The sequence below is a fragment of the Rhodoferax sp. genome (genome assembly GCF_013297935.1).
Taxonomy (GTDB): domain Bacteria; phylum Pseudomonadota; class Gammaproteobacteria; order Burkholderiales; family Burkholderiaceae_C; genus Allorhodoferax.
Genome location: NZ_JAAFIX010000001.1, coordinates 223,721 through 336,221, shown reverse-complemented (window position 1 = coordinate 336,221; position 112,501 = coordinate 223,721). Strand labels below are relative to the sequence as shown.

The window sequence follows — 112,501 nt, the reverse complement described above, 5'->3', positions numbered from 1 at the left end:
GCGGCGGCCAGGTGGGCGACGAAGGCGCGGTGTTCTCGGATGCCGGCTTGTTTGAAGTGATTGACACCCAAAAAATCAAGGGTGATGTGTTCGGGCACCACGGCGCGGTCAAGTCCGGCAGCCTCAAGGTCGGCGACGCCGTCACCGCCCATGTGGACGCCGCCAAGCGCGCCGCCACCCAGCGCAACCACTCGGTCACCCACTTGCTGCACAAAGCCCTGCGCGAAGTGCTGGGCGACCATGTGCAACAAAAGGGTAGCTTGGTGAACACTGAGCGCACCCGTTTCGACTTTGCCCACAATGCGCCGGTGACCGACGCCCAAGTGCAGCAGATCGAGGCCATCGTGAACGCTGAAATCCTCAGCAACGCCGAGACCCATGCCCGTCTGATGGACATCGAAGCCGCCAAAGAAACCGGCGCCATGATGTTGTTCGGCGAGAAATATGGCGACGTGGTGCGCGTGCTCGACATCGGTAGCACCACTGAGCTGTGCGGCGGTACCCACGTGGGCCGCACCGGCGACATCGGCCTCTTCAAGGTGGTGGCCGAAGGCGGCGTGGCCGCAGGCGTGCGCCGTATTGAAGGCGTGACCGGCCAGGGTGCGTTGGCATACCTGCAAGAGCTGGAAACCACGGTGAACTCTGCAGCGTCCACCCTCAAGGCTCCCGTGGCTGAGTTGGGCAACCGCCTCGGCCAGATGGTCGACCAGGTCAAGGCGCTGGAAAAAGAAATTGCAGCCCTCAAGGGCAAGCTGGCCTCCGCCCAAGGCGATGAGCTGATGAGCAGCGCCGTTGACGTGAATGGCGTCAAGGTGCTGGCCGCCAAGCTTGAAGGCGCGGACGCCAAAACCCTGCGCGACACCATGGACAAGCTCAAAGACAAGCTCAAGACCGCGGTCATCGTGCTCGGCGCGGTGGACGGCGACAAGGTGCAAATTGCAGCCGGCGTCACCAACGACACCACCGGCAAGGTCAAGGCCGGTGAGTTGGCCAACTTTGTGGCGGCTCAGGTGGGCGGCAAGGGCGGCGGCAAGGCCGACATGGCCATGGCCGGTGGCACCGAGCCCGCCAAGCTGGCCGATGCACTGGCCAGCGTGCAGGCTTGGGTGAGCGCTAAGCTCTAAAGGCACAACGCCCTCAACAGCACAATTGCTATGAAATCAGGAGCTGCTGGCGCACATTTTGTGTGGGCTAGCGGCTCTTTTTGCTTGTAAATGCCACTCCAGCGCCGCCAACTGCTCTCACTCTGGGCCACCGCCTGCACTCCCGCTGCGTGGGCGGCAGGCGCGCCTGCGGGCGGCCCGGGCTTTGATGTGCAGGCCTGGCCTGCCAAGCGCCCGGCGCCTGCGCTCCCAGCGGTCGATCAAGCGGGTCAGCCGTGGAGCCTTGCGTCCTTGCGCGGCAAGGCCGTGCTGCTGAACTTTTGGGCCAGCTGGTGCGAGCCCTGCCGCGCCGAAATGCCGGCCTTGCAAACCCTGGCGGCGCGCGAGCAGGCGCACTTGCAAGTGCTGACCATCAACCTAAAAGAGAGCCCGGAGACGATTGCTCGCTTTGTGCAAGCCACGGCCTTGAGCTTGCCAGTGCTGCGCGACCCGCTGGGCGACACGGCCCGCGCCTGGGGCGTGCGCATCTACCCGTCTACCGTGTTGCTGGACCGCCATGGCGTTCCGCGTGCCACGGTGCGCGGCGGGCTGGACTGGGCGGGCGCCGAGGGCGAGGCGCTCTGGCGGCCCTTGCTTCAGCCTGCGCGCAAGCGCTGAACCAGGGCCTGCACCTCGGCGTCTTTGACGGCGGGGGCGTCGGTGCCAGCGCTGGTGCTGATCAAGCGGCGCAAGGTGTCAAGGTGCGGGGTGACGGTGCCGAAAAAGCGGGCGCTCTGGCCTTGGGCGACCAGCAGTGTTGGGAAGTTTTCTACCTCAATGGGGTCCACCAAGTCCGACTCGTCTTCCACATCGACCCACACAAACCGCGCCCCGGCGAACTCGGCTTGCAGCGCGGTGAACAAGGGTTGGTAGTCTTTGCAGGTGCCGCACCACTGGGCGCAGAGGCAGGCAACCAGCAGGTCGGGGGCGTGGGAATCGGTGGAGATGGACATGCGCTGGCTAATGACTCAAATCAATATCGATATAACAAGCTTCAGGGGTATGAAGTTTTACAATATAGGGTTTCGCCCTAGGCCATTGTGGCCGATGCGGTGCTCCACAGTCAGACCCTGAAGCAAGGCCCCCATGAGTGCATTTCTGGAAGAAACAGTTTTAAGCGTACACCACTGGACAGACCGTTTGTTCAGTTTCACCACTACCCGTGACCCCGCGCTGCGCTTCTCGAATGGTCACTTCACCATGATCGGACTGATGCAGGACAACGGCAAGCCGCTGCTGCGCGCCTATTCGATCGTCAGCGCCAATTACGAAGAGCACCTGGAGTTCTTGAGCATCAAGGTGCAAGACGGCCCGCTGACCTCCAAGCTGCAGCACATCAAGGTCGGCGACAAGATTGTGATTGGCCGCAAGCCCACTGGCACGCTGCTGATCGACTACCTCTTGCCCGGAAAAAACCTGTACTTGCTGGGCAGCGGCACCGGTCTGGCCCCGTTTTTGAGCGTGGCCCGCGACCCCGAGACCTACGAGAAGTTTGAAAAAGTCATCGTGGTGCACGGCGTGCGCGAGGTCAAAGAGCTGGCCTATTACGACTACTTCAAAAACGAGCTTCCAAAGCACGAGTTCCTGGGCGAAATGGTCAGCAAGCAAATGCTGTACTACCCCACGGTGACCCGCGAGGCGTTTGAGCACCAAGGCCGCATCACCACGCTGATCGAGTCCAACCAGCTGCCGGCTGATTTGGGCCTGCCACCGCTGGACCCGGCTACCGACCGCATCATGATTTGCGGCAGCCCCGGCCTGAACAAAGACATGCGCGAAATTTTGGACGCCAAAGGCTTCAAGGAAGGCAACACCACCACGCCTGGCGACTACGTGGTGGAGCGCGCCTTCGTCGAGCAATAAATGCAAGGGCCTCCACGGGCCGCTTCGCACCATCCGGGCCTGCTTGCAGGCCTTTTTTTATGCCTGGCGCGTGTGGCTGGCCCGGTGGCGCTGCACCTCGGGGGAGCGCAAGGCCAGGTGCTTGGTCGCCCGCCCTGCCATGCGCTTGCGCCACATGCGAAAAGAGCTGGGTTTCATGTAGCCGCGCATGATGTCCACCACGGCCGATTCGTTCAGGCCGAATTGGGCCTCAATGGCTTCAAACGCGGTGCGGTCTTCCCAAGCCATTTCCACAATGCGCGACACATCGGACTCGCTCAGGGGCAGGTGCTCGCGGCTCATGCGGCCAGGCTCCCGGCCAACAAACTCATAGCAGCCGCCAGCGTTAAATGCAGGCGCATTGGCAGCCACGCTGCCAAGCCATAGGCAGGGTAACTGCGCCGGTCTACCGCCAGGCACATGCCCAGCAACAGCGCCAGTGTGACCATGCCTTGTGCTGCCGGCAGTAGCAAAGCCACCCAGGCCACTAGGCTGGGGAACACCCCCCACACAAACGGGCCGGGCTGGGGTGTCAGAGCCTCGCGCATGGCCAGGCCCCAGTGAATAGCGCCCATAAAGCTGGCAATGGTGGCGCCATAGGCCAAGAGTGCCAGTGCCGCGTGGTGGCGGTAGGCGCCGGGCACCCACCACACCGCCACGGCCAACGCCACAAAAGGCAGCGCGCCCGCATAACCCAAGCGGGCGGCCCAGCGCGGCAGGGGCGTGCTGGCAGGGGTGGCGATGGTCATGGTGCGTCGCTCTCGGGGAGAGAGGCCGCGCTTTGGGCTTGCGGCGCGGCCTGCGGGTCGGTGCCCGGGCGGCACATGGCGGTGCCATTCCATTGTTGGCCGCACCAGCACAGGCCCTCGTCATTGATGATGCAGGTGCCGGTACCGCAGCAGCGTTCGTCGTCGTTGTCCATGTGCAGGTCCTGAAAAACCGTGAGTACAAAAGTCGCTTGCCAGTGTGGCAGCATTCGGTGCCCGTATTCTTGCGGGAAACCCCGTTCCCTGTGCCCTTGGGGCCTTTGTGTGCATTAAGAAAGCGAGTTGAGAATGTCTGCCCTGAATGTGTTGGGTACCGCCCTGCAAGCCTGTTCGTTTGACCCGCTCACCGGGTTTTTTCGCGACGGCTGCTGCAACACCGATGCCCACGACCACGGCACCCATGTGGTGTGCGCCAAAGTGACCGCCGACTTTTTGGCCTACTCCTTGCTGCGCGGCAACGACCTGAGTACCCCGCGCCCCGAATACCGATTTGTGGGCCTGCGCCCCGGTGACCGTTGGTGCTTGTGTGTGAACCGCTGGTTAGAAGCCTTGCAAGCCGGCGTGGCACCCCCGGTGCACCTGGAGGCCACCCACGCCAAGGCCCTGGAGCGCGTTTCACTGGATCAGCTTCGCGCCCATGCGCTCTGAGCCGCGCACCCCTTCAGCCCCCGCATACTCACGCTATGAAACAACTCTATGTTCTCGGCCTATTGGCCACCGCCCTGTGCGCGGGCAACGCGCATGCGCAAGCGGCACCGGTAGCGGTGCCCCCGCTGCAGCCGATTGCCTCGCTCGACCTGCCGCGCTACATGGGCACCTGGTACGAAATTGCCAAGTACCCCAATAAATTCCAGAAGAAATGCGCCCGCAACACCCGGGCCGACTACCAGGCGCAGCCCGATGGCTCGGTGCAAGTCCTCAACCGCTGCACCCTCGCCGACGGACAGCCCACCGAGGCCCTGGGCGCCGCACGCCAAGTGGGGCCTGCCGACTCGCCCAAACTGCAGGTGCGCTTTGCCCCGGCTTGGCTGTCTTTTTTGCCCATGGTGTGGGGCAACTACTGGGTGATAGACCTCGACCCGCATTACCAGTTGGTGGCCGTGAGCGAACCGGAGCGCGAGTTTTTGTGGGTGTTGTCGCGCAGCCCGCAGGTAGAGGCCGGTGCCTACCAGGCCCTGTTGGCCCGCTTGGCCCGGCAAGGGTTTGACACCCAGCGCCTGGAGCGCAGCCCTCAGGAGCAACCATGATGGACGGACTCATAGCCGGCCACTTGGTGGGTCTGGCCGAATCCCGCCAGGGCAAAAACGGCAGCAGCTTCGTGCTGGCCAAGGTCAAAGCCACTGCGGGCGATGGCGAGAGCCTGATCGTGAACGTGATTACTTTTTCTGCCGAGGCCAGCGCCGCCCTGATGGCGCTGGACGACGGCGACACGCTGGCCGTGGCCGGTGCGCTCACCCCCAAGGTCTGGACCGACAAGCAAGGCAACACCCGGCCCGCCTTGGACCTGGTAGCTACCCAAGTGCTCACCGCTTACCACGCAGCCCGTAAACAGCAGGGCATGGCAGAGGCGGGCGGCGACCTTAGTCCTTGAGCTCCACGCCCAGGGCGCTGAGCTTTTTGGCATAGGCATCGCGCCGTTTGGCGGCCTTGGCAGCGGTGTCGGTGGCCGTCTGAATTGCCTTGGGTCCTTTGTGGGACGCCGCAAGGATCAAGCTGAATTTATGCGCCGCCTCGGCCTTGGCGCGCAGATAGGTGGCAATGAGGTCAGCGTGGGCGGGAGCAGTGTTCACAGAAGCCTTGGTGATGGAGGCACTATTTTCTGCGGGATTGAGTTTGTACTACAGCATTCCGTAGTGGTAATTTTGTGCAGGGTTACTGCTGTGGGCCAGTTGCGGGTACTGGCGAATGGCTGGTTTGTAGCGCCCGGGAATTGCACTTGACCAGCAGCTCGCCCTACGAGTTCAAATTTCAGTCTGTTGAGATAGCTCTAGGGCGTCTTCCACTTCGATGCAGGGTTTGCGCACCGTGCTTTCCAGATTGAGGTGCCCCAGGAGGAATTGCATTGCCTGAGGGTTCTTGGTACGGCGGTAGATCAAGGATGCTCTGGTACGGCGCATTGTGTGCGTGCCGTAGGTCGTTAGATCAAGTTCGATTTCCTCAATCTAGGAATCCACTTACCGTGCGTGCTGTCGCGTTCCCAAGTGCGGCGAGTCATGGATCCGGCGGGGTGGGCTGCTGTCGCTCGCGTGGTCATTGAATCGACATCTGAGGAAGTTGTCGATATTAACGTATACGTTAATATCGAGACTCAATGGAACCCCAGAAATTCATATCAGCAGTCTTGGAGACACCATGCAATTCAATTCACTCAAAATATCGACACGGCTTGCCCTGGGCTTTGGCTTCCTGTCACTTACCGTTTTGCTGGTTGCTTTTTTGGGCGCAGCACTAGCCACGCGATCGAACCGGTCGGTGGAGGTGATTTATGCCCAGCATCTGTTGCCTGTGAAGCAACTCAAGTCGCTGAACGATGGCTACACCAAGGGGGTATTGAACTTGGCCAACAAAGTGTCCAACGGATTGGTTGATCCTGCACAAGCGGCGGAACGCATAAAAAGCAGTGTGCTGAGCGCTCAACAAGAGTGGACGGCCTACAAAACTGCGCTACGTGCGGAGTCCGCGGGAGTGGCGGCTATTGATGGGATGTTGGCGAAGTCAGAAAAGCCGGTGACGGAGTTGGTGGCTGCCTTGGCGCAAGCAGATATGTTCAAGGTGTCTTTGCTGTTGCAGTCTCTGGATGAGAGCATTGCCCCCATTGGGGAAGCGGTGAATCTCCAGATAGATCAAGAACTGCTAGGCGCCAAAACGCAGTACTCGGACGCGCAAGCATCGTTTCACACGGGGCTGTGGATTTTTGCCGGAGTCGCTGGTGCGACGGTGTTGCTCGGCGCATTGCTCGCCCGCTCCTTGGTGCGGGCCATCACGATCCCACTGCGCAGGGCGGTTCACATTTCGCTGGCTATCTCTGGAGGTGACCTTACCCAAGACATCGCAGTACAAGGGCGCAATGAAATGGCCGACATGCTGGCAGCCTTGCATCGAATGCAAAAGAACCTTGCCGAGGTGGTGTCCCGGGTCCGCACCGGCTCCGAATCCGTCGCCACCGCCAGCGCCGAAATCGCCCAAGGCAACCACGACTTGAGTGCCCGCACCGAAAGCCAAGCCAGCGCCCTGGAAGAAACCGCAGCTTCCATGGAAGAACTCGGCTCCACCGTCAAACAAAACGCCGACTCCGCCCGCCAAGCCAACCAACTGGCCATGAATGCCTCCAAGGTAGCCATCCAAGGCGGAGAAGTCGTCGGCCAAGTCGTTGAAACCATGAAAGGCATCAACGAATCCAGCCGAAAGATCGCCGACATCATCAGCGTCATCGACGGCATCGCCTTCCAAACCAACATCCTGGCACTGAACGCCGCCGTAGAAGCCGCCCGAGCCGGAGAACAAGGAAGAGGCTTTGCAGTAGTCGCCTCCGAAGTCCGCTCCTTGGCAGGACGCTCTGCCGAAGCTGCCAAAGAAATCAAAACCCTCATTGGCACCAGCGTAGAGCGGGTAGAACAAGGAACCGCCCTGGTAGACAAAGCGGGCTCCACCATGACCGAAGTCGTCACCAGCATCAAACGGGTGACCGACATCATGGGAGAAATCTCAGCCGCCAGCAACGAACAAAGTGCAGGAGTTTCCCAAGTGGGAGAAGCAGTCAGCCAGATGGACCAAGCGACCCAGCAAAACGCGGCGCTGGTGGAAGAGATGGCGGCTGCGGCGAGCAGCTTGAAGAGCCAGGCGCAGGATTTGGTGCAGGTGGTTGCGGTGTTTAAGTTGGGAGTTTCCTAGGGTAATCCCGAGGCTAGTTGTTGAAATTAACGTATACATTAATGCATACGTTAATTGATTTTGCTTCTCGACCACTCCATGAACACCTCCGCTGACCGTCGTGCCAACCTCGTGCCTCAGATCCAGCCCACCGACTGGATCGGGACTGACCTTGTGCGGCCGGAGTGTGTATTGGCAACAGCCCATGGCGACATCTTCACTGCAGACTGGCGGGGTGGGGTGGCCCACATCGGAGCGGACGGTGCGCAACGTCTCTACACCGGCAGCCCTGTCGATGGAGAGGCGCTGAAGCCCAATGGCATTGCCCTGCTGAAAGATGGCGCTTTCTTGTTGGCCCACCTGGGCGCTGAGCGCGGTGGCGTGTACCGGTTGGACCGAGATGGTCAAACCCGCCCTGTATTGCAGACCGTGGACGGCGTCGACTTGCCGCCGACCAACTATGTAGTCGAAGACCGGCAAGGGCGTTTTTGGATCACGGTGAGTACGCGGCTGACGCCGCGGTCCCTGGGCTACCGCAAGACCTGCGATGACGGGTTCGTGGTGATGATGGATGCCAAAGGCGCCCGCATCGTCGCGGATGGTTTGGGCTACACCAATGAGTGTGTGGTCGATGCCGCCGGCGAGTGGCTCTATGTGAATGAGACATTTACACGGCGCCTCTCTCGATTCGCTATTGCGGAGAACGGTAGTCTGGGTACTAAGCAAGTTGTCGCGGAGTTTGGTCCAGGCGTGTTTCCCGATGGACTCGCGCTTGACGTTGAGGGCGGCGTGTGGGTCGTCAGTATTGTGAGCAACAGTCTGATACATGTGACCCCAGACGGACGCCAGACGGTGCACATTCAGGATGTGGACCCAGACCACTTGGCATGGGTGGAGGCTGCCTACCAAAGCAGCACGATGGACCGCCCCCATCTGGACGGCGTCAAAAGCCGACACCTTAAGAACATTTCCAGCATTGCATTTGCCGGTCCGCAATTGCGCGAGGCCTACCTCGGCTGCTTGCTGGGCCAGTCAATTTTGAAAATCGCCATGCCGGTACAGGGTGTTGCACCGACCCACTGGAACTATCCCGGTTCTGTTTGAAAGCATCTATGTCTCAAGACTTACAAGCCAAAGAAGACCCGGTCAATATGGTCGATGCCGCGTATCAAGGGCTGCGTCGTCGAATCCTAGACAACGTGTGGGCACCTGGTTTTCAGGCGCTAGAGCAAGAAATCGCACTGCAGCTAGGTATGAGCCGTACGCCTGTGCGTGAGGCTCTGATTCGTTTGGCCAAAGAGGGTTTGGTGGAGGTGATTCCTCGACGCGGCATGCGGGTGCTACCTGTTTCGCCGACAGACATGAAAGAAATCTACGAAATTTTGACAGCACTGGAATGCATGGCGTGTGAATTACTCGCTGGCAGTAAGCCCAGTGCCGCTTCGCTCGCTCCGCTTGAGGAGGCTACCGCTTCGATGGAAGCCGCACTCAAGGCTGGGGACCTCGATGCGTGGGCTGTTGCTGACGAGTTGTTCCACGAACGCCTGGTTCGCCTCTCCGGCAATCGCATGCTGACCGACACGGTCATGAGTTACTGGGATCGCGCTCATCGCGCCCGCATGTTCACCCTGCGCCTGCGTCCCAAGCCGATTCATTCCACCCAGGAGCACACCGCCTTGGTGAATGCCCTGCGCAAAGGCGATGCAGCCCGCGCCAGCGAGATAAACCGTGTTCACCGCCAGCGCGCCAGCACCGAGTTGCTCAAGATTTTTGAAACATTCCGTCTTCAACACATGTAAGGAAAACAGGTTTACCACTATGACAAAGAGCCAATACCACATTGCCGTACTGCCGGGTGACGGCATCGGTGCGGAAGTCATGCAGGCGACCCAAGAGGTTCTGCAAGCAGTGCAGGCACGCACAGGCATTCGTTTGGTACTGGACTACCAGAAGGCCGGGGCGCAGCATTATTTGGATAGCGGCGTAGCATTGCCTGAGAGCACGCTCAAAGTCTGTGACGCGGCTGACGCGATTCTGTTCGGCGCTATGGGTCTGCCCCATGTGCGAGGTGCCGACGGCACCGAAATCATTCCGCAGTTGGACCTGCGGTTTCACTTTGATTTGTACGCTGGTGTGCGCCCCATCCGTACCTTCAAAGGCTTGCCTACGCCCCTGTCGAGCCCTAAAGCGTCTGAGATCGACTTGGTGTTGGTGCGTGAGAGTACGGAGGGCCTGTTCTATGCACGCGGCCGGGGTGAGACGCGCGAAGACGGTGTTTACGACACCATGCAAATCACGCACAAGGGCACCAAGCGGATTTGTGAGTTCGCCTTCAAGCTGGCAGAGCGCCGCGCCGCCCAACGCGGACGTGCTGGCCGGGTGACCAATGTGGACAAGGCCAATGTGTTTGCATCAATGGCTCTATGGCGCAGCATCTTTGAATCGACTGCGCAGAACCACCCGGAGGTGAAGACTGACAGCGCCTACGTTGATGCGATGGCACTCAACTTGGTCATGAAGCCATGGACCTATGACGTGTTGGTGACAGAAAACATGTTCGGCGACATCTTGTCCGATTTAATTGCGGCCCTGGTGGGCGGCATGGGCATGGCGCCCTCCGGCGACATTGGCGACAAACATGCACTGTTTCAGCCAGCTCACGGTACAGCACCCGATATTGCAGGCCAAGGCAAAGCTAACCCCACTGCCATGGTGCTGTCCGCCGCCATGATGTTGGAGTGGCTGGCAGACCGCACTGGAGACACCCGCTTGCAAGATGCGGCCACTCTGATTGACGCAGCTGTTCAAGAAGTCTTTGCTGCGGGCAGCGTGCGTCCATTTGAGGTTGGTGGGCAAGACGGCACGGTGGCTGTGACCCGCGCCATCGTCCAGACTTTGTCCAAGGCGTAAGCATGACCTGGTTCGCACAACCCACCTCTAAACCTTGGCGCGTGGCCATGGTAGGTGCTGGATTTTTCAGCCAGTTTCACCTCGACGGATGGAGTCGCATCCCCAATGTGACGGTAGGTGCTTTGTGTGATTTGAATCTGGCGCGGGCCCAAGTGCTGGCGAACAAGTTTGGCGTAGAAGCAGTGGTCGATTCGGTCGACGCGCTGCTGGCGCAAGGCAAGCCGGACCTAATTGACTTGGTAACGCCCTCGGGTGCCCAGGAGCAGTTGCTAGAGCAATTGATCCCCCTGGGGATTCCGATTGTTTGCCAGAAACCGTTCGGATCAGATGTGCGGCAGGCCCAGTGCTTTGCAGCCGCCGCCGCACAGCATGGAACCCCACTGATCGTGCATGAGAACTTCCGCTTCATGCCGTGGCATCGGGAGTTAAAGCGACTGATAGACGTGGGGTACTTTGGCGACTTGCACGGCATCAGTTTCCGCCTACGCCCAGGAGATGGTCAAGGCCCGAACGCGTATATGGACCGCCAACCCTATTTCCAGACCATGCCTCGTTTGTTGATGGCAGAGACAGGTGTGCATTATGTTGACACGTTTAGGTACCTTATGGGGGAGGTGTCCAGCGTTTACGCGCAGTTGCGCCGTGTAAATCCAGTGATACAGGGTGAGGACGCAGGAGTTGTCGTGTTCGGATTCGACAACCGAAGCGTCGGCCTTTTTGACGGCAATCGTCTGAATGACCACAGCGCGAATAACCCCCGTCGCACGTTTGGAGAAATGTGGCTCGAGGGCAGCGCCGGCGTGATGCGTTTGGATGGTTTTGGCGCTCTGCATTGGAAGCCCCACCACGGCCCCGAAGTGGAGCATGTTTATGACGCAGCCCCCCAAGACCACAGCTTTGGCGCAGGTGCCTGTGGCGCGTTGCAACGCCATGTACTAGACGGCCTAAGTGGTGAGTGCGCGTTGGAGAACACCGCCCACGATTACCTGCAAAACCTGCGTGTACAGGAAGCCATCTACGAATCGAATTCCCAAGGATGCAAGGTTGATTTGCATTCGTTTCAGTTCTCGTAACAAGAAGCTTGCTTCGGCATTCACCAACCAAGAAGGAGACATCATCATGAAGAAATTTACCGTCATTCGCTACGCAGTGGCGCTGGCAGCAGCGACGCTTGCCAGCGCAGCCCAGTCCCAGACCGTGCTGAAGTTCAGTCACACCGATCAACAATTTGGCGCCCGTCATGCAGCCGCCGTAGTATTTGCAAAAAAGGTTAAGGACTACACCCAAGGTCGCTACCAAGTTAACGTGTTTTGCTGCAGTCAGCTTGGCAATGACCCAAAAAACATTGAACAACTCACGCTTGGTGGTATTGACTTCACCGTGTCGGCAACCGGTTCGTACGCTGGACAAATACCAACTCTGAATCTGATGATGATGCCTTTCATCATTGACAGTTACACGCAGGGCTGGAAGTTTTACGACGAGTCTAAGTGGCTGCAAACCCAGTTTGCCAAGGCTCCCGAGAAAGGTTTCCGCTTTCTCGCAACTTGGGAAGCAGGTTTTCGCAACATGACGACCCGTGACCCGCTGAACTCGCCGGAAGACGCCAAGGGCAAGAAGCTGCGTACCTTTCCTAACGAGATGATGCGCTGGCAACTGGAGGCCATGGGGTTCGGCATTCAGATCATGCCTCTACCAGAGGTCTACCTTGCCATTCAACAGGGTGCTGTCTCGGGGCAAGAAAATCCGATTGACACCATTGCATCGAATAAGTTTTACGAAGTAGCACCCCACGTTACCCTAACCAATCACGTCTACAGCCCGACACCTCTGGCAATCTCTGAGAAGACATGGCAAAAGCTTTCTCCCGAGGACCAAATTGCGATTGCCAAGGCCGCTAAAGAGGTAGCACCGTTCCAGCGCAACGCGATTCGCGACAACGACGAAAAGTTGTTAGCCGAGATGGAAGCCAAGGGCGCCAAGGTTAACCGCAAGCCCAATACCGAAGCCTTCCGCAAAGCTGTGGAGCCGGTGTATGCCAAAGCACGTGATAAGTACGGTGCTGATGTCGACGCTGTACTGGCGGACGCCGCCGCTGTGCGCAAGGCCGTGAAGTAAATCGTTTCAACCGAAGCACAGAGGTGGATTGTCATGTCCTTTGCTGAAATAGAAGAAGTAAAACCACAGTTGGTACCAGCTCCCATGGCGATTCGCCTGCTGAGTCGGTGTATCGATACCTGCGTCATTGGCATCGGTGGTGCGCTGGCGGTATTGATTTTCATCAATGTCGTGTTGCACGCACTGAGCCGAGATCTCGCCTGGCTCACAGAGTTGGGTGAGTTCTTGATGGTGTGGGTGACGTTTCTGGGGGGTGCTGCCGCCGCCCAGCGGGGCGCTCACATGAGCATCAATGAGTTTTTGGACAAACTCAGCCCCCCGAAACGCCGATGGGCAGATGCTGCGGTGCAAGCGTTTTGCGCGCTGATCATGGTGGTCATACTGTATTACGGCCTGCGCATTGTTGACGAGAGCTGGGGCACGGTGTTGACCACCTTGGAATGGCCCATGGCCTGGCAGTACATGCCGCTTCCCGTTGGCTCCGCTTGCATTCTAGTGTTTCTGTTGTGGGATCTAGTGCTCATTCTGCGCGGGGTACCTCGCGAGCAACGTTATCCAGCCGATTGATTGAGGAATATCCCATGTTGTCGCTTGTAATTTTTGGTTCCTTCTTCTTGCTGGCGTTGGCGGGTATTCCGCTGATGGTGGCACTATTGGCAACCACCGTCGGTGTGGTCACTATCTATGGCATGTCCTACCCTCTTGAGAGCGTGTTCCTCTCGTTTATCGGTGGTGTCGAGCCCTTTATCTTGATTGCAGTTCCCTTGTTTGTCTTTACGGGTGAACTGCTGGCCCACGGCGGCGTTGGCAAGCGTATTGTCGAGTTCGCTAATGTGTTGTTTGGCTGGCTGCCTGGCGGCTTGGGTGTGGTTACGGTGATGTCCTGCCTGCTGTTCGGCGGTGTATCAGGGTCGGCTATCGCCGATACGGCTGCCATTGGCTCCTTGGTCATTCCGGCCATGCTGGCACGTGGCTACAGCAGGGGATTCGCCGCCGCTTTGGTCGCTGTATCCGGTACGTTAGCGTTGCTGATGCCGCTTTCCATCCCGTTCTTGGTGTACGCCTTCGTTTCTGGTGTGTCTATGCGTACGCTATCGTCGGCCGGCTTGCTGCCCGCGCTGTTGTCTGCCGCCGCCTTGGTGGCGGTATGTATGTGGCACGGCCGTTCCACCGGTGTCGACATGGGCGGGAAGCCCGCTTCGCTGCGAAAAATATGGGTGGCTGGTTTGGATGCAGGCCCAGCGCTGCTCATGCCCGTGTTCATCATCGGTGGCATTTGGTCGGGCTACTTCACACCGACGGAGGCTGCCGCTGTAGCGGTGGTGTATGGCTTGCTGGTATCGATGTTTTTGTACAAGGACATGTCTTACCGGCAAATTCCCGAATTGCTGTTAAAAGCCTTCATTACCAGTGCGACAGTGATGCTGGTTATTGGAGCAACAGGAGCACTCGCGTGGATCATTACTGCCGAAGGAGTTGCCATGCAATTGGCAGACTGGGTGGGCTCGGTCGCGCATGTGAAGTGGGTATTCTTGATCATGCTGAATGTGGCGCTCGTGCTCTTGGGCATCTTCATCGAGCCGCTCCCCGCGTTGCTAATGGCTGCGCCTTTGTTCTTACCCTTGGCGGCTGCCTTCCAGATGGACCTGGTCCATATGGGCGTCATCATGACGGCCAATTTGGCGATTGCTCTATACACGCCGCCCGTTGGGGGGACGCTGTTTGTTGCTGCCAAGTTAGCCAGTGCGACGATTGGCGAAATCACCAAGCACCTGTGGGTCATGATGGCTGCGACCTTCACCATCGTACTGCTGGTGACCTATGTTCCAGGCCTTACAAGCTGGTTGCCCAGCATGATTGCAAAGTGGGGATAACGCATGTACATCGTTACGGTTACCTTTGAAATTACGCCTGCGCACTATGCGGAGTTCATGTCCGCCATGCTCGCCAATGCTGCTTCGTCCTTGTCTGAAGAGCCCGGGTGCAAGCAGTTCGACGTATGTGAATCCTCTGCTGAGGAGCGTGCCGTGTTTCTGTACGAGGCCTATGACAGCGCGCAAGACTTTCAACACCATCTTGCTACGCCGCATTTTGTGGAGTTCAACACAATGACACAGGCTTGGGTGAAGAACAAGGAAGTTAAGGTTTACAACCGCCTGTCGCCCGCCCTATCGTTGGAAAAAAATTAACTATGGCGATGTCTGGTTTTTCAGAGCCCGGAAATAAATTGCGCTTAGGGTGCATTGCCGATGACTTTACCGGTGCCACCGATTTGGCCAGCAACCTGACCGAGGCTGGCATGCGGGTGGTGCAAACCATGGGCATTCCGGCGGACGAGACAGTAGTGAATGCCGATGCCGTAGTCATCGCCCTCAAGTCAAGGACCTTGCCACCACAAGAAGCTGTGGAGCAAAGTCTACGGGCTTTGGCGTGGCTGAAGGCGCATGGGGCAGAGCAAATCTATTTCAAATACTGCTCTACCTTCGATAGCGTGTATACGGGCAGCCAGCGCGGCAATATTGGCCCGGTGATCGATGCGCTGATGGAGGCCTGTGGTGCTTCGTTGACGATTGCCACTCCCGCGTTTCCTGCCAATGGGCGCACAGTGTTCAAAGGACACCTCTTTGTAGGCGATGTACTGCTGAGTGAGTCTGGGATGCGAGACCATCCGCTAACTCCCATGCGGGATGCCAATTTGCAACGTGTGCTTCAGGCGCAATGCAGCCGCAAAGTGGGCTTGCTTGACTATGGCGTGGTCCGCCAGGGGCCAGATGCCATTCGAACGAACTTGCAGACTTTGCAGGCGCAAGGTATCGAGGTCGTGGTGGTTGATGCGCTGGACAACCAAGACCTGATGAATCTGGGGTGTGCCGTTAGAGATTTGCCGTTGGTCACTGCGGGCTCCGGGCTTGCAATTGGAATACCGCAGAATCACGGTCTGCGTGCGGCTCAGAACGCTCGGTTGCCCGCTCCTAGCGGGGCGCAGGCCGTCGTGTCTGGTAGTTGCTCGGTCGCGACGAATGCGCAGGTTGCCCACTTTGTGGAGCAAGGACTCCCGGCGTACCAGATAGATCCTTCGCGATTGTTCGCCGGAGAACCGGTAGTTGAACAGGCTTTGCAGTGGGCTGCCACGGTTGTGGGGAGCCAACCCCTGTTGATTTACTCGACGGCAGGCCCGGAGCAAGTACAAACCGCGCAGTCCGCTTCGGGTGCGCTGCATTTGGGAAGCATGTTGGAGTCGGCACTAGCCCAGATTGCGCGCGGCTTGGTGCGCCTGGGAGTGCGTCAGTTGTTGGTGGCAGGTGGCGAAACCTCGGGCGCTTGTGTTCAGGCACTGCAGATTCACACGCTGCAGGTCGGCCCGGCGGTGGCGCCCGGGGTGCCATGGTGCCATGTGCCTGCCGAAGGTGATCTTCCCGCTCTGCACTTACTTTTGAAGTCTGGAAATTTTGGTGCCGTGGATATTTTTAGTGCCGGTTTTGGAGTGCTGCAATGAGCCACTGGTTGGATAGCCTCGATGCGATCCGCGAGGAAGTATGCCGTGTTGGAAAAAGTATGTTCGACCGCGGTTTGGTGCACGCCACAGCTGGCAATATCAGTGTGCGACTGCCGGTAGAGCAAGGGGGTGGCTATCTGATTACACCGACCGACGCCTGCTTGGGTTTCTTAAGGCCCGAACGCTTGTCGCTGCTCGACGCGCAGGGGGAGTATTTGGCCGGCGATGTTCCCAGCAAAACCATTGTGTTGCATCGAAAAATTTATGCGTCTGCCTCTGTCGTCGACGCACAGGTTCGCTGCGTGATTCACACGCACAGCAGCTACAGCGTTTCTCTTTCCATGGGCGATGTGGGCTTGAGCTGTGGCAAGTTTCAGTGGCAAGAGTTGCTCCCCGCGCTCACGCCGTACTTTGTGATGAAGGTGGGGCGCGTGCCTTTGATTCCTTATGGGCTTCCGGGCTCTCCTGAGGTGGCCGGCACGGTCGGGCAGTGCATCGAGGCGTATGCCAAAGCCGGAATCGGGCTGCGCGCCGTCATGTTAGAACGGCTTGGCCCCAACGTATGGCACCACTCGCCAGCGCAGGCCATGGCGGTGCTGGAGGAGCTGGAGGAAACCGCCAAGCTGTATTGCTGGTCCCACGGGCGAACTGCACCACTGCCACCGGAGCAGGTCCAGACGCTGGAAGATCGCTTCAATATTCGCTGGCAATAAACGCCTTCAACATTTTTCAGAAAGGCCAGTATGTCGCCTCGCAGGTGGTTACGTCCATGGAGTGTTTTGATTTTTCTGTTGGGGGCGGGTTTCGGGAATGCTCCTGCGTTGGCGAAAGATGTTTGGGTCGCCCAGGTGGCCCCGTTTGGAGGAGCGTTGGCTCAAGCAGGCCGCGACTTCAACTTGGGTATCACGGTGGCGCTCAACGAAATCAATATGACAGGTGGAGTGAATGGCAACCGCCTGCGCTTGGTATCGCGCGATGATGGGTACCGCAGCAAAGATACCGTTAGCCACGCCCGGGAAATATTGCAAAAGTATGAGCCTGTGGCTTTCTTGGGTATGTGGGGAGCAGAGAACATCAGCGCAGTGCTACAAAGCAAATTATTGGAAAGCAAGGGGGTACCTGTCATTGGCGTGACCTCGGGCATGGCGGAGTTCCGCATCACCCCCGCGTTGTTTCACATCCGGGCTGGTTACAAAGACGAAGTGTCGCGCATACTGGACCAGATGCAAACCATGGCCACGACGCGCATTGCAGTTGTCTACGAAGATGAGGCCTTTGGTCGCGAAGCGTGGGACCAAGCCCAAAAGATGCTCGCGGCGCGACAACTCAAACCGGCGACTGTTGTCGCGCTGCCGTCTAGCAATGTCGATGTGGCGCCCGCTGTTACTCAGATCGTCGCCGCTGACCCTCAGGCGGTTTTGTTAGTGGCCAACACGCCAGTGGCTGGAGCGGTCATTTCCGGCATTCGTGGAAAGGGATTGAAGTCATTGGTTTTTGCCACTTCTACAGTGAATGCTGAGCAGTTGGTTAAACAACTGGGCGCAGCTGCTTCAGGCACAGCGATAGCCCAAGGAATGCCAAGCCCCTATCGCATCAAGACGCCAGTGGCGCAAGACTTTAGGAAGCAGATTGTTGCTTTGGGTATTGATTTAGAGCGAATGAACTTTGCCAGTCTAGAAGGCTATGTGGCTACGCGAGTTTTGGCCGAAGGTCTACGCCGAGCTGGCCGAGATGTCGACGCCAAAGCACTTGCCAAAACCTTGGAAAGCATGCGGCGCTACGACTTGGGTGGATTCTGGATTGACTTCTCCGCAGCCAACCATGAAGGATCTCGTTATGTTGACATGTCGATCGTCGGTGACGATGGCCGCATTCGCCAGTAAGAGCCACTATGCACAATCGTAATTTTATTAGTGTTTCTTTTTGGGTTTCGCGTCTATTGGTAGCGGTGCTGGCCAGTGCCGCGCCAGTGGTTCAAGCTCAACCCGCCGTCACTGTACTCAAACTCAATCACACTGACACACCCTCTGGCTCCCGCCATGCTGCTGCAGAGGCCTTCGCTCAGAAAGTCGAAGAATACACCGGGGGCCGCTACCGCATTCTGGTGTTCCACTCGGGCCAACTAGGCAACGACCCTCAAAATGTGAAAGCAGTGGCAGAAGGCCGATTGGACTTTACTACCAGTGCTACCGGCAGCTTTGCAGGCTTGGTGAACGAGTTGAATCTTACGGCTTTGCCTTACCTCGTAGATAGCTATGAGCATGGATGGAGACTTTATGACAACTCAACATGGTTGGCCAAGCAGTTTGACAAGCTTCCCGCAAAAGGCATTCGCTATTTGGCAACTTGGGAGGCCGGCTTTCGGAGTTTCACAACTAAGACGCCGCTAAACCAACCTGCAGACGCAAAAGGCAAGAGAATACGCGTCTTCCCTAACGACATGATCAAGTGGATCATGGAGTCCATAGGTTACGAGCCGGTGGTGTTGCCGATTACGAATGTGTATAGCGCCATTCAGTCTGGTGCAGTTGATGGCCAAGAAAATCCTGTCGATACCATTCGCTCCATGCGCTTCTATGAGGTTGCCCCCAATATCGTGCTAACCCAGCATGTCTACAGCCCGATACCCTTTGTCATGTCTGAGACACTGTGGCAACGGCTTAGCGCAGCCGACCGGCAGCGGTTTATGAAAGCGGGGCAAGAAGCCAGCAATCTGTCCCGCACGCTGACCCGTGACGCCGACGAAGCCAATATTGCCGCAATGAAAGCTGACGGCGCAAAGGTCGTGGTGCCTAATCGTCAACAATTTCGCCAAGCGATGGAAGGGGTATATCCCCGTGCGCGCACCGTGTACGGGGCAGATGTCGATGCGATCCTTGCGGACGCCAAAGCGATGCGTCCTTAAAGGCGCCTTTTATGTCTGTTAGCTGTTAGCGGTTGACTCACTCCAAACGCAAACAACAACGTCTGGTGCTCAACCGCCGCCATCTGCAACCGCTGCCGTTGGTTCAGACGCAATGCGTCGTATCGGGTGCCGGCGCGCGTACCATGGGCGCGCTGCTCTGAGCCCATCCACAGCAGCACATCTATTTCGGCACACCGCAGAGCATGGTCAGCAGACCATATGCATTGGGCTGCATCTGGGGCCTGCACCCGCTGCACTGCCAAACCCTGTGTATGCAAAGCCGGTACTAACGGTGGCAGCGGTGCCCCCACCGGCCAGCCGCCGCCGGGCAAATGGGTGTCCAGCAGCGCCTCCCCCGTGGCGTGAACCGCCTGCGTAGCATCCGCCAACGTATGGGCGCGCCACACCCCGGAATGCAGGGCCTGCAGGTCTACCGAAGTAGCTTGGGTGCGCGCAGCGCTAGTCATGGCAATGGCTCTAATAATTTACTGTATTTATAAACAGTATATGGAAAAGCCCCCTGCTATCAAAATCAAGAACAGGGTTTGCAAGCCTGGCGGGCTCAGAACCCCAAAAAGGGTAAACCCCAATAAGGCAATTTCATTTAACGTACACGTTAACAAATACATTAAATGAAATTGCCTTGCTAACTCGCTATGAAAATTCCTGCCGCTAGTACTACGAAACCAATGCAGCCGATTCGGCCCGAAGATTGGATAGGTACTGACTTAGTGCGGCCAGAGTGCGTATTAGCTACGGCCAGTGGCGACATCTTCACGGCGGACTGGCGTGGTGGCGTAGCCCATATTGGGCCCAACGGCCAACAACAGCTGTACGTAGGTAGTCCCGTTGATGGTGAAGTGCTCAAACCCAACGGTATTGCGCTCTTGCGAGATGGGGCATTTCTACTTGCCCACCTAGGTGCTGAGCGCGGTGGCGTGTACCGGTTGGACCGAGATGGTCAAACCCGCCCTGTATTGCAGACCGTGGACGGCGTCGACTTGCCGCCGACCAACTATGTAGTCGAAGACCGGCAAGGGCGTTTTTGGATCACGGTGAGTACGCGGCTGACGCCGCGGTCCCTGGGCTACCGCAAGACCTGCGATGACGGGTTCGTGGTGATGATGGATGCCAAAGGCGCCCGCATCGTCGCGGATGGTTTGGGCTACACCAATGAGTGTGTGGTCGATGCCGCCGGCGAGTGGCTCTATGTGAATGAGACATTTACACGGCGCCTCTCTCGATTCGCTATTGCGGAGAACGGTAGTCTGGGTACTAAGCAAGTTGTCGCGGAGTTTGGTCCAGGCGTGTTTCCCGATGGACTCGCGCTTGACGTTGAGGGCGGCGTGTGGGTCGTCAGTATTGTGAGCAACAGTCTGATACATGTGACCCCAGACGGACGCCAGACGGTGCACATTCAGGATGTGGACCCAGACCACTTGGCATGGGTGGAGGCTGCCTACCAAAGCAGCACGATGGACCGCCCCCATCTGGACGGCGTCAAAAGCCGACACCTTAAGAACATTTCCAGCATTGCATTTGCCGGTCCGCAATTGCGCGAGGCCTACCTCGGCTGCTTGCTGGGCCAGTCAATTTTGAAAATCGCCATGCCGGTACAGGGTGTTGCACCGACCCACTGGAACTATCCCGGTTCTGTTTGAAAGCATCTATGTCTCAAGACTTACAAGCCAAAGAAGACCCGGTCAATATGGTCGATGCCGCGTATCAAGGGCTGCGTCGTCGAATCCTAGACAACGTGTGGGCACCTGGTTTTCAGGCGCTAGAGCAAGAAATCGCACTGCAGCTAGGTATGAGCCGTACGCCTGTGCGTGAGGCTCTGATTCGTTTGGCCAAAGAGGGTTTGGTGGAGGTGATTCCTCGACGCGGCATGCGGGGTCTACCTGATAACACCGACTGACGCTTGCTTAGGCTTCTTGAAGCCGGAACGCCTTTCGCTGCTCGACGCACAGGGGGAGTATGTAGCGGGCGATGTTCCTAGCAAAACCATTGCATTGCACCGCAAAATTTATGAATCCACAAGGGCAAGCGACCCTCAGGTTCGGTGCGTAATACATACGCACAGCAGCTACAGCGTTTCTCTTTCCATGGGCGATGTGGGCTTGAGCTGTGGCAAGTTTCAGTGGCAAGAGTTGCTCCCCGCACTCACACCGTACTTTGTGATGAAGGTGGGGCGCGTGCCTTTGATCCGTTATGGGCTTCCGGGCTCTACTGAGGTGGCCGGCACGGTCGGGCAGTGCATAGAGGCGTATGCCAATGCCGGAATCGGGCTACACGCAGTGATGTTGGAGCGACTTGGCCCCAACGTATGGCACCGCTCGCCAGCACAGGCCATGGCGGTCTTGGAGGAACTAGAAGAGACCGCCAAGCTGTATTGCTGGTCCCACGGGCGAACTGCACCACTGGCACCAGAGCAGGTCCAGACGCTGGAAGATCGCTTCAATATTCGCTGGCACTAGGCGCTGCCGTCTGCGTCTCTCCGATAGGCCGGTATCTCGCTTCGCTCGTGGCTGCATCCGTGGGGTGATGCGATTTTTCTGGTGGAGGGCGCTTGCGCGAGTGCTCCTGCGTGGACGATTCTCACTCGATTGGGGGAAACACAGCGCAACATTAGGGTTTCGAACTGGCCCAGCTCAGACAGCCTAGCGCCGTTCCTATACAGACTATGGGAAAGTTGAAGAACAGGTCGAATATTGGTTTTCCATGAGCCGCTCTGTACGTCGTTGCGGAAATCACTGAACGTCGGCCTTTATGCGCGGAATTCCTTAGTTATTCGGACTGAAATGGGTCGATTCCTGCCAGTCCCCGAAAGCCGCGACCCGAGCCCCGGTCACCCCAACGCCCGCGTCCCCAACTTGTACGCAGGCAAGCCCGCCAGCATCCGCTTGCCGTAACTCGTTTGCGTCAGCCGCTTGTCGTAGCAAATCACTTGCGCGCGGTCGTCTTCGGTGCGGATGGCGCGGCCGGTCCATTGCAGCAGTTTCACGCCGGTGGCGGGGATGACCAGTTCGTTGAAGGGGTCGCGGCCTACGCTGCGCAGCCACTCGGCACGGGCTTCGTCCACCGGGTCGCTGGGTGGGGCGAAGGGCAGCTTGGCAATGAACACGGTTTCGCACAGGGCGCCGGGCAAATCCAGCCCTTCGCCAAAGCTCTGCAGGCCGAACAGCACGCTGGGTAAGCCGCTCTCCACGCGCTCGGCGTGCGCGGCCAGCAGGCGGGTGCGCGACTGGGTGCCTTGCACCAGCACCATGTCCATCATGTGGCCGGGCACGGCGTCGGATGCGGCGCGCATTTGGGCGCGGCTGGTGAACAGCACCAGTGCGCCGCGTTTCACTTGCTCGATGTCTTCCATGAGCGCGCGCACCATCTCGGCGGTGTAGGCGTCGGCCTGTTTGGGTTCGGTGCGGGTGTGCACCACGGTCAGGCTGCCCTGCTTGGCGTAGTTGAAAGGGCTGGCCACTTCCAGCGCAGTGACATAGGGTTTGTTCGACAGGCCGGCTTCTTTCAAAAAGTAGTCAAAGCTGCCGCAGCTGGTGAGCGAGGCGCTGGTCACAATGGCGCCGCGCACCTGGCTCCATAAAAACTGGCGCAGCAAATCGCCCGGCACGATGGGGCAGGCGTGGGCGGTCATGGTGAGGTAGCCACTCTCGCTCTCGGCTTGCAGCCACTTGGCCAGCGGCTGCTCGCCATGCTCCAGCAGCAGGTTGGCGGTGCTCACCAGGCTGCCCAAGCGCGGCGCAATGCCGCCCAGCTGGGCATAGAGCTGGGCGCACAGCACGGCCTGGCTGGGGTCGTCTTTAGCGATGGCCTTCACGTCCACGCCCAGCGCCTCCAGCGCTTTGGACAGGCCGGTGGCCTGCGCCTGAATTTGGCGCACCGGCTCGTGCAGTGCCTCGGGCAGCAGGCCCATGGCAAAGCGCAAGGTGCCGTCTTTGCCGCCGCCGTGAGTGTCCTGGCCGGTGTGGGCCCACACCAAGTCCATGGCCATGCGGGCCACGGAGGTGAGGGCGCCTTTGAGCTGGCTGGTCACGGTCTGCACGTCTTCGCCCAAGTGCAGGGCCAGCTTGCCGGCTACGTCGTTCATGGTTTTTGGCAGCTTGTCGAGCCAGCGCAGGTTGCTCAAGTCCATGGCACTGGAGAACTGGTCCAGCGCCACAGCCGGCAGGTGGTGGCCTTCGTCAAACACCACCAGGCAGTTGTCGAGGTCGGGCAGGGTCTTCATGCCTAAAGACGCCAACACCAGGTCGTGGTTGGCCACGATGACATTGGCCTCAGCCAGTTTGGTGCGGGCGTTGTAGTAGCTGCACTCCTTGTAGCGCGGGCAGTGGCGGGCGGTGCAGGTGTGGCGCTCGGCGGCCACGGCCGACCAGTCGCGCGGGTCGGGTGTGTCGGCCAGGCTGTCGCGGTCGCCGTCCCAAGTGGCCACGGCCAGCTTGTGGGCCATGCTCTCAAACAGGGCTTGGCGGCGCTCTTCGATGGCCTCTTGCGACAGGGCGCTCACTTTGGGCTGGGGCAGGTCGTCGTCAAACAAATCGTCTTCTGCGGCACCGCTGCCGACCAGCCGCTCCAGCTTCACTTTGCACACATAGCGGCCCCGGCCCTTGGCCAGGGCGTAGGCAAAGGGCTGGTTCATGCTGCGGACCAGCGCAGGCAGGTCTTTGGTCATGAGCTGCTCTTGCAGCGCCACCGTGGCGGTGCTGATGATGACGCGCGTTTTGCGCTCCAGCGCCATGGCTATGGCGGTGCTGGCATAGGCCGCGCTTTTGCCCACGCCGGTGCCGGCCTGAATGACCGCAATGGCTTTGGTGGGATTGGGGTGCTCGCCGATGTCGGCCTGGGCCAGCGTGGCGGCCACGGTTTCGGCCATCTGGTGCTGGCCGGGGCGGACACGAAAGCCGCTGGTGCTGCCCACCACCTGCTCAAAAGCATGCAGGGCGTGGCGGGCCAGCGTGGCACTGGCGGGGGGCAGGGTGGAAAAGTCGGCGCTCAAGGGGAGGTGGGCCCGTAGGGCCAGGTGGGGCGGGAGCGCTGAATATACAGGGAGCAGGGGATAATCGCGCCTTTGCCGAAGCAGCACCTTTTGAGCGTTCTATAGATGACCACACACACCAGCCCAGCCACCCGCGCCACCGCTTCGTCTGCGCGCCGCAAATTTATGCGAAATTCGGCTCTAGCCCTCGTAGGTACTGCGCTACCTACTATCAATTTTGCACAAACAGTGCCTGTGGCCACACGCCAGTTCAGCCCCAAGCCCGCCGAATGGCGCACCTTTGAAGTCACCACCCGCGTCGATATGGCCAAGCCCCAAGGCGGCACCCGCCTGTGGTTGCCCGTGCCTTCAGTCAACAGCGATTGGCAGCAGTCGCTGGAGAGCAGCTACTCCAGCAACGGCACCGCCCGCATGGAAGACGACAACACCACCGGCGCCCGCATGTTGTTTGTGGATTTTGCCGCTGACCAGGCCAAACCCTTTGTGGAGCTGACCAGCCGCATCCGCACCCGCAGCCGCGCCCAGGACTGGAGCCAGAAGACTGCGGTGGCCGAAGACGCCGCCACCCTGAAGTTCTGGACCCAGCCTACCGATTTGTTGCCGATGGACGGCATTGTGCGCACCACCGCCCAAGAGGCCACCCGTGGCGCCAAGACCGATGTGGAAAAGGTGCAAAAGATTTACGACTGGATCGTGACCAACACCTTCCGCGAACCCAAAGTGCGCGGCTGCGGCGAGGGCGACATCAAAACCATGCTGGAGACCAACAACCTGGGCGGCAAGTGCGCCGACCTGAACGCCTTGTTTGTGGGCCTGTGCCGCGCCGTTGGCGTGCCCGCGCGCGATGTGTATGGCCTGCGCGTGGCGCCTAGCGCCTTCGGCTACCGCGAGCTGGGCGGCAACTCGGCCAGCCTCAAGGGTGCGCAGCACTGCCGTGCCGAGGTCTACCTCAAAGGCTACGGCTGGGTGGGCATGGACCCGGCCGACGTGGCCAAGGTCATGCGCCAGGAGACCCAAGAGTGGATCAAGTCCGCCAGCAACCCGCTGGTGGCCCCGGTGAACAAGGGCCTGTTTGGGGGCTGGGAAGGTAACTGGATGGCCTACAACGTGGCCCACGATGTGGTGCTGCCCCAGTCCAGCGGCCCCAAGCTGGGCTTTTTTATGTACCCCGCCGCAGAAACCGCAGCCGGTCGCCTCGACTCTTACGCGCCGGACGACTTCAAGTACCAAATCAGCGCCAAAGAACTAAGCGCTTGAGCCTGAACCCACCGAGCCCCTGAGCCATCCTTGCCTATGACGATTCCCCGCGCGCTGCTGGAGTTTGCGGACCCCCACCACCCTGGCCGGGCCGCCACGCGCCACGCGTTCGGCGAGCCGCAACAGGTGCTGGTGGCCCGCACGTTGGACGAAGTCAAGCCAGTCCTGCAGCAAGTGGACGCCCTCAGCCGCCAGGGCTTGTGGTGTGTGGGTTATGTGCGCTACGAGGCGGCGCCGGCTTTCGATGCTGCCTTGCAAGTGCACCCGGCCGAGGGGCCCCTGGTGTGGTTCGGGGTGCATGCGCAGCCCTTGGCCGAGAGCACCGCGCCGTCACTGGCCGCAGAGCCCCAGGTGACTTGGACTCCGCGCATCCAGCGGGACACGTTTGACGCCAACATGGCCCGCATCCACGCGGCTATTGCGGCGGGCGATTTTTACCAGCTCAACTACACCGCCCAGCTGGAGGCGCCTTTTGCATCGTCGGTCACGGGCAGTGCCTGGGCCTACTTTTCGGCACTGCGGCGTTCGCAGCCCCGGGGCTATGGCGCTTTTATCGACACCGGCGACGAGCAGGTGCTCTCGGTGTCGCCCGAGCTGTTTTTTGACTGGGACGGCCACCAGATTCTGGGCCGCCCCATGAAAGGCACCGCCGCTCGTGGCGCCACCCCTGACGAAGACAGCGCCAACGCCGAGCGCTTGCGCAGCACCCCCAAAGAGCAGGCCGAGAACGTGATGATTGTGGATTTGATCCGCAACGACCTCTCGCGCGTGGCGGAGCCTTTCAGCGTGAAGGTGCCCCACTTGTTCCACCTGGAAGCGCTACCCACGGTGTGGCAAATGACCTCCGACGTGGTGGCCACCACCCGCGTGGGTACCAGCTTGTGGGACGTGTTTGCTGCCCTGTTTCCGTGCGGCTCGGTGACCGGTGCGCCCAAGGTGCAGGCCATGCGCCAGATCACAGCGCTGGAGCCTGATGCCCGCGGCGTGTATTGCGGCGCGGTGGGTGTGGTGCGGCCGGGGGGCCATGCGACCTTCAATGTGCCTATCCGCACGGTCACAGTGCGGGGCGACACCGCGTGCTGCGGCATTGGCAGCGGCATTACCTTTGACGCGCAGGCCGAAGGCGAGTGGCAGGAGTGGGCCAGCAAACGCATGTTTCTGGAGCGCGCCAGCCAGCCCTTTGAGTTGCTCGAAACATTGGCTTTGGTGGACGGCGTGGTGCGGCACCAGGCCTTGCACTTGCAGCGCATGGCGGCTGCGGCAGCGCACTTCGGCTGGGGCTGGAGCGAGGCCGCTGCCTTGCAGGCACTGGCTGAGGTAAGCGCGGCCCACCCCGGCGGCGCATGGCGCGTGCGCCTGCTGTTGCAGCTGGATGGCCGCTTCACAGCCCAGGCGTTTGCCCTTGCCCCCACGCCCGAGCCGGTGCGCCTGCAGCTGGCGACCCGCCCGCTGGACGAAGCCCACGGCGAGTTTGTGCGCTTTAAAACCACGCGGCGCGCCCATTACGACGCGTTCACCCCCACAGACGCCGCGGTGTTCGACACCGTGCTGTTCAACCCCGAGGGTGAAATCACCGAGTGCACCCGGGGCAACATCGCCCTGCTGCTGGCAGGCCGCTGGGTCACGCCTCCGCTGCACTGCGGTTTGCTGCCCGGTGTTGGCCGTGCAGTGGCACTGGCCCAAGGCCGGGTGGTGGAGCAGGTCGTGACGGCGGCGCAGTGGCCACAGGTGCAGGCGGTGGCCTTTATCAACAGCCTGCGGGGTTGGCTGGATGCCGAGTTGGCATAAGCCGCATCGCTTGCTGCCTGCATGGGCTGGCAGGCGCGCACTGGCCGCCCTGGGCTTGCTGGTCTGGTCGGCGCTCAGTGGGGCGCAGACCCTTGCACCGGCCAAGCCGGCGTGGGTGAATGTGCCGCGCATTCAAGGGCACCTGGTGGCCTCGGACTTGGGCGTAGTGATCAACAGCAGCGACCCCGCGTCGGTGGCCGTGGGGGAGTATTACGTGCAACAACGCGGCATTCCGCCGGAGCAAGTGCTGCGCGTGGCCTTGCCGGTGCGCCCGGTGCTCACTGCCGCCGAGTTCGAGGTGCTTAATGCCCAAGTCAAAGCCGCCATGGGTCCGCAGGTGCAAGCCTTGGCACTGGCCTGGGCCCAGCCGTATGCGGTGGAGTGCAATGCCATTACCGCTGCACTGAGCCTGGGGCACCAGCCAGAGTTGTGCAGCCAGACCTGTGCGCCCAGCCGGCCGTCGGTGCTGTTTAACCAGGCCAGCACCCGTCCGTTTACAGATTTCGGGGTGCGCCCCAGCATGTTGCTGGCGGGGCGCACGGTGGCGAGTGCTATGGCGCTGATTGACCGGGGCATTGCCGCCGACCGGCAGCTAGGTAAGCGCGGTGTGCCGCCCGCCAGCATGGTGCTGCTGCGCACCACCGACGCGGCCCGCAATGTGCGTGCAGCCTGGTACCCACCAGTGCCTGCAACAGGCCAACTCGACCCGATGTTGCCGCTGGGCGCGCAGCTCCGGGTGCAGGACAGCACGGCCGCGCTGCCTGCGCGGGTGGTGCTCTTGCAAACCGGCACCGTGCGCATGGATAGCCCCGCCACCATCGACTGGCTGCCCGGTGCGCTGGCCGACCACCTCACCTCGTTTGGCGGGCAGTTGCTCAACACTTCGGGCCAGATGACCGCGCTCGAGTGGCTGGAGGCCGGTGCCACCGCCAGCTACGGCAGCGTGAGCGAACCCTGCAACCACTGGCAAAAGTTTCCGCACCCGCAGGTGCTGATGCTCCACTACCTGCAAGGCGCCACCGCGCTAGAGGCCTACTGGCGCAGCGTGGCCTGGCCCGCCCAAGGCGTGGTGGTCGGGGAACCTTTGGCGGCGCCCTTCGGTCGATAAAGCGAATGACAACACAGCCAACCACACCTCCGGCATTGACCGAGCTGATGCGCGCGCCTGCGGCTCAGGTGCCGGGCACAGTGGGCTTGGTGGCGCTTAACCTGGCCGTGTTTGTGGCACTGGCGCTGGCTGGCGGGGGCTGGTGGCATGCGACCCATGGGGTGCAACTGGACTGGGGCGCCAACTTCGCGCCGGCGACGCAAGACGGGCAGTGGTGGCGTTTAGGCAGCGCCATGTTCATTCACTTTGGTGTTTGGCACTTGCTGCTCAATATGTGGGCGCTGTGGGATATCGGGCGCCTGTTAGAGCAATTGCTGGGCCGCTGGCGCTTTGCGCTTCTGTACCTGGGGGCCGGTGTGGGCGGCAACCTGTTGTCGCTCGTGGTGCAGGGCAACCGCGCGGTGTCGGGGGGGGCCTCGGGTGCGGTGTTCGGGCTCTATGGCGCATTGCTGGTGTTTTTGTGGACAGAGCGCCGGCAGGTGGAGCCGGGTGAGTTCCGCTGGCTGTTCGGGGGTGCCCTGGCGTTTTCAGGTTTGATGCTGGGGCTGGGCTGGTTCATGCCGGGTATCGACAACTCCGCCCATGGCGGTGGCTTCATCGCGGGCATGTTGTGGGCCGGTGTGTTGCTGCGGCCGTGGCAAGCGGGCAGCCCGGTGCGCGGAGTCCGGCCGGCAGTTGCGGTCGCTGGCCTGGTGCTGGCGCTGTGCGCGCTCGTATGGGCTTTGCCGGAGCCGGCCTACCGGCTGGGCGAAGAGCTGAAAGCGCGCGCCACGATGCAGCGCTTCATGCTCGACGATGAGCACCTCTCGGGGCGCTGGTCCGCGCTGTTGCGCGGGGCGCACAGCAGCGGGGAGTCGTTTGAGTCGGTCGCTGGGCGCATGGAGACCGAGGTGGCGCAACCCTATCAACAGAGTTTCGAGGCGCTGATGCTAGCCACCCCGAGCGGCGCTGCGCCCTCGGCAGCGGCTTTGAACGCGCTTCAGGCGCTTGCCGCCCACAAAGCGCAAGCGGCCCGCCAGCAGGCCGAGGCCTTGCGCCGGGGAATCGCTCCCGCAGAGCCGGCACCCGAGTAGCGCGTACCGTTTAAACGTAAGCATTTGTTTTACAAATGATTTACCCTTGCTCAATAACAGCGAGCCGGGGGAATCATGCGGGACTCTATAACTACGCAGTCCGGGACCACCCGGATATCTGAATCAGCGCTTGGGCGCATGCCGGGAGGCTGGCCCATACGCTTGTCCATTGCTTCCGCAGTGGTGTTGTCGATGTTGATTTTGGCGGCGCTGATCATCGCGGTGGGGTGGCAAGGTGCACGTCAGAGCTTGCTCGATACCGCGTCCAGAAGTGCAGCCGATGCAGGCAAGCTGATCACTGAAAAGTCGTATCGCTTGCTAGAGCCCGCCCAGGTCACGTTGAATCTGCTGTCAACCAGTTCACTCACCACGGCAAGCAACTTGGAGCAGAGGCTGGAGCGCTTGCCGACCATGGTGGAGGTGTTAACCAGCAACCCACTGACTTCGGCGATCTATGCAGGTTATGCGAGCGGGGATTTTTTCATGGTCAGGCCCTTGGATGCACCCCAAGTGCGGGCACGCTTCCAGGCCCCCCCCATGTCCAATTTCCTGGTGCAGAGTGTGCAGCGCACCAGGTCGGGGCAGGTGCAGGGTGAGTATCTGTTCTATACAGCCTCGTTGAAACTAGTGCAGCGCCGCCCTATGCCTGACTACCAGTTCGATCCGCGCACCCGCGGCTGGTTCAAGGAAGCGATCAACAGCTCCACCACCCAGACGTCCTTGCCGTATGTTTTCTTCTCCAGCCGCCAGATTGGCCTGACCATGAGCCGGGGCAGCCCGGCCGCTGATGTAGTGCTGGGTATTGATGTGGTCTTGGATGACTTGGCAAAAGGCATGGAAAGCCTGCGCATGTCGCCTCACGCTGAGCTGGCATTGGTAGACCAAGCCGGCACCGTCCTGGTCTACCCTGAGATGGGCAAAGTAGTGCGCCAGGAGGGGGATCAGCTCACGTTTGCGGGCGTCAATGCCATCGGAGTGCCTGCGTTAGCGGCCTTGTTCGACCTGCAGCCCCCCCATGGCGATGTGGCGCTGTTTGATGTGGAGGGCCAGGAGTGGCTAGGGGTCGTACTGCCTTTTGAGGGTTGGCATGGTGAAGTGCACCGTCTGCTGATCACGGCGCCCAGTGACGATCTGCTGGGCGATTTACGTCAGAAGCGTCGCAAGCTGGGGATTTTGATTTTGATGCTGGTGCTAGCCTTGTTGCCGGTGGGCTGGCTGGTCGGGGCCACCATAGGGCGCAGCCTGGACCAACTGACCCACAAGTCTGCGCGCATGGTGGGCTTTGATTTTCAGGACGGACCGGAGCAACACAGCTGGGTGCTGGAGGTGAACCGGCTGGCTGCCGCCTTGAAGGACACTGGCGAGACTATTCAGACCTTCTTAAACCTGAGCCACACCATGGGTACCGAGCGCCAGATGGAGGCCATGCTGTCTGGCGTGCTGGATCAGTTGGTGCATGCCACCCGCTGCAGTGGTGGCGCCGTGTACTTGTGGGACGCCTGCACCGGGCGCATGGAATGTGCAGCCCGCACCGCCGCGGTAGACGGGTTTGCGCAAGAGTCGATGGACTATGTGCCGGGTCAAAGCCCCGATGGAACTTCGCGCCCTGTGGCCTCAGGCGGCGCCGTCTTTCAGCAAGAGTTGCGGGGTCGCAATGGCGGGTTGGAAGGCCTGCTCGTCGTGCAGCACGCAGGCGACACACGACACGCCGCACCCGCGTTTACCGACTTCGTGCGCAAGCTCTCGGGCAGTCTGGCGGTGGCCATTGAGACACGGCAACTGTTGGCATCGCAAAAGGAATTGCTCGACGCCATCATCCGCCTGATGGCCAATGCCATTGACGCCAAAAGCCCCTACACCGGAGGGCACTGCGAGCGGGTGCCGCGGCTCGCCGGCATGCTGGTGGACCGGTTGGCTGCCGAGCAGGACGGCCCGTATGCCAGCTTTGTGCTCGACGAAGAGCAGCGGTACGAATTCCACCTTGCCGCGTGGTTGCATGACTGCGGAAAAGTTACCAGCCCCGAGCACATCATCGATAAAGCGACCAAGCTGGAGGTGATTTACAACCGCATTCACGAGGTGCGCATGCGCTTTGAAGTGTTGTGGCGTGATGCGGAGATTTCGTCACTGCAGTCGGTGCTCGCGGGGGCGGATGAGGCTCATGCGGCCCGGGTGTTGGAGACCACGCGCGCGCAGTTGTTGGACGATTTTGCCTTCGTGGCGCGTTGCAATCTGGGGGGCGAGTTCATGGCCGATGCGGACCTAGCCCGTTTGCGTCAGATCAGCGAAACCGTGTGGGTACGCCATTTCGACAAGCGCGCGGGTCTCTCGGGTGAGGAGCTGCGGCGCATGGGGGCCGCCGGGAGCGAGCTACCGGCACCTGAGCGTCTGCTGAGTGACGGGCCAGAGCACCTCGTGGCCTGGGGCGCGCGCACCCCGGCGGTGGAGAAAGACAACCCGGCCAACACCCATGGCTTTGACATGCGCCTACCGGCGCATGCGCAGAACATGGGCGAGCTCTACAACTTGGGAATCCGCCGTGGCACGCTGACCGAGGAAGACCGTTTCAAGATCAACGATCACATTGTCCAAACCCTGCTCATGCTGCGCAGCCTGCCGTGGCCCAAGCACCTCGCACGCGTGCCGGATATCGCAGCCAATCACCACGAGAAGATGGATGGCCAGGGCTACCCGCGCAAACTCTCGGCCGGGCAGCTCACCCTGCCGGATCGGGTGATGGCGATTGCCGATATCTTTGAAGCCCTGACTGCGGCCGACCGGCCCTACAAGAGTGCCAAAACGCTCTCGGAGTCCTTGCGCATCATGGCCTTCATGGCGAAGGACCAGCATATCGATGCGACTTTGTTCCGCTACTTTTTGCACAGCGGTGTGTGGCGTACTTTTGCCGAGCAATTTATGCAAGCCGCCCAGTGTGATGCAGTGGATGTAGCCGCCATCGAAGCCTTGCTGCCGTCTGCTTCAGCCTGAATCCGCTATTGTTTCTATAGCTGGGTACCCAATATATCAAGGGGCTAGCGGCCTATTTCTTAAAAATTTTCCATCGCGAGCAAGGTGCGCTGGCTCTCAAAGCTGCGGTGGGCGCCGCTCAGCGGGTCGGTGAAGGCGAGGCTGCGGGCCAGCAGTTGCAGCGGGCGGCGGTAGTCGTTGGCGCCTTCGGGGGTGAGCACCGGGTAAATGCCGTCATGCAGCAGCGGCAGGCCCAGTGCGTGCATGTGCACGCGCAGCTGGTGACGCTGGCCGGTGAGCGGGCGCAGCTGGTAGCGAGCCCAGGCACCGTGCACCTCCAGCGGGGCGATGTCGGTGATGGCGTTTACCGCACCGGGCACCTCGGCTTGTTGCATGAAATGCTCAGCGTCGCCGATGCGGCTTTCGCGGTGCAGCGGCCACGGCAGATCGGGGTTCCACGGGGCGATGCACTCATAAGTTTTTTGCACCAGCCGGTCGCGGAACAGGGCCTGGTAGGCATTGCGGCTGGCGGCCTGCACTGAGAACATGACCAAGCCAGCTGTGTCTTTGTCAATGCGGTGGATGGGCGACAGCTCCGGCAATGCCAACCGGTGTTGCAGGCGTGCCAGCAGGGTTTCGCGCACATGTTTGCCGCTGGGCACCACGGGCAGAAAGTGCGGCTTGTCGACGACCAGCAAGTGGGCGTCGTGCCAGAGCACGGTTTCGGTGAATGGAATGGGCGTCTCGTCCGGCACATCGCGAAAGTAATACAAGCGCCGGCCCGGTGTGGCCGCATCAGTGGCGCGTGCGGTCAGGCCCTGCGCGTCAGTGATGTCGCCGGCCTCCAGTCGGGCCTGCCAGGTGGCCGCAGGCACGGCCGTAAAGCGCTGGCATAAAAACTCCAGCAGGGTGGCGCCGCTGTGGGCCTGCACCACCACGCAGCTGGGACGTACCCCTTGCCGGGCGGGCGACACCTGGTGGGCGGGCGCTTGCACGCGGCTTTACCGGCGCTTAAATGCGCTCGAACACCACGTCCCACACGCCGTGGCCCAGCTTGATGCCCCGGTTTTCAAACTTGGTCAGCGGGCGGTAGTGGGGTTTGGGGGCGTAGCCGGCCAGTTGGGGGTGGGAGGCCAAGGCGCGGTTTTTGAGCTTGGGCTCGGCGCTGAGCACTTCCAGAATCTGCTGGGCATAGGGCTCCCAGTCGGTGGCGGCGTGCAGGTAGCCGCCGGGTTTCAAGCGGGCGGCCAGCTTGGCCACCAGCGGGCTCTGGATCAAGCGGCGCTTGTTGTGCTTGGTTTTATGCCAAGGGTCGGGGAAGAAGATGTGCACACCATCCAGACAGTCCAGGGGCAGCATGTGGTCGATGACCTCCACCGCGTCGTGGTTGCAAATGCGGATGTTGGAAATGTTGTGCTCACCGATGCGCTTGAGCAGCGCGCCCACACCCGGCTCATGCACCTCGCAGCACAGGAAGTTGGTGCCCGGCAGCGTGAGAGCAATTTGCGCAGTGGCTTCACCCATGCCGAAACCGATTTCAAGTACCACTGGACGCTGGGCCGGAGTTGGCGCATCATTTGTGCCGGTAGCCCCCACAGCGCCTGCGAAGACAGCTTCGAAATTGATAGCAGAGGGTGTGTAGGGCAAGAGAAATTGCGGCCCCAACTCGGCCATGGCGCGCTCCTGCCCACCGCCCATGCGGCCTGCGCGTTTGACAAAGCTTTTGATGGTGCGCATAAAGGGCTTGGCGGCCTCTTCAGGCGTGGCAGGGGTTTCGGGGTTTTCGGGCAGGGAAGGGTTTGGGTTCGTCATGGCAACGGCTACACGTGGGCGGGGCCTGCATTGTAGGCAGTCCGGCCTACTGACCTGGCCACCCACGTCCCTCTTCACGAGGGGCTAACGATAGTTTTGGCTTGTTGCAAGACACCTTGCAAGTGATTCGGGTAGGGCTGAACCACACGGCGTCATCCGTGCGCGAGGTGGCGGTCAACGTGTCCAACGCCAGTGCTCTGGAGCAGACCGCGGCTTCCATGGAAGAGCTCACCGCCGTGGTGAACACCGTGGAGGGCATCAACGAGTCCTCACACAGATTGCGGGCATCGTCAGCATGAGGTGTCTCAGCGGCCCGGCCTTGTCCCCAGGCACCAGAGGTCGCGCCATGCGTCGGTCCAAAGCGCGAGGGATGACGAAACATCACCTGCCGTTCGGTGCAAACCCAATGCTGTAGCGGCGCGCTGAAGTGCCGCCAGCGGGTCTGTCAGGTCCAGCGCAGTGGCCCCGTTTTGTTTGCTGAGTTTCTCGCCGTTGGCGCCCAACTCTAAGGGCGTGTGCAGGTACTGCACCGTGGGCAGGCCCAAGGCGCTTTGCAGGGCGATCTGGCGGGCTGTGTTGTCGGCCAAGTCTTCGCCCCGCACGATGTGGGTGATGCCTTGGTCCGCATCGTCCACCACCACGGCCAGTTGGTAGGCCCACAGCCCGTCAGCGCGCAGCAGCACAAAGTCGCCCACCTCGTGGGCGAGCTGCTGCTGTTGCCAGCCAAGCCTGCGGTCGTGCCAAGTCCACCACCCATTTTGCTCTGTGTTTGCTATTAAATCAGGAGCTGTATACGCATATTCTGTATGGGTTGGAGCGGTTTTTGGCACTAATTTCTCGGCATCGGTGCGCAAGCGCCAGGCGCGTCCCTCACGGCCCTGCAGGCCCGAGCGGCAGGTGCCGGGGTAGACGAGTTCCCCGTGCCGTGGCTTGCCACTGCCTAGCTGTTGCAGTACCTCGGCAATGTCTTTTCGGGAGCAGGCACACGGGTAGGCGAGCCCGCTGCCGGTCAAGTGGTCCAGTGCGGCGCGGTAAAGGCCGCTGCGCTGGCTTTGCCAGACCGGGGGCTCGTCGGGCAGCAATCCCACGCTGGCGAGTTGGTGCAGGATGAATTCGCCGCCGCCCACCACGCATCGCGGGGTGTCGACATCTTCAATCCGCACCAGCCATTGCCCGTCGTGGGCGCGTGCATCCAGCCAGCTGGCAAGGGCAGCAAGCAAAGAGCCCGCATGCAACGGGCCCGTGGGAGAGGGGGCAAAACGACCTCTGTACATGGGGAAGATATTCTGGCGTGAGCGCCGCCGGGCCGCCCCAAGGCGCGAAGGCCCCGGGGCCTGATGCACCCTTCCGTGCGGGGGGCAGCGACCCGCGGAGCGGCGGAGCGTGGGGGCTAAATTGCCAGTGCGAGTTCGAGTCCCGAAATAAATGCGTCTTCCACCCGGTGGCCGATGCACCAGTCGCCACACACGCCGAGGCCGGACTTGCGGTCCCAGAGAAATGCCTCGCCCAAAGGGGTTTCGGTTTTGGCATAGAGCCAGCGGTGCACCTGCACATGGGCGGGCTCGGCGCGGATGCCGGTGATTTCGGCAAACGCCTTGATGAGCTTGGCCTGAATGCGGTCAGAAGAGTCATTCAAGTGCTCCTGCGACCAGGCGGCGCTGGCCTGCACAGTCCAGCGCTCAACCTTGCCGCGGCCGGGTTTGCTCGATTCGCGCGACAGCCATGCCACGCGGTGGTGGGTGCTGCGGGCAGCGTTCCATTGGGGGCCCAAGGTGGTGAGGCCGGGCTGTACCGCCTGGGGGTAGGCCAGCATCAGGGTCCAGCAGGGGGCGACAGAGACTTTGGATGTTTTCTTGGCCAGCGCGGCGCCCTTGGGCGTAGTGGCCAGCAACTCTTGGGCTTGGGGGTGGGGAATGGCCAGAATGACTTCGTCAAAACCGCCATAGACGTGGTGAGTGCCAGCCTCACCCGAGGTGCGCAACTGCCATTTCTTTTTGTGCAGGGAATCTTGTTCCAGGGCGGTGACCCTTGTGTTGGCCAGCAGCTGGCCGGCGTCCATCAGCGGTTTGGCCCAGGCGCGCAACAGCGCGTTCATGCCGGGTGCGGGCACCCAGTGGGCGTCGCGGCCGGGCAAGGCAGCGGCGGCTACGCGGCCGTGGGAGTCGAGCACGCGCACAGTGTTGGCGCTCCAGGGGCGGCACAGGCCGGGTGTGGTTTGCAGGGCTTGGGTAAAGCGCGCATCGCGCACGGTGAAGTACTGGGCCCCATGGTCAAAAGTGCCGAAGGCGCTTTCACGGGTGGACATGCGCCCGCCGGGCCCCCGGCTTTTTTCAAACACGGTGACCGTGTGACCGGCCTGCACCAGGGTACGCGCGCAGGCGATGGCGGCCATGCCGGCGCCCACGATTGCAATATGTCGGGATGTTGTCATGGGCGCAGTCTCCGTTGGTTGTAATGATCTCTTTATACACGCTGCCGCACGCTGTAAACGGTTTACGCGGTGCGGTGTTCCTCGATAAGGGCGCTGCGGGTGGCTTCGCTCTCCAGTTGGCTGAGCCACCATTGCAGAGCGCGGCCCTGGTTCACCGTTTTGGACAGGCGCCATGCGTAATGCAAGGGCACGGTGCGCTGGGGGCGCTCTGTTTTTTTGACGACGAGGCGCCCGGTGGTGATGTAACTGTCGGCCATGCAGCGGGGCAAGTTGCCGCCACCCAGGCCGCGCAGCTGCGCATCGAGTTTGGCGTGCATGGTGGGCACGGTAAACACATCCTGGCCACTGAGGAGCCCGTAGGTCTGGCCCGCCCCGCGTTGGATGGAGTCGGCCACCGCCACGGCGCGGTGCTTTTGGATCACGTCGTCGCTCAGGGGCTCGGGTGCGTTCGCCAGGGGGTGGTGGGGCGCCACGGCATACACAAACGTCATATTGCCCAGGGGCTTGCTGTGCACGCCTGCGGTGCGGGCGGAGTCCGGGCCTACGCCCAGCGCGAGGTCGGCCTGGCCGTTGAGCAGCGCCTCCAGGGTGCCCGACAGGGTTTCTTCCCGCAGCCGGATGCGGGTGGGGGGCGACTGGCTGAAGAAGCTCTCACACAGCTCCATCATCACGGGTTTGGAGATCACCGTGTCGATGGCGATGGTGAGCTGCGGCTCCCAGCCGGTGGCCACCCGCTTGACGCGATTGGCAACCGCATCAATTTCCTCCAGCAAGCGCGCGCCTTCGCGCAGCAACTCGGCCCCTGCCACGGTGAGCTTGGCCTGGCGCGAGCTACGGTCGTAGAGCAACACGTCCAGCGCATCCTCAATCTGGCGCACCCGGTAAGTCAGGGCACTGGGCACCATGCCCATCTCGCGGGCCGCGGCTGCGAAGCTGCCCGATTCTGCAATGGTCTGCAACATGGAGAGCGCATCGGGGGTGAGGAAGTCGCGTGCAGTTTGCATGGTCGATACCCTTAAGTTGAGTTTTTTTGAATGATGCCATCAAACCGCATGGATGGAAATCGAGTGTCCGGAGCCTAAAGTTCTACCCATACGAAACCAGAGGCACTTCACATGTTGACCGTACGCAAATCGCAGGACAGAGGCTACGCCGACCACGGCTGGCTCAAGTCTTTCCACAGCTTTTCATTCGCCGGGTACTACGACCCTGCGCACATGGGCTGGGGGAACTTGCGCGTGATCAATGAAGACCGCATCGCGCCCGGCACCGGCTTCGGCACGCACGGCCACCGCGACATGGAGATCATCAGCTACGTCATGTCGGGCAACCTGGCGCACAAAGACAGCATGGGCAATGTCAAAGGCATTCCCCCCGGCGATGTGCAGCGCATGAGCGCGGGCACCGGCGTGATGCACAGCGAGTTCAACCACGCGCCCAACGACACCACCCATTTCTTCCAGATCTGGATCGAACCCAATGTGACCGGCATTCCGCCCAGCTACGAGCAAAAAACGTTTGCGGCCGCGGATAAACAAGGCGTGTTGAAACTGGTGGCCTCGCCGGACGGTGCCGAAGGCAGCGTGCTCCTTCACGCGGACGCCAGGCTCTACAGCGGCTTACTGGATGGCGCTGATGCCGCCAAGCTGACGCTGGACCCCGCCCGCAAGGGCTATTTGCAGGTGTTGCGGGGCACCGTGTCGGTGAACGGCACCCCACTGCAGACCGGCGACGCTGCCTTGCTCAGCGGGGAAAGTGCCCTGGTGCTGGATGCGGCGCACGACGCAGAAGTGCTGGTCTTTGATCTGGAAGCTTAATTTTTTTCGGGTGTCCGCAGGGTGCGGGCATCTTTGTTTGAGTCTTTTTACCTAGGAGTTATCTAAATGGCAAAAGTAGCAGTGGTATTTCATTCCGGTTACGGTCACACCCAGCGCGTGGCGCAATTCGTGGCGGAGGGCGCCAGCGCCGAGCTGATCACCATCGACGCCAATGGCGACATCACTGAAGCCCAGTGGGCCACTCTGGATGCAGCAGACGCCGTGATCTTCGGCTCCCCCACCTACATGGGCATGGCTTCCTGGCAGTTCAAGAAGTTTGCAGACGCGTCCAGCAAGCGTTGGTTCACCTCCGCCTGGAAAGACAAAGTGGCCGGCGGCTTCACCATTTCTGCCAGCCCCAGCGGTGACAAGCTGTCCACCATCCAGTACTTCATCACCCTGTCTCAGCAGCACGGCATGATCTGGGTGGGCCAGCCCGCCATGAACGACGGCACCATCAACCGCATCGGTTCCAACTCCGGCGTGATGGCCCAAGTCGGCCCCACCAGCCCGGCTGAAGACATCCCCCAAGGCGACCTGGACACCGCCAAAGCCTACGGCGCACGCGTGGCAGGTGTTGCCGCCAAGCTCAAGGCCTAAGACTGCCCACAGGCCTTCCGGGCCTGACAGCGACAAGCCCGCTCCGGCGGGCTTTTTTTGTGCCCGTTCCAAGTATGCGTAAGCTGTAGCCTTTTCAGCCCATCGGAGTTTCGTTTTGACCACTCGCTTTGCTACTAAATTCATAGCTTCTTGCGCAATATTGGCGGGGGCTGCAATGCCTTTTCATGCCTATTCGCAAACCGATGCCTCGGCCTTGAGTGCCATCAGCGCGATGCCGGTGGCCTCGGTCGTGGGTGCCAGCGCGGGTGCCGCGATCGCCATTCCGGTGGCTTTTTCTACCGCCGGTGCTGTGCTAGTGGTGAAAACGGTGGAGGCCTCTGCCAAGGGCACGGTCTATGTGTTGGAGCGCATGTCGGATGGCGCGCGTGCCAGCGTCGAAGTTTCGGGCAAGGTGGCCGCGGGCGCGTCTGCGGCAGTGGGTACGGTTGTGTTTGTCAGCGTGATCACCACGGGTGTGGTGCTGTCGGTGGCGGGCAAGGTGATTGCGTTCATACCGAACGAGATCGGCAAAGCCCTGCTGCACAACGAGCGCGTCAGCCGGTGAGTGTCCCGATTTCCGGCGTGCGTTGGCTGTTCGTGCTCGGCGTGGCGGCCGCGGGCCTGGCGCATGCGGGGCGCCCCTGTGGCGAGCCGCAGGACTTGAAGCCCGAAACCGTCGACAAGTCCCTGACGCTGGCGTGGAAGACGCTGCAAGCGCTCGATGCGAGCGGTGCCAAGGTGGTGCTCATGGCGCGCGCCGGGCAGGACCTGAGCAAATACGGGGTGCGCTATTCGCACCTTGGCTTTGTGTACCGGCAAGACCAGTCCGATGGCAGCCATGTGTGGCGGGTACTGCACAAGCTCAACCTGTGCGGCACGGCAGAGTCCGCCATTTACCGGCAAGGCCTTGGCGAGTTTTTTCTGGACGATCTTTGGCAGTACGAAGCGGCGTGGATGCCGCTCAGCCTGCCGGCCCAGACCGCCATGCTCAAGTTGTTGCAGGACCCGCAGCAATCGCTGGCGATGCACCATCCGCGCTACAGCATGGTGAGTTACCCGTGGTCCGGCAAGTACCAGCAGAGCAACCAGTGGGCGATTGAAACACTGGCCTATGCCGTCACCGCCGGCAGTGCCGCGCCGGTGACCGATCGCGCTCAGGCGCAAGCGTGGCTGCAGCGCTCCGCCTACCAGCCTACAACCCTGACGATCACGCCCTTGGTTCGCTTGGGGGCGCGCATGACCAAGGCCAATGTGGCGTTTGACGACCATCCGGATGAAAAGCGCTATGCAGACCGGATTGAAACCGTCACGGTGGACTCGGTCTTTGCGTGGCTTCAGAAGGCGGGCTGGGCCAGCGGCATGCCGGTGGTCATGCGCTAGCGGCTCAGGCCTCGGTGCTGTGCTGCAGGCCGGTGGCTTGCAAGTCGGCGCTCAGGGCGCGCCGCTCATCAAACACAAAGCAGCCGCCCTGGTAGTGGCTGCCGTCGGTTTCTTCAAAATACTTCAGGATGCCGCCTTCGAGCTGGTAGACGTGCTCCAGGCCTTCTTCCCGCATCAGAATGGCCGCTTTTTCGCAGCGAATGCCGCCGGTGCAAAAGCTCACCACGGTTTTGTCTTTCAAGTCGTCCAGGTGGCTGCGCAGCGCATCTGGAAACTCGGTGAATTTGGTGATGCGCCAGTCAATGGCGCCGTCAAACGTGCCTTCGTCCACTTCAAAGTCGTTGCGGGTGTCCAGCGTGACCACAGGGCGGCCTGCATCGTCGTGCCCTTGATCGAGCCAGCGCTTGACTGTGGCGGGGGCCACGGAGGGGGCGCGTCCGTCGGCTGGTTTGATGGTGGGGTGGTTCATGCGGATGATTTCACCCTTGACCTTGACCAGCATTTTTTTGAAAGGCTGGCTGTCCGACCAGCTTTCTTTGGGGTTGATGTCCGCAAAGCGCGCATCCTGCTGTAGCTGGGCCACGAAGCTGCGCACATCGTCCGCCGGCCCGGCCAGAAACATGTTGATGCCCTCTTCGGCCAGCAAAATGGTGCCTTTGAGTTGTAGGGCCTGGGCCCGGCCCAGTAAAAGCTCACGCAATGCCGGGGCGTCCGGTAGGGGGACGAACTTGTAAGTGGAGATGTTCAGTACGGTGTTCACCGCCTGATTTTAAGGCGGGGCCGGTGTGCCGGGGTGGGGCGGCGTGTGCAGCTGGGTGTGCATCCAGAGTCTGGCACTCGGCAAGTCGGCAAAGACCTGCGAGGGAATGATTCCGTCCAGCAGGCGCTCAAACCGGGACCGCAGCAAGGAGGCACCTTCCACATGGGAAGCAATCACAAAGGCTACGGCCTGCAGCCGGGAGCCGGCCGGCCGGTGGGCGTAGCTGGCGCGTGTTTTTTCATAGATCTCAGGCGCGTACACCAAGGTGTCGTGCATCTGGTTCACGATGCCCCAGGGTCCTGCGGCGTTGAGACCGGCAGCGTAGGCCCGCATCTGGCGGGCTACCGCAGTCTGCATTTCCGTATTCCAGTCTCCGTGCATGTGCACGACCAACATGCCGGGTTCCGCATCGACCAGCACCGAGCCGTGGGGGCTGAAGGGTAAGCGTGACATAAGGTGGTTTTTTGGGAGGGCGGGTCTGCAAGCGGCAGCGAGGGATTGTCGCTGACAGAGCCCGTACCCGTCCAGCGAGCGGCAATCAAAAACTACAATGGACCGATGTTTGTACACCTGCGCCTTCACACCGAGTTTTCTGTCGTTGACGGAACCAATCGTATTGACGATGTCATTAAATTGGCTGCCAAAGACGGGCAACCCGCGCTGGCGATCACCGACCTGAACAATCTGTTTGGCGCCATCAAGTTTTACAAGGGCGGCCGGGGCAAGGGGGTGAAGCCGGTGATCGGGGCCGAAATCATTCTCGAAGGGCTGGGTGGCGACCCCACGGCGGTGACCCGCATCATTCTGCTGGTGCAGAACATGCAGGGTTACCTGAATATGTCGGAGCTGATTGCGCGGGCCTTTACCCAGAACGTGGTCAAAAACCAGGCAGTGGTCAAGCTGGCATGGCTGAAAGAGCTTCACGAAGGCCTGATTGCGCTCGCAGGCGCACAGGCAGGCCCCGTGGGCCAAGCCCTGGTGCAGGGCGACACCGCCCGCGCGCACGATGTGGCTTTGCAGCTCGCGGGTGTGTTTCCGCACCGCTTCTACATGGAGCTGCAGCGCGCCGGTCGCACCGACGACGAGGCGCATGTGGTGGCGGCCGTCAAGCTGGCTGCCCGCATGAAGCTGCCGGTGGTGGCCACCCACCCGATTCAGTTCACCGGCCCCGAGGACTTTGAGGCGCACGAGGCCCGCATCTGCATTGCCGATGGCGAGATTTTGAGCAACCCCAAGCGTGTGCGCCGCTTCACCCGCGAGCAGTATTTCAAAACCGCGGAACAAATGGAGGCGCTGTTTGCCGACATTCCGTCGGCCATTGCCAACACCCTTGAGATTGCCAAGCGCTGCAGCCTGACGCTGGTGCTGGGCAAGCCGCAGCTACCCGCTTTTCCGACACCGCTGGTAGACGGCCAGCGCATGACGCCCGAGGAATACTTTCGCTACGCTTCTTTCGAGGGGCTCAAAGAGCGCATGGTGCACCTCTACCCGAATGAGCAGGAGCGCGAGGCGGAAATGCCGCGCTATGTGGAGCGGCTGGAGTTTGAGCTGGGCACCATTTTGAAGATGGGTTTCCCGGGTTACTTTTTGATCGTGGGCGACTTCATCAACTGGGCCAAGAACAACGGTTGCCCGGTGGGCCCGGGGCGCGGCTCCGGTGCCGGCTCGCTGGTGGCGTATGCGCTCAAGATTACCGACTTGGACCCCCTGCGCTACAACCTGCTGTTTGAGCGCTTTTTGAACCCGGAGCGGGTGTCCATGCCCGACTTCGACATCGACTTTTGCCAGACCAACCGCAACCTGGTGATCGACTATGTGAAAGACAAATACGGCAAAGACGCCGTGAGCCAGATTGCCACCTTCGGCACCATGGCCGCCCGCGGCGTGGTGCGCGATGTGGGGCGCGTGCTGGACATGAGCTACACCTTTTGCGACGGCATCAGCAAGCTCATCCCCAACAAGCCGGGCACCAACGTGACCCTGCAATTGCCGCCCACCGATGGCAAGAAGAGCGACAAATACGTCTACGCCACCGAGGCCGAGCCGATTCTGGCGGAGCGCGAGGCCAAAGAAGAAGACGTCAAAACCCTGCTGGAGATGGCCCGCAAGCTCGAGGGCATGACCCGCAACATCGGCATGCATGCCGGGGGCGTGTTGATTGCGCCGGGCAAGCTCACCGACTTTTGCCCGCTCTACCAGCAGCCCGGCAGCGAGTCTGCGGTCAGCCAGTACGACAAAGACGATGTGGAAGCCATCGGCTTGGTGAAGTTCGACTTTTTGGGCCTGGCCACACTCACCATTCTGGAAATTGCGGCCGAGTTCATCCGCAAGCGGCACCCGGGGCAAGAGAAGTTTGCCTACGAGAACCTGCCGCTGGACGATGCCAAGGTTTACAAGCTGTTCAGCGAAGGCAAAACCGAGGCGGTGTTCCAGTTTGAAAGCCGGGGCATGCAGGGCATGTTGCGCGACGCCAAGCCCAGCCGACTGGAAGACCTGATTGCCCTGAACGCCTTGTACCGCCCCGGCCCTATGGACCTGATTCCGAGTTTCGTGGCCCGCAAGCACGGGCGCGAGGTGGTGGAGTACCCGCACCCGGCAGTGGCTGAAATGCTGTCCGAGACCTACGGCATCATGGTGTACCAGGAGCAGGTGATGCAGACCGCCCAGATTCTGGGCGGCTACTCACTGGGCGGCGCCGACTTGCTGCGCCGCGCCATGGGTAAGAAGAAAAAAGAAGAAATGGACGAGCACCGCGGCATCTTCCGGGCCGGTGCGTTCAAGACCCACGGCATCCCCGAAGAGAAGGCCGATGAAGTCTTTGACTTGATGGAAAAGTTTGCGGGCTACGGCTTTAACAAGTCGCACGCGGCCGCCTACTCTTTGCTGGCGTACCACACCGGTTGGATCAAGGTGCACTACACCGCGGAGTTCTTCTGCGCCAACATGACGGTGGAAATGGACGACACCGACAAGCTCAAGGTGCTGTTTGAAGACGCCGAGAAAATGGGCCTGAGCTTTGAGCCGCCCAACATCAATCGCGGTTTCTACCGCTTTGAGCCGATATCGAACAAAGAGATCCGCTATGGCTTGGGCGCCATCAAGGGCACCGGCGAGCAAGCGATTCTGGCCATTGTGGCGGCCCGCGAGGGCAGGGGCCCGACCGAGGAGGCCGGGCCGTTCAAGAGTCTGTTTGACTTTGCCCGCCGGGTAGACCGTAGCCGACTGAACAAGCGCTGTGTGGAAGCACTCATCAAAGCCGGCGCCTTTGACACCTTGCACCTGAACCGGGCAGAGTTGGTCGCCTCCATGGACCGCGCGTTTGAGTTTGCCGCAGCCTCGGCTGCCAACGCCAACCAGCATGGCCTGTTCGATATGGGCGGGGACGATGACCATGGCTCCAGCACCCAGGAGCCTGATTTGGTGGAGGTCACCCCGTGGGGGGTGAAAGAGCGCCTCACCCAGGAGAAAACAGCGGTCGGCTTCTACCTGTCGGGCCACTTGTTTGACGAGGTGGCCACCGAAGTGCGCAAGTTCGCACGGCGGCCGATTGAGGAAATCAAAGACTCCCGCGAACCCCAGTTACTGGCCGGTATCGTGACCGAGCTGCGGGTGATCAACGGCCAGCGCGGCAAGTTGGCCCTGTTCAAGCTGGACGACAAGTCCGCCATGATCGAGGCGCGTGCCAGTGAGGCCATCCTCAACACCTACAAAGAATTTCTCAAAGACGACGAGCTCATCATCGTGGAGGGCAAAGCCATGCCGGACCGCTTCTCGGGCGGCATGCAGCTGACCGTGCAGCAGGTGTGGAGCCTGGAGCAGGCCCGCTGCAAGTTCGGCAAGTACTTGCGGGTGCCGGTGAAGCTCGACGCCCAAGGGCGTGCGCCGGATGTGGCCGCGCTGGTGCGGGAGTTTCCGGCTGTGCGGGAAGAGACGGAACATGGCGAGCTGGTGCGGGGCCTGTCTGTGCGCCTGCAGCTAGTGTGCTCTGCCACCGAAGGTGGCACCACGGAGCTGGCCGGGGCCGATTTGCACTTAGGGGACGCTGCCAAGTTTTACCCGACCGATGCTGCCTTGGCGAGCTGGCGTGCCCAGGCTTCGGGCGGGCTGGCGGCGATTGCCTACGACTAAATTAGTACCAAAGAGAGCGCCAGCCCTCTAGATATATGCGCAAGCAGCTATCAAAAAAGTAGCAGTCTAGGGGCCGACCAGCGTCTGCGGCGAGATGACGATGATCATCGGCGACCAGACTTTGCCATCGTCCAGAGGCAATTTGCGGGTTTTGTCGATAGCGTTTTCTGCCGCATCGTCCCACGCTTTGTTTCCGCTGCGTTTGATCACGCGCTTGCTCAAGATCTCGCCGCTGGCGCTCAGGCTCACTTCGATTTCTGTTTTCGGGTTGCCAACAATCGTGTCGGTGAATGTGATGTTGGGCTTGACCGCCGCCTGAATACGCCCGCTGTAGTTGGCTCCGGGGCCCGAGCTCTTGGCCGCAGTGCCGTTAGAGCTGGGCGCGCCGCTGCCGCTGGCTCCGGCCAGCCCGGTCATGCGGGCGATTTGTTGCTGGCGGAACTCGTCGGCGCGCTTGGCTTCTTCGCGGGCTGCTTTTTCCGCTTTTTGTTTGGCAGCGTCTGCGACTTTGGATTTTTCGGCTTTTTCCTTGGCATCGCGGGCGGCCTTGTCCTTGGCCAGCTTCTCTTTCTCCTGCAGCTCTTTCTCACGCTGGGCGCGGGCTTTGTCCTGCTTGTATTTGGCCGCCTTCTCCAGTTCGCGCTTCTCTTGATCCCGCTTTTCCTGTGCCTTGCGGGCCAAGGCTTGCTGCGCCATCAGTTCTTTTTGTTTTTCTTCTTCTGCGCGACGCTCTTTTTCTTTGGCCAGCGCGATGTCGGCTTTGCTGGGCGCATCGGGTGCAAGCGGCTTGACGACCGGCGGCGGTGGAGTGGGTTGAAGCTTGGGGACTGGTTCGGGTTCCGGCTCCGATTCGGGCTCTTCAGGGGGCGGTGGTGGTGCGGCTTCTTGCGGAATGGCCGACCACAACTCGGCCTCGACGGTGGCCGGCGGGAGCTCGCGCTTCCAGGCGACACCGATAGCCAGCACCGCGACCAGCGCAGCGTGGGCCATCAGGGCCATCACCAGAGCACGCAACATGCCCGGGGTGTGGGGCGGTGCAAATTCCTGTCGTGTATCAGCAGCGGGCATGGGGCAGTGCGTACGCTCAGTTAGCCAGTTGCACGGACAAGCCCACGCGCTGAATACCTGCGCGTTGCAAGGTGTCCATGACCTTGACTACGCTCTCGTACTTCACATTTTTGTCGGCACTGATCACCACTGCGGAGTTTGCTGCGGCAGCGCCGTCGCGTGGCCCTTGCGCTTGCTGAATGGTGGAAGCCAAGTCTTTGAGTGTCACCGAGGTGGTTTTTTCTTTGACCTTGATTTCCAGGGCCTCTGTTTTGGTGAGCACGACCTGAATGATCTGATCCGGCTGGCGCGCTGCTTTACCCACGCTGGGCAGGTCGATCATGCTGGGGGTGATCAGCGGGGCAGTCACCATGAAGATGATCAAGAGCACCAACATCACATCGATGAAGGGCACCATGTTGATTTCGTTGATCGTGCGGCGTCCACGGCCACGTCCGGCGACTGCAGGCATGTCGACTCCTGGTTGGGCCTAGCGGCCGGCCGGCGCAGGCTGGGCGCTGACGTTGCGTTGCAGAATGTTGGAGAACTCTTCGATGAAGGTTTCCTGCTGGATCGCAATGCGGTCCAGGTCACGGGCAAAGCGGTTGTAGGCCACCACTGCGGGAATCGCCGCAAACAGGCCGATGGCAGTGGCTACCAAGGCTTCGGCAATGCCGGGGGCCACGGTAGACAAGGTCACTTGCTGCAACGATGCCAAGCCGGTGAAGGCATGCATGATGCCCCAGACGGTCCCGAACAAGCCCACGTAAGGCGACACGGAGCCGACGGATGCGAGAAAAGAGAGGTTGCTCTCTACCTCGTCCATTTCGCGCTGGAAGCTGGCGCGCATGGCGCGGCGAGCGCCGTCCATCAGGGTGCCGACATCGCTCACCCGGCGCTCACGCAGTTTCTGAAATTCGCGCATGCCGCTGGCAAAAATGCGCTCCATGGGGCCGCAGGTCTGGGCATTGCGGCTGGCGGCGTTGAACAGATCATTGAGGCTGGAGCCGGACCAGAAGTCGCGCTCGAAAGCCTCGTTCTGGGTCTTTACCCGCTTGAGGGAAAACAGTTTGCGGAAGATGGCAGCCCAGCTGGCAATGGACACCAGCATCAGCAGGGCCATGACGGCCTGCACCACGATGCTTGCGTTCAGTACGAGGTGCAGTATGGAAAGGTCTTGGTTCATGGTGTGTAGGCTTAAACAGGGTGAAGCATCGCACGCAAGCGCTGGATGGCTGTTTCTAATTGTTGCATCGAGCTGGCGGTCGAGAAGCGCACAAACCGCGCGGTGGTGGCCGCGCCGAAATCCCGCCCCGGGGTGATGGCGACATGGGCACGGTGCATAACTTCAAAGGCAAATTCCCAACTGCTTTCGAGCCCGAGACGCGCGCAAAGTTCCGAGCAATCGGCCCAGACATAAAAGGCACCGTCGGGCTCCACCGGAATGCTGAAACCTAAATCCCGCAAGGCGGGAATGAAGTAGTCACGGCGCGCTTTGAATTCAGCACGTCGGGCCTCGTACAGCGAAATGCTTTCGGGCTCAAAGCAGGCCAAGGCAGCATGCTGCGCGATGGTGCTGGGGCAGATGAACAGGTTCTGGGCCAAGCGCTCGATCACGGCGACCAAGGAGGGCGGCACCACCATCCAGCCCAGGCGCCAGCCCGTCATGTTGAAATATTTGCTGAAGCTGTTGATGCTGATGACCTGGTCATCGATTGCCAGCGCGGTATGGCCGAACTGGTCATCGTGGCTGAGTGCGAGGTAGATTTCGTCAATCAGCGTAATGCCACTCTTGGCCTGCACTACGGCATGGATGCGGCGCAGCTCGTCGGGGTGGATCGAGGTGCCGGTGGGGTTGGAGGGCGAGGCCAGCAGCACACCGCGGGTCCGGGGTCCCCAGGCGGCAGCCACTTTGGCAGCGCTGAGTTGGTAGCGCTCGTCGGCCGAGGTCTCCAGCAAGACCGCTTTACCCTCCGCCGCACTCACGAAGTGGCGGTTGCAAGGGTAGCTCGGGTCGGGCATCAAGACCTCGTCGCCCGGCTCAATGAGTGCCATGCAAGCCAGGTGCAGCGCGGCAGAAGCCCCCGCGGTGATAACGATGCGCTCGGCAGGAACCTGAACCCCGAAGCGGGTGGCGTACCACGCGCTGATGCGCTCGCGCAACGCGGGTAGGCCGGTGGCTGCCGTGTATTGGGTGGCACCGTTGCGGATCGCTTGCTCGGCAGCCGCTTGCACTAGAGGAGGGGCGGTGAAGTCGGGTTCCCCGATATTGAGGAACACCATGGGCGCGTCGCTGTGCGCCACCTGTGCGGCCAGGGCAGAAGCTGCCTTGGCAACCACCATCACATAAAACGGCTCAATGTTTTGTGCGCGTGAGGAAATGTGCATCGTGGCTTCGGGCGATCAGGCGGTAGGTTTCTTGTTGCGTTCGGCTTCGATTTCCACGGCGCGGAACTGCGGGGCAATGCCGTTGAGCACGCCGTTCACGTATTTGTGGCCATCGGTGCCGCCGAATTCTTTGGCCAGCTCGATGCACTCGTTCAGCACCACTCGCCATGGCACATCAAGGCAGTGTTTCAACTCGTAGGCACCGATCCACATGATGGCGTGCTCCACGGGGGAAATCTCGGTCATGGGCCGGTCGAGGGCGGGGGAAATCAGGGCATCGAGCTCTTCAGCCTGGGCCACACAGCCATGCAGCAGGGCATCGAAGTGCACAGCATCGGCCTTGCTGAAGCCGGCCAGGTCACGGGTGAACGGGTCGATGTCGTCGACCGCATTGCGGCCCACAATGCTCTGGTACAGGCCTTGCAGCGCAAACTCGCGGGCCCGCGTGCGGTTGGATTTGCTGCCCGCTTTACGGGCGCCGGTGGTGGTCAGGCCGGTGCGGCTCTGGCGGGGAGGGCGCTTGGCCGAAGAGGTGTTGGGGGTGTCGCTCATCAGATGCTCTCCAACAGGTTGGCCATTTCCACGGCGACTTGGGCTGCGTCGCGGCCCTTGTCGATTTGCCGGGCTACGGCTTGTTCCAGGTTCTCGGTCGTGAGAATCGCATTGGCGATCGGGACTTGATAGTCAAGTGATACGCGGGTAACCGCAGCACCGGATTCATTGGCGACCAACTCAAAGTGATAGGTTTCGCCGCGGATGATGCAGCCCAGTGCGATCAGGGCATCGTAAGTGCCTTTCTCGGCCATGGCTTGCAGGGCTAAGGGCACTTCCAATGCACCGGGGACGGTGACGTGGTCGATGTCTTTTTCCGACACGCCCAGGGCCAGCAATTCAGTTTTGCAGGCGGTGGCCAAGGCGTTGGTGACGTCGGCATTGAAGCGGGCTTGCACGATACCGATGTGGAGTTTTTTGCCGTTCAAACGGTCGGAGGCTGCGGTGCCTTTGTCTGCGCCAAACATGGGTAGTTCCTTGGTTTGAGTTATTTGCTGATGTAGCCGGTGATTTCCAGGCCGAAGCCGGTCATGCTGGGCATGCGTCGGGGGCTTCCCATGAGTTGCATCTTTTGGACTCCGCACTTGAGCAGGATTTGCGCGCCGATGCCGTAGGTGCGCAAGTCCATGCGGCCGCGCTCCGGAGCTTGCGATGCGCGTGCGGTGCCTTCAAATTGGCTCAGCAGTTGATCAGCACTTTCTCCACAGTTGAGCAACACCACCACGCCCTTGCCCTCGGCGGCAATGTAGGCCAGGGCTGCGTCAAGGCTCCAGGAGTGCATGCTGCGTCCGACTTCCAGGGCATCGAGCACGGACAGGGGTTCGTGTACGCGGGCGGGCACTACGGTGCCGGCATCCCACTCGCCCTTGACCAGTGCAAGGTGCACACCTTGACCGGTGCTGTCTTTGAAGGCGTGGGCCGTGAACTCGCCGTAGGCGGTTTTCATAGGGCGGCTACCCACGGTCTCAATGAGAGATTCAACGCGGCTGCGATGTTCGATCAGGTCGGCAATCGTCCCGATTTTGAGGCCGTGTTCGGCTGCAAACAATTGCAGGTCGGGCAGGCGGGCCATGGTGCCGTCGTCTTTCATGATCTCGCAGATCACGGCCGAAGGGCTGCAGCCTGCCATTGCCGAGAGGTCGCAACCCGCTTCGGTGTGGCCGGCGCGCATGAGCACACCACCATCGACGGCCTGCAAAGGGAAAATGTGGCCGGGTTGCACCAGATCGGTCGCCACTGCGTTTTTGGCCACTGCAGCCTGTACGGTTTTGGCGCGGTCTGCGGCGGAGATGCCGGTGGTCACACCCTCGGCGGCCTCGATCGAGACGGTAAATGCGGTGCTGTAGACCGTACCGTTGCGGGCGGCCATGGGCGGCAGCTTGAGGTATTCACAACGCTCGCGGGTCAGGGTCAGGCAAATCAAGCCGCGACCGAAGCGGGCCATGAAGTTGATGGCTTCGGGGGTGACATGGTCCGAGGCGAGAACCAGGTCGCCTTCGTTTTCACGGTCCTCTTCGTCCACCAGAATGACCATGCGGCCGGCGCGCATGTCGGCCACGATGTCTTCAACCGGGGAAATGGATACGGGGGTGAGGGCGGTCATGCAGAAGGGCTTTCCAAATGTCGTTCTATGGCGGGGGCCCTGAGGGGTGCGGCGTTCCTGCCGGATGCTCGGTGCCTCAGTAGTAACCCCCGATTATCGCCGCTTTCGAACCGTGCGTAATGCCTCGCTCCAGCGGGCTTGCCGCAATAGGGGCATCAGTCCAGCGAGGCGCTCCAGCGATCGTTCCAGCCCCCTTGCAGGGCGCGCCGGTCGCGCTTGGTGGGGCGGCCCCCGGCAATCGTGTGGGCGGGCTCCGGGCTGAGTCGCTGCTGCTCCGCGGCGGCCAGTCGTTGTTGCAGGCTAACTTCGGTTTCCGCGTACATCTGCTGCGCTAGCGTTGCGGGGCCGCGTTGTTCGCTGATGATCAGGATCTTGACAGTCTTTTTCACTTTGCCCTGCCAGATGGTCAGGGTGTCCCCGACTTTGACATCTTTGGCGGGTTTGACATCCCGGCCTTCCCACTGCACCCGGCCGAGCTGGACCTCATCAGTCGCCAGTGAGCGGGTCTTGAAAAAGCGGGCGGCCCAAAGCCACTTGTCGATCCGGGTGCTGTCCATGCGGAAATCTGTGCCTAAGCGTGGTGAAGTGGCAATCGTACACAAGCATCCAGTCCGATGCAGTGTTCGCCAGAATACCGGTTGTTGAGCTGGATGGTGCCTCCCAGAGCGAGCACCATTTCCCGCGTGATCGTCAGGCCCAGGCCGGAGCCGGAGTGCATGTGGCCGGCGGCAAACGGTTGGAAGAGCTGCATGCGCAATGCATCGCTGATGCCGGGGCCGCTGTCAGTGATGGTGAGTTGCGCCCAGTCCCCGTCTTTCGCTAGGCGTATCAGGAGCGCGCCTTGCGCCGGAGAAAGCCGCACTGCATTGTGGAGAAGGTTGCGCACGGTTTCGCGCAACATCCATTCGTGGGCCATCACAGTGCACGGCTCGGTGATGAGCTCGAAGTCCAGCTCTTTTTCCCCCACCAGCGCAGAGAGGTCCAGGGCGATGGCCCGCACCGGTTCCGCCCAGTTCATGGCCGCAAAGTCCTGCTGTTGGCGCACCTGCTCGACCTTGGCGAGTGAGAGCATCTGGTTGGCCAACTGGGTGGCGCGGTCGACTGTGGCTTCAATCTCCTCCAGCCCTTCGCGGGCCGGAATGTCGCCCCGCAGTGCCGATTGCACCTGGACCTTGAGCACCGCCAACGGGGTGCGGAGCTGGTGAGCGGCGTCCCGCACGAAGCGCTTCTGGTGGTCCAGCAAATGCTGCAGTTTTTGCATTACGTGGTTGGTGGCTACGGCGAGGGGCTGAATCTCCAAAGGTAGTTCACCGGCCGGCAGAGCGGTGAGGTCGTCTTCAGATCGTTGCTCGAGGTCTTCACTAAGCCGCCTGACCGGTCGGGTAGCGCGCCCCACCACCAGCAGCACGACGACCGTGATCACGGTGATGAGGATGAGTTGGCGCTGCAAGGTATCGATCAGAATTTGCCGCGCCAGGGTGTGGCGCAGCTCCAGCGTTTCGGCCACCTGCACCATGGCCATGGCGCGTTCACGGCCGCTGGCTACCGGTTGTAACAGTACGGCCACCCGGACAGCGTCTCCGCGGAATGTGTCGTCATAAAAATCCACCAGCGCGGCATAGGGGCCTTGCTGTGGAATCTGGCCTCTCCACAAGTTGATATCTTGCTCGCCATCGACCCAATTCCCTTGCGCGTCAGACACCCGGTAGCTCATGCGGCTGCGGTTGTCGGCTTCAAAGGCCTCTAGGGCTGCGTAGGGAATCTGGGCCCGGAGGCGTGCGTTGTCACCGTGCCCTTCAATATCCAGCAGCTCGCCGATGGCTTTGGCCGAGGCGAGCAAGGTGCGGTCATAGGCGGTATTGACGGCCGCAAGTGCTTGGCGATAAAGACTGTAGGTGTCGACCAGCACGAAAAGCAAAATTGGAATCAAGATGCCCAGCAACAGGCTCTTTCGCAGCGAGGGTGCAGCGTGGCCGGAAGCCATATCAATCCGCCTTGAGCAGGTAGCCCAGACCTCGCAGGGTCACGAGACTCACCCGCATGTTGACCAATTTTTTGCGCAGGCGGTACACCACCACCTCAATCGCTTCGAACTGCACCTCCAGTTGGCCGGGGAATACAACTTCAAACAAACGCTCTTTGCTGACCGCATGCCCGGGACGCGACATGAGCGCGTTCATCAAAGTCAGCTCGCGGGGTGACAGGTCCAGGATGGTGTGGCGGTGGTAGATAGCGCCGCTTTGGCGGTCTAAACGCAGCTCGCCCAATAGCAGATCGCTGCCTTGGGGGGCAGGGTTGTCGGCATTGCGGCGGTGCAGGGCACGGATGCGGGCCTCCAATTCGTCCAGGTCGAAGGGCTTGGGCAAGTAATCATCTGCACCGGCGTTGAGTCCCAGCACCTTGTCACCGACCGTACCGCGCGCGGTGAGGATGAGCACCGGGGTGCGCAAGCCGTTGCTGCGGGCTTGCTTGAGCACGTCCAGCCCGTCCATGCCCGGGAGGCTCAAGTCCAGCACCACCACATCGGGCTGCAGGCGGGTCCAGAGATCCAGCGCAAGCGCTCCGTCATGGCACACGTCAACCCGCATTTGCGCACGAACCAAGCTGCGCTGCAGGGTGATGTGCAGGGCGGGGTCATCTTCAATCAGCAGCAAATGCATGGTGGAGACAGGAAAGGGTTACGGGTTTCCCCTAGGAAATTGGACAGCCGATTGACAGCCACGGCCCGCATCATAGGCCGTACCAACAACCACAGGAGACTTCCCATGCGTCGTGATACCTTTCTGAAATCTATGGCCGTTATGGCGGCTGCCGGTGCACTGCCTTTGACAGCCCGTGCTTCTGCTAACTTGAAGATGATGATCCCCGCGAACCCCGGTGGCGGGTGGGATGGCACCGGCCGCGCATTGGGCAAAGCCTTGATTGATGCCAAATTGGCTGACACTGTGCAGTACGACAACAAGGGAGGTGCCGCTGGCGTGATCGGCTTGGCGCAGTTCGTGAACTCTGCCAAAGGCGACCCGAACGCACTGATGGTGATGGGCGCAGTCATGTTGGGCGGCATCATTACTGGCAAGCCGGCTATCGCTTTGGACAAAGCGACCCCCATTGCCCGCCTGACCAGCGAATACAACGTTTTTGTGGTGCCTGCTGACTCTCCCTTCAAGACCATGAAGGACGTAGTCGCCCAAATGCAAAAAGACCCCGGCAGCGTGAAGTGGGGCGGCGGTTCCCGCGGATCCACAGAGCACATCTGTGCTTCCATGTTGGCTACCAAAGTCAACGTGGACCCTAAAAAAGTGAACTACGTCGCCTTCCGTGGCGGCGGTGAAGCCACCGCGGCCATTTTGGGTGGCAACGTATCGGTGGGCGGCAGCGGCTACAGCGAGTTTGCCGAATACATCTCTGCCGGCAAGATGCGCCCTATCGGCGTGACATCCGAGAAGCGCCTGCCAAGTATTGCCAATGTGCCGACCATGAAAGAGCAGGGCTATGACATCGTATTGGGTAACTGGCGTGGTGTGTACGGTGCCCCCGGAATCACCCCAGAGCAACGCGCTGCGTTGACCGACTTGATCGTCAAGGTCTCCAAGACCAAGGGTTGGTCCGAGGCTTTGGACAAGAACGGCTGGACACCTGCACTCTTGACTGGCAAAGCATTTGACGACTTTGTCGATGCCGACTTCGCCAGCCTGCGCGGCATCATGCACCTCTCCGGAATGCTGTGATGCAACAGGTCGTGAAAGCGCGGCAGGAAGCCGCTGTCGCCTTCGGGGTTCTGCTTCTGGGCCTCGGCCTGGGGGCAGGGGCGTGGATTATTCCTTCGGAAGCGGGTTACGCCGGTATCGGCCCTGACTTTCTTCCGTGGGTGGTATCTATTGCGCTGTGTTTGTGCGGCGGCTTCATGCTGTGGGAAGTCCGTAGGGGCGGCTTTCTCGACATGGAAGAAGACGAAGACGGCCAGCCCGCCTTCTGGCCCGGATTTATCTGGATGTCAGTCGGCTTGCTGGTCAACGCGGCCTTGATCACCACCATCGGTTTTATCTTCAGCTGCGCTATTTGTTTTGTGCTGGCAGCGCGGGGCGCTCGCCTGGCGCAGGGCCAGCCGGCCGGAGGGCGCAAGTCGTGGATCAATGATGCAGTGGTGGGCGTTTTGATCGCTGCGCCGGTGTACTGGATGTTTACCAAGTTTCTGGCCATCAGCTTGCCAGGTTTGACGCAAAGTGGATGGCTGTAATGGAAATCTGGAATCAACTCCTTCAAGGGTTCGCCACGGCAGGTACGCCGGTGAACCTGCTCTGGGCCTTCGTCGGCTGCGCCTTGGGCACGGCTGTCGGTGTGCTGCCAGGCATCGGCCCGGCCACTGCGGTGGCTATGTTGCTGCCCATCACCACCCAGGTCGAGGCCACGGCCTCAATGATCTTTTTCGCCGGTATTTATTACGGCGCCATGTATGGTGGCTCCACCACCTCCATTCTGTTGAACACCCCCGGAGAAACCTCCAGCATGGTGACTGCGATGGAGGGCAACAAGATGGCCAAGAGTGGTCGTGCGGGGGCCGCGCTGGCCACTGCTGCCATCGGCTCGTTTGTGGCCGGAAGTATCGCGACCGTGGTCGTGACCTTGTTTGCTCCCTTGGTCGCTGAATACGCCGTCAAGCTGGGCCCGCCTGAGTACTTCTGCCTGATGTTGCTGGCCTTCACGACAGTGAGCGCGGTCTTGGGTCAGAGCACCTTGCGGGGCTTGACCGCCTTGTTTCTGGGCTTGTCGATCGGTCTGATCGGTATGGACCAGATCACCGGGCAGGCGCGTTACACCGGCAATATGCCGGAACTGCTGGACGGCATCGAGATAGTGTTGGTCGCCGTGGGTCTGTTTGCGGTGGCCGAGGCCTTGCACTTCGTGCTGTTTGAAGGCAAGGTCAAAGAGAGCGAAAACAAGCTCAGTCGTGTGACCATGACGGCCAGAGACTGGAAGCGCTCGATTCCCGCTTGGCTCCGGGGGGCCGCAATTGGTGCACCGTTCGGTTGTATTCCTGCTGGTGGCACGGAGATACCGACTTTCTTGAGCTATGCAGCAGAAAAGAAGCTGGCCAAAGGCGACGACCTCGCTGAATTCGGCACCACCGGTGCGATTGAAGGGGTAGCCGGTCCCGAAGCCGCCAACAACGCTACGGTGACCACCGCGCTGATTCCCTTGCTCACACTGGGTATCCCGGTGTCCAACACCACGGCAGTGCTGTTAGGTGCTTTCCAGAACTACGGAATTCAACCCGGACCGCAGCTGTTCACCAGCTCCTCCGCGCTGGTCTGGGCCTTGATTGCGTCGCTGTTCATCGGTAACGTGATGCTGCTGGTCCTTAACCTGCCGATGGTGGGACTGTGGGTGAAGCTGCTCAAAGTTCCCAAGGCGCAGCTGTATGCCGGTATTCTGATTTTCGCCACGGTGGGTACCTACGGCATGCGCCAAAGCGCGTTTGACTTGGTGTTGCTGTATGTGGTGGGCGTACTCGGGCTGGTCATGCGGCGCTTCGGCTTCCCGACGGCGCCAGTGATCGTGGGCATGATTCTGGGGCCCTTGGCGGAAGCGCAGCTGCGCAACGCCATGTCCATTGGTGAGGGCAGTGCCATGATCTTCCTGCAGCGCCCGATGTCGGTGACTTTGCTGGCAGTGGTACTCAGCGTGCTGGTCCTGCCACGGGTATTGAAACATTTTCAGAAGAAGGCTGCCGTGCAGGCGACTTTGGCATAAAAGCAGCACCTAGCCCATATGAAATGTGCGCTGGGTGCTACTGAAAAGATAGCAAAGCTGTGGCGGGAGCCACAGCTTTTTTTACGTCTGCTGCCGGATAAGCCCACGGTGCGGCGATGCCAACGGCCGCACTGGTCCGTCCTTTTCAATGCGGTTGCGGGCAAAGGCGTCCGGCGGGAGTACTTCAGTGCGGCTAAGCTACGACCTTCTTGTTCTAGATAGCGATTGGGTGTGACTATGACGATGCGGGCACTTTGCCGGCTTCTGGCGTTCTGCGCGATGACGGTGCCTGCGATGGCCACCGAGGTGACGGTCGCGGTGGCGGCCAATTTCGGTATTCCGGCGCAAAAAATATCGGCCTTATTTTCGGCGGCCAGTGGCGTAAAGGTCCAACTCGTACCCGGCTCCACCGGTAAGCTGTATGCCCAGGTCAGGAACGGTGCGCCGTTTCATGTGTTTCTGTCCGCTGACGATGAAACCCCGAGCCGCATGGTCCGGGAAGGTCTTGCTCTAGCGGGCAGCCAAAGCACCTACGCCACCGGGCGACTGCTGCTCTGGAGCCCCCGCAGTGGGGTGGTGGATGGGCAAGGTGCTGTGCTGCGCTCAGATTTCAGGCACTTGGCCATTGCAGACCCCAAGCTGGCACCCTATGGCCAAGCAGCCATTGAAACGCTGGACGCCCTCGGCCTGCGCGCTGCGGTGCAAGGCCGGCTGGTGCAGGGTGAAAGCATGGGGCAGGCGTACCAGTTTGTGGCCAGTGGTAACGCTGACCTCGGTTTTGTAGCGCTCTCGCAAGTGATGGTGGGCGGCAAGATCAGCACGGGTTCTGCCTGGCTGGTACCTGCGAGTTGGCACACCGCACTCAAGCAGGATGCAGTGCTCCTGCAGGCCGGTAAAGATCTGCCGGCGGCGCAGGCATTTCTAAACTTTCTCCGCACCGAGCCGGCCCGGCAGGTGATGCGCTCCTATGGCTATGAAATCCAATAACTCCGGAGGCGCTGGTGGTGCCCATTTCCGCTGAAGACTGGGGTGCCATCGGGCTGACCGTGCAGTTGGCCACGGTAACTACCCTGGTGCTGTTGGTGCTGGCCACGCCTTTGGCCTGGTGGCTTGCGCGTACCCGTTCACGCTGGGCTGTGGTGGTGGGGGCCGTGGTGTCCTTGCCCCTCGTTTTGCCGCCCACCGTGTTGGGCTTTTATTTGTTGGTGAGCTTGGGGCCGCTTGGGTGGGGGGGGCAGTTCACCCAATGGTTAGGAATAGGCTTGTTGCCGTTTACGTTTGCCGGGCTGGTGGTCGGCTCGGTTGTGTATTCCCTGCCGTTTGCGGTGCAGCCTTTGCAAAATGCATTTGAAGCGCTCGGCACCCGCCCCTTGGAGGTCGCCGCCACGCTCAGGGCTTCCCCATGGGATACGTTCTGGCATGTAGTGCTACCCCTGTGTAAACCGGGCTTCATTAGCGCGGCCGTGTTGACGTTTGCGCACACCATCGGCGAGTTCGGCGTGGTGTTGATGCTGGGGGGCAATATTCCGGACAGCACGCGGGTGGTCTCTACCCAGATCTACGGCCATGTCGAGGCCCTGCAATACACCCAAGCCCATTGGCTGTCCGCCGGCATGGTGCTGTTTTCCATGGCCGTGCTGCTGGTTCTCGGCTGGTTCAACCCGCGCGGAAGCCGCCTTCGCTCATGAGCCATTCACCCCATCACGTGGCCTTGCGGGTGCAACGAGCGTCTTTTTCGCTGGCCGTGGACCTGGCGCTGCCGGCAGAAGGAATTTCTGTGATTTATGGGCCGTCCGGCTCCGGGAAAACCTCCTTGTTGCGCTGCCTCGCAGGTCTGGAGCGTGCGCAAGTCGCCCGGCTGGAGGTGTGTGGCCAGGTCTGGCAGGACGTCGCAGCCGGTGTGTTCGTCCCGACTTACCAGCGGCCTTTGGGCTATGTGTTTCAAGAGGCCAGCCTGTTCACCCACCTGAGTGTGGCTGGCAATATCGAGTTTGCGCGGCGGCGGGCCCATCCGCGCCGGGATGGCAGCCCTTTGATGACGCCGGACCTCGCCATCCGGATTCTCGGCTTGGGGCCCTTGCTGCACCGCCAAACCACCGACCTCTCCGGCGGAGAGCGGCAACGGGTAGCCATAGCGCGTGCGCTGGCAAGCAATCCCTCGATTTTGTTACTCGATGAACCCTTGGCGTCTTTGGATGACGCGCGCCGCCGCGAGGTGTTGCCCTGGCTGGAGCAGCTTCGCGCGGAATTGCGTATTCCCATGGTCTATGTGTCGCATGCCAGCGACGAAGTCATCCGGCTGGCCGATTTTCTCGTGGTGCTGGAACAAGGTGCTGTGCGGGCCGCGGGCCCGGTGGAGCAGGTGCTGGCCCAAACCGCGCCACTGATCCGTGTAGGCGGAGAGGTATCTTGTTTGATCCAGGGTCGGGTCCGGGCGTGTGATGAGCGCTGGCACTTGAGCGAGGTGGAGTTCGGCGGTGGTACTTTGTGGCTGGCTGATACGGGCTTGCAGCCGGGTCAAGCGGTCAGACTGCGTGTGCTCGCGCGTGATGTCAGCATCGCCACGGTACTGCCCTCGGGCACCAGCATTCAAAACGTGGTGGCGTGCTCGGTGATAGACATCCAGCCCGACGAACACCCGGCGCAAGCGCTGGTGCGGCTCGATGCCCGGGGTACCCTTTTGTGGGCGCGCTTAACCTTGCGCGCGGTGGCGCAATTGGGCCTGCAGCCGGGGCAGCAGGTGTGGGCCCAGGTGAAGGCCGTCGCCTTGGCGCGATAGGTCAAGGTAGTAGCAAATACTTGCAAATTTCACCCGTTCGGGTGATGACAAAACGCAGGTGCGCAGCCTACGCTCAGGGGTTGATTTTTCTGAGATTCTTCATGCCCGACGCACCTGTGCTCACCACTGAGCCGACCCACATCACGCTGCTGCACCAAGCCTGTGCGGCTTTGATGCGGGGAGACGTCGATTACAGCCAGACCCTGTCTAAAAGTGCGTTGCTGCACGCCCAGCGCCACGGGGATCCCGTCGGTCAAGCGCGGGCTCTTCTGTACCTTGCTCAGGGCGACCGGCAGATGTCACGCCTTCGCCGGGCCCGGGAGACCGCCGAGCGTGCAGTGCACATGTTTCAAATGCATGCCGATGCGGCAGGTGAGGCCGAAGCACTCGCGACCCTGGCCCATGTACTGAGTTGCATGGGTCATAGCGGCGATGGGGTGGAGGCGGCCTTGCTCGCGCTCAAACTCAGCCCCGCCGGGCAGCCCTTGGTTCAGTCGGGTGCTTACACGGCGCTGGGTATTGCCTATGCCTGCAGCCAGAGCTTTGACCAGGCTGGCGAGGCCCTGCGCAAATCTATCCGCACCCTGGAGTCGCAGGGCTTGTGGGCCGAATCGTGCTTGCCCCGCTACCACTTGCGCAGCGCGGAAATTCACCGCTGTTTCTTTGAGCGCTACTACCACGGTGCCATGACTTCTTTGGACCGGCTCAGTGCGGTAGCTACTACGGTTGCCGAAGCGACCGCCCAAGAGGGTAGCGTGCGCTCCATGCTGTGCCCCTACCGCAAAGTCAGGGCCTTGCTCGAGTTAACCCACGGTTTCGAGAGTTGCTGGCGCGGAGATACCGCTGACGCTGCCCGCCGCGCAGATACGGTGTGCGCCTCTATGGCCAAAGGCATGCAGCAGCCGGCTGTCATGCTGATGGAGGTCTGGCTACGCACCGAAATCGCTTGGGCGCAGGGCGACTTTATGGCCGCTGAGTCCCATGCGCAGCGGCTTCAACAAGCCAGTGTGCGAGCCGAAAACGAGCATATGGTGGCGACCGCCCATCTGCTGCTGGCGCAGATTTACGCCACCGGGAAGAAGGGTACCGAGGCGCAAGAGCAACTCCGTTTGCTCAAGATGCACGAAATGCACCTGCGCCAGGATGCCCTGCATAGCCGCGCGGAGCGCGTCGAAGGTCAGCTGCGTGCCCGTGCTGACCGGCAGAACACCCGTTCCCTGGAACATAAAGCACGCCAGCTGGAGCAGTTGGCGATGCAGGAGCCCTTGACCGGCCTGTACAACCGCCGTTACCTGGAGCGCAAGGTGTCGGCCGTGCTCCACGACGCGGCCGAACGGCGGCGTACCCCGGCCATGGCCTTTGTAGACATAGACCACTTCAAGCAGATCAACGACCGGTTTTCCCACCGGGTCGGGGACGAGGTGCTGCGGGCGCTGGCCCGGATTCTCAGCAGTTTTGTGCGCGAGGGAGATGTACCTGTGCGCCTGGGGGGCGATGAGTTCGTGGTCCTGTTTGCCCATGTGGATGCTGAGAGCGTGCCCTCGCTCGCTGAACGGATTCACCATGCGGTGAATGCGTTTGACTGGGAAGGCCTGCACCCCGGTTTGGAGGTGCGCGCCAGCGCAGGCTTGGCACTGGCGGAAGCGGGTGACAACCTGGCGAGTTGGCTGCACCGCTGCGATCTGCAAATGTATGTTGAGAAAGACTCCCGGCTGCAAGGTTTGGGGTGAGCCCTCGCCGGCCTGAAAGGTCTTAACTCTTGGCGGCCGCCATCAGCGCGGCAAAGCCCACAAACACACCGCCGGTCAAGCGGTTGAAAGCGCGCATGACCGTGGCGCGGCGCAAATAGGTGGCCAATTGCTTGCCACTGGCGGCGTACACAAAATACCAGGCCACTTCGACCACCGCAAACGTGCTCAGCAAAATCGCAAACTGCGGCAATTGGGCGGCTTGCGGGTTCAGAAACTGGGGGAAGAAAGCTGCTGCGAACAAAATCGCCTTCGGGTTGCTGGCGGCCACCAGCGCGCCTTGGCGGTACTGGCTCCAAAGGCCACTCGTGGCCGTAGCGGAAGTCGCGCTGGGGGCCGGCTCTTGGGGCGCGTCAGCGACCGGCGCGCGCCAGCACTGCACCCCCAGATACGCCAGATAGGCAGCACCTGCCAGTCGCAGGGCGTCAAAAACAGCAGGAAAGGCCTGCAGCAAGGCGCCAAGGCCTGCGGCGGACAAGCCCAGCATCAGCATCAGAGAGGTCATGCAGCCCGCCATATTCACGATGGCTGCGTGCATGCCATCGCGGGCGCTGGTGCTCATCACCAGCAACATGTTCGGGCCGGGGGTGCCGGACACCACGAAGGTCATCATGACAAACAGCCACCAGGTGTGAAGCGACATAAAGATCTCCGGGTTCAATAGTGGGGAGGCAGGTCGTCACGCAGATTGCGTGCAACACCGGACTCCGGCGTCTGTTGCTTGAGGTGGGTGACCTCGCGGATCAGTAGCTCAATCTGGGCCTGTTGGCGGATGATGACGCCGTCGAGCTGGTCCAGCGTGTCTTCCAGGTAGCTGGCCTTGATCTCCAGATCACTCAGGCGTTGGTCGTTGCGGTCGTTCGTTTCCATAGGGCTATTGGACACCATGCAGCACGCCGACCCGGGGACCGACACTGTCTTTACTCGTTATTTTTTGGCACCCAGCGCCAATGCGGCCGAACGGGAGGCTGCCAGAGCGTCTGCGTCCGGCGCTTGTCGGATCGGCCAGCCGCTCAGGTGGGTTTCGGTGAGCTGGCACAGAGCGGTGATCCACTCCGGGTCGTCGTTGAGGCACGGGATGTAATGGAACTCTTTGCCACCCTCATGTAGAAACGCTTCGCGCGCTTCCATGTTGATTTCTTCCAGCGTTTCTAGGCAGTCGCTGGTAAAGCCGGGGCAGATCACGTCTACGCGCTCCACGCCGGCCTTGCCCATCGCAATCAAGGTGGGCTCGGTGTAGGGCTCCAGCCATTTGGCGCGACCCAGCCGTGACTGGAAGGTGACCTGAAACTGGTCTTTGCGGAGCCCCAGAGCCTCGGACAGCAGACGGGCAGTCTTGAAGCACTCGCAGTGGTAGATGTCACCCAGATGCAAAGTCCGCTCGGGTACGCCATGAAAACTCATGACCAGCTTGTCAGGCCGGCCGTGTGCGCGCCAATAGCGCTCCACACTCGCGGCCAGTGCGGAGATGTAGCCGCCATGGTCGTGGTAATGGTTCACAAACCGCAATTCGGGAATGGAGCGGGTGGTGGCGGCCCAGGCATACACGGCATCAAACACACTGGCGGTGGTGGTCGCGCTGTATTGCGGGTAGGCGGGTACCACCAGCACACGGGTCACACCCTCGGCCTTCATGGCGCTGAGTTGCGAGGCAATGTTGGTGCTGCCGTAGCGCATGGCCCAGCGGACCTTGACGTGGTGGTTGCGTTGCCCTAGCCAGCCTTGGAGCAGCTTGGCTTGCTTTTCGGTCCAGACCTTGAGGGGTGAGCCTTCGGGGGTCCAGATGCTGGCGTATTTGGCGGCCGACTTGGCAGGCCGGAACCTCAGGATGATGCCGTGCAGGATCAAAAGCCACAGCAGCCGCGGAATTTCGACCACGCGGTGGTCGCTCAAAAACTCTGCGAGGTAGCGGCGCACCGCGGGTGTGGTGGGCTCATCCGGCGTGCCGAGGTTGCACAGCAACACGGCGGTGCGGGCGGCCTGGCCGTGGGTGTACGGGGGTTCAGCAGCGAAGGGGGAGGGAAGTGCCATGGGGAAAAAGGGTCCGTGAACAGGGGATATCAGAGGTCGGTGGAATCTGCACCGGAAGAGGGTTCGGCCAGCGTTTTAGGTTGCAGCACAAGGGTAGGGTGCTGGCCGGTGAGCAGCAAAAACATGGCAAAGACCGGTCCTTGCATGTTTCGGTCATCGGTCGGGCTTTCCAGCGCTTGCCAGGTCCGCGACTGCAGGCCGCCGCGGCTTCCGGTCTGCACGGCGAAGCCCAGCAGTTCGGCCGCTTGGGCCTGGTTCAGGCCGGCTGCAATGCGGGCTGCCTTGAGTTGTTCACCGGTGGGGATGGGCATATCGAGCGTCATAGCGGGCATAGGGGCTGGATAAAAAAGCAATAAGCCTGATGGTAGCTGCGCGGGTGCGCCGGTGCGGCACGCTTTGTGTGTACCCTCACACCTTTCTCTGTTGTTGAGGGCGGCTGCCATGCGGCCGCGAACTGCTCTATGCTGAATTTGAACTGCATTCGCGCCATTACCCTGGATCTGGACGACACCCTGTGGCCGGTGTGGCCGGCCATTCACCGGGCTGAAGACCTGTTGCACGCCTGGCTGCTCGCCCACGCGCCCCGGACAGCTCTGCTGTACGCCGACCCGCACCAGCGCCAGATATTGCGTGCCGACACCGAAGCCCAGTGGGCGGCCCATGCCCACGACCTGAGCGTGCTGCGCCGCGAGTCCATCCGGCTGGCCTTGCAACGCAGCGGGGAGCCAGCGGAACTGGCCGAGCCCGCCTTTGAGGTGTTTTTTGACGCCCGCATGCAGGTCGACCTGTTCGAGGATGCGATTGCGCTCTTGCAAGCTTTGTCGTCCAAATGGCCGGTGGTGGCGGTCAGCAACGGCAATGCGGATGTGCACCGCGTGGGGATCGGCCGCTATTTCGCGGCCAGCGTCAGCGCCCGGGATGCCGGTGTCGGCAAGCCCGACCCGCGGATTTTTGAGGCCGCCTGCGCGGCGGTTAACGTCCAACCGAGTGAGGTGCTGCACATCGGGGATGACGCCGCGCTCGATGTGCTGGGGGCGCTCGGGGTGGGCATGCAAACCGTGTGGGTGAACCGGGAGGAGCACCTGTGGACCTTCCCGCAACACCCCCATGCCACCGTGGCCAGCCTGAAGGAGCTGCAGGACCTGCTTAACGCGCCGGCCTGAGGGTGAGGGTGCTCTCGGTGCGGGCGGCCACGTCGGCCTCGTCGAGCCACATGCGCACGTACTCGCCTTTGACGTATTTCTCGGTCTGATCGGCATAGTGTTTGTCGGGCCAGACTCCGCTCTGCCCGAGGGGGTTAATGCCCACGGCCTTGCCCGCATCCGCGAAGTCGATAACGCGGCGGGTGGACGGTCCATAGGTCACCGCCCACGGCGCCGGTCCCCAGGGGCTGGAGAAATTGTTGGGCGTTTCACGCCCGCCGGGCACCGGAAACGGCCCCACATCAAAAATTTTGTCCAAGGGCTTTTGCCGGCCCAGCGGATGCCCTTGCGTCAGGGTGTGGGCCACGCCCCAGCGCCAGTCCAGCAGGCTGGTGCCGTAGAGGCCCTGCAAGTGCTTGAGCGTGTTGGACCACGCTATGCGCACCGTCTCAAAGTGGCTCTCTTTGGCCGGGGTGCTGACATCGTCCCACCACGGTGATAGGGGGTCTGCCACCAGCAGGGGCAAGGCGAAATCCAGCGCGCGGGATTTCGCCAAGTTCTCAAACTGAACCGGGCCCAGTTCGTCGGCAAAAGCGGCTTTGGACAGCTCATACATCATTTGCGTGAAGAGCGTGGCGGCAATGCTGTCCTCGGTGTAGGCACTGTCCCACTTGGTGAGGGGCTCCATGAATGCCTTTTCGTTAGGGTCGGTGACGACTGCCGCCATCACCGGAATCAAGTTGCGCAGGATGCGGGGGGCAAAGTTGTTGGCCACATCGAGCTGGAGCTTGCGGGTGTCCACGCTGGTCCATTTCACATCGGGCGCGTTCAGCAAGGCGTCCAGCCGCTGGGCCCGATCCGGCAGGTTGTAGTAGCCGGGGACCGGCACGCCGCTTTTGGGCTGGGGCTGGTGGTTGGCTGAGAGGATGTAGCCCCGGGCGGGGTTTTCCTCCTGCGGGTTGAAGCGGAAGGCATAAAACCCCGGTTTCTCGGCCTCGCCTTTGGCTGCGTCCAGAATAAACACAGGGTTGACACCCAGTGGGCGCTGCGGCAGTTGGGCCGCAGCCCACCAGCCGATGTCGCCCTCAGCATTCGCCCAGACCACGTTGAGCCCCGGTGCGTGAATCAGGGTGGCGGCGTCCCGGGCTTTGGCCAGCGTGTCCGCCCGGTTGAGCTCGTACAAGCCGCGCAAGGTGGTGTTTTCGGTGGCGTAAAAAGCCCACCACAGGGAAATGGGGCGCGTTCCCAGGCTGTCTTTGAACGCGTCATTGATCACCGGGCCCTGTGGGGTGCTGCGCAGCTGAATGCGCTGGGGTGCCGCCCCTTTGACTTGAATGAGTTCGGAGCGGGTGACCATGTCCACCCACTTTCCCTCGTGCCAGACTTGTTGCGGGTTCGCCGGGTTCAACTGCTCGGCGATCAGGTCCATGTCGTCGTTCTGGAACATGGTCATGCTCCAGCCGAAATCGTGGTTATGCCCCAGAAACGCCATAGGATTGAGGGCCTGGAAATGCCCGAATATCTCAAACCCCGGCGCACTCAGGTGCGCCTCGTACCATACCGCCGGTGCCGAGAAAGAGATGTGCGGGTCGCCCGCCAGCATCGGGCTACCCGAGGCGCTGCGCTTGCCCGATACAGCCCAGGCGTTGCTGCCTTCGATCAGCGGGATTCCGCCCAACTCGGTGGCTTGCAGACTGGCCGTGGCGATGCGCTGGAGGCTGTCCCAGTCGCTGGAGCCCATGCCGGCCAGTGGTGTCATGACGCCCTCGGGGTGCCAATCGATGTCAAAAGCGCGCAGGTAGTCGGCACCCAGTTTGTCGCGGATGAAGGTCATCAACGGATCGGTGCGGAGTGCGGTGGCAAAGCTGTACGCGAGGTAGCCGCCCACTGCGTAGGTGTCTTCAGCGGTGAAGGGTTGCTGGGAAATGCCCAGCACATCGAACTCCAGCGGGGCCCGGTGGCTGTCTTGCCACTGGTTCACCCCGTCCAGGTAGTTGAGCATGGCCTGGTTTTCAGGCGCTTTGCGGTCCATAGCAGCAACGACTTTCTTGGCGTACTCACGCAGGCCGAGGGTGCGGAACAGCTTGTCCACTTCCAGCAGCTTGGGGCCCAGCACTTCGGCCAATTCACCGTTGGCCAAGCGCCGCACCATCTCCATTTGAAATAAACGGTCCTGGGCATGGACATAGCCCAGGGCACGGTACAGGTCGGCCTCGTTGTCGGCGCTGATATGGGGAACCCCGCGCTCGTCGTAGCGCACCGTGACTTTGCCCTGGAGCCGCTGGAGCTCAATAACGCCGCTGCGCACAGGTTGCTTTTGGTAGAGGTACCAGCCGCCTACACCTCCAGCGGCCAGCAATACCAGGGCCAGCAGGCCGCCTATGAGTTTCAACATGAGTTTCAAGATCGTCTCCAAATACCGCGGTGATCAGTCTAGCGCGGCGCCTTGCTGTTTTCCCGCAATTTGTCTCCCGGGCGCCTGAGCTCAGTGCACGGCCTTGCCTAATTGCGCTGCCGCATCTGTGCCGCTGCGAACCGCACCTTCGAGGGTGGCTGGGTAGGGGCCTGCTACATAGTCGCCACAGGCCCACAGTCCGGGCGCAATTGCCAGCGGCGGGCGCTGCACTGCAGGCGTGCAGGCGAAGGTGGCGCGCTTTTCCACCACGGTTTGCACTGGCACCAGTTCCAGGCCCAGCTGGGTGCGGGCCTGGTTCAGCACCTGGTGCTCCAGGGCGCTTTTGTCGCCTTCACTGGCACTCACCACAAAAGCCAGCAGGCCGTGCTGGCCGTCCAGCCGGCCCCGGTCAAACACGAACTGGGCGGGGTGGGCCGCGTCGCTGCGCAAAGCCACCATGGGGCGGGGCAAAGCGGCAGTCGGGGCGTAGGCGTAGACCGTGGCGATGGCCTCAAACTGCAGGGCCGAGGCGGTGCCGGCCCATGCACGCAATGAGTTTGCTATGGTTTCAGGAGCGTCTTGCGAAGAACCTGTAAGGGCTGACGCCGCATTGGAGCATGAAGTGGCCCAAATCACTGCGTCAAAGGCTTCGCCATCGACGTGCCAGCGTGGCCCGTTGGGGCCACCGGTGTCGTCGACTTGCAAGGCTGCCACCCGTGCCCCAGTGCGCAGCTCTGCACCCCGGGCGTGCAGCCACTGGGCTGCCGTGGCCGGAAACAAGGTGGCCAGATCGGTGGTGGGCAACAGCAGGTTGGAACTGCCGCGGCCACCGAACAGCGAGTCGCGCAACACGGTCAAAAAGACCTGACCGCAGGCCCTCTCCGCCGGGGTGTTGAGGGCCGACACGCACAGGGGGTCAATCAGGCTGGCGATAACGGTGGGGCTGAGGCTGCGGCACAACGTCGCCACGCTGGTGCCCGGCACGCACCGGAAACCCGCGAGTTGCCAGCCCACCGAGGCGCGCAACAGGCTCCACCGGTCGCGCCCGTTCCAGCCTTGTGCTGTGGCCATGCCGGCCAGTGCGTCGAGCGGGCTGGGCCACGCAGGGAGGTACAGGCCCTCGCCATCGGGAAAACGCAAATCCAACGGCAAGCGCAACAGGTGGCTGGCCGGGTCTGCGCCTACGGTGCGCATGAGCTCTAGCGTGCGGGTGTAGGCGCCGATCAAAATGTGCTGGCCGTTGTCCAGCACTACCGGTCTGCCATCGGGTAAGGTGCTGTTGAGGGCTCTAGCCCGCCCCCCGACTGCGCGGGCTGCTTCAAAAACAATAGCGCGATGCCCGGCTTGCGTTGCGCGAACCGCCGCAGCCATGCCGGCCCAGCCGGCGCCGACGATGGCTACGCGCATGGGCCAGCGATAGCCGTAGCGCCGCGGGGCGTGGTGGCCGGGCTCCACCGCAGGGCCGCCTCGAGGTGAGAGCCGCACCCCCTTGGGGGGCAGCGACCCGCGAAGCGGTGGAGCGTGGGGGCCATGTTCACAGACGACCCAGCGCCTGCACCTTCCACGCCAACCAGAATTTGCGCAGCGGGGTGAGGCTGACGCGCTGGTGCAGCACCTGAAAGTTGTCGCGCTCAATTTCGGTGAGCAGGGCGCGGTAGATGCTGGCCATCATCAGCCCGGGCTTTTGGGCGCGGCGGTCTGCGGCGGGGAGCAGGGCCAGGGCTTCGTCGTACAAGCCTTGCGCGCGCTGGGCCTGAAAGCACATGAGCGCGACAAAGCGGTCGGAGTAGGTGCGCTTCAAAATCTCATGGGCCTTCACATCAAACTGCTGCAGCTCATTGACGGGCAGGTAGATGCGCCCGCGCATGGCGTCTTCGCCCACATCGCGCAAGATGTTGGTGAGCTGCAGGGCTTGGCCCAGCTTGTGGGCATAGGCGGTGGTTTGCGGGTCCGTCTGGCCGAAGATGCCGGCGGCCACCTCGCCCACCACGCCGGCCACCAGATGGCAGTAGCGCTGCAGGCCGGGGTAGTCGAGGTAACGGGTTTGCTCCAGGTCCATCTGGCAGCCGTCAATCACCGCCAGCAGGTGGCGGGCTTCGATGGTGTAGGTGCTGGCGTGCGGTATCAGCGCCTTCATCACCGGGTGGGTGGGGCTGCCCTTGAAGGATTGCTGCACCTCGTTGCGCCACCAGGCAAGCTTGGTGGCGGCCACTCCGGCGTCGACCATGTCGTCCACCACGTCATCGACCTCCCGGCAGAAGGCATAAAAGGCGGTAATGGCAGCCCGGCGCGGCGCGGGCAGGAAAAGAAAGGCGTAGTAAAAGCTGCTGCCGGAGGCGGCGGCTTTGTCCTGGACGTATTGCTCTGGAGTCATGGTGGGTATTGTCGTTGAGGCAGAGCTTTGGTTTTTGGACGCAGCGAGTGCCCTTCTCCGGCTCATAACGTGGCGCTGACAACAGGCGGGCAATGCGCTTTGCTTCGTGTCCCCCGCCCGCTGCGCGGGCTCCTCCTTGACCTACGCAAAACGCACAGCCCGCCCCTTGTCAGCATGGGCGTTCATAGGTGGCAGTCAGCAGCTGCAATATTGCCTTGCATTCACATCCACAAAGCCCGCCAGATCATCACCCCGTAGTCCCATACATACAGCTTGGGGCGGCGTTCCAGGGTGCGGTGGTCCATGGCGGCAATTTTGTCCAGAATCCGCAGGCCGCCTTGCACCACCAGGCGCAGCTCCCAGCCGGCGCGGCCCGGCAGGCGGTGCACGAGTTCAGCACCTCTTTGCATGTGAGCCCTCGCGGTGTCTGCGCAAGCAGCTATTAATTTGATAGTGGATGAAGTGTCTTTTTGGGTCAGCACATCGTCTTGGGTGACGTTGAAGCGCGCACATTCGTCTTGCGGCAGGTAGAAGCGGCCGCGCGGGATGTCGGTGCTCAGGTCTTGCCAGAAATTGATGAGTTGCAGCGCAGAGCAAATGTGGTCGCTCATGGCCAGCGACTCGGCGTCTTGCACGCCATAGAGGTGCAACAACAGGCGGCCCACCGGGTTGGCCGAGCGGCTGCAATAGTCCAGCAGCTCCGCATGGTTGCGGTAGCCAGTGGCGGCGCGGGTTTTTTCAATGTCTTGAACAAACGCGTCCAGAAGGGCGTGCAAGAGAGCGTCCGGCAGTCCATGGGCCTGGCGCTGGGTTCGCAAGGGGCCAAATACCTGCGGCCAGCGGGCGAGGGCGGCGGGCTCTGCTGCTAAACCGGAGCGAAACAGCGCGAGTTCGGCCAGGCGCTCTTCGGGGCTGGCGTTGCCTTCGTCGGCAATGTCATCGGCAGTGCGGGCAAAGTGGTAAATCGCCGCGATGGGTGCACGCAGGTGCGGGGGGCAGAGCACCGAGGCCACCGGAAAGTTCTCGTAGTGGGTGATAGGAACGGCGACATCGGGCGCGGCGGCGGTCGGGGCGGGCTGGGAAGGCATGGGCGGCATTGTGCCTGCCCGGCGCACTGGCGCCAGCGTCCGGCAACAGGGCTCCGGCTTGACAAAGATCAGTGCGGCGCTTAAATTACTAACCAACTGGTCATTAACTTCGTTTGCGGGGTTGGGGCCTACCTATTCAACTTCACGCCCTGTCACCATGTCCCCACACAAAATCCTGATTGCGACGCCGCTTCTGCTCAGCGTCGTGCTGCTGGCCGCCTGCTCCAAACCGGCACCGCCCGAGGAGCCCATCCGCGCCGTCAAGTTGATGACGGTGGGGGCGGGGAGCATGCAGTCCAGCCTGGAGTTTTCTGCCGATGTGCGGGCGCGCGTGGAATCCCGCCTCGGATTCCGGGTGGGCGGCAAGCTGGTGCGCCGGGCCGTGGAGCTGGGGCAAACCGTGAAGGCCGGGCAGGTGATTGCCCAGCTCGACCCCCAGGACTACAAGCTCGCAACCGAAGCTGCCCGCGCCCAGGTGGCTGCAGCGCAAACCAACCGCGACCTCGCCGCGGCCGACTACAAGCGCTACAAAGAGTTGCGCGATCAAAACTTCATCAGCGGGGCGGAGCTGGAGCGCCGGGATACCGCGCTCAAAGCGGCCCAGGCCCAGCTGGAGCAGGCGCAAGCCCAGCTCAACAGCCAAGGCAACCAGGCTGGCTACACCACCTTGGTGGCCGACGTGTCCGGTGTAGTGACTGCCGTGAGCGCCGAGGTCGGCCAGGTCGTTGCAGCCGGTACGCCGGTGGTGCAAATCGCCCAAGCCGGCCCGCGGGATGTGGTGTTTGCGGTGCCGGAAGACAAAGTGGCGGTCATCAAGCCGGGCTCCAAGGTGGATGTGCGGGTCTGGGCCAGCAAAACAACCTTGGAGGGGACCGTGCGTGAAGTGGCTGCAAGTGCCGACCCCGTGACGCGCACTTTCACGGTCAAGGTGGCGCTGGAGGCAAAAGACGTCTTGCCACTGGGCACCACGGTGTCGGTGGTGCCCAAAGCCTTGGACCGCGGCGCGGTGCAGGTCATTAAATTGCCGACGACCGCCTTGCTCAAGGCCGGTGCCGGTAGCAGTGTCTGGGTGCTCGACACCGCCAGCATGACCGTCAAGCAGCAGGCTGTGGTGGTGGCCACCGCGGACGGCAATGACGCGGTGATTACGCAGGGCCTCACGCCGGGCATGCAGGTGGTGGTGGCCGGTGTCCATGTGCTGTCGCCCGGGCAAAAAGTGAGTGTTTATAAGGAAAAAGGTGCACAAGCCCCCGTATCCTCTGCACCTTCCGCTATGGATTCCGTAGCGCCAGCCGCAGCCGCCAGTGCCCCTGCGGCCCAGTGAGACGAGCATGATGCAAGAACCAAGCAAGGGGTTTAACCTCTCCAAATGGGCGCTGGAGCATTCGGCGCTGACCCGTTATCTGATGATCGTGCTCATGCTCTTGGGGGCTGCAGCTTACTTCCAGCTCGGGCAGGATGAAGATCCGCCCTTCACCTTCCGCGCCATGGTGGTGCGCACCTATTGGCCGGGCGCTACCGCCCAGCAGGTGGCCGAGCAGGTCACCGACAAACTGGAGCGCACCCTGCAGGAGGTGCAATACGCCGACAAAATCCGCAGCTACTCCAAGCCGGGTGAGTCGCAGATCATTTTTCAGATCAAAGACTCCAGCAAGGGTAGCGAGGTCCCTAACGTCTGGTACAGCGTGCGCAAAAAGATCGGCGACATGCGGGGCACCTTGCCCCAAGGCGTGGTGGGCCCGTTTTTCAATGACGACTTCGGCGATGTGTATGGCGTGATCTACGCGCTGGAAGGCGAGGGCTTCAGCTACGCGGAGCTCAAAACCCTGGCGGACGATGTGCGCCAGCGCCTACTGCGGGTGCCCGATGTGGCCAAGGTCGAGCTGTTCGGCGCGCAAGACGAAAAACTCTACATCGAAATTTCACAAAAGCGCCTGGCCCAGCTGGGCCTGGACTTCAACCAGGTGTTGGCCCAGTTGGGCCAGCAGAACGCGGTGGAGTCTGCCGGCGCGGTGCAAACCCCACTGGACGTGGTGCAGGTGCGGGTGGGCGGCCAGTTCAATGCCGTGCAGCAGCTTGCCGACATGCCGATTCGCGGTGCCAGCGGTAACCAGTTCCGCCTGAAAGACATTGCCACCATCGGCAAGGGCTACGTAGATCCGCCCTCGGTCAAGGTGCACCACCAGGGCAAGGAGGTGATTGCACTCGGGGTCTCTATGGCCAAGGGCGGCGACATCATTGCGCTGGGGCACGCGCTGGAGAAGACGTTTGTGGGTGTCGAGAAAACGCTCCCCGCCGGTATCAAACTTGTGCAGTTGCAGGACCAGCCCAAATCGGTATCGACCTCGGTCAACGAGTTCGTGAAGGTGCTGATCGAGGCGGTCGTGATCGTGTTGGCAGTCAGTTTTATTGCGCTGGGTCTCCACACCAAAGCAGGGCAACCTTTCTGGAAGCGCTGGACGCTGGATGTGCGCCCGGGGCTGGTGGTGGGCATCACCATTCCACTGGTGCTGGCGGTGACCTTTCTGGGCATGTACTACTGGGGCATCGGCCTGCACAAGATCTCGCTGGGCTCGCTCATCATTGCGCTGGGCCTCCTGGTGGACGACGCCATCATTGCGGTAGAGATGATGGTGCGCAAAATGGAAGAGGGCTACGACAAGGTGCGCGCTGCTACCTTCGCCTACGAAGTGACCGCCATGCCCATGCTGACCGGGACCTTGATTACCGCAGTCGGCTTTTTGCCTATCGGCATGGCCAAGTCGGTGACGGGTGAATACACCTATGCGATTTTTGCGGTAACGGTGCTGGCCCTGATTTTGAGTTGGTTTGTATCGGTGTACTTTGTGCCTTACTTGGGCACCCTGCTCCTCAAGAGCCGCGACCACCACGGGGGCGAGTCCGCACACCAGGAACACTTTGATACGCCGTTCTACAACACCTTCCGCCGCATGGTGAACTGGTGTGTGCAGCACCGTTGGATTACCATTGGCGGAACCATTCTGGTGTTTGCGCTGGGCATTGTGGGCATGGGCAAAGTGCAGCAGCAGTTCTTTCCGGATTCCAGCCGTCCGGAGGTCTTGGTCGATATCTGGTTCCCAGAGGGCACTTCGTTTGCCAACAACCAGGCGGTCACCCAGCGGGTAGAAGCCCGCTTGATGCAGGAGCCAGGGGTGTCTGCCGTGAGCACCTGGATCGGATCGGGCGTGCCCCGCTTCTATTTGCCCCTGGACCAGGTGTTCCCGCAGACCAACGTGTCGCAGTTCATCATCATGCCGGTGGACTTGAAGGTGCGCGAGTCATTGCGTGTGAAGCTCCCGGCGCTGTTAGCTGCGGAGTTTCCTGAGGTGCGGGGGCGGGTGAAGCTCTTGCCTAACGGGCCACCGGTGCCGTACCCGGTGCAGTTCCGGGTGGTGGGCTCCGACCCGCTGGTGCTGCGCGACCGCGCGGACGAGGTAAAGGCCGCCATGCGCCAGAGCAGCAACACCCGGGGTGTTAATGACAACTGGAATGAGTCGGTCAAAGTGCTTCGCTTGGAAGTGGACCAAGACAAGGCACGTGCCTTGGGGGTCAGCAGCCAGAGCATTGCGCAAGCCGCCAAGACGCTCTCTACCGGAACCACCGTGGGGCAGTACCGTGAGGGTGACAAGCTGATCGACATCGTGCTGCGCCAGCCGCTCGACGAGCGGAACGCCATCACCGATATCGCCAATGCCTACCTGCCAACCAGTAGCGGCAAGTCGATCCCGATTACCCAGATCGCGAAACCGGTGTTCACTTGGGAGCCGGGCGTGATGTGGCGCGAAAACCGTGATTACGCCATTACGGTGCAAAGCGACATCGTGGAAGGCCTGCAGGGTGCCACCGTAACAGCCGAGCTCCAGCCCAAAATGAAAGAGCTGGAGGCGCAGTGGGCGGCCAAGGGCATCAATGGCTACCGCATTGAGGTCGCAGGCGCGGTGGAGGAGAGCTCCAAAGGCTCTGCGTCTATCGTGGCGGGTGTGCCGGTCATGTTGTTCCTGACCTTCACGCTGTTGATGCTGCAACTGCAGAGTTTCAGCCGGTCGGTGCTGGTGTTTATTACCGGGCCACTCGGTATCGCCGGTGTGGCGGGCGCCTTGATTCTGCTGGGACGACCCTTTGGCTTTGTAGCTTTGCTCGGGGTGATCGCGCTCATGGGCATGATTCAGCGCAATTCGGTGATTCTGATTGACCAGATTGAGCAGGACCGTGCTGCCGGTGTGCCAGCCTGGGAGGCCATTGTGGAGTCGGCAGTGCGCCGCTTGCGGCCGATTGTGCTGACGGCTGCGGCCGCGGTGCTGGCCATGATTCCCCTGTCGCGCTCAGTTTTCTGGGGCCCGATGGCGGTCGCCATCATGGGCGGACTGATCGTTGCCACGGTGCTGACCTTGCTGGCTTTGCCCGCCATGTATGCGGCCTGGTTCAGGGTAAAACGCGAGAATCCTGCGCTGACTTAAAAGAGGGGCCCGCTTGCAGGTTAAAATAGCGGGCTGACCGATTTCAAACGGGAAGTCTGGGTTGATGCAAGCGAGTCTTGCGAAGCTTCAGGCTCCCGTGTTTTGTTTTTTGCGCGGGTGGCGAAATTGGTAGACGCACCAGGTTTAGGTCCTGACGGTGGCAACACTGTGGGGGTTCGAGTCCCCCCCCGCGCACCAACCTTACTAAGCATCGATGCGATGCCGCAGGTGAAAGTCCTGCCATTCAATCATTAGGAGTAGACGATGGCCGTTACTGTAGAAACTCTGGAAAAGCTGGAGCGCAAGATCACTTTGACACTGCCCGTGGGCGTGATCCAGACCGAAGTTGACAGCCGTCTGCGCAAGTTGGCGCGCACCGTCAAGATGGACGGTTTCCGTCCCGGTAAGGTGCCCATGAATGTGGTTGCCCAGCGTTATGGCTACTCGGTTCATTACGAAGTTATGAACGACAAGGTGGGCGAGGCTTTTGCCACTGCCGCCAACGAAGCCAAGCTGCGCGTTGCAGGCCAGCCAAAGATTTCCGAAAACGAAACAGCACCCGAAGGTCAAATGGCTTTTGATGCGATTTTCGAAGTTTTCCCGGAAGTTAAGATCGCAGACCTGGCCGGCGCCGAAGTTGAAAAACTCACCGCCGATGTGACAGAAGAAGCCATCGACAAGACCATCGAAATCCTGCGCAAGCAGCGTCGGACCTTTGCTCAGCGCGCCCAAGACGCCGCCGCGCAGGACACTGACCGTGTGACTGTGGATTTCGAAGGCAAGATTGACGGCGAAACTTTCGCCGGTGGCAAGGCCTCTGATTTCCAGTTCATCCTGGGTGACGGCCAAATGCTCAAGGAATTCGAAGACGCAACCCGCGGCATGAAGTTCGGCGAAAGCAAGACTTTCCCCTTGGCGTTCCCCGCTGACTACCACGGCAAAGACGTGGCAGGTAAGACTGCTGATTTCATGGTGACTCTGAAGAAGCTCGAAGCCGCCAACTTGCCCGAAGTCAATGCAGACTTGGCGAAGTCCTTGGGTATTGCCGAAGGCACCGTTGAGGCTTTGCGCGCAGACATTCGCAAGAACTTGGAGCGCGAAGTGAAGCACCGCTTGCTGGCTCGTAACAAGCAAGCTGCCATGGACGCATTGGTTGCCAAGGCTGAGCTTGACCTGCCGAAGTCCAGCGTGCAAGCTGAGTTGGACCGCATGGTGGAGAGCGCTCGCGCCGACCTCAAGCAACGTGGTATCAAGGACGCTGACAAAGCGCCTATCCCCGACGACATCTTCCGTCCCCAAGCTGAGCGCCGTGTGCGCTTGGGCCTGGTGGTTGCAGAGTTGGTTCGTTCGAACGACCTCGCGGCCAAGCCGGAGCAAATCAAAGCCCACGTCGAAGAGCTGGCTGCCAGCTACGAGAAGCCTGCTGACGTGATCCGTTGGTACTACGGCGACAACCGTCGCATGGCCGAGGTGGAGGCTGTTGTGATTGAAAACAACGTGACCGAATTCATCTTGGGCAAGGCCAAGGTCTCTGACAAGGCTGTGTCCTTCGACGAACTGATGGGTCAGAACTAAAGCATCGAGCGGGCGCATTCTTTGCGTCTTCGTGAAATGGGGCTTGCGCGGGACTTGCAGTCCAGCGTCTAAGCCCCATTTGCATTTTGGCCTTGTCTTTTTCGGTAAAGTTACACCCTACATCTTGGAGAGTTTATGAACGTGAAATACGGAATGTCCGGCGCAATGGAAACCCAGGCTTTGGGAATGGTGCCCATGGTCATCGAGCAATCGGGTCGTGGTGAGCGTTCGTACGACATCTACTCCCGGCTCTTGAAAGAGCGCGTTATCTTTCTGGTGGGGCCCGTGAATGACCAGACCGCCAATTTGGTGGTGGCTCAGTTGCTGTTCTTGGAGAGCGAAAACCCTGATAAGGACATCTCGTTCTACATCAATTCCCCGGGCGGCTCCGTAAGTGCCGGCATGGCCATTTATGACACCATGAACTTCATCAAGCCCGATGTCTCGACGCTGTGCACCGGCATGGCCGCAAGCATGGGAGCCTTTTTGTTGGCAGCGGGTGCCAAAGGCAAGCGATTCTCTTTGCCTAACTCCAAGGTCATGATCCACCAGCCTTTGGGTGGAACCCAAGGCCAGGCCACAGAAATCGAAATTCATGCCCGCGAGATTTTGAAGACCCGTGAGCAGCTGAATAAGATTCTGGCGGAACGCACCGGTCAGCCCCTGGAAAAGATCGAGCGGGATACCGAGCGCGATTACTACCTTTCTGCTGATGAAGCGAAAGAGTATGGCCTGGTGGATCAAGTGATCGCCAAGCGCCCTTGAGTTGACGGGCCCGGGCCCCTCCGAAACGGTGCCTCTCCTGCGGAGATGCACCGTTTTCATTTGGTTATCATTGCTTAACTTAGCGAAAAAAGGCACTCATCCATGGCCGAGAAAAAAGGCTCAACCAGCGAAAAAACCCTGTATTGCTCTTTTTGTGGAAAGAGTCAGCACGAGGTGAAGAAGCTCATTGCTGGACCGTCCGTTTTTGTGTGTGACGAGTGCATTGATTTGTGCAACGAAATCATCCGCGATGAGTTGCCTGCAACGACTGAAAATAAAGAGTCCAAATCGGACCTGCCGACTCCGGCAGACATCAAGGCCAATCTCGACAACTATGTGATCGGCCAAGAGCCGGCCAAGCGTACGTTGGCTGTGGCGGTTTACAACCATTACAAGCGCCTCAAGCACAAAGAAAAAGCCAAGAAAGACGATGTGGAGCTCGCCAAGAGCAACATTTTGTTGATCGGGCCGACAGGCTCCGGCAAGACGCTTCTAGCCCAGACACTGGCTCGAATGTTGGACGTGCCTTTTGTGATGGCCGACGCCACTACATTGACTGAAGCGGGTTATGTCGGCGAAGACGTCGAAAACATCGTGTTGAAGCTGCTGCAGAGCTGCAACTACGACGTAGACCGTGCACAGCGCGGAATTGTCTACATCGATGAAATTGACAAAATTTCTCGTAAGTCTGACAACCCATCCATCACTCGTGATGTGTCCGGCGAGGGCGTTCAGCAGGCCTTGCTCAAGCTCATAGAAGGCACGATGGCGAGCGTTCCCCCCCAAGGCGGACGCAAGCATCCGAACCAGGATTTCGTGCAAATCGATACCACCAACATTCTGTTTATTTGCGGCGGAGCGTTCGCAGGCTTGGAGAAGGTAATCGGTAACAGGACCGAGTCTTCGGGCATCGGTTTTGGCGCTGCCGTGAAGAGCAAACAGCAGCGGTCTTTGACGGAAGTGTTCAAGGAAGTTGAGCCTGAAGATTTGATTAAATTCGGACTTATTCCCGAGCTGGTGGGTCGTATGCCGGTGGTCGCTACCCTCGCCGAGCTGACGGAAGACGCTTTGGTTCAGATTTTGACTGAGCCAAAGAACGCGCTGGTGAAGCAATATGCCAAGCTGCTGGCTATGGAGGGAGCTGAGCTTGAAATCAGGCCTGCTGCCCTGAAGGCTATCGCCAAGCGGGCCTTGGTCCGCAAAACCGGTGCCCGTGGTCTGCGTTCCATTCTTGAGCAGTCTTTGATTGACACGATGTACGAGCTGCCCAACGCCGGCAACGTGGAGCGTGTCGTGGTGGATGAGTCCACCATTGAAGAAAACAAGCCCCCCTTGATGGTTTATCGCGAGTCTGCCAAGAAGGCCTAAAACCTCAATACCCCCATTCACCCGATAAGCACGGTGTTTGGGGGCATTCAAGTCAGCTTACTGTGAGCTTTGTTTTTTCATAATGGGCTCGTACTTGTAATCCGGGCAACCCGGTCCATATTCAACAGGTAACGTAAAGGTTTTCCTATGTCTGGCCATATTCCCTTGCCTGCCTCCCCCTTAGATCTTCCTTTGTTGCCTCTGCGGGATGTCGTTGTGTTTCCGCACATGGTGATTCCATTGTTTGTCGGCCGCCCCAAGAGCATCAAGGCTCTGGAAGCCGCGATGGAGGCTGAACGCCGCATCATGCTGGTGGCACAGAAAGCAGCCGCCAAAGACGATCCCTTGGTGACCGATATGTTTGATGTGGGCTGCGTGTCCACCATTCTTCAAATGTTGAAGCTTCCCGACGGGACCGTGAAGGTTCTGGTTGAAGGTCATCAGCGTGCCAAGGTAAACAGTATTGCCGAAGGCGAGTCTCACTTTACGGCGAATATCACCCCGATTGAGGTGCTTTCGGCTGCAGGCGACGCCGGGCGCAAGGCGGGCAGTGAGGTGGAAGCGTTGCGCCGTGCTGTGATGCAGCAGTTTGATCAGTACGTCAAATTGAACAAAAAAATTCCGCCGGAAATTTTGACATCCATCTCCAGTATTGATGATCCGGGCCGTCTTGCCGACACCATTGCCGCCCACCTTCCCCTGAAGCTCGACAGCAAACAAGCCATCTTGAGCCTTCCTGAGGTCAAGGACCGTTTGGAGAGCCTGTTTGAGCAAATTGAGCACGAAGTTGACATCCTGAATGTCGACAAGAAGATCCGTGGCCGTGTGAAGCGTCAGATGGAGAAAAACCAGCGAGACTTTTATTTGAATGAGCAGGTTAAAGCCATTCAGAAAGAGCTTGGCGAGGGTGAAGATGGCGCTGATATCGAAGAAATAGAGAAAAAGATCAAATCGGCCAAGATGCCGAAAGAAGCTTTGAAGAAGGCTGAGGCGGAGCTCAAAAAGCTCAAGCTGATGTCTCCGATGTCGGCCGAAGCTACGGTCGTTCGCAACTACATAGAAGTGTTAACGGGTCTACCTTGGGCAGCCAAGACCAAGATCAAGCACAACTTACTCAATGCTGAAAATGTGTTGAATGAAGACCACTATGGTCTCGATAAAGTTAAAGACCGAATCCTCGAATATCTTGCGGTTCAACAAAGGGTGGACAAGGTAAAGGCTCCGATCCTGTGCCTGGTGGGGCCACCGGGTGTGGGTAAGACGTCATTGGGGCAAAGCATCGCAAAAGCCACCGGACGCAAATACGTTCGCATGGCCTTAGGGGGCATGCGGGATGAGGCGGAAATCAGGGGTCACCGTCGTACCTACATTGGAGCCATGCCGGGTAAGGTCCTGCAAAGTTTGTCGAAAGTCGGTACCCGCAACCCGCTATTTTTGCTGGACGAAATCGATAAGTTGGGCACAGACTTCCGCGGCGACCCGAGCAGCGCATTGCTGGAGGTCTTAGATCCCGAGCAAAACAGCAAGTTTGGTGACCACTACGTAGAAGTGGACTACGACTTGAGCGATGTCATGTTTGTTGCGACATCGAATTCAATGAATATTCCTCCGGCTTTGTTGGACCGTATGGAGGTAATTCGCCTTTCCGGTTATACAGAGGACGAGAAGACGAACATTGCAATCACTTATTTGCTGCCAAAGCAGATGAAGAACAATGGTGTAAAGGATTCTGAGCTATCGGTGACGGAAGATGCGGTAAGAGACATCGTCCGCTATTACACCCGGGAGGCGGGCGTGCGTTCCTTGGAGCGTGAGCTGTCCAAGATATGCCGGAAGGTCGTGAAAGGGCTCTTGCTGAAGAAAATGCAAGCCCAGGTTGTGGTGACAGCAGACAACCTGAACGACTTCTTGGGTGTGAGGCGCTATACCTACGGCCGCGCAGAGCAGCAAAACCAAGTGGGACAAGTTGTAGGGTTGGCCTGGACCGAGGTGGGTGGAGATTTGCTCACTATTGAAGCCGCATTGACACCAGGTAAGGGTGTCATTACCCGTACCGGTTCACTTGGTGACGTGATGAAGGAGTCGGTTGAAGCTGCCCGTACGGTGGTACGCAGTCGCGCACGTCGCCTGGGTATCAAGGATGAGATCTTTGAGAAAAAAGATATCCACATCCACGTTCCTGATGGGGCGACTCCTAAAGACGGACCTAGTGCAGGTGCGGCCATGGCAACAGCCTTTGTTTCTGCCTTGACGGGAATACCTGTGCGGGGCGACGTTGCCATGACCGGAGAAATCACGCTCCGAGGGGAGGTGACCGAGATCGGCGGACTTAAGGAAAAACTCTTGGCGGCATTGCGTGGTGGGATCAAGACGGTGTTGATCCCCGAGCAAAATGCAAAGGACCTGCAGGATATTCCTGAAAACGTGAAGAATGGACTCGAGATCGTGCCAGTGCGTTGGATTGACAAGGTACTTGAGCTTGCATTGGAGTCGCAGCCTGTGGCGCTGCCTGATGAAGAGCCTGCAACTCCGGCTGTGTCTGAAGTGCCAAAGGATGTTGTCTCTTCACCCGTCAAGCATTGAACGGAAAGCCTTAGGAAAAAAACTACGCCTTCGAAATTGCGCCTCAAAAAGACGCTATAATTTGAGGCTTAGAACGCGGGAATAGCTCAGTTGGTAGAGCGCAACCTTGCCAAGGTTGAGGTCGAGAGTTCGAGACTCTTTTCCCGCTCCAATTCCGAAAAAGGGAAGCAAAAGCTTCCCTTTTTCATTCTGCAGGTAATCTGTGGACTCGGTTAGTGGCGCGGTAGCAAAGCGGTTATGCCCCGGATTGCAAATCCGGTTAGTCCGGTTCGACTCCGGACCGCGCCTCCAGATTTATCTGGTTTAAATGCCCTGTCGGCCTCGGTTGATAGGGCATTTTTGTTTGACAATAGACACCCGTGCCTGAGTGGTGAAATAGGTAGACACATCGGACTTAAAATCCGCCGCTTCGTGAATAACGGGCGTACCGGTTCGATTCCGGTCTCAGGCACCATTTTTTTCTAGTCTTATGTCACGATTCAACGCCTCGTTCGAAATTCACGTACACGGCCAAGTCGTGTTGCGGCAGGAGGTTACTTATCTCCAAATTCAGGAAGCCTTGAAGCCGCTCTGGCGCTACGCCGGCTCTAAGTCTCTAGCCGATGCCGCCAAGAGCAGCTATGAGGACGAGCCCGGGATCCACCTCAATCCGCACGAACACATTCTCCAGATGTGCTGGACCGTCCCCGGAGAGGATGACTTCAGGCAAGCCTTGGACGAGGTTTGCATGAATTTGAATGACTTAGCCTCCGCCGGTGCCGCGATTGAAGTCACCTTCTATGACGCTGAGTTCGACGAAGAAGATGCCTCGCCCGGTACTGAGTCACGGGACGATTTTGTGATGTTGTTTGTGGGTCCTGACCCGGCAGCCATCATGCAGGTGCAGCGTGACATCCTTGTACAGGATATGGTGAACCTGATGGAGCGTCATTTCGACGGCGCCGAATTGGGTGGCGTAGTTGCGGAAATTGACAAGTTGTTTTCCCAGCGGTTTGATGATCTGGTGAACTCTTTGGAGATTGGTAAACCACCGCGCGGATCGGGTGGCCCAGCGTCGGGACATGGCGGGGGACGCAAGCCCCGGCACCTGCATTGAAAGCTCATTCTTGCGCTCAAAATCGCCATTTGTCCTATACTGAAATCAACGTGTAAGTCTTTAAAAGTTGATTCTTCGGTTAGTTGGTATAGGCCCTTTTTGCAGGTTGTCATGCTCAAAAAAATCACCGTTGATCAACTTGTCCTCGGCATGCATCTCAAGGAATTTTGTGGCTCTTGGATGGAGCATCCGTTCTGGCGTTCCGGCTTCGTGATTACAGACCCGAAAGATTTGGTCACCATTCGCGCAAGTGCGATTCGCGAAGTCTGGATTGATTGCAGCAAAGGGCTCGATGTACCGGCTGGTGAAACAGCGGTTTCCGAATCAGAGTCTGATGACTTAGTTGAGGCCGAGCTTCGGGAAGCGGTTGCGACCCAAAGGGATGTGTCACCAGTTTCTGTAAGTGAGGAGCTGGCCCGTGCTGCCAAAATCTGTAATCAGTCACGGCAGGCCGTCATGTCGATGTTTGAAGAGGCCAGAATGGGCAAGACGGTCGACGCAGGTGGGGCCAAGCAGCTGGTTCAAGAGATTGCCGACTCGGTCTCCCGCAACCCCGGCGCGTTGATCAGTTTGGCCCGCCTCAAAACAGCAGACGATTACACCTACATGCATTCTGTTGCCGTATGCGCAATGATGGTAGCACTCGGGAAACAGCTGGGTTTGAGTGAAGAAGCCACCCGCTCAGCGGGTGTAGCCGGCTTGATGCACGACCTCGGCAAGGCTGCTATGCCCATGGATGTATTGAACAAGCCCGGTAAGTTAACCGATGCCGAGTTTGCCATTATCAAAACTCACCCGGTGGAAGGCTATCGACTTTTAGAGGGGGGCTCCGGAGTCGATCCTATGGTGATGGATGTTTGCCTTCACCACCACGAGAAAATAGATGGTTCAGGTTACCCGAAGGGACTTAAGGGTGATGAGATCAGCCTTTTTGCCAAAATGGGGGCCGTGTGCGATGTCTACGATGCAATCACTTCTAACCGGCCTTACAAGGCTGGATGGGACCCTGCCGAGTCCTTGCGAAAAATGGCGGAGTGGGCGAGTGGCCATTTCGATGGAAAAGTATTTCAAGCCTTCGTGAAGAGCTTGGGGATATACCCCATCGGATCCTTGGTGCGCCTGAGCTCCGGACGGTTGGGTGTCGTGATTGAGCAGACTGCCAAGTCACTCACCACGCCCAGTGTAAAAGTCTTTTATTCGACCAAGTCGGAAATGCGGATTGTTCCCGAAGTGGTCGATTTGTCGCGCCCGGGTACGGTGGAAAAAATAGTAGGTCGCGAAGATCCTGCTAAATGGAAATTCTCAGACCTGGACGAACTCTGGTCAGGTATTCCACGCTAAGTGTCATAGGCGGGGGCATTGAGCCCCGTTGTGTGATCAGCAGCCGCGTGTGACCGGCATTTCGACTGGCTGCGCAGCAGCGGCGTACTTCCCCAGCTCCATTTTTGCAATCGCATTGCGGTGGACTTCATCGGGGCCATCGGCAAACCGCAATGTGCGCGCACAGGTATAAGCGTATGCGAGCGGAAAGTCATCGCACATTCCGCCACCGCCGTGAGCTTGCATCGCCCAGTCAATGACGTCGCATGCCATGTTGGGGGCCACCACCTTGATCATCGCGATTTCGGTTTTCGCAAATTTGTTGCCACCTACATCCATCATCCAAGCGGCCTTGAGGGTCAGGAGGCGGGCCATGTCAATTTTGCAGCGGGCTTCGGCAACGCGTTCTTGGGTGACTGTCTGCGCCGCTATCGGTTTGCCGAAGGTCACGCGAGCGCTCGCCCGCTTGCACATGAGTTCTAGCGCACGCTCTGCAAGACCAATGAGTCTCATGCAGTGATGAATGCGCCCCGGACCAAGTCGGCCCTGTGCGATTTCAAAGCCGCGCCCCTCGCCCAAAAGGATATTGGAGGCCGGAACACGTACATTGTCGAAGATCATTTCCATATGTCCGTGCGGCGCATCGTCATAACCAAACACGTTCAGTGGCCTGATGATTCGAATGCCGGGTGTGTCGGCAGGTACGAGCGCCATGCTTTGCTGCGAATGCCGCGCTGCCGTAGGGTCTGTTTTCCCCATGGTGATGTAGACCGCGCAGCGCGGGTCACCGGCCCCTGAAATCCACCATTTGCGACCATTGATAACATAGTCGTCACCATCACGTTCGATTTTTGTTTCAATATTGGTCGCATCACTTGAGGCGACGGCAGGCTCGGTCATCGCGAAGGCTGATCGAATTTCGCCAGCCAGCAGTGGTTTCAGCCAACGTTGCTTGGCTTCTTCGGAGCCGTAACGTGCAATGGTTTCCATGTTGCCTGTGTCGGGTGCGGAGCAATTGAATACTTCGCTGGACCACATGACGCGCCCCATGATCTCGGCGAGCGGCGCGTACTCTTGATTTGTCAGCCCGGCCCCATGGAAGCCTGCTGCTTCAGCACTGTCAACCGGCAGGAATAGGTTCCACAGCCCTGCCTCTTTGGCTTTCACTTTCAGTGATTCAATAGTCTGCAAGGGCGTCCATCGCTTACCTGCCGCAGTGTTGCTTTCGATCTCTTTTTGATAAGCACTTTCAGCCGGATAAATGTGATCCTCCATGAACTGAAGAAGACGTTTTTGCAAGGCTTGCGTTTTGGGTGAATAGTCAAAGTCCATGGGATCTCCGTGGGGTTAAAGTCAGAGGCTTCAAGTGCGGTTGGCAAATTCCCACGCCAAGCGTGCGAGTGGGCGCGCTCCGGCTGCGGATGCCAGAGCTTGTGCGCTAGAGGCCGTGCCGGCCTCAATGCGTTTGGCGATGCCCTGCAAGATCGCAGCGATCCGAAACATGTTGTATGCCATGTAAAAGTTCCAGTCTTCTCGCAATTGATCCGGACTGGCGAGGCCGGTTCTTTCGCAATACTTTGAGATGTACTCTTCTTCTGAGGGGATCCCCAGCGCAGACAAATCAAGACCGTGTATGCCTCTAAAGTCCCCCGGGGGAATATGCCAAGCCATGCAGTGATAGCTGAAGTCTGCCAAGGGGTGGCCTAGCGTTGACAGTTCCCAATCGAGCACTCCAATGACCTTTGGTGCATCCGGGGCAAACATGAGGTTGTCCAGGCGGTAATCACCGTGTACAACGCTTACCAGGCTGTCGTTGCGAGCCATTGCTGGAATATGGGCCGGCAGCCACTCAATCAGCTTTTCCATCTCTGGAATGGCTTGGGTTACCGAAGCCAGATACTGCTTGCTCCAGCGTGCGATCTGCCGGTCAAAGTAGTTGCCGGGTTTCCCATAAGAGGCCAAGCCGCAATCTTGAAATCGCACCGTGTGCAACTCCGCAATGACCCGGTTCATTTCGTCGTAAATTGAAGCACGTTCCGTCGGAGTCATGCCCGGTAAAGATTGGTCCCACAGGACCCGTCCCTGCATGTATTCCATGACATAAAACGCCCTGCCGATCACTGACTCATCTTCGCAAAGAGAGAGCATTTCAGGCACAGGAACACCGCTGCCCTTGAGTCCTCGCATCACCAGAAATTCACGCTCGATCGCATGGGCAGATGGAAGCAATTTCGCCACAGGCCCGGGTTTCGCCCGCATGACATAGCTACGGGACGGTGTGTTCAGCTTAAAAGTCGGATTGGACTGCCCGCCTTTGAACATTTCAATACTCAGGGGACCCTGGTAGCCCGGGACGTTGCTATTCAGCCAGGCTTCGAGAGCGACTTCGTCCATGGCATGGGCAGCGCCCACGCTCCGAGTGCCGATAAATTGGTCGAATGGGGTCATTGGGGTTGCGGGCTCTTTTGTTTAGATATCTGACTCAATGACACGCATCAAGGCGGCGCGGTCACGAATCACCAAGCCGCCGGGCTCGATCCTGATAGTGTCCTCACGTTCCATCGCTTTAAGCTCTTGGTTCACGCGCTGACGCGATGCGCCGAGCAATTGGGCCAACTCTTCTTGTGCCAGTTGGAGTCCGATCCGGACCTCACTCCCATCACTCAGAGAGGGAACACCGTAGCTGCGCACCAAGTGAAGTAGTTGCTTGGCCAGTCGCGCGCGCAGAGGAAGCGTGTTCAGGTCTTCCACCAAGCCGTATAGTTGACGGATGCGACGGGCATGCAGTCGCAGCATGGCTTCATACAGCTCGACATGGGTTGCCAGGATTTTTTTAAAATCGGCTTTAGCTACGCACAGGACGGTACTGTCCCCATGGGCATACGCATCATGGGTGCGGCGGTCGCCGTCAAAAATAGATACGTCGCCGAACCAAATGCCCGGCTCTACATAGGTGAGGGTAATTTGTTTGCCGGAAATCGAGGTGGAGCTCACGCGAACGGCCCCTTTGGCGCAGGCAATCCACTCCTCGGGCGGCTCGCCGCGTGCAGCAATCAGATCGCCATCACGGTAACGTTTCACATAGGCACAACGCAGAATGTCATGCCGCAATGAGGGGGATAGGGTTGAAAACCAGCGGCCCCCGTTAATCGCAGAGCGCTCTTCAATGGTTAGGATAGGTTCGTCCATGGGATGCTGATACGTTGGCTGGTGTGCAGTCGCGTTGATGAGATTGTGGGGCTACACGGTAGGTCTTTGGCTTGGGGTTGTCTCCTGTGTGTCTGTGCCGCAGGGCGATAGTTGCTGGCGCGAACCTTGCTGATGACTTGTGAGAGAATGATTTGTAACAATGAATTCTGTTTTTAAACTTAAAAGCGTTGCCTTGGGTGCGCTCTTGCTTGCCGTGTCAATGAGCAGCGGAGCTTTAACTCTTGGGCGAGCCCGCGGTGCGGCGTTGATCGCGCAACCACTGAATCTCTCCATTTCCGTCACCGCCGCGGCGGATGAGGATGTGAGCGAGGTGTGCTTTGAGGCGGACGTTTTTTATGGAGAAAACAAGGTCGAGGGAAGTCGAGTAACACTCACTACCGATAAACCCGTTGCCGGACAGACCTGGCAAGTGCGAATAGCCTCACGCTTGCCGGTAGATGAGCCAGTCGTCACCGTTTATTTGCGGTCAACATGCGTAAGTAAAAGCTCGCGGCGTTTTGTGCTGCTGGCAGATGTGGCGTCAGATGCCGTTCCTATAAATGCCCTGACCTCTTTGCCTCAAGCGCCCGTCGTGCCAGCACGCGTTGAACCTCTGGCTGCGCGGCCTGCGGCAGATGCATCGGCTGTCAGTGCTGCAGCTATCCCGGGCACTAAATCCACGAGCGGCGCCGCAAAGCCAGCAGCGAAACGTTCAACCCAGCTGCCAACTTCGCCGGTTGAAAAAGCCGAGAAAAGCAAGCCACGCCTCAAGTTAGCGCCTATTGACCTGTCGGTGGAGCGAGACCCTGCCTTAAGGACAACCCCTGAGCTTTTAAGCGCGCCTGTTGAAGATTCCCAGAAGCGGCTGGAAGCAGCAGCACTCTGGCGAGCGTTGAACCTGTCCCCGGAAGATGTGCTGAAAGATGCCGCGCGGCTCCAGGCCATGGAATCAGACATCCAGAAGCTCAATGGAGCTGCAGGCGCCAACCAACGTCAACTGCAAGAGTTGTTGGGTCGTATTACCCAGGCTGAAAGTGAGCGGTACCACAATCCAGTGGTCTATGGTCTCGGTGGCCTTGTCCTTTTGCTGATTGGCGGAGGAGCGTGGTTCATTTTGCGGCAGTCGCGCAATAGCAGTGCTGAGGGTACGTGGTGGCGGGCTGACGGGGTTGGCGAAGCTGTTGACCAGCGTACGCCTTCGGACCCTCTCCTTGGGGCTACTGTGGCGTTGGATCAGCCTGTGTTCAACCCTGACGCAACGACACCCAATCTGGTCGTGAAGCCGGGCCATGCCAATCAAAGCGCCGATCATCAAGGCGTGGATATTGATCTAGACCTCGATTTGTCAGCAGGCTATGAGCAAAGTGCCGCAAGTCCAGCCGCGAAAATGGCTTCTGCCTTCGGCAGTCATGACGAAGAACGACATTCACGACCGACAGGAATGAGGGACTTCTCGCCCAGCATGTCGGGTAGTTTGCGGGCGGTGAACACTCAGGAAATGATCGATGTCCGCCAGCAGGCAGAATTTTTCATGACGCTGGGGCAATACGACGAGGCCATTTCCCTTTTGGAGGGGCACGCAAGTGACTCACTGGATCTCAACCCTTTGGTTTACCTGGACTTGCTGCGGATATTCCATACGTTGAGCCGCAAAGAGCAATTCGACCGCTACAGGGAGGAGTTCAATGCGGTATTCACGGGTCAGGTCCCCGAGTACGCGGCGTTCCTCCAGCAGGGTGGAAGTCTGGAAAACTATCCAGAATTCTGTGAGCACCTGGTTTCTCTCTGGCCAAGCAGGGAAGGCCTAGAGTTCATTGAGTCCTACCTAGTGCAGAAGCCGGATGGGCCCGCTTCAGTGCGCTTCGATCTCGATGTGTTCAAGGATTTGTTGCTCTTGCATGCGGTTTGCAAGCGTTTGGTCAACGCCTTGGATGGCTCTCCCGCTTCTTTCAGTGCAACAAGGCCACCAGTGCGGGTTGCGGATGGGTTTCACACAGGGGCTAGCCCGATATCTGTTGTAGCTCCCGATGCCGGTGGTTTAGGATCCGAGGTGGACTTTGAGTTGGATATATCCGAAGCCACACCAAGCATGAACGTGGGCGAAGCGAACAACCTCATTGACTTCGATTTGCCAAGCTCCTTTGCGGACAAGCCTCCTCGCTAAAGGCTTGCGGCTTCCTGCGAGGGGTTTCTAGCGGCGGACCTGTAAGGCGCCCGGGTTGATGATGTTGCTTGGCGTTCCTTTGATGTAATTCACCACATTGTCAAAGGCGGCGCCGAAATACATTTCATAGCTTTCTTGCTCCACGTACCCTATGTGTGGTGTGCAGATGCAGTTCTCCAGGCGCAGAAGGGCGTGTCCTTGCAGGATCGGCTCCGCTTCGAAAACATCAATAGCAGCCAAGCCCGGCCTCCCACGGTTGAGGGCACCAATCAGGGCGTCTGCCTCCAATAGTTCAGCTCGGGATGTGTTGACGAATAGCGATGTAGGTTTCATCAGTGCGAGATCAGTCGCGGTGACGATGCCGCGGGTTCCATCAGTCAGGCGCAGGTGAACGGACAGAACATCACTGCCTGAGAAAAACGATTCCCTGTCGGAGGCTGCTTGGTACCCATCTTCTACGGCTTTCTCACGCGAAGCCAGGCCGCCCCACACGATGACTTGCATTCCGAATGCACTTCCAAAACCCGCAACGAGTTTGCCGATGCGTCCGTAGCCCCAGATCCCCAGAGTTTTCCCTCGCAGCACATTGCCGAGTCCAAAGTTTGGTGGCATGGAGCCCGCCTTCAAGCCGGACTGTTGCCATGCCCCGTGCTTCAGGTTGCCGATGTACTGGGGTAAGCGTCGCATTGAGGCCATGATCAAGGCCCAGGTCAGCTCTGCCGGGGCGATGGGGGAGCCCACTCCTTCGGACACGGCTATTCCCTTTTCTGTGCACGCCTGGACATCGATGTGGGCTCCGACCTTGCCGGTTTGCGCTATCAGCTTCAGTCTGGGCAGCTTCTCAATCAGCGCGCGGGAGATATGTGTTCTCTCCCGTACTAAAACAATGACATCGGCATCCTTCAGGCGCACGGAGAGTTGGCCTATTCCCTTGACGGTGTTGGTGTAGACCTTTGCCTGGTAGGCGTCCAGCTTGGACGCACAATCCAACTTCCGTACCGCATCCTGGTAGTCATCAAGAATCACAATGTTCATAGTCGCATTGTGCCTTGTCGGCGGGCAAACGAGCTCGCCGGAGCTACTGATGCTTAGCTTGCTTCTCCCGCTGCCAGTCGATCGAGTTCAGCGCAAACGTCTGCCATGCGACCCGATATCACCATCCGGCCTACCTGCGCCCGTGGCTGGCCGAGCTCCACCAGACGGACTACCCGTAGAGGCTGAACTTGATGGTGTTTTATGCCTTTTGCGCAGATGCTGTCTGCGCTAGGTGCTATTGTATTGATAGCGTCGCTAGACCTTGTAGAGGCCACTACAGGCCGGCGGGAGACAGCTTTGCAGCGCGACGGTGCATCACTGGTGAACCAGTGCTGCGGTGCCCATTGACTCAGGAGGCTGATGGCAAGTGTGCTGATCGTCATAAATTGCTCCTACTCACATCAACATGGTGTTGCGGATCAAGCCGACCGCCAGTCCCTCGACCTCAAACGGTTCGCCGGGCTCTACCACGATGGTCTGGTAGTCCGGGTTTTCGGCATGCAGTTCGATCAGGTGTTTATTGCGGCGAAAGCGCTTTACTGTGACCTCTTCACCAAGTCGAGCGACGATGATCTGCCCGTTTTTGGCATCTTTCGTGGCTTGAACCGCTAGCAGATCACCGTCCATGATGCCGGCATCGCGCATCGACATGCCGCGCACTTTCAGCAGGTAGTCCGGCTGACGTTGGAACAAGCTGTTTTCCACGTAGTAGGTTTGGTCCACATGCTCTTGGGCCAGGATCGGTGAACCCGCTGCAACACGGCCTACCAGTGGGAGTGCCAGCTGAGCCAGACCCGGCAATGGCAGCGAAAACTGCTTGAGGCGCGATTCCTGGATAGAGCGCAGCGCATCGCTCTTCAGGCGGATTCCGCGGGATGTGCCGCTTACCAGCTCAATCACCCCTTTACGCGCTAGCGCTTGCAAATGCTCTTCAGCCGCATTGGCAGACTTGAAGCCCAACTCACTGGCGATCTCCGCTCGGGTCGGAGGCGCGCCAGTTCGCGCAATAGCGCTCTGGATCAGATCAAAAATCTGCTGTTGACGGGCTGTGAGTTTGGGACTTTCGAGCATACTGACTCCTTGGTAACTGTAGAGGCTGTGTGTGCATACACACTGTTTTCTTATCCAGTAACTGTATTTTCAACCAGTTTTTTGAATTTGGCAAGGGCAGTGGAAATGGCAACACGAAAAATCATCGTCCTGGGGACCGGCGGGACGATCGCCGGTCGGGCAGGAGATGCTGCGGACAACGTGGGTTATCGGGCGGGCGAGGTTCAGGTGGCCGATTTGTTGAGTGGCATCGCTGGAATGGCACAGCGGCTTGATGGTGCGGTCATGTCCAGCGAGCAGATCGCACAAGTTGACAGCAAGGATATGGACTGGGCTGTGTGGCGCGCGCTGGCACAAGCATGTGTGCGCTACCTGCAGGACGAAGCGGTGGCGGGCGTTGTGATCACCCATGGCACGGACACAGTCGAAGAGACCGCGTATTTTCTGGAGTTGGCCTTGGGTAGTGCGGTGGCACAGAAACCTGTCGTGCTGACTTGCGCCATGCGCCCGGCCAGCGCAGCGACACCGGATGGCCCCCAGAACGTGTTGGACGCTGTGTCAGTCGCTTTGCACCCGCAGGCGCAGGGGGTGATGGTGGTGTGTGCAGGTGCTATTCATGATGCGCGGCATGTACAGAAAGCGCATACCTACCGGGTCGATGCCTTTGAATCGGGGGATGCGGGTCCAAGAGGGTGGGTAGAGGAGGGCACGGTTCGATGGAATTTCAGGCCCTTGCAGTCGGCAGCTGCGCCTTCTTATTCGCTGGCGCAATGGCTTGACCGTAGTCCACCCCGTGTGGATATTGTGCTGAACTACGCTGGTGCAGGTGCCCATGTGGTGAATGCGGTGCTCGATGCCTCAGGCCCTGAGCACGAGCGCTTAGCAGGACTCGTGGTAGCGGGAACCGGCAATGGCACCGTCAACAGCCAGCTGCAAGAGGCGCTGGAGCGCGCAGCCGCTGCGGGTGTTCACGTTGCGCTGGCCAGCCGGTGTGCAAAAGGTGGTGTGGTCCGCAGTGAGGAGCCCGCCACAGGTTTTCGTGTTTATCCCGGCCTGTCCGCGGTCAAGGCCCGTGTCCGGTTGATGTGTGAGTTGATGGCGTAAAAAAAGCCGCTGAAGCGGCTTTTTGAGGGGAGCTTGTTCGCTTAGCTGGACAAGGCTTCCAGCACGCGTGCGGTGATGTCGGTCACATCGCCCATGCCGCTGATGGCGCGGTATTGCGGTGCGGTTCCTGCTTCTTTTTGTGCCCAAGATGAGTAGTACTCCACCAAAGGACGGGTTTGGGCGCTGTAGACTTCCAGGCGCTTTTTCACTGTCTCTTCTTTGTCGTCGTCCCGCTGGATCAGCGGCTCACCGGTCACGTCGTCCAAACCTTCGGCTTTGGGAGGGTTGAACTTCACGTGGTACGTGCGTCCGGAAGCGGGGTGGGAGCGGCGACCGCTCATGCGCTCAATGATGGCGTCAAACGGAACGTCGATTTCCACCACGTAGTCGAGGGCCACACCGGCGGCCTTCATAGCATCCGCTTGGGGGATAGTCCGTGGGAAGCCGTCGAACAAAAATCCGTTGGCGCAGTCAGGCTGGGTCAGACGCTCTTTCACCAGATTGATGATGAGTTCGTCGCTGACGAGTCCGCCGGAGGCCATGACAGCTTGGGCTTGCAAGCCCAGCGGTGTACCCGCCTTCACGGCAGCGCGCAGCATGTCGCCGGTGGAGATTTGGGGAATTCCGTATTTTTGGCAGATGAAAGTCGCTTGCGTGCCCTTACCAGCGCCTGGTGCGCCCAACAGAATCAGTCTCATGAATACCTCGGATAGAAAGAAAAGCCAGCGCGTCTCCGTGGGCGCTTGGTTCAGCGCGCTTTTTATTGACGGGCGATTAGCCTTAGAGAATATCACGCCCTAACCGGCGTGGAACTTACAGAGAAGAAGAGTATCCGGACCTTAGTCAGACTGGATCAGACGTCGCACCCGCTCCAGGTCTTCCGGGGTGTCGACCCCCGGTCCCGGGGCGTCGGGGGTGATATGTACGGCAATGCGGTGACCATGCCACATGGCCCGCAGTTGCTCCAGTGCCTCGGTGATTTCCACAGGGGCCTGCTGCAGGCCAGGAAAGCTCCTCAAAAAGCCGACCCGGTAGGAATAGATGCCGATGTGCCGAAGCGGTGCCGGACTCGGCAGCGTATGAACTCCTTGGGCGAATCCATCGCGCCACCAGGCAATCGGAGCCCGGCTGAAATACATGGCCAAGCCGGCGGCATCGGTGACCACCTTCACCACATTGGGATTCACGAAATCAGCAAGGTCGTGAATGGCGTGTGCTGCGGTGCCCATGGTCGCCACAGGATGGGTTTGTAGAAGATCGGCGACGGCTGATATCAGCGTGGTATCGATGAGTGGTTCATCGCCTTGGACGTTGACCACGATGTCCTCATCGGCCAGGTTCAGCAGGGTGCAAGCCTCTGCCAAGCGGTCGCTCCCCGAGGGGTGGTCCGTGCGGGTCAACAGGCACTCAATTCCGTGGTTCTGACACGCTGCCAGAATACTGGCGTCATCTGCGGCCACCACAATGCGGACGTCGGGCGACAGTCCCGTTTTGACCCTTTGGGCTACGCGCACCACCATGGGCAGGCCCCCGATGTCGACCAAAGGCTTGTTGGGTAGACGTGTGGATGCGAGGCGCGCCGGAATGAGGACGGTATAGGCCATATCAGCCTTCCAGTTCAGCGTCGCTCAATACACGGGCCTCGTTTTCCAGAAGCACCGGAATGCCATCGCGCACGGGGTAAGCCAAGCGTGCGCTTCGGGATATTAGTTCTTGTTTGTCGCGGTCGAATTCAAGTGGCCCTTTGGTGACAGGGCAAACCAGCAGTTCAATGAGTCGTGTGTCCATGGGGCGATGATACCGAGGCCTTGCGCACTCCATGCAAACCAGCGTCCAAGGCAGCCAGAAAATCAGAGGGCAGAGTTTGAATCAAGGGAACCGACCAGGCGTCCGGTCGGTGCTGCCAAAGCTTTGTGGCATCTTTTTCAGTGCAAATAAGGGTTTTGCCCTTGTATTCATTGCGGGGATAGCTATCAAAATCATAGTGATCCGGCAGCGCCCGGGTACTGGCCAATGAGAGGCCTAGGTCCCGCAACATGGAGAAAAAATTCTCAGGCTGCGCAATCCCCGCCACCGCATGGCAAGGAGTCTTCAGGTCTCTCAGCGCGGAGAGTTCCATGGCCTGACCTGCTGCGTTTAAGGCAAAAGGCGCCAGAGCACGCCGGGCTTTAAAGCCGGGGAGGGCGTTTGCGCCCGTGTGCAGCACCAGCGTTCGTTCCACGGCCTGCCCGGCCGGGGCTACCGCCGCGCGGGGCCAAGCCTGGCGTAAGGGTCCGGCCGGCAGGAGGCGCCCGTTGCCGGTTCCGCGGGCATCGAATACGCAGATTTCGAAATCTCGGTAGAGCCGGTAGTGCTGTAGACCGTCGTCGCAGACCACGTGCGTGGTGTCCGGATGGAGGTTCAGCAGGCAGAGGCCCGCAGCGACGCGGTCGCGCCCGACCACCACAGGTACGCCGCTGTTGCGATGCATGAGCAAGGGCTCATCGCCGACATCGGCGGCAAGGCTGCCGGATATGACCTCGGTAGGGACCTGATGGCTCCCGCCGTAACCCCGCGAAATAATGCCCGGCCGATAACCTTGCGCAATCAGGTGCGCTACCACGCCCAGAACTGTGGGGGTTTTACCGGCACCGCCGGCAACCACATTGCCGACCACAATCACGGGAACTGGAAGTCGGTGACTGCGCAATAGGCCCACCCGGTAAGCGGCCCGTTGCAGGCCGGTCAGTGCGCCATACAGCCAGGCCACAGGCGACAACCCGATGCTGACCCACCCGCCAGCGACCCAGGCGCGGGTAATGGCTGCCTGGAGTGCCGGGCCCATGGCTTACTTGCCGCTGGTACCGGACGCCTGGGTGGCGAAGGTGATTTGGTTCATGCCGGAACGGCGGGCTGCCTCCATGACGGTGACGACCGCTTGGTGCCGCGCGCTTGCATCGGCACTGATGATGATGACGGTGTCTTTGCCGGCCTTTGCGCTTTCGGTCAGCGCCATCGATAAGGCCTCGGTACTGCGGCCTGCCAAGACTTGCTTGTTGATGCTGTAGGCGCCATCGGCGCCCACAGAGACAATCAGTTCTTTGGGGTAGTCCCGCTGCGCGTCCGCATCAGCGACAGGCAGTTTGAGTTGCAGCTCGGTGAACTTGCTGTAGGTGGTGGAGAGCATCAAAAAGATCAGGATCACCAACAGCACGTCGATGAAGGGGATCAGGTTAATTTCAGGCTCTTCCTGGTGACGGCGCCGGAAGTTCATGGCAATCCTTTACTTGCGCAGCGACTTGAGGTGGCGCACCAAGTGCTCTGCGCTGAGTTCCAGGGTCAACAGGTAAGCATCAACCCGACCCCGGAAATAGCGCCAAAAAATCAAGGAAGGAATGGCAACCACCAGACCAAATGCGGTGTTGTAAAGCGCAATAGAAATGCCGTGGGCCAGTTGCGCCGGATTGCCACCGCTGGTTCCCCCGGGCGCTTGGGAGCCGAAAATTTCAATCATGCCGACCACCGTGCCAAACAACCCGAGCATGGGCGCGGCCGACGCGATGGTGCCCAAAGCACTGAGGTAGTGCTCCAGACGCTGAGCCACGACCCGGCCTGCGCCCTCCATGGTGGCACGCAAGTCTTCTTCGGAGCAATGGGGGTTGCTATTCATCGCACGCAGTCCGGAGGCCAGCACCTCACCGAGCGCAGAGTTCTTTTCGAGCTGGGTGACCACGTCGGGACCGGGGACGGTACTTTTGGTGACGCTCAACACCTCGTCCAACAAACGGGGCGGTGCCACCTTGGAGGTCTTGAGGCTGATGAAGCGCTCGATGACAATGGCGAGCGCCAGAATGGAGCATGCAATCAGGGGCCAGATGGGCCAGCCAGCGGCTTGAATGATGGAAAACAAATGCAGATCTCCGCGCGGTTAAAAAGCAAAAAGCTGGGCGATTATGGCCCACCGCCGCAATGCCCGAGGCCGCGGGGAGCACAAGGCATACTCCCGCGTTCATGGAACGATACGATTTGATTTTTTTGCACAAAGGTGGCGGTGTTTTCAGCATCGCATCACCAAGGGCTGTATGACTACTAACGATGCAGATCGCCGGGTATGGCGGGTCGAGGCGCTGTGCCGCGCACTGGCTGACACACTGAATGCCCGCTTCAACCCTGTTCGGGTGAGTGGAGAGCTGTCCGGCTTTTCGAGGGCGGCAAGCGGGCATTGCTATTTTTCGCTCAAAGATCAGGACGCACAAATCCGTTGCGCCATGTTCAAACGTGCTGCATCGCAGCTTGATTTTGCGCCCCGTGATGGAGAGTTGGTGGAGGTGTCGGGGCGTCTGGATATCTATGGGCCGCGTGGCGATCTCCAGCTGATCGTGGAGGGCATGCGCCGGCAAGGGCAGGGCAATTTATTTGAAGAGTTTGTTCGCCTGAAGAACCGCCTGGAGGCGGCAGGTTTGTTTGCCTCCGAACGCAAGCGCCCGCTCCCTGTTATGCCTCGCGCTATTGGCCTGGTGACATCTCTGGGGGCCGCCGCCTTGCACGATGTTGCAACCGCGCTGCGGCGGCGTGTGCCTCACATTCCCGTCGTTCTGGCTCCTGCGGCGGTGCAAGGTGCTCAGGCACCTGGAGACATTGTGAGGGCCCTGCAGGCACTGACTACACGGGCCGCTGACCTCGATGGGACTGGTCTGCCGTTGGACGTGATTCTGCTCGTGCGGGGAGGCGGGTCTATGGAAGACCTGTGGGCCTTTAATGACGAGGCATTGGCGTTGGCGTTGAGCGAGCTACCGGTGCCCGTGGTTTGTGGAGTGGGGCATGAGACCGACTTTACGATTGCTGATTTCGTGGCCGATGTGCGTGCGCCCACACCTACGGCAGCAGCAGAAATGGTGGCCGCGCCGACCGCGACCTGCTTGGCTGCGATTGACCTGATGGAGAACCGCTTGCGCGATGCGGTGCAGAGAAAGCTGGACGTCCACGCGCAGCGCCTGGACCGCGTTGCCGCTCGGGCAGGTCGCCCCTCCGGCGTGGTGGCTGGGCACGCGTTACGTTTGCAGCACATGGCGCAGACGCTTAAAGTTGCTCGACAAACTTGTGTGCAGGAGGCCCGCCGCGACGCTGAAGCCGCGTCAGACAGGTTTACCAACGGGCTTCAAACAGCCGCCCGAAAAGCGCAGGATCGCATGGCACAGGCTGCCTTGCGCTTGCGCCTACTGGATCCGAACCTAGTTCTCCAGCGCGGCTACGCCCGGTTGTCGGATGCCGACGGGTTCACCATCAATTCCGTTCATCAAGCGCAACCCGGCGGCTTGATCAAGGCCACCCTCGCAGACGGTACGGTTGATATGACCGTGCAAAAAGTTCGCAGCAATTAGTTTCTACAATCAGTTTTGTTAACAACCCACCCACTACGAGGATCTCATGGAACATACCCTGCCCGCGCTGCCCTACGCTATTGATGCATTGGCCCCTGCCTACTCTCAGGAAACTCTGGAGTTCCACCACGGTAAGCACCACAACGCTTACGTGGTCAACTTGAACAACCTGCAAAAGGGCACAGAGTTCGAGAGCATGTCGCTCGAAGAAATCATCAAGAAGTCCAGCGGTGGCGTGTACAACAACGCAGCCCAGATCTGGAATCACACATTTTTCTGGAACTGCATGAAGCCACAAGGCGGCGGCGAGCCCACAGGTGCTTTGGCCGAGTCCATCAATGCCAAATGGGGTTCTTATGCTGCTTTCAAGGAAGCGTTCGTGAAGTCCGCGGTCGGTAACTTCGGTTCCGGCTGGACCTGGTTGGTGAAGAAAGCCGATGGTTCTGTCGATATCGTGAACACCGGCGCAGCAGGCACCCCGCTGACAACCGCTGACACAGCATTGCTGACCGTTGACGTGTGGGAGCACGCCTACTACATCGATTACCGCAACATGCGCCCGAAGTTCGTGGAAACCTTCCTCGACAAATTGGTGAACTGGGAATTTGCAGCTGCTAACTTTGCCTGAAGTTTTGCACTCTAAAAAGGTCCGGCGGGTAACCTCCGGGCCTTTTTTTATGCCGATGTTGCACTGCACCTATAAAAATATTTCCTCAAAGCGGATTTAAATTTCACATTGCGGTAACGGATTGCAAAAAATGCGTTTCGGGTCAGACCACTGAAAGCACAATCACGCACTATCCGGCGACTGCTGCCTGTGCATGAATTAGTTCCGCGGCAATAACACCTCATTTTTGGAGATAAGCGATGAGTACCCAACAACCAACGATTATTTACACATTGACAGACGAAGCCCCCCGTCTGGCAACCGCATCATTTCTTCCTCTCATCCGGACGTTCACTGCACCTGCAGGCATCAACGTGGTGGAGTCAGACATCTCGGTCGCTGCCCGTGTGTTGGGTGAGTTCTCCGATTTTCTGAAAGACGAGCAAAAAGTCCCGAACACCCTGGCCGAGCTGGGTAAAAAGACCCTGCAAGCAGATGCCAACATCATCAAGTTGCCCAACATCAGCGCGTCTGTCGGTCAGTTGGTGGCTTGTATCAAAGAGCTGCAGAGCAAGGGTTTTGCTATTCCGGACTACCCTGAGTCCCCGAAGACTGACGAAGAAAACGCTATCCGTGCGCGCTATTCCAAGTGCACTGGCAGTGCTGTAAATCCGGTCTTGCGTGAAGGCAACTCGGACCGTCGCGCCCCTAAAGCTGTGAAAGAGTACGCCCGCAAGAACCCGCACAGCATGGCGGAGTGGAGCCAGGCATCGCGCTCGCACGTGTCACACATGCATGCCGGTGACTTCTACCATGGCGAAAAATCCATCACCCTCGATCGGGCCCGTGAGGTCAAGATGGAACTGATCACCAAGAGTGGCCAGACCATTGTGCTCAAGCCCAAGGTGTCCCTGCTGGACCGCGAAGTTATTGACAGCATGTTCATGAGCAAAAAGGCCTTGCTCGAGTTTTACGAAAAAGAAATCGAAGACGCACGCAAGACCGGCGTGATGTTCTCTCTGCACGTCAAGGCCACCATGATGAAGGTCTCGCACCCCATCGTGTTCGGCCACTGCGTCAAAATTTTCTATAAAGAAGCTTTCGAAAAGCACGGCGTCCTGTTCAAGGAATTGGGCGTGAACGTGAACAACGGCATGGCAGACTTGTACGGCAAGATCGCAGCGCTGCCACAAAGCAAGCAGGACGAAATCAAGCGCGATTTGCACGCCTGCCATGAGCACCGCCCTGAGCTGGCCATGGTGGATTCGGCTAAGGGTATTACCAACTTCCATTCGCCTAACGACATCATCGTGGATGCATCCATGCCAGCGATGATCCGTAACGGCGGCAAGATGTGGGATGCCAACGGCCGCCTGAAAGACGTCAAGGCCGTGATGCCTGAGTCCACTTTTGCCCGCATCTACCAGGAGATGATCAACTTCTGCAAATGGCACGGCAACTTTGATCCCAAGACCATGGGCACCGTACCCAACGTGGGCTTGATGGCTCAGCAAGCTGAAGAGTACGGCTCGCATGACAAGACCTTTGAGATTTCGGAAGACGGCGTTGCTAACATCACCGACCTGGCCACGGGCGAAGTGCTGCTGAGCCAGGACGTGGAAGCCGGTGATATCTGGCGCATGTGCCAGGTTAAAGATGCCGCGATCCGTGACTGGGTCAAGCTGGCCGTGAACCGTGCCCGCAACTCCGGCATGCCGGTTGTGTTCTGGTTGGATCAGTACCGTCCCCACGAGGCACAGTTGATCACCAAGGTCAAGATGTACCTGCACGAGCACAACACCACGGGTCTGGACATTCAGATCATGAGCCAAGTGCGTGCCATGCGCTACACCTTGGAGCGCGTGGTCCGTGGCTTGGACACCATCAGTGCCACCGGCAACATTCTGCGCGACTACTTGACCGATTTGTTCCCCATCATGGAACTCGGCACCTCTGCCAAGATGTTGTCTATCGTGCCCTTGATGGCAGGTGGTGGCATGTACGAAACCGGCGCGGGCGGTTCGGCCCCGAAGCATGTGCAGCAACTGGTGGAAGAAAACCATTTGCGTTGGGACTCATTGGGTGAGTTCCTGGCATTGGCCGTGTCTTTGGAAGACTTGGGCCTCAAGACCGGCAATGCCAAAGCGAAGGTGCTCGCACAGACGCTGGATGCAGCCACCGGAAAGCTGTTGGACAACAACAAGAACCCGTCGCCGAAGACCGGTCAGCTGGACAATCGTGGCAGCCAGTTCTACTTGTCTTTGTACTGGGCAGAGGCGCTGTCAGCGCAAACTGCGGACGCAGAGCTTGCCGCACAATTTGCTCCCTTGGCGAAGGACCTGGCTGCAAAAGAAGCAACCATTGTGGCGGAGCTCGCCGCGGTGCAAGGTTCACCGGTGGATATCGGCGGCTATTACTTGCCCGACACGGCCAAGCTGGACGCCATCATGCGCCCGAGTGCTACGCTAAACGCGGCTTTGGGTTCCGTGGCAGTCTAAGTTCGCAAGCTGCCTGAGGGCGTGCGTCTTAAAAAGGGTTTCGGCTTGCGTCGAAGCCCTTTTTCTTTGGTGCCTCATGGTGGCTTACTTACGGGGCTCAAAAGGAGTGCCGCTGATTTTGCTTCCAGGTTTGATGCCTCGTTTTTCAAACCACCCCTGGTTCATTTCCAGCACATAACGAACCGGACGCAATGCACAGTGAGAGTCCGTCGTTTGTGGTTTCATGTCCGCAAGGTTCACGACAGTTCCATCGTCACTGATAAAGGCCGCGGTCAGTGGGATAAGCGTGTTCTTCATCCAAAAGCACAGCCCCGAGGGCTGTTCAAACACGAACAGCATGCCTTCGTAGGCGGGCATTTCTTTCCTGAACATCAAGCCGGTGGAGCGCTGGTCAGGAGTGCGGGCAACCTGGGCTTCAATCTGGTACATGCCGGCACCCAGCTTGACGCGAGGCAGGTCCAGCTGGGCGCTTTCTTGGGCCTGAACCCACGTCGCGCTGAAAAGTAATGTGGCGAGGAAAAGTGTTTTGAATTGGCTCATACAGGGCGGAGGGGCAGGGAGGCGAGTCGGGACATCATTGTCGTGGCTTCGCGGGGAGCAGGGCCAGACTTTACAACTAGAATGAATCCAAGGCATTTTGCGCCGGCGCCAGAGGCGTCCTCCCATTCGGCGGATGGGCGATCTGGATATTGGAGTTTTGTTTTTTATGTACCAGCACATTCAAGTACCTCAGCAAGGCCAAAAGATCACCGCTAATCCGGACAAGACATTGAATGTTCCGGACCACCCGATCATCCCGTTTATTGAGGGCGATGGCGTCGGCGTTGACATCACGCCGGTCATGCTCAAGGTCGTCGATGCCGCGGTCGAAAAAGCGTACGGTGGTGCCCGGAAAATTCAATGGATGGAAATTTTTGCCGGCGAGAAGGCGACCCGTGTGTACGGCCCTGATGTCTGGTTGCCCCAGGAAACCTTGGATGTGGTGCGTGATTACCTGGTCTCGATCAAGGGGCCACTCACCACTCCCGTCGGGGGCGGAATTCGGTCTCTGAATGTCGCTCTCCGTCAGGAGTTGGATCTGTATGTATGCTTGCGCCCGATCCAATACTTCAAGGGCGTTCCAAGCCCCTTGAAAGAGCCCGAGAAAACCAACATGGTGGTGTTCCGTGAAAACTCGGAAGACATTTATGCGGGCATCGAGTTCGAGGCCGGGTCTGAAAAGGCCTTGCGCTTGGTCCAAGTACTACGGGATGATTTTGGAATCCAAAAGATCCGTTTCCCTGAAACCTCCGGCTTGGGGATCAAGCCTGTGTCGCGGGAAGGTACAGAGCGCTTGGTCCGGAAAGCGATCCAATACGCCATCGACAATGACAAGCCGAATGTGACCATTGTTCACAAAGGCAACATCATGAAGTTCACCGAGGGCAGTTTCCGGGACTGGGCCTACAGCTTGGCCCGCACAGAGTTCGGGGCTGAGTTGATTGATGGCGGACCATGGTGCAAGTTTAAAAATCCCCATACCGGTAAGTTCATCACCATCAAAGACAGTATTGCCGATGCCTTCTTACAGCAGATCTTGTTGCGCCCGCTCGAGTACAGCGTCATCGCGACTTTGAATCTGAACGGAGACTACATCTCTGATGCCTTGGCCGCCCAAGTGGGGGGGATTGGCATTGCCCCCGGTGCGAACCTCTCGGATACGGTTGCCATGTTCGAAGCTACCCATGGCACCGCGCCGAAGTACGCCGGCAAAGATTATGTGAATCCGGGCTCAGTAATCTTGTCCGCAGAAATGATGCTGCGACACATGGGATGGAAAGAGGCCGCGGACCTCATCATCCGTTCTCTGGAAAAGTCGATCGCCAGCAAAAAAGTGACCTATGACTTTGCGCGTCTGATGGACGGGGCTCAGCAAGTGAGTTGCTCGGGCTTCGGCAAAGTCATGATGGACAACATGTAGCCCGCCGGACATTTTCGGTCCAGACTTACAAAGCCGCACAAATTCACAGGTTTGTGCGGCTTTTTCTCACCTCGTGCTTGCAAAGCAGAAGCGTCGCCCCATATCTTCTTTAGATTTGCGCCCTTGTGCCTCTCGATAGAATCATTTCATGGCCAAAAATATCCCCAAACCACCTGCAATCAAGCCGCCTCCTTCCGGCGTTGATGAAGGCACTGTCGTCCTTGAGCGCCTGGCGCAAAAGGTGCAGCCGCCCTCGATGTACCAGGTTGTCATGTTGAATGACGATTACACCCCTATGGAGTTTGTCGTGGTGGTCATTCAGGAATTCTTTGGCAAAGATCTTGAGGCGGCTACCGCCATCATGCTGAAGATCCACTTGGACGGACGCGGTGTATGCGGCGTTTATCCAAAGGATATTGCCGCTACAAAGGTGGACCAAGTGCTGGAGGCCGCACATAAAGCAGGACACCCATTGAAATGTGTCAGTGAGCCCGTAGATCTGTAGGGGAAAGCCGAAACTTCAGTCACGCGGTGATCATTTCAGATTACAGTTATTCAACATCAAGGCAGAAAAAGGAATTCATATGATTGCCCAAGAATTGGAAGTCAGCCTGCACATGGCCTTCGTGGAAGCCCGCCAGCAGCGCCATGAATTCATCACCGTAGAGCACCTGTTGTTGGCGCTGCTTGACAACCCGAGTGCGGCAGAGGTACTGCGTGCTTGCGCAGCAAACATCGACGACTTGCGCAAGTCCCTGACTAACTTCATCAAGGACAACACGCCGCAAGTTGCAGGCTCGGACGAAGTTGATACGCAACCCACCCTAGGATTCCAGCGGGTGATTCAACGCGCCATCATGCATGTGCAGAGCACCGGCAGTGGCAAAAAAGAAGTAACTGGCGCCAATGTGTTGGTGGCCATCTTCGGCGAGAAAGACTCGCATGCGGTCTATTACCTCCACCAGCAAGGCGTGACCCGCTTGGACGTTGTCAATTACATTGCGCACGGCATCAAAAAGACCGATCCACCGGAGGCTGCAAAGTCTAACGAGGCGCCCTCAGAAAACGAGGAGGGGGTTAGTGAGAAGAACGAAAAGGCTTCTCCCTTGGAGCAGTACACCCAGAATCTGAATCAGCTCGCCAAGGAAGGCAAGATTGACCCCCTGATTGGCCGCGACTACGAGGTGGAGCGGGTCATTCAAATTCTCTGCCGTCGTCGTAAAAACAATCCTTTGCTGGTGGGTGAAGCAGGTGTCGGAAAAACCGCAATCGCAGAAGGCTTGGCGTGGAGAATTTCTCAGAACGACGTACCTGAAATCCTGGCTGATTCCGTGGTGTACTCGCTCGATATGGGTGCGTTGCTGGCGGGCACCAAGTACCGCGGGGATTTTGAGCAGCGTCTGAAGGCGGTCCTCAAGTCCCTGAAAGAAAAGCCCAACGCCGTTTTGTTTATCGATGAAATCCACACCCTCATCGGTGCGGGTGCTGCTTCGGGTGGCACCTTGGATGCTTCGAATTTGCTGAAGCCGAGCCTGAGCTCCGGGCAACTGAAATGTATCGGCGCAACGACATTTACCGAGTACCGTGGCATCTTCGAGAAAGATGCTGCCCTGTCTCGCCGCTTCCAGAAGGTTGATGTTGTGGAGCCCACCATCGACCAGACAGTGGAAATTCTCAAAGGCTTGAAATCACGCTTTGAAGAGCACCACAACGTGAAGTACGCCGTAGCTGCATTGCAAGCGGCGGCAGAGCTAAGCGCCAAGTACATCAATGACCGTCATCTGCCTGATAAGGCCATTGACGTGATTGACGAAGCAGGTGCTGCTCAACGTATCCTGGCCCCGAGCAAACGCAAAAAGACCATCAGCAAAACTGAGGTCGAGGAAATCGTGGCGAAGATTGCCCGTATTCCCCCTGCAAATGTGTCCAACGATGACCGCAGCAAACTCAAAACGCTGGAACGTGATTTGAAGAGTGTGGTCTTCGGGCAGGACAAGGCGCTGGACGTGTTGGCATCGGCCGTCAAGATGGCCCGCTCCGGTCTGGGCAAAGGGGATAAACCCATCGGCTCTTTCCTGTTTAGCGGCCCTACGGGCGTCGGCAAGACCGAGGCTGCAAAACAGTTGGCCTACATCATGGGCATTGACCTGATTCGCTTCGACATGAGCGAATATATGGAGCGCCATGCGGTGAGCCGCATGATTGGCGCCCCCCCCGGGTATGTCGGTTTTGACCAAGGTGGGTTGCTGACGGAAGCCATCACGAAGAAACCGCATGCAGTGCTTTTGCTCGATGAGATTGAGAAGGCGCATCCGGACATCTTCAACGTGTTGTTGCAGGTGATGGATCACGGTTCTCTCACCGACAACAACGGCCGCAAGGCGGACTTCCGCAACGTGATCATCATCATGACCACGAATGCTGGTGCTGAGACGATGAACAAGGCCACCATCGGGTTTACCAATCCGCGTGAGGCCGGCGATGAGATGACCGACATCAAGCGCTTGTTTACGCCGGAGTTCCGCAACCGCCTGGATGCGATCGTGGGCTTCAAGGCTCTCGACGAGGTCGTGATTTTGCGTGTGGTTGATAAGTTCCTTTTGCAGCTGGAAACCCAGCTGGCAGAAAAGAAAGTGGAAGTCACCTTTACCGACAAGCTGCGCAAGCATTTGGGCAAGAAAGGCTTCGACCCCTTAATGGGCGCTCGGCCGATGCAGCGCCTGATCCAAGACACGATCCGTCGTGCTTTGGCAGACGAGCTGCTGTTCGGTCGATTGGTAGATGGCGGTCGCTTGACCGTGGATTTGGACGACAAGGACGAAGTGTCCCTAGATATCCAACCCATTCCTAAAAAGGAAGGTAAATCCAAGCCGGAAGAGGTAACCCCGGGCTAAACCGATAGCGTCTGACGCAGCACCGGTCACGCTGGGGTGCCGGTGCAAGAGGGCTCAGTTCTTAGCGAACTGGGCCCTTATCTTTTCTATACGAGTGCGGTTGACAGCGAAGTCTTTGCGTCCGATGCGGCTTGCTGAACGGACATGGATGACCTGCTCCGTCGGGCTCAGCCAGAACTCCACATCGTCGGTGAACTTCAAGGTGGGGGTCGTGCTTTGGGCGTACAGGTAGTCGCTGGTCTCGGTCACAATCACGGTGGCAGGCAGTTCGCGGACAATGGCCGCGAGTTTGTGCCAGGCAGCGGCGCTGTCGCCCTGGTACTGGATAGGCTGGATGTCCGCGTAGCCTTTTTGGGGGTGCTCCGGATACAACGAAGCTTGGCTACTGACGCTGTTGGGGGTGTACGAAGGGGGCTTCAGGCGGCCATCATGCACTCCGATGTCCTGCGGCGTTTTGCCTTTGAGTAAGCCGAACTGTCCTGCGAAGAAAATCAAAGCCGGCACCACAATGGCGATGAATCCGACAAACCATAGAATTTTCACGGGTGCTCCTTGTGTGCGGTTGTGCATGATGCAATGGTAGGCCAAAGCTTATTGCAATTGGCGTGCGAGTGACCGCCAGGCGACAGAGCCAACTAATCAGTTTTTTCCGGCAACAAACATGAATCTAGAGAATGTATTGCGCGGGGCTTTTGCCCTAAGCGTGGCAGTGTTGGTATCCGCCTGCGCGACAGCGCCCGGCTCGCCAAATCAGTCGGGCAGTTCTGGGGTAGACCCAGGCATTACCGTGGCGGTGCCCAAGCCTCCGCCCAAAATCGGTCTCGCGCTCGGAGGCGGGGCGGCACGTGGTTTTGCCCATGTCGGTGTGATTCAGGTGCTCGAAGAAAATGGGATCAAGCCCAATTTAGTCACAGGTACTTCTGCCGGCAGTCTGGTGGCGGCGATTTATGCCAGCGGGAAAAATGGCTCTCAGTTGCAACGTGTCGCAGAGACGATGGAAGAGGCGGCCATTGCCGACTGGACGCTGCCTATCTTTAGTCGTGGCATGTTGCGTGGCGATGCTCTCGCGCGCTACGTGAATTCGCAAGTGAGCGGCAAATTGATAGAGGAACTGCCGATCCCCCTCGGGATTGTCGCAACGGACCTGAACAGCGGCAATGATGTGCTGTTCCAAAGAGGCGACACCGGTACTGCAGTGCGTGCGTCGAGTGCCGTGCCAGCTGTGTTTCAGCCGGTCAAGATATCGGGGCGGGAGTATGTGGATGGTGGCCTGGTGTCCCCAGTACCTGTCGGGGCTGCCCGCAGGATGGGGGCGGACTTTGTGATTGCGGTCGATATTTCCAGTCCGCCGGAGGGAAGTTTGACCGGCGGCACCTTGGACATCTTGATGCAGACCTTCTCCATCATGGGCAAAAGCATCAATCGTTTTGAGCTCAAAGACGCCGATGTGGTGGTGAGGCCTGCACTGCAGGGCATCGGTAGCTCAGACTTCAGTGCCCGCAAGCGCTCGATTGAGGCGGGTCGTCAGGCCATGCTGCAGATGATTCCGGAACTCAAAGCTGCACTGGCAGCTCGCAACAAATAAAAAAAAAGGCCCCGTTTTGCAACGAGGCCTTGAAGGGATCCCTGAACCTTAAGGTTTCGAAAGGACCCGAGGAGACAACCGGTAGAAACAAGGGAGTTTCTGATGACTGAATTATCTCAGGGTTTTCCCTTGGTGACTAGCTACAGGACAAAAAACTTCTCAGTTTTAGTGTCCTGAGCCCAAAAAATTAACGCTTTTTAGCAGTCGCTGCCTTGGTAGCGTTAGTCGCGGTGGCGGCCACTGCGTTGAAATTGGCTTCTGCGACTTCAGTTGCTTGCTTCACTGCTTTTTGAACAGATTCCAAAGCATTGTTAGCAGCAGCCACCGAGCTCTTCATGATGGCAACGACCGATTCGGATCCGGCAGGTGCGTTTTTCGCGGCGCTGTCAACCAAACCGGCAAACTTCTTCTGCGCATCAGCGGCTTGAGCTTCAGCGTTTTTGGTGAATTCAGTGCTGGTCGCTGTAGCGATGTCATACAAATGACGGCTGTAAGCAGCGGTCTTTTCAGCCAAAGGCTGCAACAGGCCGGATTGCAGAGCCAGCAGTTCCTGCGCATCTTTCACGCTCAACATAGTTTGAGTGTGGGTAGCGGCTTCAGACAAAGCTGCCTTGGAGGCAGTCAGGTTCAATTCGACGATTTTCTCGACGCCTTCGAACGCCTTGTTGGTCAGGCCAAACAGGGTTTCGATGTTGGCTTTGTGGGAAGCGATAACTTGTTCAACGGTCAGCATATAGATCTCTCCAAGAGTTAAGGTAAAAAATCACCATCTGCGCCACCAGCATCTGTCCCCCGGACAAGTTATGTTGCAGTGCAGCATGGATCGAATTATAGGCAAGCCCGCCATCAATGCAAGCTGTTTTTGTTGCGCTGCAGCAAATTAGAGTGAATTTCCTACAGCCAGTGTTTGGGGTCCGCGAATTCACAGTCGCGTCATAAAGCTGGGCCGTTTATTGGCGGGTTCTGTGGGAAGGGGCACTGAATGCAGCCTGCCTGACTAAGCGGGCGTTCGATCACTGGCAAAATGGTTCGCATGCAATCGAATGTGCCTCTCAAGCCTCACGCAGAGCCACGCAGTGCCTACAAGGTTTTGCGATCTATTCCTACACGCTGGAGCGACAACGATGTCTACGGTCATGTCAACAACGTGGTTTATTACAGCTGGTTTGACACTGCGGTTAATGCATTCTTGATGGAGCAGGGCGTGCTTGATATCCATGCCGGCGCGACCATCGGGCTGGTGGTCGAAACCCAGTGCAATTACTTTGCCTCCATCTCGTTTCCCGAAACTGTCCAGGCGGGCCTCCGGGTTGCCAAGCTCGGAACGTCGAGCGTGCGCTACGAAGTCGGGATATTCGGCCACGGCGAAACCACGGCGGCCAAAGGCCACTTCATCCATGTCTATGTAGACAGACTCACCCGCAAACCGGTGCCGCTTCCGGATGCATTAAGACAACTCCTGGAGACCTTGCAATGACTGCAGCCATCGTCGATGACGCCATCCGCTCCCGCATGTCCGCCCGCGCTTTTTTGCCGCAAACCGTGGCGCGGGAAGATATTGAAGCCATTCTGGAAGTGGCGAGCCGGGCACCTTCCGGCACCAATTGCCAGCCTTGGAAGGTCTATGTACTGCAGGGCACCAGCCGCGACGTGCTGGTGGAAAAAACTTGTGCGGCCCACAACGCCATCCGCGCCAACCCCGAGCTCGCAGCGCAGTACCAGGAAGAATACGACTACTACCCCGCCCAGTGGGTCAGCCCCTATATCGACCGTCGCCGGGAAAACGGCTGGGGGCTCTACGGTTTGCTGGGAATAGGAAAGGCAGACAAGGACAAAATGCACCTGCAGCACCAGCGGAATTTCCGTTTCTTTGACGCACCGGTCGGTCTCATGTTCACGGTCGACAAGGTCATGGGGCGGGGCTCGCTGGTGGACTATGGTGCGTTTTTGCAAAACATCATGGTTGCGGCCCGTGGTCGGGGCTTGCACACCTGCCCCCAGGCAGCGTGGAATGGTTTCTCCAGCATCATTCTTCCGCACATCGGGGCGTCTGAGTCCGAGATGCTGGTCTGCGGCATGTCACTCGGCTATGCCGACCCCGAGGCGCCAGTGAATGGCTTCCACACGCCACGGGTGCCGGTTGCTGATTTCACCCGATGGCTGGACTAAGCATGCAATAGTGAAACCACCCTCTAGCGCCTTTAGAAACTGCGCATGGTGCTCCTGAAATAATAGCAAATTACCCGGCGGTACAGCAACCTGCCGGGCGCACTCTCATGATCATTACCAGTCTTCTGGATACCGACCTCTACAAGTTCACCATGATGCAAGTGGTGTTGCACCAGTTTCCGGGGGCTCAGGTCGAGTACCGCTTCAAGTGCCGGAATCAGGGTGTCAACCTTGCCGCCCATGCGGCGGAAATCCGCGAAGAGGTCCGTGCACTCTGTAGCTTGCAGTTCCAAGAGAGCGAGCTGGCTTACCTTCGTTCCATGCGTTTTATCAAAAGCGACTTTGTTGATTTTCTGGGCCTGTTCCGGCTGAACGAGAAGTACATCACCATCACGCCCTTGGAGAATGGGGAGCTGGAGATCCGCATCGTTGGGCCCTGGTTGCACACGATCTTGTTTGAAATTCCGGTGCTGGCCATCGTCAATGAGGTGTATTTCCGCAACAGCCAGCGGGTGCCGGACTTCGTCGAGGGGCGCAAGCGCTTGGACACCAAGATCGAGCAGTTGCGTGCCGATGGTTTGCAGGATCTGAAGATTGCAGACTACGGCACTCGCAGGCGCTTTTCGCGGGCCTGGCATGACGAGGTCCTGCGGGTTCTCAGCGCCAAGCTGGGCACCTCAAGCTCCAGCGGCACCGCTACTGCGCCCGCGCCCACGCCCAGTGGCCAGTTTGCCGGTACCAGCAATGTGCTGTGGGCCATGAAGCTGGGGCTCACGCCGCTGGGAACCATGGCGCATGAGTATTTGCAGGCATCCCAGGCGTTGGGTCCTCGCCTGCGCGATAGCCAGATTTTTGCCTTTGAGTCGTGGGCGAAAGAGTACCGGGGTGACCTTGGTATTGCGCTCAGCGATGTCTATGGCATGAGCGCGTTTTTGCGGGATTTCGACATGTTTTTCTGCAAACTCTTTGACGGTGCGCGCCACGACAGTGGCGACCCGTTCCAGTGGGGCGAGCGGATGATTGCGCACTACCTCAGCAACCGTGTGAATCCGGCAACCAAAACACTGATCTTCAGTGACGGGCTCACCGTGCCCCGCACCGTGGAGCTGTACCGCCAGTTTCAGGGGCGGTGCCAACTGGCTTTCGGCATCGGAACCAACTTAACCAACGACCTGGGTTACACGCCGCTGCAAATTGTGATCAAGATGGTGCGTTGCAACGGACAGCCGGTCGCGAAGCTCTCCGACACACCGTCCAAAAATATGTGCGATGACGAAAAGTACCTCGCCTATCTGCGTCAGGTGTTTGACATTCCATCGCCGCAGCAGCCCGCTGCCCACTCTCCACAGGCCTCTCTATGAATTACACCGACCGCAAACCCCGCATTCTGGTCAGCCGGGCGATATTTCCGGACGTGCTTGCGCAGCTGGAGGCTGTGTTTGAGGTGGAGCACAACCAGGCCGATGCAGTCTGGTCGCCGCGTGAATTGACCGAACGCCTGCAAGGCAAAGACGGTGCCCTGACCACCGGCGGCGAGCGCATCAGCGCCGAACTTTTGCAGGCCTGCCCCGGGCTCAAAATTTGCGCGAACATGGCCGTGGGTTTCAACAACTTTGATGTGCCCGCCATGACCGCTGCCGGCGTGCAAGGCACCAATGCCCCTGATGTGCTCACCGAGACCACCGCCGACTTCGGGTTCGCGCTGATGATGGCCACCGCCAGACGGGTCGCCGAGAGCGAGCACTTTTTGCGGGCCGGGCAATGGACCCGCTGGAGTTACGACATGTTTTGCGGCAGCGACATTCACGGCGCTACCTTGGGCATTTTGGGAATGGGACGCATCGGGCAAGCTATTGCACGGCGCGGCTTTCACGGCTTCGGCATGCCGGTGATCTACCACAACCGCAGCCGGCTGGACCCCGCGACCGAGGCCACCTGTGGTGCCCGCTACGTGGACAAGGACACCTTGCTGACTCAGGCAGATCACTTGGTTCTGGTGGTGCCGTATTCGGCTGCGTCGCACCACGCTATCGGGGCAGCAGAGCTGGCGCGCATGAAGCCGACCGCGACACTGACCAATATTGCACGCGGCGGCATTGTGGACGATGCCGCGCTGGCTGCCGCGCTGCGCAACCGCCAGATAGCCGCTGCGGGTCTGGATGTGTTTGAGGGGGAGCCGCAGGTGCACCCCGACCTATTGACCGTGCCCAACGTGGTGCTCACCCCCCATATCGCCAGCGCCACGCTAGCTACGCGCCGGGCTATGGCGCAGCTGGCCGCAGACAACCTGCTGCGCTTTTTTGGCGATGGTTCGGTGCTGACGCCGGTGAATACGCTGGCCTGATGGCGGGCGGTGCGTGCTCAACGACCACTAGCCCAATGAGTGATTTGCTACTGTTTTTATAGCTATCAGCGCAGTATCTATAGGGGCTAGAGCCCGATTTGTTAGTGATTTTGAAGGAATGTATGACGGAATGGACAGGGCTCGCTGGGGTTGCTCTCGGGGTGGTGCAACTGGTGTTGCTGGTCGTGCTATTGCGTGGCCGCAGGGGCGCGGACTCTCAGACCCGGGACCAAGAGGCAGCCCAGCAGGAAGCCCGCCGTCAGGAAATCCTGGCCCGTCTGCAAAGCAGCACCGAGCGTTTGGAGCGTGAGCTGCGCCGCGAGGTCCAAGAGAGCGCCCGCAGCAGCCGCCAGGAGCTGGCCCAGAACCTGGCGACTTTTCAGCAGAGTCTGGTGCAACAAGGGGCAGAGGCCACGCGCACCCAAAACACCCAGATAGATGCCTTCGGCCAACAACTCGCGCTCTTGCAAAAGACGCTGTCAGACACGCTTGCGCTGCAGCTGGGCGCATTGAGTGAGTCCAATGCCCGCCGGATGGCAGAAGTCCGTCAGACCTTGGAAGCGCAGCTCGCCCAGCTCCAAACCACGAACGCTGCCAAGCTCGACGAAATGCGGGCCACGGTCGATGAAAAGCTGCAAACCACCTTGCAAGCCCGCTTGGGTGAGAGTTTCAAGCAGGTGGCTGAGCGACTGGAACAGGTCCACAAGGGACTGGGAGAAATGCAATCGCTGGCGCAAGGCGTGGGCGACCTCAAGCACTTACTCACCAACGTGAAAACCCGCGGCATGTTTGGCGAAGCCCAATTGGCAGGCCTGTTGGAGCAGGTGTTTGTGCCCGACCAGTACGCCACCCAAGTGGCCACCCGGCCCGGCAGCAAAAATGTGGTTGACTTCGCGATCAAGCTACCCGGCAAGTCGGACAACGGAGAACCCCTTTGGTTGCCTATTGATGCCAAGTTCCCCAACGAAGACTACGAGCGTTTGCTGGACGCGCAAGGCCGAGCCGATGCTGTCGCGGCGGAAGCTGCAGGCAAAGCACTGGAGGCGCGTATGCGCCTGGAGGCCAAGTCCATTGCCGAGAAATATGTGGAGCCGCCCCACACGACCGACTTCGCGATTCTCTTTTTGCCGACTGAGGGTTTGTATGCCGAAGTGCTGCGCCGCCCCGGCTTGATGGAGGCGCTCCAGCGCGAATACCGCATCACCCTGGCAGGCCCCACGACCTTGCTCGCCATGCTCAGC

109 protein-coding genes, 4 tRNA genes and 1 pseudogene (2 of these 114 cut by a window edge) are annotated in these 112,501 nt (G+C 59.7%); 67 read left to right on the top strand and 47 right to left on the bottom strand.

Annotation, left to right across the window (positions count from 1 at the left end; genetic code table 11):
* A protein-coding gene (gene alaS, locus QZW03_RS01670) for an alanine--tRNA ligase (RefSeq protein ID WP_296507726.1) crosses the window boundary here: on the top strand, window positions 1-1,124 show its end. 1,528 nt of this gene lie to the left of the window's left edge; 1,124 of the gene's 2,652 nt are visible here — the last part of the coding sequence; the start codon falls outside the window, past its left edge; it ends in the stop codon at window positions 1,122-1,124.
* A 90-nt stretch (window positions 1,125-1,214) separates the two neighbouring features.
* Window positions 1,215-1,760 carry a TlpA disulfide reductase family protein gene (locus QZW03_RS01665; protein ID WP_296507724.1) on the top strand — a complete coding sequence of 182 codons (546 nt, stop codon included), beginning with the start codon at window positions 1,215-1,217 and terminating at the stop codon, window positions 1,758-1,760.
* On the opposite strand, the gene QZW03_RS01660 is transcribed toward QZW03_RS01665, so the two are convergent.
* Window positions 1,739-2,095, bottom strand: a complete 357-nt coding sequence (locus QZW03_RS01660; protein ID WP_296507723.1) for a thioredoxin family protein — start codon at window positions 2,093-2,095, stop codon at window positions 1,739-1,741. The genes QZW03_RS01665 and QZW03_RS01660 overlap by 22 nt on opposite strands.
* Before the next feature lie 133 nt (window positions 2,096-2,228).
* Here QZW03_RS01660 and QZW03_RS01655 point away from each other — a divergent pair, with 133 nt between their 5' ends.
* Window positions 2,229-3,005: a ferredoxin--NADP reductase gene (locus QZW03_RS01655; RefSeq protein WP_296507721.1), complete on the top strand. Its 777-nt coding sequence runs from the start codon at window positions 2,229-2,231 to the stop codon at window positions 3,003-3,005.
* Between the two features lie 57 nt (window positions 3,006-3,062).
* Here QZW03_RS01655 and QZW03_RS01650 read toward each other — a convergent pair whose 3' ends face one another.
* The 3 genes from QZW03_RS01650 to QZW03_RS01640 are packed head-to-tail and all read right to left on the bottom strand — an operon-like array spanning window position 3,063 to window position 3,999.
* A complete protein-coding gene (locus QZW03_RS01650) occupies window positions 3,063-3,326 on the bottom strand; it encodes a TIGR03643 family protein (RefSeq protein WP_366481302.1) in 264 nt (87 codons plus the stop codon).
* On the bottom strand, window positions 3,323-3,772 hold the full coding sequence (locus QZW03_RS01645; RefSeq protein ID WP_296507719.1) for a DUF3429 domain-containing protein: 450 nt from the start codon (window positions 3,770-3,772) through the stop codon (window positions 3,323-3,325). The genes QZW03_RS01650 and QZW03_RS01645 overlap by 4 nt, the downstream gene beginning before the upstream one ends.
* Window positions 3,769-3,999 carry a hypothetical protein gene (locus tag QZW03_RS01640; protein WP_296507717.1) on the bottom strand — a complete coding sequence of 77 codons (231 nt, stop codon included), beginning with the start codon at window positions 3,997-3,999 and terminating at the stop codon, window positions 3,769-3,771. Before QZW03_RS01640 ends, QZW03_RS01645 begins: the two co-directional genes overlap by 4 nt.
* A 79-nt stretch (window positions 4,000-4,078) precedes the next feature.
* Here QZW03_RS01640 and QZW03_RS01635 point away from each other — a divergent pair, with 79 nt between their 5' ends.
* The 3 genes from QZW03_RS01635 to QZW03_RS01625 are packed head-to-tail and all read left to right on the top strand — an operon-like array spanning window position 4,079 to window position 5,381.
* The gene (locus tag QZW03_RS01635; RefSeq protein ID WP_296507715.1) at window positions 4,079-4,438 is read left to right on the top strand and encodes a DUF2237 domain-containing protein; all 360 of its coding nucleotides are present in this window, start codon (window positions 4,079-4,081) and stop codon (window positions 4,436-4,438) included.
* Window positions 4,439-4,473: 35 nt separating this feature from the next.
* Window positions 4,474-5,037 carry a lipocalin family protein gene (locus QZW03_RS01630; RefSeq protein WP_296507713.1) on the top strand — a complete coding sequence of 188 codons (564 nt, stop codon included), beginning with the start codon at window positions 4,474-4,476 and terminating at the stop codon, window positions 5,035-5,037.
* Window positions 5,034-5,381, top strand: a complete 348-nt coding sequence (locus tag QZW03_RS01625; protein ID WP_296507711.1) for a single-stranded DNA-binding protein — start codon at window positions 5,034-5,036, stop codon at window positions 5,379-5,381. The genes QZW03_RS01630 and QZW03_RS01625 overlap by 4 nt, the downstream gene beginning before the upstream one ends.
* Here QZW03_RS01625 and QZW03_RS01620 read toward each other — a convergent pair.
* Together QZW03_RS01620 and QZW03_RS01615 are read right to left on the bottom strand one after the other, a co-directional pair.
* Window positions 5,371-5,580, bottom strand: a complete 210-nt coding sequence (locus QZW03_RS01620) for a hypothetical protein (protein ID WP_296507710.1) — start codon at window positions 5,578-5,580, stop codon at window positions 5,371-5,373. The two genes, QZW03_RS01625 and QZW03_RS01620, sit on opposite strands and share 11 nt — an antisense overlap.
* A gap of 171 nt (window positions 5,581-5,751) precedes the next feature.
* Window positions 5,752-6,018 (bottom strand): annotated as a pseudogene (locus QZW03_RS01615) (integrase); the annotation flags it as partial.
* 124 nt (window positions 6,019-6,142) lie between these two features.
* Between QZW03_RS01615 and QZW03_RS01610 the strand changes: the two are divergent.
* From QZW03_RS01610 to QZW03_RS01550, 13 genes are all read left to right on the top strand, one after another.
* Complete coding sequence (locus QZW03_RS01610; RefSeq protein WP_296507705.1) at window positions 6,143-7,681, top strand: methyl-accepting chemotaxis protein; 1,539 nt, start codon at window positions 6,143-6,145, stop codon at window positions 7,679-7,681.
* A 78-nt stretch (window positions 7,682-7,759) separates the two neighbouring features.
* Window positions 7,760-8,764: an SMP-30/gluconolactonase/LRE family protein gene (locus QZW03_RS01605; RefSeq protein WP_296507703.1), complete on the top strand. Its 1,005-nt coding sequence runs from the start codon at window positions 7,760-7,762 to the stop codon at window positions 8,762-8,764.
* 8 nt (window positions 8,765-8,772) lie between these two features.
* Entirely contained in the window at window positions 8,773-9,459 is a 687-nt protein-coding gene (locus QZW03_RS01600; protein ID WP_296507701.1) for a GntR family transcriptional regulator, read from the top strand.
* Between the two features lie 19 nt (window positions 9,460-9,478).
* Entirely contained in the window at window positions 9,479-10,570 is a 1,092-nt protein-coding gene (locus tag QZW03_RS01595) for an isocitrate/isopropylmalate dehydrogenase family protein (RefSeq protein ID WP_296507699.1), read from the top strand.
* Between the two features lie 2 nt (window positions 10,571-10,572).
* Window positions 10,573-11,643, top strand: coding sequence for a Gfo/Idh/MocA family oxidoreductase (locus tag QZW03_RS01590; RefSeq protein ID WP_296507698.1), 1,071 nt, complete (start codon window positions 10,573-10,575; stop codon window positions 11,641-11,643).
* 46 nt (window positions 11,644-11,689) lie between these two features.
* Entirely contained in the window at window positions 11,690-12,688 is a 999-nt protein-coding gene (locus QZW03_RS01585) for a TRAP transporter substrate-binding protein (RefSeq protein ID WP_296507697.1), read from the top strand.
* 33 nt (window positions 12,689-12,721) lie between these two features.
* Window positions 12,722-13,255 carry a TRAP transporter small permease gene (locus QZW03_RS01580; RefSeq protein ID WP_296507696.1) on the top strand — a complete coding sequence of 178 codons (534 nt, stop codon included), beginning with the start codon at window positions 12,722-12,724 and terminating at the stop codon, window positions 13,253-13,255.
* 14 nt (window positions 13,256-13,269) lie between these two features.
* The gene (locus QZW03_RS01575; RefSeq protein ID WP_296507695.1) at window positions 13,270-14,562 is read left to right on the top strand and encodes a TRAP transporter large permease; all 1,293 of its coding nucleotides are present in this window, start codon (window positions 13,270-13,272) and stop codon (window positions 14,560-14,562) included.
* Between the two features lie 3 nt (window positions 14,563-14,565).
* On the top strand, window positions 14,566-14,877 hold the full coding sequence (locus QZW03_RS01570) for a putative quinol monooxygenase (protein WP_296507694.1): 312 nt from the start codon (window positions 14,566-14,568) through the stop codon (window positions 14,875-14,877).
* Window positions 14,878-14,885: 8 nt separating this feature from the next.
* Window positions 14,886-16,184: a 3-oxo-tetronate kinase gene (gene otnK, locus QZW03_RS01565; protein ID WP_296507692.1), complete on the top strand. Its 1,299-nt coding sequence runs from the start codon at window positions 14,886-14,888 to the stop codon at window positions 16,182-16,184.
* Complete coding sequence (locus tag QZW03_RS01560; protein ID WP_296507689.1) at window positions 16,181-16,897, top strand: aldolase; 717 nt, start codon at window positions 16,181-16,183, stop codon at window positions 16,895-16,897. Before otnK ends, QZW03_RS01560 begins: the two co-directional genes overlap by 4 nt.
* A 66-nt stretch (window positions 16,898-16,963) precedes the next feature.
* A complete protein-coding gene (locus QZW03_RS01555; RefSeq protein ID WP_296507687.1) occupies window positions 16,964-18,067 on the top strand; it encodes an ABC transporter substrate-binding protein in 1,104 nt (367 codons plus the stop codon).
* A gap of 8 nt (window positions 18,068-18,075) precedes the next feature.
* The gene (locus QZW03_RS01550; RefSeq protein WP_296507686.1) at window positions 18,076-19,089 is read left to right on the top strand and encodes a TRAP transporter substrate-binding protein; all 1,014 of its coding nucleotides are present in this window, start codon (window positions 18,076-18,078) and stop codon (window positions 19,087-19,089) included.
* On the opposite strand, the gene QZW03_RS01545 is transcribed toward QZW03_RS01550, so the two are convergent.
* Window positions 19,086-19,556 carry a hypothetical protein gene (locus tag QZW03_RS01545; RefSeq protein ID WP_296507685.1) on the bottom strand — a complete coding sequence of 157 codons (471 nt, stop codon included), beginning with the start codon at window positions 19,554-19,556 and terminating at the stop codon, window positions 19,086-19,088. The genes QZW03_RS01550 and QZW03_RS01545 overlap by 4 nt on opposite strands.
* 222 nt (window positions 19,557-19,778) lie before the next feature.
* On the opposite strand from QZW03_RS01545, the gene QZW03_RS01540 reads away from it, so the two are divergent.
* From QZW03_RS01540 to QZW03_RS01530, 3 genes are read left to right on the top strand one after another with little or no spacing between them, the layout of a single operon-like run.
* Window positions 19,779-20,750 carry an SMP-30/gluconolactonase/LRE family protein gene (locus QZW03_RS01540; RefSeq protein WP_296507683.1) on the top strand — a complete coding sequence of 324 codons (972 nt, stop codon included), beginning with the start codon at window positions 19,779-19,781 and terminating at the stop codon, window positions 20,748-20,750.
* An 8-nt stretch (window positions 20,751-20,758) separates the two neighbouring features.
* Complete coding sequence (locus QZW03_RS01535) at window positions 20,759-21,007, top strand: GntR family transcriptional regulator (protein ID WP_366481301.1); 249 nt, start codon at window positions 20,759-20,761, stop codon at window positions 21,005-21,007.
* Window positions 21,008-21,023: 16 nt separating this feature from the next.
* Window positions 21,024-21,566 carry a class II aldolase/adducin family protein gene (locus QZW03_RS01530; protein WP_366481300.1) on the top strand — a complete coding sequence of 181 codons (543 nt, stop codon included), beginning with the start codon at window positions 21,024-21,026 and terminating at the stop codon, window positions 21,564-21,566.
* 371 nt (window positions 21,567-21,937) lie between these two features.
* On the opposite strand, the gene dinG is transcribed toward QZW03_RS01530, so the two are convergent.
* Window positions 21,938-24,097, bottom strand: a complete 2,160-nt coding sequence (dinG, locus tag QZW03_RS01525; protein ID WP_296507681.1) for an ATP-dependent DNA helicase DinG — start codon at window positions 24,095-24,097, stop codon at window positions 21,938-21,940.
* A gap of 105 nt (window positions 24,098-24,202) precedes the next feature.
* On the opposite strand from dinG, the gene QZW03_RS01520 reads away from it, so the two are divergent.
* From QZW03_RS01520 to QZW03_RS01500, 5 genes are all read left to right on the top strand, one after another.
* Window positions 24,203-25,354, top strand: a complete 1,152-nt coding sequence (locus tag QZW03_RS01520) for a transglutaminase domain-containing protein (protein ID WP_296507679.1) — start codon at window positions 24,203-24,205, stop codon at window positions 25,352-25,354.
* Between the two features lie 36 nt (window positions 25,355-25,390).
* On the top strand, window positions 25,391-27,142 hold the full coding sequence (gene pabB / locus QZW03_RS01515) for an aminodeoxychorismate synthase component I (protein ID WP_296507677.1): 1,752 nt from the start codon (window positions 25,391-25,393) through the stop codon (window positions 27,140-27,142).
* A complete protein-coding gene (locus tag QZW03_RS01510; RefSeq protein ID WP_296507675.1) occupies window positions 27,126-28,250 on the top strand; it encodes a TIGR03790 family protein in 1,125 nt (374 codons plus the stop codon). The genes pabB and QZW03_RS01510 overlap by 17 nt, the downstream gene beginning before the upstream one ends.
* A gap of 5 nt (window positions 28,251-28,255) precedes the next feature.
* A complete protein-coding gene (locus tag QZW03_RS01505) occupies window positions 28,256-29,323 on the top strand; it encodes a rhomboid family intramembrane serine protease (protein WP_296507674.1) in 1,068 nt (355 codons plus the stop codon).
* A gap of 162 nt (window positions 29,324-29,485) precedes the next feature.
* Window positions 29,486-32,311, top strand: a complete 2,826-nt coding sequence (locus QZW03_RS01500; RefSeq protein WP_366481299.1) for an HD domain-containing phosphohydrolase — start codon at window positions 29,486-29,488, stop codon at window positions 32,309-32,311.
* Between the two features lie 59 nt (window positions 32,312-32,370).
* Here QZW03_RS01500 and QZW03_RS01495 read toward each other — a convergent pair whose 3' ends face one another.
* Together QZW03_RS01495 and trmB are read right to left on the bottom strand one after the other, a co-directional pair.
* On the bottom strand, window positions 32,371-33,285 hold the full coding sequence (locus QZW03_RS01495; protein WP_296507669.1) for a pseudouridine synthase: 915 nt from the start codon (window positions 33,283-33,285) through the stop codon (window positions 32,371-32,373).
* Window positions 33,286-33,301: 16 nt separating this feature from the next.
* Entirely contained in the window at window positions 33,302-34,027 is a 726-nt protein-coding gene (gene trmB / locus QZW03_RS01490) for a tRNA (guanosine(46)-N7)-methyltransferase TrmB (RefSeq protein ID WP_296508298.1), read from the bottom strand.
* Window positions 34,028-34,203: 176 nt separating this feature from the next.
* On the opposite strand from trmB, the gene QZW03_RS01485 reads away from it, so the two are divergent.
* A complete protein-coding gene (locus tag QZW03_RS01485; protein ID WP_296507667.1) occupies window positions 34,204-34,401 on the top strand; it encodes a hypothetical protein in 198 nt (65 codons plus the stop codon).
* Window positions 34,402-34,407: 6 nt separating this feature from the next.
* Here QZW03_RS01485 and gluQRS read toward each other — a convergent pair whose 3' ends face one another.
* The 3 genes from gluQRS to QZW03_RS01470 form a co-directional block, all read right to left on the bottom strand.
* Window positions 34,408-35,376, bottom strand: a complete 969-nt coding sequence (gene gluQRS / locus QZW03_RS01480) for a tRNA glutamyl-Q(34) synthetase GluQRS (protein ID WP_296507665.1) — start codon at window positions 35,374-35,376, stop codon at window positions 34,408-34,410.
* A 116-nt stretch (window positions 35,377-35,492) separates the two neighbouring features.
* On the bottom strand, window positions 35,493-36,533 hold the full coding sequence (locus tag QZW03_RS01475) for an FAD-dependent oxidoreductase (protein ID WP_296507663.1): 1,041 nt from the start codon (window positions 36,531-36,533) through the stop codon (window positions 35,493-35,495).
* Between the two features lie 62 nt (window positions 36,534-36,595).
* A complete protein-coding gene (locus tag QZW03_RS01470; RefSeq protein ID WP_296507661.1) occupies window positions 36,596-37,537 on the bottom strand; it encodes a LysR family transcriptional regulator in 942 nt (313 codons plus the stop codon).
* Between the two features lie 111 nt (window positions 37,538-37,648).
* On the opposite strand from QZW03_RS01470, the gene QZW03_RS01465 reads away from it, so the two are divergent.
* The 4 genes from QZW03_RS01465 (at window position 37,649) to QZW03_RS01450 (ending at window position 40,330) form a co-directional block, all read left to right on the top strand.
* Entirely contained in the window at window positions 37,649-38,350 is a 702-nt protein-coding gene (locus tag QZW03_RS01465; RefSeq protein ID WP_296507659.1) for a pirin family protein, read from the top strand.
* A 66-nt stretch (window positions 38,351-38,416) separates the two neighbouring features.
* A complete protein-coding gene (locus QZW03_RS01460; RefSeq protein WP_296507657.1) occupies window positions 38,417-38,950 on the top strand; it encodes a flavodoxin family protein in 534 nt (177 codons plus the stop codon).
* 175 nt (window positions 38,951-39,125) lie between these two features.
* The gene (locus QZW03_RS01455; RefSeq protein WP_296507655.1) at window positions 39,126-39,515 is read left to right on the top strand and encodes a hypothetical protein; all 390 of its coding nucleotides are present in this window, start codon (window positions 39,126-39,128) and stop codon (window positions 39,513-39,515) included.
* A gap of 56 nt (window positions 39,516-39,571) precedes the next feature.
* Entirely contained in the window at window positions 39,572-40,330 is a 759-nt protein-coding gene (locus QZW03_RS01450) for a DUF2145 domain-containing protein (protein WP_296508297.1), read from the top strand.
* 4 nt (window positions 40,331-40,334) lie between these two features.
* Here QZW03_RS01450 and QZW03_RS01445 read toward each other — a convergent pair whose 3' ends face one another.
* Together QZW03_RS01445 and QZW03_RS01440 are read right to left on the bottom strand one after the other, a co-directional pair.
* Window positions 40,335-41,090, bottom strand: coding sequence for a sulfurtransferase (locus tag QZW03_RS01445; RefSeq protein ID WP_296507654.1), 756 nt, complete (start codon window positions 41,088-41,090; stop codon window positions 40,335-40,337).
* Window positions 41,091-41,099: 9 nt separating this feature from the next.
* Window positions 41,100-41,543, bottom strand: a complete 444-nt coding sequence (locus QZW03_RS01440; RefSeq protein WP_296507653.1) for a hypothetical protein — start codon at window positions 41,541-41,543, stop codon at window positions 41,100-41,102.
* A 105-nt stretch (window positions 41,544-41,648) separates the two neighbouring features.
* Here QZW03_RS01440 and dnaE point away from each other — a divergent pair, with 105 nt between their 5' ends.
* Entirely contained in the window at window positions 41,649-45,218 is a 3,570-nt protein-coding gene (gene dnaE, locus QZW03_RS01435; protein WP_296507651.1) for a DNA polymerase III subunit alpha, read from the top strand.
* 66 nt (window positions 45,219-45,284) lie between these two features.
* On the opposite strand, the gene tolA is transcribed toward dnaE, so the two are convergent.
* The 10 genes from tolA to QZW03_RS01385 form a co-directional block, all read right to left on the bottom strand.
* Window positions 45,285-46,286: a cell envelope integrity protein TolA gene (gene tolA, locus QZW03_RS01430; protein WP_296507650.1), complete on the bottom strand. Its 1,002-nt coding sequence runs from the start codon at window positions 46,284-46,286 to the stop codon at window positions 45,285-45,287.
* 16 nt (window positions 46,287-46,302) lie between these two features.
* The gene (locus QZW03_RS01425; protein ID WP_296507648.1) at window positions 46,303-46,737 is read right to left on the bottom strand and encodes an ExbD/TolR family protein; all 435 of its coding nucleotides are present in this window, start codon (window positions 46,735-46,737) and stop codon (window positions 46,303-46,305) included.
* A gap of 18 nt (window positions 46,738-46,755) precedes the next feature.
* The gene (gene tolQ / locus QZW03_RS01420; protein WP_296507647.1) at window positions 46,756-47,451 is read right to left on the bottom strand and encodes a protein TolQ; all 696 of its coding nucleotides are present in this window, start codon (window positions 47,449-47,451) and stop codon (window positions 46,756-46,758) included.
* A gap of 11 nt (window positions 47,452-47,462) precedes the next feature.
* Window positions 47,463-48,653 carry a pyridoxal phosphate-dependent aminotransferase gene (locus QZW03_RS01415; protein ID WP_296507645.1) on the bottom strand — a complete coding sequence of 397 codons (1,191 nt, stop codon included), beginning with the start codon at window positions 48,651-48,653 and terminating at the stop codon, window positions 47,463-47,465.
* A gap of 15 nt (window positions 48,654-48,668) precedes the next feature.
* Complete coding sequence (gene nusB, locus QZW03_RS01410; protein WP_296507643.1) at window positions 48,669-49,205, bottom strand: transcription antitermination factor NusB; 537 nt, start codon at window positions 49,203-49,205, stop codon at window positions 48,669-48,671.
* Complete coding sequence (gene ribH / locus QZW03_RS01405) at window positions 49,205-49,672, bottom strand: 6,7-dimethyl-8-ribityllumazine synthase (protein WP_296507641.1); 468 nt, start codon at window positions 49,670-49,672, stop codon at window positions 49,205-49,207. The genes nusB and ribH overlap by 1 nt, the downstream gene beginning before the upstream one ends.
* Window positions 49,673-49,692: 20 nt before the next feature.
* On the bottom strand, window positions 49,693-50,808 hold the full coding sequence (gene ribBA, locus QZW03_RS01400; protein WP_296507639.1) for a bifunctional 3,4-dihydroxy-2-butanone-4-phosphate synthase/GTP cyclohydrolase II: 1,116 nt from the start codon (window positions 50,806-50,808) through the stop codon (window positions 49,693-49,695).
* Window positions 50,809-50,963: 155 nt separating this feature from the next.
* The gene (locus QZW03_RS01395; protein WP_296507637.1) at window positions 50,964-51,365 is read right to left on the bottom strand and encodes an RNA-binding S4 domain-containing protein; all 402 of its coding nucleotides are present in this window, start codon (window positions 51,363-51,365) and stop codon (window positions 50,964-50,966) included.
* A gap of 14 nt (window positions 51,366-51,379) precedes the next feature.
* Complete coding sequence (locus QZW03_RS01390; protein ID WP_296507636.1) at window positions 51,380-52,792, bottom strand: sensor histidine kinase; 1,413 nt, start codon at window positions 52,790-52,792, stop codon at window positions 51,380-51,382.
* A gap of 1 nt (window position 52,793) precedes the next feature.
* Window positions 52,794-53,468: a response regulator transcription factor gene (locus QZW03_RS01385; RefSeq protein WP_296507634.1), complete on the bottom strand. Its 675-nt coding sequence runs from the start codon at window positions 53,466-53,468 to the stop codon at window positions 52,794-52,796.
* A gap of 105 nt (window positions 53,469-53,573) precedes the next feature.
* Between QZW03_RS01385 and QZW03_RS01380 the strand changes: the two genes are divergently transcribed.
* From QZW03_RS01380 to QZW03_RS01350, 7 genes are all read left to right on the top strand, one after another.
* Window positions 53,574-54,536, top strand: a complete 963-nt coding sequence (locus QZW03_RS01380; RefSeq protein ID WP_296507632.1) for a tripartite tricarboxylate transporter substrate-binding protein — start codon at window positions 53,574-53,576, stop codon at window positions 54,534-54,536.
* On the top strand, window positions 54,536-55,045 hold the full coding sequence (locus tag QZW03_RS01375) for a tripartite tricarboxylate transporter TctB family protein (RefSeq protein WP_296507630.1): 510 nt from the start codon (window positions 54,536-54,538) through the stop codon (window positions 55,043-55,045). The genes QZW03_RS01380 and QZW03_RS01375 overlap by 1 nt, the downstream gene beginning before the upstream one ends.
* Window positions 55,045-56,559 carry a tripartite tricarboxylate transporter permease gene (locus tag QZW03_RS01370; RefSeq protein WP_296507628.1) on the top strand — a complete coding sequence of 505 codons (1,515 nt, stop codon included), beginning with the start codon at window positions 55,045-55,047 and terminating at the stop codon, window positions 56,557-56,559. Before QZW03_RS01375 ends, QZW03_RS01370 begins: the two co-directional genes overlap by 1 nt.
* A 279-nt stretch (window positions 56,560-56,838) precedes the next feature.
* Window positions 56,839-57,546, top strand: coding sequence for a molybdate ABC transporter substrate-binding protein (modA, locus tag QZW03_RS01365; protein ID WP_296507626.1), 708 nt, complete (start codon window positions 56,839-56,841; stop codon window positions 57,544-57,546).
* A 17-nt stretch (window positions 57,547-57,563) separates the two neighbouring features.
* On the top strand, window positions 57,564-58,247 hold the full coding sequence (modB, locus tag QZW03_RS01360) for a molybdate ABC transporter permease subunit (protein ID WP_296508295.1): 684 nt from the start codon (window positions 57,564-57,566) through the stop codon (window positions 58,245-58,247).
* Complete coding sequence (gene modC, locus QZW03_RS01355) at window positions 58,244-59,338, top strand: molybdenum ABC transporter ATP-binding protein (protein ID WP_296507624.1); 1,095 nt, start codon at window positions 58,244-58,246, stop codon at window positions 59,336-59,338. Before modB ends, modC begins: the two co-directional genes overlap by 4 nt.
* Before the next feature lie 101 nt (window positions 59,339-59,439).
* Window positions 59,440-61,068, top strand: coding sequence for a GGDEF domain-containing protein (locus tag QZW03_RS01350; RefSeq protein WP_296507622.1), 1,629 nt, complete (start codon window positions 59,440-59,442; stop codon window positions 61,066-61,068).
* Between the two features lie 22 nt (window positions 61,069-61,090).
* Here the strand turns inward: QZW03_RS01350 and QZW03_RS01345 are convergent, their stop codons facing one another.
* The 4 genes from QZW03_RS01345 to QZW03_RS01330 are packed head-to-tail and all read right to left on the bottom strand — an operon-like array spanning window position 61,091 to window position 63,449.
* Window positions 61,091-61,729, bottom strand: coding sequence for a LysE family translocator (locus QZW03_RS01345; protein ID WP_296507620.1), 639 nt, complete (start codon window positions 61,727-61,729; stop codon window positions 61,091-61,093).
* A gap of 14 nt (window positions 61,730-61,743) precedes the next feature.
* On the bottom strand, window positions 61,744-61,956 hold the full coding sequence (locus QZW03_RS01340) for a SlyX family protein (RefSeq protein WP_296507619.1): 213 nt from the start codon (window positions 61,954-61,956) through the stop codon (window positions 61,744-61,746).
* Between the two features lie 57 nt (window positions 61,957-62,013).
* Complete coding sequence (gene hemH / locus QZW03_RS01335) at window positions 62,014-63,117, bottom strand: ferrochelatase (RefSeq protein ID WP_296507617.1); 1,104 nt, start codon at window positions 63,115-63,117, stop codon at window positions 62,014-62,016.
* Between the two features lie 29 nt (window positions 63,118-63,146).
* Window positions 63,147-63,449 (bottom strand): helix-turn-helix transcriptional regulator, encoded by a 303-nt coding sequence (locus QZW03_RS01330; RefSeq protein ID WP_296507615.1) that lies wholly within the window; start codon window positions 63,447-63,449, stop codon window positions 63,147-63,149.
* A 129-nt stretch (window positions 63,450-63,578) separates the two neighbouring features.
* Between QZW03_RS01330 and QZW03_RS01325 the strand changes: the two genes are divergently transcribed.
* On the top strand, window positions 63,579-64,280 hold the full coding sequence (locus tag QZW03_RS01325; RefSeq protein WP_296507613.1) for an HAD family hydrolase: 702 nt from the start codon (window positions 63,579-63,581) through the stop codon (window positions 64,278-64,280).
* On the opposite strand, the gene QZW03_RS01320 is transcribed toward QZW03_RS01325, so the two are convergent.
* The 4 genes from QZW03_RS01320 to hpnC form a co-directional block, all read right to left on the bottom strand.
* The gene (locus tag QZW03_RS01320; protein ID WP_296508293.1) at window positions 64,264-66,654 is read right to left on the bottom strand and encodes a penicillin acylase family protein; all 2,391 of its coding nucleotides are present in this window, start codon (window positions 66,652-66,654) and stop codon (window positions 64,264-64,266) included. The two genes, QZW03_RS01325 and QZW03_RS01320, sit on opposite strands and share 17 nt — an antisense overlap.
* Before the next feature lie 90 nt (window positions 66,655-66,744).
* Window positions 66,745-68,061: a hydroxysqualene dehydroxylase HpnE gene (gene hpnE / locus QZW03_RS01315; protein ID WP_296507611.1), complete on the bottom strand. Its 1,317-nt coding sequence runs from the start codon at window positions 68,059-68,061 to the stop codon at window positions 66,745-66,747.
* Window positions 68,062-68,188: 127 nt separating this feature from the next.
* Window positions 68,189-69,028, bottom strand: a complete 840-nt coding sequence (hpnD, locus tag QZW03_RS01310; protein WP_296507610.1) for a presqualene diphosphate synthase HpnD — start codon at window positions 69,026-69,028, stop codon at window positions 68,189-68,191.
* A gap of 221 nt (window positions 69,029-69,249) precedes the next feature.
* A complete protein-coding gene (gene hpnC, locus QZW03_RS01305; protein ID WP_296507608.1) occupies window positions 69,250-70,116 on the bottom strand; it encodes a squalene synthase HpnC in 867 nt (288 codons plus the stop codon).
* A 157-nt stretch (window positions 70,117-70,273) separates the two neighbouring features.
* On the opposite strand from hpnC, the gene QZW03_RS01300 reads away from it, so the two are divergent.
* The 12 genes from QZW03_RS01300 to QZW03_RS01245 all read left to right on the top strand — a co-directional run bounded on the left by QZW03_RS01300 (window position 70,274) and on the right by QZW03_RS01245 (window position 83,322).
* The gene (locus QZW03_RS01300) at window positions 70,274-71,440 is read left to right on the top strand and encodes an efflux RND transporter periplasmic adaptor subunit (protein ID WP_296507607.1); all 1,167 of its coding nucleotides are present in this window, start codon (window positions 70,274-70,276) and stop codon (window positions 71,438-71,440) included.
* 7 nt (window positions 71,441-71,447) lie between these two features.
* Window positions 71,448-74,594, top strand: coding sequence for an efflux RND transporter permease subunit (locus QZW03_RS01295; protein ID WP_296507606.1), 3,147 nt, complete (start codon window positions 71,448-71,450; stop codon window positions 74,592-74,594).
* Between the two features lie 111 nt (window positions 74,595-74,705).
* Window positions 74,706-74,792: transfer RNA gene (locus QZW03_RS01290), tRNA-Leu, on the top strand.
* Window positions 74,793-74,858: 66 nt separating this feature from the next.
* Window positions 74,859-76,169: a trigger factor gene (gene tig / locus QZW03_RS01285; RefSeq protein ID WP_296507605.1), complete on the top strand. Its 1,311-nt coding sequence runs from the start codon at window positions 74,859-74,861 to the stop codon at window positions 76,167-76,169.
* A gap of 135 nt (window positions 76,170-76,304) precedes the next feature.
* Window positions 76,305-76,934, top strand: coding sequence for an ATP-dependent Clp endopeptidase proteolytic subunit ClpP (clpP, locus tag QZW03_RS01280; protein ID WP_255413700.1), 630 nt, complete (start codon window positions 76,305-76,307; stop codon window positions 76,932-76,934).
* 102 nt (window positions 76,935-77,036) lie between these two features.
* Window positions 77,037-78,302, top strand: a complete 1,266-nt coding sequence (gene clpX / locus QZW03_RS01275) for an ATP-dependent Clp protease ATP-binding subunit ClpX (RefSeq protein ID WP_296507602.1) — start codon at window positions 77,037-77,039, stop codon at window positions 78,300-78,302.
* A gap of 147 nt (window positions 78,303-78,449) precedes the next feature.
* Entirely contained in the window at window positions 78,450-80,885 is a 2,436-nt protein-coding gene (lon, locus tag QZW03_RS01270; RefSeq protein WP_296507601.1) for an endopeptidase La, read from the top strand.
* Between the two features lie 75 nt (window positions 80,886-80,960).
* A tRNA-Gly gene (locus QZW03_RS01265) sits at window positions 80,961-81,036 on the top strand.
* 66 nt (window positions 81,037-81,102) lie between these two features.
* Window positions 81,103-81,176, top strand: a tRNA-Cys gene (locus tag QZW03_RS01260).
* A gap of 70 nt (window positions 81,177-81,246) precedes the next feature.
* Window positions 81,247-81,339: transfer RNA gene (locus tag QZW03_RS01255), tRNA-Leu, on the top strand.
* 15 nt (window positions 81,340-81,354) lie between these two features.
* A complete protein-coding gene (locus tag QZW03_RS01250; protein ID WP_296507600.1) occupies window positions 81,355-81,981 on the top strand; it encodes a DUF6806 family protein in 627 nt (208 codons plus the stop codon).
* A 111-nt stretch (window positions 81,982-82,092) separates the two neighbouring features.
* Window positions 82,093-83,322, top strand: coding sequence for an HD-GYP domain-containing protein (locus tag QZW03_RS01245; RefSeq protein ID WP_296507599.1), 1,230 nt, complete (start codon window positions 82,093-82,095; stop codon window positions 83,320-83,322).
* A 36-nt stretch (window positions 83,323-83,358) separates the two neighbouring features.
* Here the strand turns inward: QZW03_RS01245 and QZW03_RS01240 are convergent, their stop codons facing one another.
* From QZW03_RS01240 to QZW03_RS01230, 3 genes are read right to left on the bottom strand one after another with little or no spacing between them, the layout of a single operon-like run.
* Window positions 83,359-84,633 carry an acyl-CoA dehydrogenase family protein gene (locus QZW03_RS01240; protein ID WP_296507597.1) on the bottom strand — a complete coding sequence of 425 codons (1,275 nt, stop codon included), beginning with the start codon at window positions 84,631-84,633 and terminating at the stop codon, window positions 83,359-83,361.
* A 30-nt stretch (window positions 84,634-84,663) separates the two neighbouring features.
* Complete coding sequence (locus tag QZW03_RS01235; RefSeq protein WP_296507595.1) at window positions 84,664-85,749, bottom strand: phosphotransferase; 1,086 nt, start codon at window positions 85,747-85,749, stop codon at window positions 84,664-84,666.
* A 21-nt stretch (window positions 85,750-85,770) separates the two neighbouring features.
* Window positions 85,771-86,490 (bottom strand): Crp/Fnr family transcriptional regulator, encoded by a 720-nt coding sequence (locus tag QZW03_RS01230; RefSeq protein WP_296507593.1) that lies wholly within the window; start codon window positions 86,488-86,490, stop codon window positions 85,771-85,773.
* Between the two features lie 160 nt (window positions 86,491-86,650).
* Here QZW03_RS01230 and QZW03_RS01225 point away from each other — a divergent pair, with 160 nt between their 5' ends.
* Window positions 86,651-88,654, top strand: coding sequence for a hypothetical protein (locus QZW03_RS01225; protein ID WP_296507591.1), 2,004 nt, complete (start codon window positions 86,651-86,653; stop codon window positions 88,652-88,654).
* 27 nt (window positions 88,655-88,681) lie between these two features.
* Here QZW03_RS01225 and QZW03_RS01220 read toward each other — a convergent pair whose 3' ends face one another.
* Window positions 88,682-89,689: a D-2-hydroxyacid dehydrogenase family protein gene (locus tag QZW03_RS01220; RefSeq protein ID WP_296507589.1), complete on the bottom strand. Its 1,008-nt coding sequence runs from the start codon at window positions 89,687-89,689 to the stop codon at window positions 88,682-88,684.
* Window positions 89,690-90,085: 396 nt separating this feature from the next.
* A complete protein-coding gene (gene lexA / locus QZW03_RS01215) occupies window positions 90,086-90,760 on the bottom strand; it encodes a transcriptional repressor LexA (protein WP_296507587.1) in 675 nt (224 codons plus the stop codon).
* Window positions 90,761-90,865: 105 nt separating this feature from the next.
* Here lexA and QZW03_RS01210 point away from each other — a divergent pair, with 105 nt between their 5' ends.
* Entirely contained in the window at window positions 90,866-91,843 is a 978-nt protein-coding gene (locus tag QZW03_RS01210) for an asparaginase (protein ID WP_296507585.1), read from the top strand.
* A 41-nt stretch (window positions 91,844-91,884) separates the two neighbouring features.
* Here QZW03_RS01210 and adk read toward each other — a convergent pair whose 3' ends face one another.
* The 6 genes from adk to QZW03_RS01180 all read right to left on the bottom strand — a co-directional run bounded on the left by adk (window position 91,885) and on the right by QZW03_RS01180 (window position 95,732).
* Window positions 91,885-92,541 (bottom strand): adenylate kinase, encoded by a 657-nt coding sequence (gene adk / locus QZW03_RS01205; RefSeq protein ID WP_296507583.1) that lies wholly within the window; start codon window positions 92,539-92,541, stop codon window positions 91,885-91,887.
* A gap of 141 nt (window positions 92,542-92,682) precedes the next feature.
* Window positions 92,683-93,447 carry a 3-deoxy-manno-octulosonate cytidylyltransferase gene (gene kdsB, locus QZW03_RS01200; protein ID WP_296507581.1) on the bottom strand — a complete coding sequence of 255 codons (765 nt, stop codon included), beginning with the start codon at window positions 93,445-93,447 and terminating at the stop codon, window positions 92,683-92,685.
* Window position 93,448: 1 nt separating this feature from the next.
* Window positions 93,449-93,631 (bottom strand): Trm112 family protein, encoded by a 183-nt coding sequence (locus tag QZW03_RS01195; RefSeq protein ID WP_296507580.1) that lies wholly within the window; start codon window positions 93,629-93,631, stop codon window positions 93,449-93,451.
* A complete protein-coding gene (lpxK, locus tag QZW03_RS01190; RefSeq protein ID WP_296507579.1) occupies window positions 93,612-94,667 on the bottom strand; it encodes a tetraacyldisaccharide 4'-kinase in 1,056 nt (351 codons plus the stop codon). The genes QZW03_RS01195 and lpxK overlap by 20 nt, the downstream gene beginning before the upstream one ends.
* A gap of 3 nt (window positions 94,668-94,670) precedes the next feature.
* Window positions 94,671-95,096: a biopolymer transporter ExbD gene (locus tag QZW03_RS01185; protein WP_296507578.1), complete on the bottom strand. Its 426-nt coding sequence runs from the start codon at window positions 95,094-95,096 to the stop codon at window positions 94,671-94,673.
* Window positions 95,097-95,105: 9 nt separating this feature from the next.
* A complete protein-coding gene (locus tag QZW03_RS01180) occupies window positions 95,106-95,732 on the bottom strand; it encodes a MotA/TolQ/ExbB proton channel family protein (protein WP_296507577.1) in 627 nt (208 codons plus the stop codon).
* A gap of 172 nt (window positions 95,733-95,904) precedes the next feature.
* On the opposite strand from QZW03_RS01180, the gene xseA reads away from it, so the two are divergent.
* From xseA to QZW03_RS01165, 3 genes are all read left to right on the top strand, one after another.
* Window positions 95,905-97,203 (top strand): exodeoxyribonuclease VII large subunit, encoded by a 1,299-nt coding sequence (gene xseA, locus QZW03_RS01175; protein WP_296507574.1) that lies wholly within the window; start codon window positions 95,905-95,907, stop codon window positions 97,201-97,203.
* Window positions 97,204-97,249: 46 nt separating this feature from the next.
* Window positions 97,250-97,831 carry a Fe-Mn family superoxide dismutase gene (locus tag QZW03_RS01170; protein ID WP_296507571.1) on the top strand — a complete coding sequence of 194 codons (582 nt, stop codon included), beginning with the start codon at window positions 97,250-97,252 and terminating at the stop codon, window positions 97,829-97,831.
* 239 nt (window positions 97,832-98,070) lie between these two features.
* On the top strand, window positions 98,071-100,308 hold the full coding sequence (locus tag QZW03_RS01165) for an NADP-dependent isocitrate dehydrogenase (RefSeq protein WP_296507569.1): 2,238 nt from the start codon (window positions 98,071-98,073) through the stop codon (window positions 100,306-100,308).
* An 84-nt stretch (window positions 100,309-100,392) separates the two neighbouring features.
* Here the strand turns inward: QZW03_RS01165 and QZW03_RS01160 are convergent, their stop codons facing one another.
* Complete coding sequence (locus QZW03_RS01160) at window positions 100,393-100,848, bottom strand: DUF192 domain-containing protein (RefSeq protein WP_296507567.1); 456 nt, start codon at window positions 100,846-100,848, stop codon at window positions 100,393-100,395.
* Window positions 100,849-101,014: 166 nt separating this feature from the next.
* Here QZW03_RS01160 and icd point away from each other — a divergent pair, with 166 nt between their 5' ends.
* The 3 genes from icd (at window position 101,015) to clpA (ending at window position 105,162) form a co-directional block, all read left to right on the top strand.
* A complete protein-coding gene (icd, locus tag QZW03_RS01155) occupies window positions 101,015-102,268 on the top strand; it encodes an NADP-dependent isocitrate dehydrogenase (RefSeq protein ID WP_296507566.1) in 1,254 nt (417 codons plus the stop codon).
* 148 nt (window positions 102,269-102,416) lie between these two features.
* A complete protein-coding gene (clpS, locus tag QZW03_RS01150) occupies window positions 102,417-102,773 on the top strand; it encodes an ATP-dependent Clp protease adapter ClpS (protein ID WP_296507564.1) in 357 nt (118 codons plus the stop codon).
* A 79-nt stretch (window positions 102,774-102,852) separates the two neighbouring features.
* Window positions 102,853-105,162 carry an ATP-dependent Clp protease ATP-binding subunit ClpA gene (gene clpA, locus QZW03_RS01145; RefSeq protein WP_296507562.1) on the top strand — a complete coding sequence of 770 codons (2,310 nt, stop codon included), beginning with the start codon at window positions 102,853-102,855 and terminating at the stop codon, window positions 105,160-105,162.
* 54 nt (window positions 105,163-105,216) lie between these two features.
* On the opposite strand, the gene QZW03_RS01140 is transcribed toward clpA, so the two are convergent.
* A complete protein-coding gene (locus QZW03_RS01140) occupies window positions 105,217-105,705 on the bottom strand; it encodes a DUF1499 domain-containing protein (RefSeq protein ID WP_296507561.1) in 489 nt (162 codons plus the stop codon).
* A gap of 118 nt (window positions 105,706-105,823) precedes the next feature.
* On the opposite strand from QZW03_RS01140, the gene QZW03_RS01135 reads away from it, so the two are divergent.
* Window positions 105,824-106,747: a patatin-like phospholipase family protein gene (locus tag QZW03_RS01135; protein WP_296507559.1), complete on the top strand. Its 924-nt coding sequence runs from the start codon at window positions 105,824-105,826 to the stop codon at window positions 106,745-106,747.
* Window positions 106,748-106,934: 187 nt separating this feature from the next.
* Here the strand turns inward: QZW03_RS01135 and QZW03_RS01130 are convergent, their stop codons facing one another.
* The gene (locus tag QZW03_RS01130) at window positions 106,935-107,480 is read right to left on the bottom strand and encodes a phasin family protein (RefSeq protein WP_296507558.1); all 546 of its coding nucleotides are present in this window, start codon (window positions 107,478-107,480) and stop codon (window positions 106,935-106,937) included.
* Between the two features lie 291 nt (window positions 107,481-107,771).
* Here QZW03_RS01130 and QZW03_RS01125 point away from each other — a divergent pair, with 291 nt between their 5' ends.
* From QZW03_RS01125 to rmuC, 5 genes are all read left to right on the top strand, one after another.
* Window positions 107,772-108,224, top strand: coding sequence for a thioesterase family protein (locus tag QZW03_RS01125; protein ID WP_296507556.1), 453 nt, complete (start codon window positions 107,772-107,774; stop codon window positions 108,222-108,224).
* Window positions 108,221-108,916: a nitroreductase gene (locus tag QZW03_RS01120; protein ID WP_296507554.1), complete on the top strand. Its 696-nt coding sequence runs from the start codon at window positions 108,221-108,223 to the stop codon at window positions 108,914-108,916. The genes QZW03_RS01125 and QZW03_RS01120 overlap by 4 nt, the downstream gene beginning before the upstream one ends.
* A 107-nt stretch (window positions 108,917-109,023) precedes the next feature.
* Window positions 109,024-110,277: a nicotinate phosphoribosyltransferase gene (gene pncB, locus QZW03_RS01115; RefSeq protein WP_296507552.1), complete on the top strand. Its 1,254-nt coding sequence runs from the start codon at window positions 109,024-109,026 to the stop codon at window positions 110,275-110,277.
* Window positions 110,274-111,260, top strand: a complete 987-nt coding sequence (locus QZW03_RS01110) for a D-glycerate dehydrogenase (protein WP_296507550.1) — start codon at window positions 110,274-110,276, stop codon at window positions 111,258-111,260. The genes pncB and QZW03_RS01110 overlap by 4 nt, the downstream gene beginning before the upstream one ends.
* A 122-nt stretch (window positions 111,261-111,382) precedes the next feature.
* On the top strand, window positions 111,383-112,501 hold the 5' portion of the coding sequence (gene rmuC, locus QZW03_RS01105; RefSeq protein WP_296507548.1) for a DNA recombination protein RmuC. The gene runs 285 nt beyond the window's last position; 1,119 of the gene's 1,404 nt are visible here — the first part of the coding sequence; the start codon lies at window positions 111,383-111,385; its stop codon lies off the right edge, out of view.

Coding starts and splice junctions, on each gene's coding strand:
- QZW03_RS01665 (WP_296507724.1), top strand. CDS start 1,215: ATGCCACTCCAGCGCCGCCAACTGCTCTCACTCTGGGCCACCGCCTGC.
- QZW03_RS01660 (WP_296507723.1), bottom strand. CDS start 2,095: ATGTCCATCTCCACCGATTCCCACGCCCCCGACCTGCTGGTTGCCTGC.
- QZW03_RS01655 (WP_296507721.1), top strand. CDS start 2,229: ATGAGTGCATTTCTGGAAGAAACAGTTTTAAGCGTACACCACTGGACA.
- QZW03_RS01650 (WP_366481302.1), bottom strand. CDS start 3,326: ATGAGCCGCGAGCACCTGCCCCTGAGCGAGTCCGATGTGTCGCGCATT.
- QZW03_RS01645 (WP_296507719.1), bottom strand. CDS start 3,772: ATGACCATCGCCACCCCTGCCAGCACGCCCCTGCCGCGCTGGGCCGCC.
- QZW03_RS01640 (WP_296507717.1), bottom strand. CDS start 3,999: ATGCTGCCACACTGGCAAGCGACTTTTGTACTCACGGTTTTTCAGGAC.
- QZW03_RS01635 (WP_296507715.1), top strand. CDS start 4,079: ATGTCTGCCCTGAATGTGTTGGGTACCGCCCTGCAAGCCTGTTCGTTT.
- QZW03_RS01630 (WP_296507713.1), top strand. CDS start 4,474: ATGAAACAACTCTATGTTCTCGGCCTATTGGCCACCGCCCTGTGCGCG.
- QZW03_RS01625 (WP_296507711.1), top strand. CDS start 5,034: ATGATGGACGGACTCATAGCCGGCCACTTGGTGGGTCTGGCCGAATCC.
- QZW03_RS01610 (WP_296507705.1), top strand. CDS start 6,143: ATGCAATTCAATTCACTCAAAATATCGACACGGCTTGCCCTGGGCTTT.
- QZW03_RS01605 (WP_296507703.1), top strand. CDS start 7,760: ATGAACACCTCCGCTGACCGTCGTGCCAACCTCGTGCCTCAGATCCAG.
- QZW03_RS01600 (WP_296507701.1), top strand. CDS start 8,773: ATGTCTCAAGACTTACAAGCCAAAGAAGACCCGGTCAATATGGTCGAT.
- QZW03_RS01595 (WP_296507699.1), top strand. CDS start 9,479: ATGACAAAGAGCCAATACCACATTGCCGTACTGCCGGGTGACGGCATC.
- QZW03_RS01590 (WP_296507698.1), top strand. CDS start 10,573: ATGACCTGGTTCGCACAACCCACCTCTAAACCTTGGCGCGTGGCCATG.
- QZW03_RS01585 (WP_296507697.1), top strand. CDS start 11,690: ATGAAGAAATTTACCGTCATTCGCTACGCAGTGGCGCTGGCAGCAGCG.
- QZW03_RS01580 (WP_296507696.1), top strand. CDS start 12,722: ATGTCCTTTGCTGAAATAGAAGAAGTAAAACCACAGTTGGTACCAGCT.
- QZW03_RS01575 (WP_296507695.1), top strand. CDS start 13,270: ATGTTGTCGCTTGTAATTTTTGGTTCCTTCTTCTTGCTGGCGTTGGCG.
- QZW03_RS01570 (WP_296507694.1), top strand. CDS start 14,566: ATGTACATCGTTACGGTTACCTTTGAAATTACGCCTGCGCACTATGCG.
- otnK (WP_296507692.1), top strand. CDS start 14,886: ATGTCTGGTTTTTCAGAGCCCGGAAATAAATTGCGCTTAGGGTGCATT.
- QZW03_RS01560 (WP_296507689.1), top strand. CDS start 16,181: ATGAGCCACTGGTTGGATAGCCTCGATGCGATCCGCGAGGAAGTATGC.
- QZW03_RS01550 (WP_296507686.1), top strand. CDS start 18,076: ATGCACAATCGTAATTTTATTAGTGTTTCTTTTTGGGTTTCGCGTCTA.
- QZW03_RS01545 (WP_296507685.1), bottom strand. CDS start 19,556: ATGACTAGCGCTGCGCGCACCCAAGCTACTTCGGTAGACCTGCAGGCC.
- QZW03_RS01540 (WP_296507683.1), top strand. CDS start 19,779: ATGCAGCCGATTCGGCCCGAAGATTGGATAGGTACTGACTTAGTGCGG.
- QZW03_RS01535 (WP_366481301.1), top strand. CDS start 20,759: ATGTCTCAAGACTTACAAGCCAAAGAAGACCCGGTCAATATGGTCGAT.
- QZW03_RS01520 (WP_296507679.1), top strand. CDS start 24,203: ATGACCACACACACCAGCCCAGCCACCCGCGCCACCGCTTCGTCTGCG.
- pabB (WP_296507677.1), top strand. CDS start 25,391: ATGACGATTCCCCGCGCGCTGCTGGAGTTTGCGGACCCCCACCACCCT.
- QZW03_RS01510 (WP_296507675.1), top strand. CDS start 27,126: ATGCCGAGTTGGCATAAGCCGCATCGCTTGCTGCCTGCATGGGCTGGC.
- QZW03_RS01505 (WP_296507674.1), top strand. CDS start 28,256: ATGACAACACAGCCAACCACACCTCCGGCATTGACCGAGCTGATGCGC.
- trmB (WP_296508298.1), bottom strand. CDS start 34,027: ATGCGCACCATCAAAAGCTTTGTCAAACGCGCAGGCCGCATGGGCGGT.
- gluQRS (WP_296507665.1), bottom strand. CDS start 35,376: ATGTACAGAGGTCGTTTTGCCCCCTCTCCCACGGGCCCGTTGCATGCG.
- QZW03_RS01475 (WP_296507663.1), bottom strand. CDS start 36,533: ATGACAACATCCCGACATATTGCAATCGTGGGCGCCGGCATGGCCGCC.
- QZW03_RS01470 (WP_296507661.1), bottom strand. CDS start 37,537: ATGCAAACTGCACGCGACTTCCTCACCCCCGATGCGCTCTCCATGTTG.
- QZW03_RS01465 (WP_296507659.1), top strand. CDS start 37,649: ATGTTGACCGTACGCAAATCGCAGGACAGAGGCTACGCCGACCACGGC.
- QZW03_RS01460 (WP_296507657.1), top strand. CDS start 38,417: ATGGCAAAAGTAGCAGTGGTATTTCATTCCGGTTACGGTCACACCCAG.
- QZW03_RS01455 (WP_296507655.1), top strand. CDS start 39,126: ATGCCTTTTCATGCCTATTCGCAAACCGATGCCTCGGCCTTGAGTGCC.
- QZW03_RS01440 (WP_296507653.1), bottom strand. CDS start 41,543: ATGTCACGCTTACCCTTCAGCCCCCACGGCTCGGTGCTGGTCGATGCG.
- dnaE (WP_296507651.1), top strand. CDS start 41,649: ATGTTTGTACACCTGCGCCTTCACACCGAGTTTTCTGTCGTTGACGGA.
- tolA (WP_296507650.1), bottom strand. CDS start 46,286: ATGCCCGCTGCTGATACACGACAGGAATTTGCACCGCCCCACACCCCG.
- QZW03_RS01425 (WP_296507648.1), bottom strand. CDS start 46,737: ATGCCTGCAGTCGCCGGACGTGGCCGTGGACGCCGCACGATCAACGAA.
- tolQ (WP_296507647.1), bottom strand. CDS start 47,451: ATGAACCAAGACCTTTCCATACTGCACCTCGTACTGAACGCAAGCATC.
- QZW03_RS01415 (WP_296507645.1), bottom strand. CDS start 48,653: ATGCACATTTCCTCACGCGCACAAAACATTGAGCCGTTTTATGTGATG.
- nusB (WP_296507643.1), bottom strand. CDS start 49,205: ATGAGCGACACCCCCAACACCTCTTCGGCCAAGCGCCCTCCCCGCCAG.
- ribH (WP_296507641.1), bottom strand. CDS start 49,672: ATGTTTGGCGCAGACAAAGGCACCGCAGCCTCCGACCGTTTGAACGGC.
- ribBA (WP_296507639.1), bottom strand. CDS start 50,808: ATGACCGCCCTCACCCCCGTATCCATTTCCCCGGTTGAAGACATCGTG.
- QZW03_RS01395 (WP_296507637.1), bottom strand. CDS start 51,365: ATGGACAGCACCCGGATCGACAAGTGGCTTTGGGCCGCCCGCTTTTTC.
- QZW03_RS01390 (WP_296507636.1), bottom strand. CDS start 52,792: ATGGCTTCCGGCCACGCTGCACCCTCGCTGCGAAAGAGCCTGTTGCTG.
- QZW03_RS01385 (WP_296507634.1), bottom strand. CDS start 53,468: ATGCATTTGCTGCTGATTGAAGATGACCCCGCCCTGCACATCACCCTG.
- QZW03_RS01380 (WP_296507632.1), top strand. CDS start 53,574: ATGCGTCGTGATACCTTTCTGAAATCTATGGCCGTTATGGCGGCTGCC.
- QZW03_RS01375 (WP_296507630.1), top strand. CDS start 54,536: ATGCAACAGGTCGTGAAAGCGCGGCAGGAAGCCGCTGTCGCCTTCGGG.
- QZW03_RS01370 (WP_296507628.1), top strand. CDS start 55,045: ATGGAAATCTGGAATCAACTCCTTCAAGGGTTCGCCACGGCAGGTACG.
- modA (WP_296507626.1), top strand. CDS start 56,839: ATGACGGTGCCTGCGATGGCCACCGAGGTGACGGTCGCGGTGGCGGCC.
- modC (WP_296507624.1), top strand. CDS start 58,244: ATGAGCCATTCACCCCATCACGTGGCCTTGCGGGTGCAACGAGCGTCT.
- QZW03_RS01350 (WP_296507622.1), top strand. CDS start 59,440: ATGCCCGACGCACCTGTGCTCACCACTGAGCCGACCCACATCACGCTG.
- QZW03_RS01345 (WP_296507620.1), bottom strand. CDS start 61,729: ATGTCGCTTCACACCTGGTGGCTGTTTGTCATGATGACCTTCGTGGTG.
- QZW03_RS01340 (WP_296507619.1), bottom strand. CDS start 61,956: ATGGAAACGAACGACCGCAACGACCAACGCCTGAGTGATCTGGAGATC.
- hemH (WP_296507617.1), bottom strand. CDS start 63,117: ATGGCACTTCCCTCCCCCTTCGCTGCTGAACCCCCGTACACCCACGGC.
- QZW03_RS01330 (WP_296507615.1), bottom strand. CDS start 63,449: ATGCCCGCTATGACGCTCGATATGCCCATCCCCACCGGTGAACAACTC.
- QZW03_RS01325 (WP_296507613.1), top strand. CDS start 63,579: ATGCTGAATTTGAACTGCATTCGCGCCATTACCCTGGATCTGGACGAC.
- QZW03_RS01320 (WP_296508293.1), bottom strand. CDS start 66,654: ATGTTGAAACTCATAGGCGGCCTGCTGGCCCTGGTATTGCTGGCCGCT.
- hpnE (WP_296507611.1), bottom strand. CDS start 68,061: ATGCGCGTAGCCATCGTCGGCGCCGGCTGGGCCGGCATGGCTGCGGCG.
- hpnD (WP_296507610.1), bottom strand. CDS start 69,028: ATGACTCCAGAGCAATACGTCCAGGACAAAGCCGCCGCCTCCGGCAGC.
- hpnC (WP_296507608.1), bottom strand. CDS start 70,116: ATGCCTTCCCAGCCCGCCCCGACCGCCGCCGCGCCCGATGTCGCCGTT.
- QZW03_RS01300 (WP_296507607.1), top strand. CDS start 70,274: ATGTCCCCACACAAAATCCTGATTGCGACGCCGCTTCTGCTCAGCGTC.
- QZW03_RS01295 (WP_296507606.1), top strand. CDS start 71,448: ATGATGCAAGAACCAAGCAAGGGGTTTAACCTCTCCAAATGGGCGCTG.
- tig (WP_296507605.1), top strand. CDS start 74,859: ATGGCCGTTACTGTAGAAACTCTGGAAAAGCTGGAGCGCAAGATCACT.
- clpP (WP_255413700.1), top strand. CDS start 76,305: ATGAACGTGAAATACGGAATGTCCGGCGCAATGGAAACCCAGGCTTTG.
- clpX (WP_296507602.1), top strand. CDS start 77,037: ATGGCCGAGAAAAAAGGCTCAACCAGCGAAAAAACCCTGTATTGCTCT.
- lon (WP_296507601.1), top strand. CDS start 78,450: ATGTCTGGCCATATTCCCTTGCCTGCCTCCCCCTTAGATCTTCCTTTG.
- QZW03_RS01250 (WP_296507600.1), top strand. CDS start 81,355: ATGTCACGATTCAACGCCTCGTTCGAAATTCACGTACACGGCCAAGTC.
- QZW03_RS01245 (WP_296507599.1), top strand. CDS start 82,093: ATGCTCAAAAAAATCACCGTTGATCAACTTGTCCTCGGCATGCATCTC.
- QZW03_RS01240 (WP_296507597.1), bottom strand. CDS start 84,633: ATGGACTTTGACTATTCACCCAAAACGCAAGCCTTGCAAAAACGTCTT.
- QZW03_RS01235 (WP_296507595.1), bottom strand. CDS start 85,749: ATGACCCCATTCGACCAATTTATCGGCACTCGGAGCGTGGGCGCTGCC.
- QZW03_RS01230 (WP_296507593.1), bottom strand. CDS start 86,490: ATGGACGAACCTATCCTAACCATTGAAGAGCGCTCTGCGATTAACGGG.
- QZW03_RS01225 (WP_296507591.1), top strand. CDS start 86,651: ATGAATTCTGTTTTTAAACTTAAAAGCGTTGCCTTGGGTGCGCTCTTG.
- QZW03_RS01220 (WP_296507589.1), bottom strand. CDS start 89,689: ATGAACATTGTGATTCTTGATGACTACCAGGATGCGGTACGGAAGTTG.
- lexA (WP_296507587.1), bottom strand. CDS start 90,760: ATGCTCGAAAGTCCCAAACTCACAGCCCGTCAACAGCAGATTTTTGAT.
- QZW03_RS01210 (WP_296507585.1), top strand. CDS start 90,866: ATGGCAACACGAAAAATCATCGTCCTGGGGACCGGCGGGACGATCGCC.
- adk (WP_296507583.1), bottom strand. CDS start 92,541: ATGAGACTGATTCTGTTGGGCGCACCAGGCGCTGGTAAGGGCACGCAA.
- kdsB (WP_296507581.1), bottom strand. CDS start 93,447: ATGGCCTATACCGTCCTCATTCCGGCGCGCCTCGCATCCACACGTCTA.
- QZW03_RS01195 (WP_296507580.1), bottom strand. CDS start 93,631: ATGGACACACGACTCATTGAACTGCTGGTTTGCCCTGTCACCAAAGGG.
- lpxK (WP_296507579.1), bottom strand. CDS start 94,667: ATGGGCCCGGCACTCCAGGCAGCCATTACCCGCGCCTGGGTCGCTGGC.
- QZW03_RS01185 (WP_296507578.1), bottom strand. CDS start 95,096: ATGAACTTCCGGCGCCGTCACCAGGAAGAGCCTGAAATTAACCTGATC.
- xseA (WP_296507574.1), top strand. CDS start 95,905: ATGACTACTAACGATGCAGATCGCCGGGTATGGCGGGTCGAGGCGCTG.
- QZW03_RS01170 (WP_296507571.1), top strand. CDS start 97,250: ATGGAACATACCCTGCCCGCGCTGCCCTACGCTATTGATGCATTGGCC.
- QZW03_RS01165 (WP_296507569.1), top strand. CDS start 98,071: ATGAGTACCCAACAACCAACGATTATTTACACATTGACAGACGAAGCC.
- QZW03_RS01160 (WP_296507567.1), bottom strand. CDS start 100,848: ATGAGCCAATTCAAAACACTTTTCCTCGCCACATTACTTTTCAGCGCG.
- icd (WP_296507566.1), top strand. CDS start 101,015: ATGTACCAGCACATTCAAGTACCTCAGCAAGGCCAAAAGATCACCGCT.
- clpS (WP_296507564.1), top strand. CDS start 102,417: ATGGCCAAAAATATCCCCAAACCACCTGCAATCAAGCCGCCTCCTTCC.
- clpA (WP_296507562.1), top strand. CDS start 102,853: ATGATTGCCCAAGAATTGGAAGTCAGCCTGCACATGGCCTTCGTGGAA.
- QZW03_RS01135 (WP_296507559.1), top strand. CDS start 105,824: ATGAATCTAGAGAATGTATTGCGCGGGGCTTTTGCCCTAAGCGTGGCA.
- QZW03_RS01130 (WP_296507558.1), bottom strand. CDS start 107,480: ATGCTGACCGTTGAACAAGTTATCGCTTCCCACAAAGCCAACATCGAA.
- QZW03_RS01125 (WP_296507556.1), top strand. CDS start 107,772: ATGGTTCGCATGCAATCGAATGTGCCTCTCAAGCCTCACGCAGAGCCA.
- QZW03_RS01120 (WP_296507554.1), top strand. CDS start 108,221: ATGACTGCAGCCATCGTCGATGACGCCATCCGCTCCCGCATGTCCGCC.
- pncB (WP_296507552.1), top strand. CDS start 109,024: ATGATCATTACCAGTCTTCTGGATACCGACCTCTACAAGTTCACCATG.
- QZW03_RS01110 (WP_296507550.1), top strand. CDS start 110,274: ATGAATTACACCGACCGCAAACCCCGCATTCTGGTCAGCCGGGCGATA.